At 73.1% G+C, this 115,343-nt stretch carries 81 protein-coding genes and 7 pseudogenes (1 of these 88 running past the window's edge); 33 read left to right on the forward strand and 55 right to left on the reverse strand.

Annotation, left to right across the window (positions count from 1 at the left end; translation table 11 throughout):
• Positions 1-89: 89 nt before the first annotated feature.
• The 4 genes from sbnB to AB0J08_RS18270 all read right to left on the reverse strand — a co-directional run bounded on the left by sbnB (position 90) and on the right by AB0J08_RS18270 (position 3,882).
• Positions 90-1,103, reverse strand: coding sequence for a 2,3-diaminopropionate biosynthesis protein SbnB (sbnB, locus tag AB0J08_RS18255; protein ID WP_360634525.1), 1,014 nt, complete (start codon positions 1,101-1,103; stop codon positions 90-92).
• A complete protein-coding gene (sbnA, locus tag AB0J08_RS18260; RefSeq protein ID WP_360634528.1) occupies positions 1,097-2,116 on the reverse strand; it encodes a 2,3-diaminopropionate biosynthesis protein SbnA in 1,020 nt (339 codons plus the stop codon). Before sbnA ends, sbnB begins: the two co-directional genes overlap by 7 nt.
• Before the next feature lie 182 nt (positions 2,117-2,298).
• On the reverse strand, positions 2,299-3,633 hold the full coding sequence (locus tag AB0J08_RS18265; RefSeq protein WP_360634532.1) for an MFS transporter: 1,335 nt from the start codon (positions 3,631-3,633) through the stop codon (positions 2,299-2,301).
• A gap of 33 nt (positions 3,634-3,666) precedes the next feature.
• Complete coding sequence (locus AB0J08_RS18270; RefSeq protein WP_360634535.1) at positions 3,667-3,882, reverse strand: MbtH family NRPS accessory protein; 216 nt, start codon at positions 3,880-3,882, stop codon at positions 3,667-3,669.
• 190 nt (positions 3,883-4,072) lie between these two features.
• Between AB0J08_RS18270 and AB0J08_RS18275 the strand changes: the two genes are divergently transcribed.
• The 4 genes from AB0J08_RS18275 (at position 4,073) to AB0J08_RS18290 (ending at position 19,759) form a co-directional block, all read left to right on the forward strand.
• Positions 4,073-5,104 carry a TauD/TfdA family dioxygenase gene (locus AB0J08_RS18275; RefSeq protein ID WP_360634538.1) on the forward strand — a complete coding sequence of 344 codons (1,032 nt, stop codon included), beginning with the start codon at positions 4,073-4,075 and terminating at the stop codon, positions 5,102-5,104.
• The gene (locus AB0J08_RS18280) at positions 5,091-11,540 is read left to right on the forward strand and encodes an amino acid adenylation domain-containing protein (RefSeq protein ID WP_360634541.1); all 6,450 of its coding nucleotides are present in this window, start codon (positions 5,091-5,093) and stop codon (positions 11,538-11,540) included. Before AB0J08_RS18275 ends, AB0J08_RS18280 begins: the two co-directional genes overlap by 14 nt.
• Complete coding sequence (locus tag AB0J08_RS18285; protein ID WP_360634544.1) at positions 11,537-18,748, forward strand: amino acid adenylation domain-containing protein; 7,212 nt, start codon at positions 11,537-11,539, stop codon at positions 18,746-18,748. Before AB0J08_RS18280 ends, AB0J08_RS18285 begins: the two co-directional genes overlap by 4 nt.
• 288 nt (positions 18,749-19,036) lie before the next feature.
• Positions 19,037-19,759, forward strand: coding sequence for a hypothetical protein (locus tag AB0J08_RS18290; protein WP_360634547.1), 723 nt, complete (start codon positions 19,037-19,039; stop codon positions 19,757-19,759).
• Positions 19,760-19,871: 112 nt separating this feature from the next.
• Here AB0J08_RS18290 and AB0J08_RS18295 read toward each other — a convergent pair whose 3' ends face one another.
• The 10 genes from AB0J08_RS18295 to AB0J08_RS18340 form a co-directional block, all read right to left on the reverse strand.
• Positions 19,872-22,169: a lantibiotic dehydratase gene (locus AB0J08_RS18295; RefSeq protein WP_360634550.1), complete on the reverse strand. Its 2,298-nt coding sequence runs from the start codon at positions 22,167-22,169 to the stop codon at positions 19,872-19,874.
• A gap of 11 nt (positions 22,170-22,180) precedes the next feature.
• Positions 22,181-22,441 carry a phosphopantetheine-binding protein gene (locus tag AB0J08_RS18300; RefSeq protein WP_360634553.1) on the reverse strand — a complete coding sequence of 87 codons (261 nt, stop codon included), beginning with the start codon at positions 22,439-22,441 and terminating at the stop codon, positions 22,181-22,183.
• 56 nt (positions 22,442-22,497) lie between these two features.
• On the reverse strand, positions 22,498-23,508 hold the full coding sequence (locus AB0J08_RS18305; protein ID WP_360634555.1) for a pyridoxal-phosphate dependent enzyme: 1,011 nt from the start codon (positions 23,506-23,508) through the stop codon (positions 22,498-22,500).
• Positions 23,505-25,031: an amino acid adenylation domain-containing protein gene (locus tag AB0J08_RS18310; protein ID WP_360634558.1), complete on the reverse strand. Its 1,527-nt coding sequence runs from the start codon at positions 25,029-25,031 to the stop codon at positions 23,505-23,507. Before AB0J08_RS18310 ends, AB0J08_RS18305 begins: the two co-directional genes overlap by 4 nt.
• Positions 25,028-27,364: a lantibiotic dehydratase gene (locus AB0J08_RS18315; RefSeq protein ID WP_360634561.1), complete on the reverse strand. Its 2,337-nt coding sequence runs from the start codon at positions 27,362-27,364 to the stop codon at positions 25,028-25,030. The genes AB0J08_RS18310 and AB0J08_RS18315 overlap by 4 nt, the downstream gene beginning before the upstream one ends.
• 128 nt (positions 27,365-27,492) lie before the next feature.
• Positions 27,493-28,440, reverse strand: a complete 948-nt coding sequence (locus AB0J08_RS18320) for an ornithine carbamoyltransferase (RefSeq protein ID WP_360634564.1) — start codon at positions 28,438-28,440, stop codon at positions 27,493-27,495.
• 118 nt (positions 28,441-28,558) lie between these two features.
• Positions 28,559-29,827, reverse strand: coding sequence for an aspartate aminotransferase family protein (locus AB0J08_RS18325; protein WP_360634567.1), 1,269 nt, complete (start codon positions 29,825-29,827; stop codon positions 28,559-28,561).
• Between the two features lie 66 nt (positions 29,828-29,893).
• Positions 29,894-33,121: an amino acid adenylation domain-containing protein gene (locus tag AB0J08_RS18330; protein WP_360634570.1), complete on the reverse strand. Its 3,228-nt coding sequence runs from the start codon at positions 33,119-33,121 to the stop codon at positions 29,894-29,896.
• A 254-nt stretch (positions 33,122-33,375) separates the two neighbouring features.
• Complete coding sequence (locus AB0J08_RS18335) at positions 33,376-34,017, reverse strand: response regulator transcription factor (RefSeq protein ID WP_360634574.1); 642 nt, start codon at positions 34,015-34,017, stop codon at positions 33,376-33,378.
• Complete coding sequence (locus tag AB0J08_RS18340; protein WP_360634577.1) at positions 34,014-34,637, reverse strand: response regulator transcription factor; 624 nt, start codon at positions 34,635-34,637, stop codon at positions 34,014-34,016. The genes AB0J08_RS18335 and AB0J08_RS18340 overlap by 4 nt, the downstream gene beginning before the upstream one ends.
• A gap of 362 nt (positions 34,638-34,999) precedes the next feature.
• On the opposite strand from AB0J08_RS18340, the gene AB0J08_RS18345 reads away from it, so the two are divergent.
• From AB0J08_RS18345 to AB0J08_RS18365, 5 genes are all read left to right on the forward strand, one after another.
• Positions 35,000-38,140, forward strand: a complete 3,141-nt coding sequence (locus tag AB0J08_RS18345; protein WP_360634580.1) for a type 2 lanthipeptide synthetase LanM family protein — start codon at positions 35,000-35,002, stop codon at positions 38,138-38,140.
• Positions 38,141-38,301: 161 nt separating this feature from the next.
• The gene (locus tag AB0J08_RS18350; protein WP_360634583.1) at positions 38,302-38,505 is read left to right on the forward strand and encodes a hypothetical protein; all 204 of its coding nucleotides are present in this window, start codon (positions 38,302-38,304) and stop codon (positions 38,503-38,505) included.
• A gap of 72 nt (positions 38,506-38,577) precedes the next feature.
• Positions 38,578-41,484, forward strand: coding sequence for an AAA family ATPase (locus AB0J08_RS18355; RefSeq protein ID WP_360634586.1), 2,907 nt, complete (start codon positions 38,578-38,580; stop codon positions 41,482-41,484).
• A gap of 391 nt (positions 41,485-41,875) precedes the next feature.
• The gene (locus tag AB0J08_RS18360) at positions 41,876-42,685 is read left to right on the forward strand and encodes a methyltransferase (protein ID WP_360634589.1); all 810 of its coding nucleotides are present in this window, start codon (positions 41,876-41,878) and stop codon (positions 42,683-42,685) included.
• A 535-nt stretch (positions 42,686-43,220) separates the two neighbouring features.
• Positions 43,221-44,222 (forward strand): LuxR C-terminal-related transcriptional regulator, encoded by a 1,002-nt coding sequence (locus AB0J08_RS18365; protein WP_360634592.1) that lies wholly within the window; start codon positions 43,221-43,223, stop codon positions 44,220-44,222.
• 20 nt (positions 44,223-44,242) lie between these two features.
• On the opposite strand, the gene AB0J08_RS18370 is transcribed toward AB0J08_RS18365, so the two are convergent.
• The 5 genes from AB0J08_RS18370 to AB0J08_RS18390 form a co-directional block, all read right to left on the reverse strand.
• Positions 44,243-44,518 carry a hypothetical protein gene (locus AB0J08_RS18370; protein ID WP_360634595.1) on the reverse strand — a complete coding sequence of 92 codons (276 nt, stop codon included), beginning with the start codon at positions 44,516-44,518 and terminating at the stop codon, positions 44,243-44,245.
• Positions 44,519-44,794: 276 nt separating this feature from the next.
• Positions 44,795-46,183, reverse strand: a complete 1,389-nt coding sequence (locus AB0J08_RS18375) for an MFS transporter (protein ID WP_360634598.1) — start codon at positions 46,181-46,183, stop codon at positions 44,795-44,797.
• A 13-nt stretch (positions 46,184-46,196) separates the two neighbouring features.
• A complete protein-coding gene (locus tag AB0J08_RS18380; protein ID WP_360634601.1) occupies positions 46,197-47,066 on the reverse strand; it encodes a phytanoyl-CoA dioxygenase family protein in 870 nt (289 codons plus the stop codon).
• Positions 47,063-48,217: a hypothetical protein gene (locus AB0J08_RS18385; RefSeq protein ID WP_360634604.1), complete on the reverse strand. Its 1,155-nt coding sequence runs from the start codon at positions 48,215-48,217 to the stop codon at positions 47,063-47,065. The genes AB0J08_RS18380 and AB0J08_RS18385 overlap by 4 nt, the downstream gene beginning before the upstream one ends.
• A 159-nt stretch (positions 48,218-48,376) precedes the next feature.
• Positions 48,377-48,505 (reverse strand): hypothetical protein, encoded by a 129-nt coding sequence (locus AB0J08_RS18390; RefSeq protein WP_360634607.1) that lies wholly within the window; start codon positions 48,503-48,505, stop codon positions 48,377-48,379.
• A 248-nt stretch (positions 48,506-48,753) separates the two neighbouring features.
• On the opposite strand from AB0J08_RS18390, the gene AB0J08_RS18395 reads away from it, so the two are divergent.
• Entirely contained in the window at positions 48,754-48,885 is a 132-nt protein-coding gene (locus AB0J08_RS18395) for a hypothetical protein (RefSeq protein WP_360634610.1), read from the forward strand.
• Between the two features lie 41 nt (positions 48,886-48,926).
• Positions 48,927-50,186, forward strand: coding sequence for a cytochrome P450 (locus AB0J08_RS18400; protein WP_360634613.1), 1,260 nt, complete (start codon positions 48,927-48,929; stop codon positions 50,184-50,186).
• Between the two features lie 224 nt (positions 50,187-50,410).
• Here the strand turns inward: AB0J08_RS18400 and AB0J08_RS18405 are convergent, their stop codons facing one another.
• Positions 50,411-51,088 carry a macro domain-containing protein gene (locus AB0J08_RS18405; RefSeq protein WP_360634616.1) on the reverse strand — a complete coding sequence of 226 codons (678 nt, stop codon included), beginning with the start codon at positions 51,086-51,088 and terminating at the stop codon, positions 50,411-50,413.
• A 278-nt stretch (positions 51,089-51,366) separates the two neighbouring features.
• Here AB0J08_RS18405 and AB0J08_RS18410 point away from each other — a divergent pair, with 278 nt between their 5' ends.
• Positions 51,367-52,983 (forward strand): ADP-ribosyltransferase domain-containing protein, encoded by a 1,617-nt coding sequence (locus AB0J08_RS18410; RefSeq protein WP_360634619.1) that lies wholly within the window; start codon positions 51,367-51,369, stop codon positions 52,981-52,983.
• A 54-nt stretch (positions 52,984-53,037) separates the two neighbouring features.
• Here AB0J08_RS18410 and AB0J08_RS18415 read toward each other — a convergent pair.
• Positions 53,038-53,874 (reverse strand): annotated as a pseudogene (locus AB0J08_RS18415) (M1 family aminopeptidase); the annotation flags it as partial.
• Here AB0J08_RS18415 and AB0J08_RS18420 point away from each other — a divergent pair.
• Positions 53,818-55,448, forward strand: a pseudogene (locus AB0J08_RS18420) (ATP-binding cassette domain-containing protein). The pseudogenes AB0J08_RS18415 and AB0J08_RS18420 sit on opposite strands and share 57 nt — an antisense overlap.
• 38 nt (positions 55,449-55,486) lie before the next feature.
• Here AB0J08_RS18420 and AB0J08_RS18425 read toward each other — a convergent pair.
• The 9 genes and pseudogenes from AB0J08_RS18425 to AB0J08_RS18465 form a co-directional block, all read right to left on the reverse strand.
• Complete coding sequence (locus tag AB0J08_RS18425) at positions 55,487-57,100, reverse strand: amidohydrolase (protein ID WP_360634622.1); 1,614 nt, start codon at positions 57,098-57,100, stop codon at positions 55,487-55,489.
• Positions 57,101-57,116: 16 nt separating this feature from the next.
• Positions 57,117-58,004: a PaaX family transcriptional regulator C-terminal domain-containing protein gene (locus AB0J08_RS18430; RefSeq protein WP_360634625.1), complete on the reverse strand. Its 888-nt coding sequence runs from the start codon at positions 58,002-58,004 to the stop codon at positions 57,117-57,119.
• Between the two features lie 48 nt (positions 58,005-58,052).
• Positions 58,053-58,925, reverse strand: coding sequence for an Asp/Glu racemase (locus tag AB0J08_RS18435; protein ID WP_360634628.1), 873 nt, complete (start codon positions 58,923-58,925; stop codon positions 58,053-58,055).
• A complete protein-coding gene (locus tag AB0J08_RS18440) occupies positions 58,922-59,878 on the reverse strand; it encodes a fumarylacetoacetate hydrolase family protein (RefSeq protein WP_360634631.1) in 957 nt (318 codons plus the stop codon). Before AB0J08_RS18440 ends, AB0J08_RS18435 begins: the two co-directional genes overlap by 4 nt.
• A gap of 10 nt (positions 59,879-59,888) precedes the next feature.
• On the reverse strand, positions 59,889-61,001 hold the full coding sequence (locus AB0J08_RS18445) for a cupin domain-containing protein (RefSeq protein WP_360634634.1): 1,113 nt from the start codon (positions 60,999-61,001) through the stop codon (positions 59,889-59,891).
• The gene (locus AB0J08_RS18450) at positions 60,998-62,011 is read right to left on the reverse strand and encodes a carbon-nitrogen hydrolase family protein (protein ID WP_360634637.1); all 1,014 of its coding nucleotides are present in this window, start codon (positions 62,009-62,011) and stop codon (positions 60,998-61,000) included. The genes AB0J08_RS18445 and AB0J08_RS18450 overlap by 4 nt, the downstream gene beginning before the upstream one ends.
• 11 nt (positions 62,012-62,022) lie before the next feature.
• The gene (locus AB0J08_RS18455; RefSeq protein WP_360634640.1) at positions 62,023-64,560 is read right to left on the reverse strand and encodes an FAD-dependent monooxygenase; all 2,538 of its coding nucleotides are present in this window, start codon (positions 64,558-64,560) and stop codon (positions 62,023-62,025) included.
• Positions 64,557-64,958 carry a thioesterase family protein gene (locus AB0J08_RS18460; RefSeq protein ID WP_360634757.1) on the reverse strand — a complete coding sequence of 134 codons (402 nt, stop codon included), beginning with the start codon at positions 64,956-64,958 and terminating at the stop codon, positions 64,557-64,559. The genes AB0J08_RS18455 and AB0J08_RS18460 overlap by 4 nt, the downstream gene beginning before the upstream one ends.
• 27 nt (positions 64,959-64,985) lie before the next feature.
• Positions 64,986-66,584: pseudogene (locus tag AB0J08_RS18465) on the reverse strand (AMP-binding protein); the annotation flags it as partial.
• Between the two features lie 386 nt (positions 66,585-66,970).
• Here AB0J08_RS18465 and AB0J08_RS18470 point away from each other — a divergent pair.
• Positions 66,971-68,317, forward strand: coding sequence for a cytochrome P450 (locus AB0J08_RS18470; RefSeq protein WP_360634643.1), 1,347 nt, complete (start codon positions 66,971-66,973; stop codon positions 68,315-68,317).
• Between the two features lie 46 nt (positions 68,318-68,363).
• On the forward strand, positions 68,364-69,506 hold the full coding sequence (locus AB0J08_RS18475; RefSeq protein ID WP_360634646.1) for a hypothetical protein: 1,143 nt from the start codon (positions 68,364-68,366) through the stop codon (positions 69,504-69,506).
• Between the two features lie 78 nt (positions 69,507-69,584).
• Here AB0J08_RS18475 and AB0J08_RS18480 read toward each other — a convergent pair whose 3' ends face one another.
• Positions 69,585-70,262, reverse strand: a complete 678-nt coding sequence (locus tag AB0J08_RS18480; protein WP_360634650.1) for a rhomboid-like protein — start codon at positions 70,260-70,262, stop codon at positions 69,585-69,587.
• A 29-nt stretch (positions 70,263-70,291) separates the two neighbouring features.
• Entirely contained in the window at positions 70,292-70,681 is a 390-nt protein-coding gene (locus AB0J08_RS18485; protein ID WP_360634653.1) for a hypothetical protein, read from the reverse strand.
• 254 nt (positions 70,682-70,935) lie between these two features.
• Here AB0J08_RS18485 and AB0J08_RS18490 point away from each other — a divergent pair, with 254 nt between their 5' ends.
• The 4 genes from AB0J08_RS18490 to AB0J08_RS18505 all read left to right on the forward strand — a co-directional run bounded on the left by AB0J08_RS18490 (position 70,936) and on the right by AB0J08_RS18505 (position 74,034).
• A complete protein-coding gene (locus AB0J08_RS18490) occupies positions 70,936-71,247 on the forward strand; it encodes a hypothetical protein (protein WP_360634656.1) in 312 nt (103 codons plus the stop codon).
• 5 nt (positions 71,248-71,252) lie between these two features.
• A complete protein-coding gene (locus AB0J08_RS18495) occupies positions 71,253-72,416 on the forward strand; it encodes a hypothetical protein (RefSeq protein ID WP_360634659.1) in 1,164 nt (387 codons plus the stop codon).
• Positions 72,416-72,877 carry a hypothetical protein gene (locus AB0J08_RS18500; RefSeq protein WP_360634662.1) on the forward strand — a complete coding sequence of 154 codons (462 nt, stop codon included), beginning with the start codon at positions 72,416-72,418 and terminating at the stop codon, positions 72,875-72,877. The genes AB0J08_RS18495 and AB0J08_RS18500 overlap by 1 nt, the downstream gene beginning before the upstream one ends.
• Before the next feature lie 311 nt (positions 72,878-73,188).
• Positions 73,189-74,034 (forward strand): NDP-sugar synthase, encoded by an 846-nt coding sequence (locus tag AB0J08_RS18505; protein ID WP_360634665.1) that lies wholly within the window; start codon positions 73,189-73,191, stop codon positions 74,032-74,034.
• Between the two features lie 15 nt (positions 74,035-74,049).
• On the opposite strand, the gene AB0J08_RS18510 is transcribed toward AB0J08_RS18505, so the two are convergent.
• The 8 genes from AB0J08_RS18510 to AB0J08_RS18545 form a co-directional block, all read right to left on the reverse strand.
• A complete protein-coding gene (locus AB0J08_RS18510; RefSeq protein WP_360634668.1) occupies positions 74,050-74,862 on the reverse strand; it encodes an inositol monophosphatase in 813 nt (270 codons plus the stop codon).
• Positions 74,859-76,046 carry a phosphotransferase gene (locus tag AB0J08_RS18515; RefSeq protein WP_360634671.1) on the reverse strand — a complete coding sequence of 396 codons (1,188 nt, stop codon included), beginning with the start codon at positions 76,044-76,046 and terminating at the stop codon, positions 74,859-74,861. The genes AB0J08_RS18510 and AB0J08_RS18515 overlap by 4 nt, the downstream gene beginning before the upstream one ends.
• A 6-nt stretch (positions 76,047-76,052) precedes the next feature.
• On the reverse strand, positions 76,053-77,687 hold the full coding sequence (locus AB0J08_RS18520) for a 1-deoxy-D-xylulose-5-phosphate synthase N-terminal domain-containing protein (protein ID WP_360634674.1): 1,635 nt from the start codon (positions 77,685-77,687) through the stop codon (positions 76,053-76,055).
• An 88-nt stretch (positions 77,688-77,775) separates the two neighbouring features.
• Complete coding sequence (locus AB0J08_RS18525; protein WP_360634677.1) at positions 77,776-79,044, reverse strand: aromatic ring-hydroxylating dioxygenase subunit alpha; 1,269 nt, start codon at positions 79,042-79,044, stop codon at positions 77,776-77,778.
• 125 nt (positions 79,045-79,169) lie between these two features.
• On the reverse strand, positions 79,170-81,374 hold the full coding sequence (locus AB0J08_RS18530; RefSeq protein WP_360634680.1) for a peptidase domain-containing ABC transporter: 2,205 nt from the start codon (positions 81,372-81,374) through the stop codon (positions 79,170-79,172).
• A gap of 229 nt (positions 81,375-81,603) precedes the next feature.
• Positions 81,604-82,962, reverse strand: coding sequence for a condensation domain-containing protein (locus tag AB0J08_RS18535; protein ID WP_360634683.1), 1,359 nt, complete (start codon positions 82,960-82,962; stop codon positions 81,604-81,606).
• A gap of 273 nt (positions 82,963-83,235) precedes the next feature.
• Entirely contained in the window at positions 83,236-83,739 is a 504-nt protein-coding gene (locus AB0J08_RS18540; RefSeq protein WP_360634686.1) for a phosphopantetheine-binding protein, read from the reverse strand.
• Positions 83,723-85,306, reverse strand: coding sequence for an AMP-binding protein (locus AB0J08_RS18545; protein WP_360634689.1), 1,584 nt, complete (start codon positions 85,304-85,306; stop codon positions 83,723-83,725). The genes AB0J08_RS18540 and AB0J08_RS18545 overlap by 17 nt, the downstream gene beginning before the upstream one ends.
• Positions 85,307-85,836: 530 nt before the next feature.
• On the opposite strand from AB0J08_RS18545, the gene AB0J08_RS18550 reads away from it, so the two are divergent.
• The 3 genes from AB0J08_RS18550 to AB0J08_RS18560 are packed head-to-tail and all read left to right on the forward strand — an operon-like array spanning position 85,837 to position 90,075.
• Positions 85,837-87,987, forward strand: coding sequence for an ROK family protein (locus tag AB0J08_RS18550; RefSeq protein ID WP_360634692.1), 2,151 nt, complete (start codon positions 85,837-85,839; stop codon positions 87,985-87,987).
• Complete coding sequence (locus tag AB0J08_RS18555; RefSeq protein WP_360634695.1) at positions 87,984-89,060, forward strand: hypothetical protein; 1,077 nt, start codon at positions 87,984-87,986, stop codon at positions 89,058-89,060. Before AB0J08_RS18550 ends, AB0J08_RS18555 begins: the two co-directional genes overlap by 4 nt.
• A complete protein-coding gene (locus AB0J08_RS18560) occupies positions 89,053-90,075 on the forward strand; it encodes a medium chain dehydrogenase/reductase family protein (protein ID WP_360634698.1) in 1,023 nt (340 codons plus the stop codon). Before AB0J08_RS18555 ends, AB0J08_RS18560 begins: the two co-directional genes overlap by 8 nt.
• Before the next feature lie 173 nt (positions 90,076-90,248).
• Here the strand turns inward: AB0J08_RS18560 and AB0J08_RS18565 are convergent, their stop codons facing one another.
• From AB0J08_RS18565 to AB0J08_RS18590, 6 genes and pseudogenes are all read right to left on the reverse strand, one after another.
• Positions 90,249-91,574, reverse strand: a complete 1,326-nt coding sequence (locus AB0J08_RS18565; RefSeq protein ID WP_360634701.1) for a DUF6271 family protein — start codon at positions 91,572-91,574, stop codon at positions 90,249-90,251.
• 596 nt (positions 91,575-92,170) lie between these two features.
• Complete coding sequence (locus tag AB0J08_RS18570) at positions 92,171-94,432, reverse strand: ATP-binding protein (RefSeq protein WP_360634704.1); 2,262 nt, start codon at positions 94,430-94,432, stop codon at positions 92,171-92,173.
• Between the two features lie 326 nt (positions 94,433-94,758).
• Positions 94,759-95,229: a hypothetical protein gene (locus tag AB0J08_RS18575; RefSeq protein WP_360634707.1), complete on the reverse strand. Its 471-nt coding sequence runs from the start codon at positions 95,227-95,229 to the stop codon at positions 94,759-94,761.
• A gap of 371 nt (positions 95,230-95,600) precedes the next feature.
• The gene (locus AB0J08_RS18580) at positions 95,601-96,086 is read right to left on the reverse strand and encodes an NUDIX hydrolase (RefSeq protein ID WP_360634710.1); all 486 of its coding nucleotides are present in this window, start codon (positions 96,084-96,086) and stop codon (positions 95,601-95,603) included.
• Positions 96,087-96,139: 53 nt separating this feature from the next.
• On the reverse strand, positions 96,140-96,460 hold the full coding sequence (locus tag AB0J08_RS18585; protein ID WP_360634760.1) for an NUDIX domain-containing protein: 321 nt from the start codon (positions 96,458-96,460) through the stop codon (positions 96,140-96,142).
• Between the two features lie 297 nt (positions 96,461-96,757).
• Positions 96,758-96,991: pseudogene (locus tag AB0J08_RS18590) on the reverse strand (ketopantoate reductase C-terminal domain-containing protein); the annotation flags it as partial.
• A 39-nt stretch (positions 96,992-97,030) separates the two neighbouring features.
• On the opposite strand from AB0J08_RS18590, the pseudogene AB0J08_RS18595 reads away from it, so the two are divergent.
• A pseudogene (locus tag AB0J08_RS18595) lies at positions 97,031-97,855 on the forward strand (LysR family transcriptional regulator); the annotation flags it as partial.
• Positions 97,856-97,887: 32 nt separating this feature from the next.
• On the opposite strand, the gene AB0J08_RS18600 reads toward AB0J08_RS18595, so the two are convergent.
• Positions 97,888-98,649, reverse strand: a complete 762-nt coding sequence (locus AB0J08_RS18600; RefSeq protein ID WP_360634713.1) for a maleylpyruvate isomerase family mycothiol-dependent enzyme — start codon at positions 98,647-98,649, stop codon at positions 97,888-97,890.
• 11 nt (positions 98,650-98,660) lie between these two features.
• On the reverse strand, positions 98,661-100,070 hold the full coding sequence (locus tag AB0J08_RS18605; RefSeq protein ID WP_360634716.1) for a PLP-dependent aminotransferase family protein: 1,410 nt from the start codon (positions 100,068-100,070) through the stop codon (positions 98,661-98,663).
• 47 nt (positions 100,071-100,117) lie between these two features.
• Between AB0J08_RS18605 and AB0J08_RS18610 the strand changes: the two genes are divergently transcribed.
• Complete coding sequence (locus AB0J08_RS18610) at positions 100,118-101,323, forward strand: MFS transporter (protein WP_360634719.1); 1,206 nt, start codon at positions 100,118-100,120, stop codon at positions 101,321-101,323.
• Between the two features lie 38 nt (positions 101,324-101,361).
• Positions 101,362-101,640: pseudogene (locus AB0J08_RS18615) on the forward strand (RidA family protein); the annotation flags it as partial.
• Here AB0J08_RS18615 and AB0J08_RS18620 read toward each other — a convergent pair.
• From AB0J08_RS18620 to AB0J08_RS18645, 6 genes and pseudogenes are all read right to left on the reverse strand, one after another.
• Positions 101,592-101,873: a hypothetical protein gene (locus tag AB0J08_RS18620; RefSeq protein ID WP_360634766.1), complete on the reverse strand. Its 282-nt coding sequence runs from the start codon at positions 101,871-101,873 to the stop codon at positions 101,592-101,594. The pseudogene AB0J08_RS18615 and the gene AB0J08_RS18620 overlap by 49 nt on opposite strands.
• Before the next feature lie 66 nt (positions 101,874-101,939).
• Positions 101,940-102,452, reverse strand: a pseudogene (locus tag AB0J08_RS18625) (LLM class flavin-dependent oxidoreductase); the annotation flags it as partial.
• Positions 102,453-102,567: 115 nt separating this feature from the next.
• A complete protein-coding gene (locus AB0J08_RS18630) occupies positions 102,568-103,428 on the reverse strand; it encodes an amidohydrolase family protein (protein ID WP_360634722.1) in 861 nt (286 codons plus the stop codon).
• Positions 103,429-103,436: 8 nt separating this feature from the next.
• A complete protein-coding gene (locus AB0J08_RS18635; protein WP_360634725.1) occupies positions 103,437-104,321 on the reverse strand; it encodes a 3-hydroxyacyl-CoA dehydrogenase NAD-binding domain-containing protein in 885 nt (294 codons plus the stop codon).
• Positions 104,318-106,288, reverse strand: coding sequence for an acetoacetate--CoA ligase (locus tag AB0J08_RS18640; RefSeq protein ID WP_360634728.1), 1,971 nt, complete (start codon positions 106,286-106,288; stop codon positions 104,318-104,320). The genes AB0J08_RS18635 and AB0J08_RS18640 overlap by 4 nt, the downstream gene beginning before the upstream one ends.
• Positions 106,285-107,079, reverse strand: coding sequence for a crotonase/enoyl-CoA hydratase family protein (locus AB0J08_RS18645; protein WP_360634731.1), 795 nt, complete (start codon positions 107,077-107,079; stop codon positions 106,285-106,287). Before AB0J08_RS18645 ends, AB0J08_RS18640 begins: the two co-directional genes overlap by 4 nt.
• 120 nt (positions 107,080-107,199) lie before the next feature.
• Here AB0J08_RS18645 and AB0J08_RS18650 point away from each other — a divergent pair, with 120 nt between their 5' ends.
• Positions 107,200-107,652: a MarR family transcriptional regulator gene (locus AB0J08_RS18650; protein ID WP_360634763.1), complete on the forward strand. Its 453-nt coding sequence runs from the start codon at positions 107,200-107,202 to the stop codon at positions 107,650-107,652.
• A 90-nt stretch (positions 107,653-107,742) separates the two neighbouring features.
• Here AB0J08_RS18650 and AB0J08_RS18655 read toward each other — a convergent pair whose 3' ends face one another.
• A complete protein-coding gene (locus tag AB0J08_RS18655; RefSeq protein WP_360634734.1) occupies positions 107,743-108,435 on the reverse strand; it encodes a substrate-binding domain-containing protein in 693 nt (230 codons plus the stop codon).
• 75 nt (positions 108,436-108,510) lie between these two features.
• Between AB0J08_RS18655 and AB0J08_RS18660 the strand changes: the two genes are divergently transcribed.
• The 7 genes from AB0J08_RS18660 to AB0J08_RS18690 form a co-directional block, all read left to right on the forward strand.
• Positions 108,511-109,278 carry an IclR family transcriptional regulator gene (locus AB0J08_RS18660; RefSeq protein ID WP_360634737.1) on the forward strand — a complete coding sequence of 256 codons (768 nt, stop codon included), beginning with the start codon at positions 108,511-108,513 and terminating at the stop codon, positions 109,276-109,278.
• Positions 109,279-109,392: 114 nt separating this feature from the next.
• Positions 109,393-110,604 (forward strand): 4-hydroxybenzoate 3-monooxygenase, encoded by a 1,212-nt coding sequence (locus AB0J08_RS18665; protein ID WP_360634740.1) that lies wholly within the window; start codon positions 109,393-109,395, stop codon positions 110,602-110,604.
• 25 nt (positions 110,605-110,629) lie between these two features.
• Positions 110,630-111,655, forward strand: coding sequence for an amidohydrolase family protein (locus AB0J08_RS18670; protein WP_360634743.1), 1,026 nt, complete (start codon positions 110,630-110,632; stop codon positions 111,653-111,655).
• 18 nt (positions 111,656-111,673) lie between these two features.
• Positions 111,674-112,363, forward strand: a complete 690-nt coding sequence (gene ligK, locus AB0J08_RS18675; RefSeq protein ID WP_360634746.1) for a 4-carboxy-4-hydroxy-2-oxoadipate aldolase/oxaloacetate decarboxylase — start codon at positions 111,674-111,676, stop codon at positions 112,361-112,363.
• A 2-nt stretch (positions 112,364-112,365) separates the two neighbouring features.
• Positions 112,366-113,286 carry an amidohydrolase family protein gene (locus AB0J08_RS18680; RefSeq protein WP_360634749.1) on the forward strand — a complete coding sequence of 307 codons (921 nt, stop codon included), beginning with the start codon at positions 112,366-112,368 and terminating at the stop codon, positions 113,284-113,286.
• A 27-nt stretch (positions 113,287-113,313) separates the two neighbouring features.
• Positions 113,314-114,621, forward strand: a complete 1,308-nt coding sequence (gene ligA / locus AB0J08_RS18685) for a protocatechuate 4,5-dioxygenase subunit alpha (protein ID WP_360634752.1) — start codon at positions 113,314-113,316, stop codon at positions 114,619-114,621.
• Position 114,622: 1 nt separating this feature from the next.
• Positions 114,623-115,343: the 5' portion of a Gfo/Idh/MocA family oxidoreductase gene (locus AB0J08_RS18690; protein ID WP_360634754.1), read on the forward strand. Its footprint extends 263 nt past the window's final position; only the first 721 of its 984 coding nucleotides appear in the window; its start codon is at positions 114,623-114,625; its stop codon lies beyond the right edge, outside the window.

Raw genomic sequence — 115,343 nt, forward strand, 5'->3', positions numbered from 1 at the left:
CTGGTCCGGGACGGCGACGAAGTCGTCGCACGGGTAGCCCCTGCCCTGCTGCGGGGGGCGGCGGGCCCGGTCCGGCGCACCCGGGGCGATCAGCCGATGGCGGCTCCGGCGCCCTCCGGGAGGAACCCCGGCACGCGGGTGCCCAGCCCGCGCTCCCGTGCCTGCCGGTGGACGAGGCCGGCGAGTGCGAGGTCGAGCGCGCCGAGGCCGAACGGCGAGAAGACGGTGACGCCGTCCTCGGGACGCCGGAAGGGCTCGTCGGCGCGGAGCACGGCGCCGAGCGAGGTGGCGATGAACTCCCGGTTGCCGACCCGCTCTTCGGCGAGGTGTAGGGACGTCCCCTCGCGGCACACGTGGTCGGCGTCGTCGACCACGTTGACGGCGCCCAGGATGCTCTCGACCGTCAGGTCGCGCAGGGACACGTGCAGCACCAGGGTGCCGGGCCGGCAGGCCTCGGTGGACAGGTGCGGGGTGGCGGCGGTGGTGGCCAGGCAGACCAGCCGGTGGGCGGCGAGCGCCTCCTCGGCGGAGTCGGCCACGGCGGTCTTGAGTTCGGGCCAGCGGGCCGCGCAGCGGGCGGCGAAGGCCTCCGCGCGGGCGCGGTCGAGGTCGAACACGGTGACGGCGCCGAGGTCGGGGAGGACGGCCCGGAGGTAGTTCAGGATCTCGAAGCCGATCACGCCGCAGCCGATCAGGCTGACGCCGGTCTCGGGGGTCTCCGAGGTGAGGACGGACGCGGCGAGGGCGGCGCTCGCCGCGGTGCGCCGCGCCGAGATCAGCGAGCCCTCCAGCAGGGCCTCCGGGTGCCCGGTGGCCATGGAGTTGAGGATCACCGCGGCGGAGGCGCGTTCCAGGCCGGCGGCGGTGTTGCCGGGGAAGGAGGAGATCCACTTGATGCCGGCCACCGGGACGTCCTCGCCGAGGTAGGCGGGCAGTCCGATGATCCGGTTGCGCGGCTCGTCGGGAAAGCGGAGGAACACCGAGTGCGGCAGGGCCGTGCGGCCCCGGTCGTGCAGGACGTAGGCGCGGCGGACGGCCGCGACGACCTCGCTCTCGGCACCGTCGAGGACCTGCCGGACCTCCCCGGCTCCCAGGATCAGCATGGTGCCACCTTCATCGTGAACTCCTTGTCCTTCCACAGGTGGGACACGTCGCCGAAGTGGCGGGCGACCCATTCGTCGTCGTAGATCGTGTCGAGGTAGCGCTCGCCGCGGTCGGGCAGGACGACCGCGCAGCGCGAGCCCGCGGGGATGCGGTCGGCCATCAGGTCGATCGCCGCCACCAGCGCGCCGGACGAGCCGCCGGCCAGGATGGCCTCGCGGCCGGCGAGCCGCCGGCAGCCGACCACGCAGTCGAGGTCCGTCACGTGGACGACCTCGTCGGCGAGGCCGTCGCGGTAGAGCGCGGGCCGGACGGCCGCGCCGTGGCCGGGGATCAGCCGGGAGGTCGGGACGCCGCCGAAGATGGCGCTGCCCCTGGCGTCCACCGCGACCACGGTCACCGGCAGGCGCATTTCCCGGACCTGCTCCGCGCAGCCGCGCAGGGTGCCGCACGAACTCGTCGCGCAGAACAGGTAGTCGATCCCGCCGGGTACCGCGTCCAGGATCTCGCGCATGGTCCGCCGGTGCGCCTGCGGGTTCAGCGGGTTGGCGTACTGGTTGGGCCAGTAGGCGCCGGGGATGCGGGCGGTCAGTTCGCTGATCCGGCGGATCCGGACGGGCAGGTACTCGCCGGTCACCGGGTCGGTGTCGCGGACCACCTCGACCTCGGCGCCGAGCGCCCGCATGATGGCGATGTTCTGCCGGTTGGTGCGCGGGTCCACCACGCAGATGAACCGGAGGCCGTAGTAGGAGCAGACCTGGGCGAGCCCGATCCCGAGGTTGCCGGAGCTGGATTCGACGACCACCGAGCGGCCGGGCACCAGCGCGCCGGTGCGGATCCGCTCGCGGAGCATCTCCAGCGCCGACCGGTCCTTCATGCTGCCGCCGGGGTTGAAGGCCTCCAGCTTGGCGTAGGTGGTGAAGTGCCGGCCCGGCGCGAGCTTGGCGAGTTCGACCAGCGGGGTGCCGCCGATCGTGCCGAGGACGCCGGCCGGCCGGTCGTCAGGTCCCGGCATGATGGCCTCGCCCCGTCGGATCGGGGCGCGGCCCGAGCATGGTGCGGAACACGCTAGTTCCTCCTGTCAGCACTGGATCGAGGGGTGGTCCGGCGGCCGCCGTCCGGCCAGGGGAGCGGCCCTGGGCGGCAGCGGCAGCCGGAGGAGCAGTGGGAGCGGGGGAGCAGGGGGCGCCGTCGGGCTCACGGCGTCGCCGGGCCGGGCACCGTGCGTACCGTGCGGGCGACCGAGGCGGCGACGGCGAGCAGCACCATCCACCCCGCCAGGGCGACCGCGGCGGTCCGCGCGCCGGCCGAGTCGAGGAGCAGGCCGCCGAGCAGCGAGCCGATCGGCAGCGCCCCGTTGGACAGCGTGCTCATCGCCGCGAGCACCCGCCCGCGCAGCCGGTCGGGCGTGATGCCCAGCTGGTAGCTGCCGAGCGCCACGTTCCACAGCGGCCCGACGAACCACATCGCCGCGTAGGCGGTGGCGAGCGTGAGCGGGTCGCGGCTGAGGGCGATCACGACCATCAGGACGGCCCAGGCCCAGTTCGCCGCGATCACCAGGGCGGTGAGCCCCAGGCGGCGGGCGAACCACGGTGCGGCCAGCGAGCCGAGCAGGCCGCCGGCGCCGGCGACCCCGACCATCAGGCCGACCCCGGCCGAGGACGCGCCGACGTCGGTGGCCAGCACGATGGCGACCAGGAACAGGGCCCGGAACATCAGGTTGCTGCCGGCCACCAGCAGGGTCGTGGTGCGCAGGAAGGGGTGCTTCCAGAGCCACCGCAGCCCCTCACGGACCTGCTCGCCCATGGTGCCGGTGCCGACGGACCGCTCGGCCTCGAACTCCTTGCGGATGAACAGCAGGCCCGTCAGCGAGACCAGGTAGGTCAGCGCGTCGGCCACGAACGGCACGGCCCGGCCGAGCCCGAACAGGATGCCGCCGAGCGGGGTTCCGAGCATCACCGCGCCCCGCCCGCGCGCCTCGTTGCGGGACAGCGCCAGCGAGAGCTGGCTCGGCGCCACCACGTTCGGGACGGCCGCGTGCGCGGCGAGCCCGTGGAAGACGGTGAGCGCGCCCTCCACGAAGCCCACCGCCAGCACCAGCGGGAGGGTGAGCACGTCGAGCGCCGACGAGACGGCGATGACCGCCGCGCCGAGCGCGCGCAGCGCGTCGCACCAGATCATCAGCCGCCGTCGCGGCCAGCGGTCCACCAGGGCGCCGGCCGGCAGTTGCAGCAGCAGGGCCGGCAGCAGGGCGACGAAGCCGGCCAGTCCGGCGTCGAAGGGCGAGCCGGTGAGGGCCAGGACCAGCAGGGGGTAGGCGATGGTGGTCGCCGTCGAGCCGAGCAGGGAGACGGCCGAGCCGCCCCACAGCAGCAGGAAGTCGCGGTTGCGGTGCAGCGGGACCACCGGCTCGGCGCCGGCCGGGCCGGGCGGGTCCGGCAGGTCGGCCGGGTCGGGCGGCGCCGGCAGGTCGGGCGGGTCCGGCGGCCGCGCCTGGGCGTCCGCCGGAGCCCGCGTGTCGGGGCTGGTCATCTGTCACACACCTCGCGGGGCCCGGCCCGGCCGCTAGCCGGCCGCCCGCTCCATCTGGCGGCGCAGACTGAGCGGCCGCATGTCGGTCCAGACCGTGCCGATGCGGGTCAGGCAGTCGGCCCTGGTGCCCTCGGTGCCCTCCGCGTACCAGCCGAGCGGGAGCTCCCGGTCGGCGGGCCAGACGGAGTACTGCTCCTCGTCGTTGAGGACGACGCGGTAGGTGCGGTCGTCGGTCTCTTCCTCGGCCACGGCGGGCCTCCCTCGGGTGAACTGCCGCGTCACGAACCTCACGTGACCGGTGGCGGCGCCAGCGAGCCTGCCGCACCCGCCGGGCCCGGCTGCAGAGAAGGAGGCGCAGTCACCGCGACGCCAAGGCTGCCGGTGTGACTGCCGGTTGTTCTCTCGAAGGGGTGGCGCCCGGGCGACGACGCTGAGGCGTATGACTGCGAACCCCTCCATCCGGCCCGCACCGACGGACCGAGCCCGGGAGAACGGCGCGGGCTCCGTCCTCCCCCTGACGGTGCCGGCCGACACTCCCGGCACGCCCCTGGCCGAGTACCTCTCGGCCGCCCGACCGTTCGTCCGCGGCCGGCTGCTCGAACACGGCGCGGTCCTGCTGCGCGGGTTCGACGTCGGCGGCGTGGACGGGTTCGAGGCGGCGGTGCGGGCGGTGTCCGGATCCCCGCTGGCCTACGCCGAGCGGTCCTCGCCGCGCAGCACCATCAAGGGGAAGGTGTACACCTCGACCGACTACCCGCCGAACGAGGAGATCTTCCTCCACAACGAGAACTCCTACCAGGCCGACTGGCCGCTGACCCTCTTCTTCCACTGCGTCGAGCCGCCGGAGACGCTCGGCGCCACCCCGCTCGCCGACACCCGCCGGGTCTACGAGGCGATCGACCCCGCCGTCCGGGAGGAGTTCGCGGCCCGTGGATGGATGGTGGTGCGCAACTTCTCCGACGGCTTCGGCGTGCCGTGGCAGCAGGCCTTCAACACCGCGGACCGCGCCGAGGTCGAGGCGTACTGCGCCCGCAACGGTGTCGTCACCGAGTGGACGGCGGACGGCCTGCGCACCCGGGCACGCCGCAAAGCGGTGCACCGCCACCCGGTGACCGGGGAGACGGTGTGGTTCAACCACCTCGCGTTCTTCCACGTCACCACGCTGGGCGAGGAGGTGAGCGCCGCGCTGCGGGAGATGTACGCCGAGGACCAGCTGCCGACCAACACCTACTACGGCGACGGCCGGCCGGTTCCGGACGACGTCGTCGCGCACCTGCGTGCCTGCTACCGCGCCGAGTGGCGGCGCTTCGACTGGCAGCGGGACGACGTCCTGCTCGTGGACAACATGCTGTCGGCGCACGCCCGCGAGCCGTTCACCGGTCCGCGCCGGATCGCCGTGGCCATGGCCGAGCCCCACTCGGCCCTCGTGACCCCCGACTCGCTCCTGGAGACGTCCGATGCCCACCGGTGACAGCGGCCACCCGCTCTCGTTCGCCCAGGAGCAGTTGTGGTTCCTGGACCAGCTCCGCTCCGGCGCCTCCACCGAGTACCTGATGTGCGAGGCGTTCCGGATCCGCGGCCCGCTCGACCTGCCGGTGCTGGAGGCCGCGTTCACCGAGATCGCGGCCCGGCACGAGGTGCTGCGCTCGCGCTACGGCACCGAGGGCGCGACCGGGGTGCAGTACATCGACGAGCCCGGCCCGGTGCCGCTCGCCGTGGTCGACCTGACCGGGCCGGCGGCGGCCGAGCGCGAGGCGCGGCTGCGCGAGCTGCACGCCGCCGAGCTGCGCACCCCGATCGACCTGCGCACCCGGGCGCCCTGGCGGCTGACCCTGGCGCGGCTCGCCGAGGAGGAGGCCGTCCTGCTGGTGACGGTCCATCACATCGCCTTCGACGGCTGGTCCTGGGGCCTTCTGGCACGCGAGCTGCACGAGCTCTGCGAGGCCTTCGCGGCCGGCCGGCCGTCGCCGCTGGAGCCGGTCCCGGTGCAGTACGCCGACTTCGCGCAGTGGCAGCGCGACACCTGGGCCGCCACCCCCGAGCGGGAGGAGCAGCGGCGCGGCTACTGGCGGCAGCGGCTGGCGGGCCTGGAGCCGCTGGAGCTGCCCACCGACCGCCGGCGCCCGGCGCAGTGGGACCCGGCGGGTGACAGCGTCCCGTTCACCGTGCCCGCGGAGCTGGCGCAGCGGCTGGCGACGCTGGGCCGGGAGAGCGGCGCGACCACGTTCATGGTGCACCTGGCCGCGTTCCAGCTGCTGCTGGCCCGCTGGTCCGGCCGGTCCGACGTGGCGGTCGGCGTCTCGGTCTCGGACCGCAACGAAGTCGCCCTGGAACCGCTGGTCGGCATGTTCCTCAACACCGTGGTGCTGCGGACCGACCTCTCCGGCCGGGGGTCCTTCCTCGACCTGCTGGCGCGGGTCCGCGAGACCACCCTGGACGCCTACGAGCACCAGGACGTGCCGTTCGGCTGGGTGGTGGCCGACCTCGCCCCCGAGCGTGACCTCTCCCGCAACCCCGTGTTCCAGGTCGGCTTCGCGCTGCACAACGCCGAGCGCCGCCCGCTGCGGCTGCCCGGGCTCGACGTGAGCAAGGTCGAGGCGGCCACCGAGCACTCGGCCTTCGACCTCTCGCTGCACCTGTCCGAGCTGCCCGACGGCTCGTTCGCGGCCCGGCTGATCTACCCGACCGCGCTCTTCGACCGGGCCCGGATCGAGCGGATGGCGGCGAGCCTGCTGCGCCTGCTCGCGGGCATCGCCGACCGTCCGGGCGCCCCCGCGCACGCGCTGGAGACCGTCCCCGACGCGGAGCTGGCGGCCTTCGCCCGCTGGAACCGCACCGAGACCGAGCGCCCGCAGCAGTCGTTGGCGCAGCTGTTCTTCGCGCAGGCCCTGGCCACCCCGGACGCGGTCGCCGTGGTGTCAGGCTCGCAGGAGACCGACTACGCCGGGCTCGCCGAGCGGGTCCGGCGGCTCGCCGGCCTGCTGCGCTCGCGCGGCGTGGTCCGGGAGAGCGCGGTCGGCGTCGCGCTGCACCGCGGCACCGACCTGGTCACCACCCTCCTCGCGGTGCTGACCGCGGGCGGCGTCTACGTCCCGCTGGCCCCCGAGCAGCCCGCCGACCGGCTGGCCCACCTGGTCGCCGACGCCGGGGTGAGCCTGCTGGTCACCGAGGACGCCCTGCTCGGGCGGCTGCCGGAGCACCCGAACACGCTCGTGCTGGACGCCGCCGGCGGCCACCCGGAGGCGCCGGCCCTCGAACCCGCGGGCGTGGCCGGCACCGAGGCCGCGTACGTGATGTACACCTCCGGCTCCACCGGCCGGCCCAAGGGCGTGATCGTCCCGGAGGCCGCGATCCGCAACCGGGTGCTCTGGTCCGTGGAGCGCTACGGCCTGGGCCCCGGTGACCGGGTGCTGCAGAAGACCACCATCGGCTTCGACGCCGCCGTGTGGGAGTTCCTCTCCCCGCTGGTCTGCGGCGCCACGGTGGTGAGCGGCCCGCAGGACGCCCACCGCGACCCGGCGGTGATGGCCCGGGCCGTCGCCGAGCACCGCGTCACCGTGCTCCAGGGCGTGCCCTCGATGCTGCGCCTGCTGCTGGACGAACCGGCGCTGGCCGACTGCGACGCGCTGCGCGTGGTCTGCTCGGCGGGCGAGCCGCTGCCCGCCGAGCTCTGTGCCCGCCTGCGCGGGATCGTCGACGTCGAGGTGGTCAACACCTACGGCCCGACCGAGTGCGCCATCGACTCCACCGCCTGGCCCTACGACCCGGCCGAGCCCGGCGACCAGGTGCCGATCGGCCTGCCGCTGCCCAATGTGCGCACCTACGTGGTGGACGCCGAGGACCGGCTGGTGCCGGTCGGTGTGGTCGGCGAGCTGTGCGTCGCCGGCATCGGGCTGGCCCGCGGGTACGCCGGCCGCGGCGACCTCACCGCCGACCGGTTCGTCCCCGACCCCTTCGCGACCGTGCCCGGAGCCCGCCGCTACCGCACCGGTGACCTGGTTCGGCGTCGCGCCGACGGCGCACTGGAGTACGTCGGCCGCGTCGACGACCAGGTCAAGATCGGCGGTGTGCGGATCGAGCCCGGCGAGATCGAGGCCCTGCTGGGCGCCCACCCGTCGGTGGCCGCCGCCGTGGTGGCCGCCCACCGCTCCGGCACCGGAGACACCCGGCTGACCGCCTACGTGGTGGCCGTCGCCGGGGCCCGGATCGAGCCGGAGGCGCTGCGCGCCCACCTGGCCGCCGGGCTGCCGGAGGCCATGGTGCCGTCCGCCGTCGTCGAGCTCGACGAGCTGCCGCTCACGCCCAACGGCAAGGTGGACCGCCGCCGGCTGCCCGCCGCCGCCGAGCCGCAGCACCCGGCCGAGCAGGCCTGGGAGGCCCCGCGCACCCCGGCCGAGCGGACCGTCGCCGAGCTGATGGCCGAGGTCCTGGACGTCGAACGGGTCGGCGCGCAGGACGACTTCTTCCTGCTCGGCGGGTACTCGCTGCTCGCGATCAAGCTCGTGCTGCGGCTGCGGCGCGCCTTCGGCGTGGAGCTGACCGTCGGCGAGCTGTTCCACGCCCCGACCGTCGCCGGGCTGGCCGCCCGGATCGCCGGCGCCGCCGACACCGGCCCGCAGAGCGCGGCGGACGCCGTCCGCCCGGTGGGCCGGGGCGGCCCGCTGCCGCTCTCCTTCGGCCAGCAGCGGATGTGGTTCCTCGACCGGCTGGAGCCCGGGAGCCACGAGTACGTCGTCCCGCTGGCGCTGCGGCTGACCGGTCCGCTCGACACCGGGGCGCTGCGCGGCGCGCTGGACGCGCTCTCCGCCCGGCACGAGGTGCTGCGCACCAGGTACCGCGACGAGGGCGGCGATCCCGTCCAGGTCGTCGACCCCGCCGGGCCGGTCGACTTCACCCTCACCGACCTGACCGGCCTCACCGACCCGGCGCAGGGGGCCCGGGCCCTGGTCGACGAGCTGGCCCGCCGCCCGTTCGACCTCGCGCACGGCCACCCGCTGCGGGCGACCCTGATCCGCACCGCCCCCGAGGACCACCTGCTCGTCCTGACCCTGCACCACATCGCCTTCGACGCCTGGTCGACCAACGTCTACCTGCGCGAACTGGACGTCGCCTACCGCTCCCTCACCGAGGGCGGACCGGCCCTGCCGGCCCCAGAGCCGGTCCAGTACGCGGACTTCGCCCACTGGCAGCGCGAGCAGCAGGACGCCGGCCGGCTGGACCACCAACTCGCCTACTGGCGCGACCGCCTGGGCGGCCTGACACCCGTCGAGCTGCCCACCGACCGGGTCCGCGCGGCCGTGCGCGACTCCCGCGGCGGCAACGTGGTCGTCGAGGTGGCACCGGAGGTCGGCCGGGCGGTCACCGAACTGGCCGGCCGGCACGGCGCGACCCCGTTCATGGTGCTGCTCGCGGTGTTCCAGGTGATGCTGCACCGCTACACCGGTCTCGACGACCTCGCGGTCGGCACCCCCGTCGCCGGGCGGACCCGCCAGGAGACCGAGGAGCTGGTCGGTTTCTTCACCAACAATCTGGTGATCCGCAACGACCTCGGCGGCAACCCGGCCTTCACCGACCTGCTGGACCACGTCCGCGGCTCGGTGCTCGACGCCTTCGCCCACCAGGACGTGCCGTTCGAGCACCTGGTCGACGCGCTGCGGCCGGAGCGCGACCTCTCCCGCAACCCGCTGTTCCAGGTCATGTTCGAGCACCAGCACCTGGCCGGGGTCCCCGACCGGCTCGGCGCCCTCACCGTGGAGCCGGTCCGGGCCGGTCTGGAGATCGCCAAGTTCGACCTCACCGTGACCGTCAAGGAGCGCGGCGGCCGGATGTACTGCTGGTTCGAGTACGCGAGCGCGCTCTTCGACCGGGCGACGGTCGAACGGATGGCGGGCCACTACCTGACCCTGATCGGCAGCGTCGCCGCCGCCCCCGGCGCGCGGATCGGCGACCTCGGCATGCTCACCGACACCGAGCGGCACACCGCCCTCACCCGCTGGGCCGACCCGGCGGGCGACCGGACCGCCGCGCTCGACCCGGTCGAGGAGCACGGGCTCTGCGTGCCCGAGCTCATCGCCCGGCAGGCCCGGCGGACCCCGGACGCGATCGCCGTGGTCTTCGGCGACCAGCAGCTCAGCTACGCCGAACTCGACGCGCGGGCCGACCGGTTCGCGGCCAGGCTGCGCTCCCTCGGGGTCACCGCGGAGACCGTCGTCGGCTCCCTCCTGGAGCGCGGCGTCGAGGCGGTGGTGGTGCTGCTCGGGGTGCTCAGGTCCGGCGGCTCGTACGTGCCGTTCGACCCGCAGCACCCCGGTGAGCGGCTGGACTTCATGCTCGCCGACGCCGGCCCGGAGCTCGTGGTCACCACCGGCGCGTTCGCCGACCGGCTGACCGGCCGCTACCGGGTGGTGCTGGCCGACGCCGCCGACGCCTTCGAGGCCGCCGTCTTCGAGGCCGACGCCGACGCCGTACCGGCCGAGCCCGTCCGGATCCGCCCGGAGAACCTCGCCTACGTCATCTACACCTCCGGCTCGACCGGCCGTCCCAAGGGCGTGCTGATCGAGCACCGCTCGTACGCCCACCACTGCCGGGTGATCGCCGACCAGTACGGCATCGCGCCCGGCGAGCGGGTGGTGCTGCTCTCCGCGCTCACCTTCGACGTGGCGATGGACCAGATCGCGGCGACCCTGGTGGCAGGCGCCACCATCGTGGTGGCCGACCCGGTGTTCTGGACCCCTGCCGAGCTGCCCGCCCGGCTCGCCGAGCACGGCGTCACCGTCGTCGAGATCACCCCGTCCTACTACCGGGCCGTCCTGGACTCCCCCGACCTGCACCTGCTGAGCGGGCTGAAGCTGATGAACGTCGGCAGCGACGTGGTCACCGGCCTCGACGCCCGGCGCTGGGCCCAGACCGGCCTGCCCGCCCGCTTCCTGTGCAACTACGGCCCGACCGAGGCCACCGTCACCTGTCTGCTGCACCCGGTCTCCGAGGTACCGGCGGAGGGGGACGGGGCCTCCGCCCTGCCGCTCGGCCGGCCCGTCCCCGGCACCCGCGCGCACATCCTCGACGCCGAGCAGCGGCCCGTCCCCGTCGGCGTCCCCGGCGAGCTGTACCTGGGCGGCGTCCGGCTCGCCCGCGGCTACCACCGGCGACCGGAGCTGACCGCGGAGCGGTTCGTGCCCGACCCCTTCACCGAGGAGCCGGGCCGGAGGCTCTACCGGACCGGCGACCTCGCCCGCCACCGCCCCGACGGCACCATCGAGTTCCTCGGCCGGATCGACCAGCAGGTCAAGGTCCGCGGCCTGCGCATCGAACTCGGCGAGATCGAGGCGGCGCTGGCCCGCCACCCCGCCCTCCAGGAGGCGGTCGTCACCGCCCCGGAGACCGCCCCGGGCGAACGACGGCTCGCCGCCTACCTGGTGGCCCGGCCGGGCAGCCCGATGCCCGACGTCGCCGAGCTGCGCGGCCACCTGCGCGCGCTGCTCCCCGAGTACATGATCCCCGCGGTCTGGGTGCCGCTCGACGTGCTCCCGCTGACCGCCAGCAAGAAGGTCGACCGCAAGGCCCTGCCCGACGCCGCCGCCGCTCTGGCCGGCGGCGCCCGCGAACACCTGGCCCCGCGCGACCCCGCCGAGGAGGCGGTCGCCGCGATCTGGAGCGAGGTGCTGGGCGTGGAGCGGATCGGCGTCCAGGACGACTTCTTCGCCCTGGGCGGGCACTCGCTGCTCGCCACCCGGGTCCTGGCCCGGCTTCGCGAGGCGTTCGCCGTCGAACTGCCGCTGCGCCTGCTGTTCGAGGCCACCACGGTGGCCCGGCTCACCGAGGCGGTGACCGACGCCGTCGAGGCCGAGATCACCGCGCTCACCGACGAGGAAGTGGCGGGCCTGCTCGCCGAGGAGGGGCACCGATGACCGACACCAAGGACCGCGCCCAGCTGCGGCAGGAGCTGCTCCGCCGGCGCCTCGCCGGCCGGGCGGCCGCCGCCCCGGCCGAGGGCATCGGCCGCGCGCCCCGCGGCGGCCCGCTGCCGCTCTCCTTCGCCCAGCGCCGGCTCTGGATCCTCGACCGGCTCCAGCCCGGCAGCACCGAGTACCTGGTCACGGCCTCGCTGCGGCTGCGCGGCCCGCTCGACCGGGCCGCGCTGCGGACCGCGCTCGACGGGGTCCAGCGCCGCCACGAAGTCCTGCGCACCAGGTACCCGGTGGTCGACGGCGAGCCCGTCCAGGTCGTCGACGCGCCGGGCGGCGTCCCGCTCACCGAGGAGGATCTCACCGCCCTGGACCGGACCGCCGCGGACGCCCGCCTAGCCGACCTGGCCACCGGCGGGCGCCACCCGGTGGACCTCGCCGAGGGCCCGGTGCTGTCCGCCGTGCTCGCCCGGCTCACCCCACAGGAGCACGTCCTCCTGCTGACCGTGCACCACATCGCCTGCGACGGCTGGTCCGAGGACCTCCTGGTGCGCGAACTCGCCGAGCGCTACGACGACGCCGTCGCCGGGCGCCCGGCCCGCACCCCCGAGCTCCCGGTGCAGTACGCCGACTACGCCGTCTGGCAGCGCGAACGGCTCTCCGACGGCGCGCTGCGCCGCCGGCTCGACCACTGGAGCGAGCGGCTGGCCGGCCTGGCGCCGCTGGAACTGCCCACCGACCGGCCCCGCCCGCCGGTGCGCGACGCGGCCGGCGCCCTGGTGCCGCTGGCCGTCCCGGCCGCGACGGCCCGGCAGCTCACCGCACTGGCCCGGGAACACGGCGCCACCCCGTTCATGGCCCTGCTGGCCGCGCAGGCCGTGCTGCTCGGCCGGTGGAGCGGGCAGCGCGACGTCGCCGTGGGCTCCCCGGTGGCCGGGCGCGACCGCGCGGAGGTGCAGGACCTCGTCGGTCTGTTCCTCAACACCCTGGTGCTCCGGGTCGACCTCTCCGGCAGGCCGAGCTTCGCCGAACTGCTGCGGCAGGTCCGCGAGAGCGCCCTGGACGCCTACGGCCACCAGGAGGTCCCGTTCGAGCGGCTGGTCGAGGAGCTGGCGCCCGAGCGTGACCCGGCCCGCACACCGCTCTTCTCCACCATGCTGCTGTGGCAGGACGCCGCCGGTGCACCGGCGCCCGCGGCGATGGGCGGCCTGACGGTCGAACGGCTGCCGGTCGGCGAGAGCACCGCCAAGTTCGACCTCACCGTCGGCCTGGCCGAACAGCCGGACGGCTCGCTCGCGGGCGGCGTCAACTACGCCGCCGCCCTGTTCGACCGGTCCACGGCCGAGCGGTTCGCCGCCCAGTTCGCCCGCCTGCTGGAGAGCGCCGTCGCCGCGCCCGAGGCCCCGCTCGACGAGCTGGAGATCCTCCCCGGGGAGGAGCGCGAGCGCCAGCTCCTCAGCTGGAACGCGACCGGCCGCAGCTACCCCGCCGGCACCCTGCCGCTGCTGTTCGAGGCCCAGGTCGCCCGCACCCCGAACGCGGTCGCGGTGCGGTTCGAGGGCGCCGCGCTCACCTACCGGGAACTGGACGTCCGGGCCAACCTGCTCGCCCACCACCTGCGCACCCTCGGCGTCGGCCCGGAGTCCGTGGTCGGCGTCTGCCTGCACCGCGGCGCCGACCTCGTGGTGACACTGCTCGCGGTGCTCAAGGCCGGCGGCGCCTACCTGCCGCTCGACCCGGACTACCCGGCGGACCGGCTCGCCTTCATGCTGGCGGACTCCGGCGCCCTCGCCGTGGTCACCGACCCGCAGCTCGCCCCGCTGGTGACCGGCGGCGCCCCCCACCTGGTGGACATCACCGCCGAACGGCCCGGCGGCTGGACCCACGACCCGGTCTTCGCGGCGGCCCCCGAACACCCGGCCTACCTGATCTACACCTCCGGTTCGACCGGCCGCCCCAAGGGCGTCCTGGTCGAGCACCGGGCCATCGTCAACCGGCTGCACTGGATGCAGGAGGCCTACGGACTCGACGCCACCGACCGGGTGCTGCAGAAGACCCCGTACAGCTTCGACGTCTCGGTGTGGGAGTTCTTCTGGCCGCTGATCACCGGCGCGACCCTGGTCCTCGCCCGCCCCGGCGGCCACCGCGACCCGGCCTACCTCGCCGGCCTGATCGCCACCGAGGAGGTCACCACCCTGCACTTCGTGCCGTCGATGCTGCGGGCGTTCCTCGCCGAGCCGCTGCCGCCGCTGCCCTCGCTGCGCCGCATGGTGTGCAGCGGCGAGGCCCTGCCCGCCGACCTGGTCACCGCCGTGCACGAGCGGATCGGCTGCGAGCTGCACAACCTGTACGGGCCCACCGAGGCCGCGGTCGACGTCACCGCGATCCGCTGCGAGCCGGGCCGGCCCGTCACGATCGGCCGCCCGATCTCCAACACCCGCGCCTACATCCTGGACGCCGGGCTTCGCCCGCAGCCGATCGGCGTGCCGGGCGAACTCCTGCTCGGCGGCGTCCAACTGGCCCGCGGCTACCTGAACCGGCCGGAACTCACCGCCGACCGCTTCGTGCCCGACCCCTTCGCCACCGCCCCCGGCGGGCGGCTCTACCGCACCGGCGACCTCGCCCGGTACCGGGCGGACGGCGAGATCGAGTACCTGGGCCGGCTCGACCACCAGGTGAAGATCCGCGGCCAGCGGGTCGAACTCGGCGAGATCGAGGCGGTGCTGACGCAGGCACCGGGCGTCGCGGCCGCGGCCGTCGCCGTCCACGACGAGCAGCTCGTCGGCTACCTGGTACCGGCCACGGCCGACGTCGAGGCCGCCCGCGAGCACCTGCGCGGGCGGCTGCCGGAGCACATGCGGCCCGTGCACTGGACGACGCTGGAGGCCCTGCCGCTGACCCCCAGCGGCAAGACCGACCGCAAGGCGCTGCCCGCACCGGAACGGACCCGCTCCGACCTGGTCGGCGCGTTCGTCGCCCCCCGCAGCGAGATCGAACAGACCCTCGCGGACGCCTTCGCCACCGCCCTCGGCGTCGACAAGGTCGGCGTGCACGACGGCTTCTTCCAGCTCGGCGGCGACTCGATGCGCGCCATCCGGGCCGTCGGCGCGCTGCGCGACCAGGGGCTGGCCCTCTCCGTCCAGGACGTCTTCGCCCGGCAGACCGTCGCCGAGCTGGCCCCGCTCGCGGCCGACCGGCCGCCGGCCACGCCGCTGGAGACCGCCTTGGCGGGCCGGTTCGAGCTGCTCGCCCCGGGGGACCGCGAACGCCTCCCCGAGGGCCTGGTCGACGCCTACCCGATGGGCCAGGTCCAGGTCGGCATGGTCTACGAGATGCTGGCCGACCCCGAGCGCAACACCTACCAGAACGTCAGCACCTTCCAGATCGTCGACGACGGCCCGTTCTCCGCCGAGGCGCTGAACGGTGCGGTCCGCCTGCTGATCGAGCGGCACGAGATCCTGCGCACGTCCTTCGACCTCTCCGGGTACTCCGAACCGCTCCAGCTCGTCAACGCGGCGGACGGCCTGCACCTGGAGATCGGCGTGGACGACCTGCGCGACCTGCCGGCCGAGGAGCAGCAGGCCGCCGTCCGGCGCTTCCGCGCCGAGGCCCAGCGCACCCCGTTCGACGTCGGGCGCGCCCCGCTGCTGCGCTACCACGCCCACCTCGTCGGCGACCGGGAGTGGCTGCTCACCCACGTCGAGTGCCACGCCATCCTGGACGGCTGGAGCCACCACTCCGTCATCGGCGAGCTGCGGGCCGTCTACCGGCAGCTGGCCGCCGGCACCGGCGCCCCGGCCACCGCCCCGCCGGAGGTCCGCTACGCCGACTTCATCCAGCTGGAACAGCGGGCGCTGGCCTCCGCGGAGGACCGCGAGTTCTGGCGCGGGCGGATCACCGGCCACGACCGGCTCCGGCTGCCCGCCGACACCGCCCCGGCCGAGGCGCACCTGCCCGCCACCGAGGTGCGACTGCCCTGGGCGGAGCTGGAGCCCAGGCTGCGCCGGCTCGCCGCCGACACCCAGAGTTCGCTCAAGACCGTCCTCTACACCGCCCACCTGAAGGTGCTCGGCCTGCTCAGCGGCCAGCGCCGGTTCTTCGCCGGCGCGGTGACCAACGGCCGGCCCGAACTGCCGGGCGGCGACCGGGTACGCGGCATGTACCTCAACACCGTGCCGTTCGCCGTCGACCTGCGGGCGCCGAGCTGGCGCGCGCTGGTGCGCTCGGTGTTCGCCGAGGAGCTGGCCCTGTGGCCGCACCGCCGCTACCCGCTGCCCGCGATGCAGCGCGAGTGGGGCGGCGGCGAGCCGCTGGTCGAGGTGGTCTTCGCCTACCTGGACTTCCACGTGCTCGACGAGCACCGCGCCGACATCGGCACCGTCACCGACCACAGCCCGAACGAGTTCACCTTCGACGTCTGGACGTTCCCCGGCGAACTGCGGATGACCTGCCGCCCCGGCTGGGCCGGCCGGGAGCGGCTGGCGGCGATCGGCGAGGCGTTCCTGGCCGTGCTCACCGCGATGGCCGACGACGCCGACGCGGACCCGCAGGCCTTCCGCGCGCCCGGCCTCGACCGGCTGAGCGCGCAGGCGCCCGCCACCCGCCCGCTGCCCGAGGTCTGCGTGCCCGAACTGCTCGCGGCCCGCGCCGACCCGGACGCGATCGCCCTGGACGACGGCGAACGGCGCCTGACCTACCGGGAGATGGACACCGGCAGCAACCAGCTGGCCCACCTGCTGCGCGGACTCGGCGTCGGCCCCGAGACGCCGGTCGCGATCTGCCTGGACCGCGGCATCGAGGCGGTCCTGGCCATGCTCGGCGTCCTCAAGGCCGGCGGCTACTACGTACCGCTCGACCCCGCCTACCCGGACGCGCGGATCGGCTACGTCCTGGACGACGTCCGCGCCGACGTGGCGATCTGCCGCCCGCAGGACACCGACCGGTTCGCGCGGATCGCCGACCTGCGCTGCGTCCCCCTGGACGCCCGGTGGGCCGGCCTCGCGGTCCTGCCCGAGACACCGGTCGAGGCCGGCACCCACCCCGACAACCTGGCCTACGTCACCTACACCTCCGGCTCCACCGGCCGGCCCAAGGGCGTCCAGGTCAGCCACCGCGCCGTCGTCCGGCTGGTGCACGACCCCAACTACGCCGACCTCGACGCCGACCAGGTGGTGCTGCTGCACGCACCGCTCGCCTTCGACGCGTCCACCCTGGAGGTCTGGGGCGCGCTGGGCAACGGCGCCCGGCTCGCCGTCTGCCCGCCCGGGGCGACCACCGCCGCCGAACTGGCCGAGGTGATCCGCCGGCACCGGGTGACGCTGCTCTGGCTCACCGCCGGCCTGTTCCAGCACATGGTGGAGACCCACCCGGAGGTCCTGGCCGAGGTGCGGCAGGTGCTCGCCGGCGGCGACGCGCTCTCGCCCTCGCACGTGCGCACCGCCGTCGGGCACGGCGTGGCGCTGACCAACGGCTACGGCCCCACCGAGTGCACCACCTTCAGTACGGCGCTGCGCGGGGTGACCGCGGCCGACGCCGACCGCGGCGTGCCGATCGGCGTGCCCATCACCGACACCCGCGTCCTGGTGGTCGACGACGACCTCGACCCGGTGCCGTTCGGCGTGGCCGGCGAACTGCTGGTCGGCGGCCCCGGACTCGCCCGCGGTTACCTCGGCCGCCCCGACCTCACCGCGGACCGCTTCGTGCCGGACCCGTCCGGCGCCCTCCCCGGGGCGCGGTTCTACCGCACCGGGGACATCGTCCGCCGCGACCCCGACGGCACGCTGTCCTTCGTCGGCCGGCGCGACAACCAGGTGAAGATCCGCGGCCACCGGGTGGAACTCGCCGAGGTGGAGGCCATGATCGGCGGGCTCGCCCCGGTCCGGGCGGCCGCGGCCGCCGTCCACCCCGGACCGGACGGGCACAAGCGCCTGGTCGGCTACGTCGTCCTCGAAGCCGGGACCGGCCCGCTGGACGTCGCCGTGCTGCGCGAGCAACTCCGGCGGCGGGTGCCCGACTACCTGGTGCCCGGCGCCTGGGTGGAGCTGCCCGCCCTCCCGCTGACCGCCCACGGGAAGATCGACCGGGCCGCGCTCCCCGCGCCCGCCGGACCCGCGCCGACCGCCGGCTCCACGGCCCCGCGCACGCCCGCCGAGCGGGCCGTCGCCGAGGTCTGGGCCGAGGTGCTCGGCCTGGAGCGGGTCGGGGTGGACGACGACTTCTACGTCCTCGGCGGCCACTCGCTGGCGATCCTGCGGATCACCGCCCTGCTGCGCGAACGGCACGGCATCGAGCTGACCGTCCGCTCCTTCGTCGCGGACCCGACCGTCGCCGGGCTGGCGGCGGCCGTCGACGCGGCGGCGGCCGGCGAACCGGTGGAGTCGCTGGTCTGGCTCCGCCGGGAGGGCAGCAGGGCGCCCCTGTTCTGCGTCCACCCCGGCGGCGGCAGCGCCCACTGGTACCGGCCGCTCGTGCCGTACCTCGACCCGGACCAGCCGGTCGCGGCCTTCGCCTGGCCCGGCCTCCAGGCCGAGCACGGCGGCCCCGTCCCCTCCACCGAGCAGATGGCCGAGCGCTACCTGGCCGAACTGCGGGCCGCCGCGCCGCAGGGCCCGTACCGGCTGTTCGGCTGGTGCGGCGGCAGCGGCATCGCGAGCGAACTGGCCCACCGGCTCACCGCCGAGGGCGAGGAGGTCACCTTCGTCCTGCTCGACCCCGGGCTGGACAACCACGAGCGGCCCGAACTGTGGAAGGAGTACCGGCTGATCGAGAGCTGCGTGACGAAGCTGGCCGAGCTGGCCGCCGCACCGCCCGACGAGGACACCTCCGTGCTCCGCGGAGAGACCCTGGCGCTGCTCGAACACCTGGTGGACGACGTCGACCCGGAGGTCGGGATCGTGCTGCCGGAACACGGCGCCGGCGAGGTCTGGCTGCCCTCCGCCCGGATGTGGCGCGAGGTCATGGAGATGTGCCTGACGTACCGTCACCGGCCCTACCCCGGGCGGCTGCACCTGATCGCCAGCGACGAACTGGCCGACGGCAAGCACGAGGTGGCCTCCGGCCAGGCCTTCCCCGAGTACCTCGCCCGCTGGCAGGAACTCACCGGGGACGTCGCCCTGCACCGGATCCCCGGCGACCACTTCGGCGTCATGAAGCCGCCGCACCTCGGCCGACTCGCCGACACCATCACCGCCATCCTCGGCGGGAACGACTGACCTGAGGGAGGGGAACCACCGCGAGGGCGGGGGCGCTGCACGCGCCCCCGCCCTCGCGGCGGTTGGCGCGGTCGCCGTGGTGGGGGCGTGAACGGCGCGCGCCCCAGCCCGCGCCGGAGCGAGCGCAGCGCGCGCCATGTGTACCGCTCCCCGAAGGATTTGACGAGCGGCAGCCGGTTGCTGATAGTCGTCGAGGCGGCCGGCCGCCCGATGCGGCGGTCCGGGCCGGGGCGGCAAGTGCCACGAGGGGAGGGCGTCGTGAACGCCGGGGGTTGGATACTACTGCTCGTGCTGGCAGTCGCGGGCACAGTGGGCTGGCAGCTCTACCGGTACCCGGGCGGCTGGAAGTACGCCTTCGGCCCCGAGCACGACGCCGCGCGTCGCGATCTTCAGACCGCCCGGGGCGCCCTGCGTGGTCTGGAACGGACCGGGCAGAAGGAACTGGCAGGCGCACGGGCCGCCGTCCGGGCTGCCACCGCCTCCCACCAGCGCCGGGTGCATGCCGCGGAACAGCACCTCGCCCACCTTCGGGATCCTGGCCGCGGGGGCTTCCGCGAGGAACTCGGTGGACTCTCCCTCTACGAGTACGTCCTCGGCGTGAAGTCCGACGAGTGGTGTGCCGATCTTCCCCTGAACGAGATTGCCGTCCGCTTCGAGGCCTCCCCGACGGCCGGCCACGTCTACCTGATCGATCCGGACGGACAGCAGCACCTGATGAGCTACCCCGTCGCCGAGGCCGGCGAGGAGCAGGTCCGCAGGTTCGTCGTCGACGTCCACAACGCCATCGCCGAGGCGAAGGCGTTCCAGCGGGAACGGGCCTCCCTCATCCCGAAGGCCGAGGCCGACCTCCGGCGCGTCCGTACCGACACCACCGAGCAGACGCAGGCCCGGCTCCATCTCGACGAGGTCACCGCCCGGCAGAGCGGCGACACCCGCATCCCGCAGGCGCGGCAGGACCTCGACGCCGCCCACGACCGCTGGCACGCGCTCACCGGGAGCCGGCCCGGCTGAACACTTTGACGTGGCACGGGCGGGCTGCCGCCCCCGGAGTGCGCACGCGACCGGGCCGGGCTCCTGGGGGAGCCCGGCCCGGGGTCGGTGGCGCTTCGGCGGTGCGGGTGGGTCAGTCGGTCACGGCGACGAGGCGTAGCTCCGAGGTGTAGTGGCGGCCCTGGTCGTCGGTGAGCCAGGCCTGTTCGGGGGTGGGGAACATCTCGGTGACGGTCAGGCGGGCGTCCGGGTCCTTGCGGGCCAGTCGGCGGGCCGCCTTGGCGAGGATGTTGACGTAGACCGGGCTGTCGAAGTCGACGAAGAACGGTCGCGGTTCGGTCGGCGAGACCACGAAGACGAAGCGGGGCAGCTCGTGGGCGCCCTGCCAGTGCCGGGCCCGGACGAACCGGCGGGGCTCGGTCTTCTCGTCCGCGAAGTCCAGCATCGAGCCGACGAAACGCCAGGTCTCCCGGGCCACCACCATGCGGTCGATGGTGATCCGGGGGGAGTGGTCGGCCTCCGGCAGGAGCCGGAAGCGGTCCATCACCAGGGTGGTCAGTACGTGCGAGAACACCTCGATCGCCGGGAACACGGCGCCGTCGGGCAGCACCACGACCAGCCGGCCGTCCCGCTGCTCCACCACGGTGTCGGCGCTCGGCGTCGTCCGTTCGCGGTACGGGTCGGCGGTGTTGTCGAGCAGGGCGACCTGGTAGTCCTGCGGGCGGACCAGCGCATGCCGGATCCGGGCGGAGAGCCGGGCCTTGTGCTCCTTCGGCAGCAGCGGCATCAGCCGCGGCGCCGGGTGGTCGCGGTCGGTCCGGTCGAACAGCTCCCGGCGGTCGGGGTGCTGGTTGACGAACAGTTCGTTGCCGACCGTATTCGAGGCCAGGTGCAGTTCGCCCAGGGCGAGTTCGAACTCGCCGCGCTCGATGGCGGCGGTGTCCTCCGCCGCGATCATCATGTCCGGGCTGATGTACCGTGCCGCGGTCCAGCCCGCGGCGGTGGCCGGCCCGAAGGCCTGCGCCACCCGGTCGGCGAGGTCCGTGCCCGCGACGGTGACCCGGCGCACGCCGTCCGAGGCCGGGAGGATCCGCTGCCAGCGGCGCTCGAACTCGGCCTGGAGCTCGGCGGCGTCGGCCCCCGCGGCGCCGTGCAGGACGGGCATGCAGGCGAACCAGAAGGTGGCGAGGTCCACCGGGCGGTCGGGGTCGGTGCCGGCGCGCAGCTTCTCGTACACCTCGGTGACGCGGCCGGTCACCCGGGCGGCCAGGGCGGCGGCGAGCCAGGCGGCGCCGTCCATCAGCAGGTCGAGCGGGGCGAGCGCCGCCAGGACGTCGCTGCCGAGCGTCACCCGGGCCGCCCGCCGGCAGTCCTGGTAGACCACGGCGCGACCGGGCGCCGTGGAGCCGCTCTTCTCGCGTTTGGCGGCCGCGTCGGTCACCCGTTGGAAGGTCTGCTCGACCTCGGTGAGGGCGGCCACCAGGCGCTCGGGGTCGTCGGCCGCGGCCCGGACGGCCTCGCCGGCGCGCTCCAGCTCGTCGAGCCGGGCGAGGGCGGCGGCGCGCACGGCCGGCTCACCGATCCGCTCCAGGCAGGCCCGGAGCCGGCGGTCGGGGCGGATGTCGGCGGGGACGTCGAGTTGCCAGGTGATCCAGCGCAGCCGGACGAGTTCGTCGAGGAGGGCGGGCACGTCGGTCTGCGGGCCGATCTCCTGCTGGACGGCGTGGGCGGAGCGGGTGCCGTCGCAGAGCCGCAGTACCCGCAGCGTCTCCGGCTCCACCGGGCGCGGCGGGCGGCCGGGGACGCGCACCGCGCCCTCCTCCAGCCGGACGAACGGCACTCGGCGGGGCGCGGTCCAGGCGCGCACCGCCGGGTCGGCGCCGATCTCGCGGGCCAGCGCGTCCATCGACCAGCTGGACCAGAAGACCTCCGAGGAGGCGATCAGCCCGCTGCCCGGGTCGACGGTGATGCCGGGCAGGGTGGTGTCGATGGTGCCCCAGCCGACCGGGCCGAAGAAGCCGATGGTGTCGTTCTTGACGCAGAACCGCTGCCAGTAGTGCGCGACGAGCTCCTCGCGCTGGCGCTGCTTGAACGTCCGGCTCTCGGTCGCGGGCGACCAGTTGAGGAACGGCCGGATCGCCGAGTCGAGCACCCCGCGGTTCTGCCAGGCGACCGCCGCACGGAACGACCCGTCGGCGGCGATCTCCTGCACGCGCGCGGCGGTCAGGGCGGCGGCCTGCGTGAACTCCTCCTCGAAGTCCTGCCAGGCGGCTCCGGAGAGCTTGTCCCGGGCCCCGAACTTGTCCGCGGCCGCGGCCAGACCCTCCGGCGCCAGCCGGAGCACCCCATCGGCCGGGAACCCCGGGCCGCGCACCGTGACCTGGTCCCACAGCCGCCAGCGGCCGCTCAGGGAGACGGATTCCTCGTGCATTCCGGTGCCCCCTAGGCCGACGCGGAAGCGAGGGACAGGTCGTCGACGACGACCTCCGCGAGCTCCGCGGGGGACGGGTAGGTGAAGACCAGGGCGACGGCGATCTCGGCACCGACCAGCTCCTGGAGCCGGTCGACGATCTGGAAGGCGGCGAGCGAGTCCCCGCCGGCCTCGAAGAAGTCACTGTCGGTGTCGAGGCTGTCGTCGCCGAGCGTCTCGCGGTAGAAGCCGGCGATCTGCCCGGCGAGTTCGGCGGTGTCGATGGTGGTCATGGTCGGTCCTTCCGAAGGGGTGGGGTGTGCGGAGAAAGGAGAAGGGGAGGGGGCGCTCAGCGCGCCGCCGCCGTGGCAGCGGCCAGGACGGCGGCGGAGTTGCCGCCGGAGACGACGACCGCGCTCCGGCCCGGCGTACCGGACCGCAGCGTGCCGGACCGCAGCGCCCCGGCGAGGGCCGCGGCGCCGCTGGGTTCGGCCGCGATGCCGGCGCGGTGCAGCAGGTCCATCGCACGCAGGACCGCCGCGTCGTCGACACCGATCAGCTCGTCGACCCGGTGCCGGACGATCGGGAGGATCAGTTCGCCGGGCCGCTGGCCGCGCAGCCCGTCCGCGACCGTGTCGCTGGGCGGGAGTTCGACCGGCCGGCCGGCGGCGACCGAGCGGGCGTAGCGCCGGGTCCGTTCGGGTTCCACGCCGATGACGCGGACCGGCCTCGGCAGGTGCGCGGCCGCGAGGCAGACGCCGGCCAGCAGGCCGCCGCCGCCGACCGGGACGAAGATCGCGTCGAGCTCGGGGGCGTCCCGGAACACCTCCAGGCCGACGGTGCCCTGTCCGGCGATCACCAGCGGGTGGTCGGAGGAGGGCACCAGCGCCGACCCGGTGCGGGCGGCGAACTCCTTGGCGTACCGGTCGCGTTCGGCGACCCCGCCGGGCACCCGCAGGACCCGGCCGCCGAGCGCCCGGATCGCCAGCTCCTTGGACTCGGCGGCGCCGGCCGCCATCACCACGGTGACCCGGATGCCGAGGGTGCGGCCGAGGGTGGCCACCGCGATGCCGTGGTTGCCGGAGGAGCCGGCGACGACCTCGTCGGCGCCGAGGGCGAGCATCGCGTTGGCCGCGCCGCGCAGCTTGAACGACCCGCTGTGCTGCAGGTGTTCGGCCTTGACGAGCAGGCCGGGTGGATCCGATGGCCCCGGCAGTCCCGGCAGCCCGGGCAGGCTGTCGCAGCGCAGCAGCGGGGTGTGCCGCACGTGCGGGGCGATCCGCTCGGCGGCGGCCAGGACGTCGGCCGGCCCGACGGGGGTGCCCGTGGCGGTCGCGAGGCGGGTGTCGGCGGCGCTCACGCGACGGCCTCCGGCACGGGCGCGCGCAGGGCGCGTCGGTCGGCCTTGCCGCTGTGCGTCACGGGGAGCCGCTCCAGCCGGGTGAATCGCCTGGGCATCATGTGCGGCGGCAGGGTCCGTGCGAGGTGGGCCCGCAGCCGGGCGTCGGTGGTGCCGTCGAGCGGGCCGGTGACGTGGGCGTCGAGCCAGGTCCGGCCCCGGTCGTCGGTCTCGGCGGTCACCACGGCGCCGGTGACGTCGGGGTGGCTGAGCAGGGCGCCCTCGATCTCGGCCGGGTCGACCCGGTGGCCGCGGACCTTGATCTGGCGGTCCGCCCGGCCGAGGTAGTCGAGGGTCCCGTCGGCGCTGCGCCGGGCGAGGTCGCCGGTCCGGTAGAGCCGGGTGCCGGGCGGGCCGTACGGGTCGGGCGGGAAGCGGTCGGCCGTCAGGCCGGGCAGTCCGCCGTAGCCGCGGGCCACTCCGGCCCCGCCGATGTGCACCTCGCCGACCTGTCCGGCCGGGACGTCACGCCCCCGCGGGTCGAGCAGCCGGACGACGGTGCCCTCGATCGGGGTTCCGACGGTGTCGGTGGAGGTGTCCGGTTCGGCGGGCACCTCGTACCGGGTGGAGGTCATGGTGCACTCGGTGGGCCCGTACTGGTTGACCAGGCGGCCGCCGATCAGGGCGCGGCCGCCGGCGGCGAGGAAGGGGCGCAGCGACTCGCCGCTGGAGCAGAGCAGGCGCAGGGTGCGCAGCCGTGCCGCGGCGCGGGGGTGCTGGGAGAGGAAGGTGAGGAAGGAGGGGGTGGTGCTGAGGACGGTGTCGACGCCGTACTCGGCGACGGTGTCGGCGAAGGCGTCGGCGCGCAGCAGGCGCGAGCGTTCGACCAGGACGACGCAGCCGCCGGCGGCGAGCGGTGCGAAGGTGTCCCGGATGGACGCGTCGTACCCGGGTGGGGCGAGTTGGAGGGTCACGGTGCCTGGGCCGAGGTCGTTGTCGCGGGCGACGGCGCGCAGGTAGGCGTTCAGGCCGCGGTGTTCGATCAGGACGGGGTTGGGTGCGCCGGTCGAGCCGGAGGTGTGGCTGACGTAGGCGAGCGAGCGCGGGTGCGGGGCGGGGTGTGTGGGGGCCGGCGGTGCTTCGGCGGGCAGCCGGTCGAGCAGGAGGGCGGGCGCGTCGACGAGCGGGGCGACGCGCTCGGCCAGGGCCGCGGTGGTGAGCAGGTGCGCCGCGCCGCCGCCGGCGGCCAGGGCGGCGAGCCGACCGTCGGGCAGTTCGGTGTCCAGGGCGAGGAACGCGCCGCCGGTCCGGACGACCGCGGCGGTCGCGACCACGGCGTCGGTGCCGGGGGGCAGTGCCAGCGCGCAGACCCGTTCCGGTCCGAGGCCGTGGGCGGCGAGGTGGGCGGCGAGCCGGTCGATCCGGGCGGCGAGTTCGCCGTAGCCGACCGGGCCGTCGGCGGTCAGCAGGGCGGGTGAGTGCGGCGCGCGGTCGGCGTGGGCGCGGATGGCGTCGACGAAGGTGTCCCCGGTGGGGGTGCTCATGCCGGCTCCTCCGTCCCGGTCGTCAGGTCGACGGCGACGAGGCGCAGTTCGGACGTGTAGCGGCGGCCCTGGTCGTCGGTGAGCCAGGCCTGTTCGGGGGTGGGGAGCATCTCGCTGATGGTCAGCCGGGCGTCCGGGTCCTTGCGGGCCAGTCGGCGGGCGGCCTTGGCGAGGATGGTGACGTAGACGGGGCTGTCGAAGTCGACGAAGAACGGCCGCGGTTCGGTCGGCGAGACCACGAAGACGAACCGGGGCAGCTCGTGGGCGTCCCGCCAGTGCCGGGCCCGGACGAACCGGCGGGCCTCGGTCTTCTCGTCCGCGAAGTCCAGGGCGGCGCCGGCGAACCGCCAGGTCTCCCGGGCCACCACGGTGGAGTCGATGGTGATCCGCGGCGAGTGGTCGCCGTCGGACCGCAGACTGAAGCGGTCCATCACGCGGTTGGTGAGCGCGTGGCAGAAGACGTCGAGCAGTTCGAAGGCCGAGCCGTCGGGCAGCACCGCCGCCAGCCGGCCGTCGCGCTCCTCGACCAGGACGTCGCCGGAGCGGACGGTGCGCGGGCGGTGCGGGTCGGCGGTGTGGTCGGAGAGGGCGACGTAGTGGTCCTGCGGCCGGGAGAGCGCCTGCCTGCTGCGGGCGGACCACTTGAGCGGCAGCTCCTTGGGCAGCATGGGGAGCAGTCGCGGGCCGGGGAAGTCGCGGGTGGTCTCGTCGAGCAGCTGCTCGCGGTCGGGGTGCTGGTGGACGAAGAGGGACTGGCCGAGGGTGTTCATCGCGACGTGCAGCTCGCCGATGACGAGCTCGAACTCGCCGCGTTCGACGGCGCCCAGGTCCTCGGCGATGATCATCAGGTCGGGGCTGATGTACCGGCTGAGCGACCAGCCCCGGCCCTCGTCCGGGAACGCCTCGTGGACCTGCTCGGCGATGTCGGCCGAGGCGAGGGTGACCCGCCGGGCGCCGGCCGGCGCGTCGATGATCCGCCGCCAGCGCTCGCGCAGGTCGGCCTGGATCCGGTCGGCGTCGGCGATCGACTCCGGGTGCGGGGCGGGCAGGCAGGCGAACCAGAGCGAGCCGAGGTCGACCGGGCCGCCGCCGCCGCGCTCGCGCAGGGCGAGGTAGGCGGCGTGGATGCGCGCGCCGACGGACTCGGCGTACCGGTTGGTCAGCCAGCGGGCGGCGGTCATGCACAGCTCCAGCGGGGCGAGCTGCTCCAGGACGGCGGTGCCCACGGTCGCGGTGGCGGACCGGCGGGTGTCGGAGTAGACCAGGGCGCGGTTGGGCGCCGTCCGGGCGCCCTTCTCGCGGACCGCCGCGACCTCGGTGATCCGGGCGAAGTCGGCCTCCAGCGCGGCGAGGGCGGCGGTCAGCTCCTCGGGGTCGGTGCCGGCCCGCTGCACCCGGTCGCGGCCCTGTTCGAGCACGGCCAGCCGGGCCAGCGCGGGTTCGCGCACGTCGGCGTCGCCGATGCGCTCCAGCATGGCCCGAAGTTCCTGCTCGGGGTAGGTGCCGGCGGGTACGTCGAGCTTCCACAGCACCAGCCGGCGGGCGGCCAGCCACTCCAGGGCGGCGGTGACCTCCTCGGCGGGCAGCGGCCGGCCCAGCTCCCGGGCGGCCAGCCCGGCGATCTCGGCCGGGGTCCGGCGGCCGTCGCAGAGCCGGAAGAGGGTGAGCGCGGGCTCGGCGGCCGGCTGCGGCGGGCGGCCGGGCAGGTGCACCGTGCCCTCGGCGGCCCGGACGAACGGCACCGGCCGGGGCGGCGTCCAGGCGCGGACCCGGGGGTCGCGGTCGATCGCCTTCGCCAGCGCGTCCATGGACCAACTGGAGAAGTACACCCGGGAGTCGGCGACCAGGCCGGTGCCGGGGTGGACCTCGACGCCGCGCCGGGCGGTGTCGAAGGTGCCCCAGCCGACCGGGCCGAAGAAGCCGATGGTGTCGTTCTTGACACAGAACCGCTGCCAGTAGTGGGCGACGAGCTCCTCGCGCTGGCGCGGCATGCTGGTGCGGCCTTCGGCGGACGGCGTCCAGTCGAGGAACGACTTGATGCCGGTGCCGAGCACCGCGCGGTTCTGCCAGGCCACCGCGGCCCGGAACGGCGCCGAGGCGGCGATCTCCTGGAGGTCCCGCGCGGTCTGCACGGCGGCGGCGGTGAAGGTCTCCTCGAACGCCTCCCAGTCCGCCGCGGCCGGGGTCTCCCCGGGGGTGAACTTGTCGGCGGCCGCGGCCAGGCCCTCCGGCGCCAGCCGGAGCACCCCGGCGGCGGGGAAGCCCGGTCCGCGGAGCGCGAAGTGCGGCCACAGGCGCCACCCACCGCCGGGCATTCGTATGGTGTCGGACATTGCTGAGCTACCTCCCTGGGAAAACGTGCGCCGGGTCGTCCGCCGGTGGCCGGCCGACCGTCAGGCCGGTGGGGCCGTCAGGCTTGTTCGACCGTCGGGCCGGTTCGGCCGTCAGGCTTGTGCGGTCGTCAGGCCTGTTCGGCCGGGATGCCGCCGAGGCACCACTCCAGGACCGCGCGGGCGCTGTGGTACTTGTTCTCGGCCTGCTGGAACGCGATGCTCGCGGGGCCGTCCAGCACGTCGGCGGTCACCTCGTCGCCGCGGTGCGCCGGCAGGTCGTGCATGAAGACCGCGCCGGGGCAGGCGGCGAGCACGGAGGCGTCCACCCGGAACGGCTCGAAGGAGCGCCGCCAGTCGGGGTCGGCCTTGGCCGTGCCGGTGGTCTGCCAGCGGGTGGTGTAGACGACGTCGGCCTCCGGCAGGTCGGCCATGTCGTGCCGCTCCTCGACCAGGGCGCCGGACTCCTTGGCGAGGGTGCGGGCGCGGTCGAGGTAGGCCGGGTCGAGCCCGTAGCCGGCCGGGGTCCGCAGGTGCAGCTCGGTGCCGGGGAAGCGGGCCAGTGCGAGGGCGAGTGCCGAGGCGGTGTTGTTGCCCTCGCCGGCGTACAGCACGCTCAGCCCCTCGATCCGCCCGAACCGGCCGAGCATGGTGGTGAGGTCGGTGAGCGCCTGGGTGGGGTGCTCGGCGGCGCTCATCGCGTTGACGACGGCCATCCGCTGCTGGGCGGCGTAGGCGCGGAGCTCCTCGGTGCTGCCCGCGGTGCGCGCCACCAGCACGTCGAGCATCCGGGAGAGGACGTCGCCGGTGTCCTCGGCGGTCTCGCCGGTGTTCTCCTGGAGGTCGTCGGGACCGTAGGTGATCAGCTTCGCGCCGAGCCGGAGCGCGCCCGCGGAGAACGCCGTCCTGGTGCGGGTGGACGTCTTGCGGAACAGCACGCCGACGACGGCGTCGGCGAGCGGCCGGGCGCTCTCGCACTCCCCGGCGGCGTACTGGGCGCCGCGGTGCGCGATCCAGCGCAGTTCGCGGTCGGTGAGGTCGTCGACGGAGACCAGGTGGCGGCGGGGCGGGCGGGGCATCGGGGGGTTCCTCCTCGGGCGGCGGGAGCCAGGCGGGTTTCAGGCGGGTGCCGGGCGGGTGGCGGGTGACAGGCGGCGGGTTCCGGGCGCCAGGCGCCGGGTGACAGGCGGTGGGCCGTCAGCCCGCGCGCAGGGCGTCGTGCAGGATGCCGAGGCCCTCGTCGAGCAGCTCGGGCCCGATGGTCAGCGGGGGCATCACCTTGAGGACCTCGTCGTACCGGCCGCAGCGCTCGACGATCAGGCCGTGGTCGAAGGCGTACCGCTGGACGCGCTCGGCCCGGTCGGGGCCGCCGGCCCGGGCGGTGTCGATGCCCAGTACCATGCCGCGGCCGCGCAGCACGAGCTCGGGGTCGAGCGCGGCGAGGTCCGCCCGGAACCGGTCGAGCCGGGCCGAGTTCTGCCGCAGGCCGGTCAGGAAGGCGTCCTGCTGCCAGAGTTCGCACGCGGCGGTGGCCGCGACGAAGGCCAGCTGGTTGCCGCGGAAGGTGCCGGTGTGCTCGCCGGGCTGCCACAGGTCGAGCTCGCGGCGGAACAGCGTGAGCGAGAGCGGCAGCCCGTAGCCGCTGAGCGACTTGGAGACGGTGACGATGTCCGGCACGATCCCGGCGTCCTCGAAGCCGAAGAAGGTGCCGGTGCGGCCGCAGCCGGACTGGATCTCGTCCAGGACCAGCAGCACGCCGTACCGCTCGGTGACCGCGCGCAGGCGGCGCAGCCACTCCCGGCCGGCCGGGTAGACGCCGCCCTCCATCTGCACCGGCTCGACGACGACCGCCGCCGGCGGCTCGGTGCCGGAGGACGGGTCGGCCCAGAGCCGCTCGATCAGGTCGATCGAGTCGAACGGGCCGAGCGGGCCGTCCTCGAAGGGCACGAAGGTCACGTCGCCGCCGGCGACCCCGCCGGCCCGGCGGGCGCGGCGGCTGCCGGTGATCTCCAGCGAGCCGCGCGACATGCCGTGGTAGCCGCCGGTGAAGGCGGTCAGCCCGGTGCGGCCGGTGGCCCGGCGGGCCAGCTTGAGGGCGGCCTCCACCGCGTCGGTGCCGGTCGGGCCGGTGAACTGCACCTTGAAGTCGAGCCCGCGCGGCTGCAGGACGACCTCGTTGAACCGGGTGAGGAACTCGCGCTTGGCGACGGTGTGCATGTCCAGGCCGTGCATCACGCCGTCGGCGGCGAGGTAGTCCAGCACGCGCTGCTTGACCGCGTCGTTGTTGTGCCCGTAGTTGAGGCTGCCGGCGCCGCAGAAGAAGTCGATGAAGGCCCGGCCGTCGTCGGTGTGCAGCAGCGCGCCCTTGGCACGCTCGAACACCACGGGGAAGGTGCGGCAGTACATCCGCACCTCGGATTCGAGCTTCTCGAAGACGGAGGTGTCGGTGGTGGTGGCGGTGGTCATGGCGCTTCCTTGGGGCGAGGAGGGCGTGGAGGGCGAGGCGGGCTGGGGGAGGAGGGTTCGGGCCGGTCAGCGGCCGGCGGGCGCGCGGTCGCCGCGCGGGCGGGCGGTCAGCCGGGGCAGCGGGCCGGCCGCGGTCAGCCGCGGGTAGGCGTCCAGGGCCGCGGCGAGGGCGGCGACGGTGGGGTGGTCGAAGAGCGCCCGCACCGGCACGTCCACGCCGAGGGCGGCCCGCAGCCGGACGGACACCCGGGTGGCGAGCAGCGAGTGCCCGCCGAGCCGGAAGAAGTCGTCGTGGGCGCCGATCCCGGTGGCGCCGAGGACCTCCTCCCAGACCGCGGCCACGGCCCGCTCCTGCGGGGTGCGCGGGGCGGCGGTGGCCGGGGCGGCCGTGCGGGGCTCCGGCACCGGCAGCGCGTGCCGGTCGACCTTGCCGCTGACCGCGGTCGGGATCGCGTCCAGCAGGACGAACGCGGCCGGGACGAGGTGGTGCGGCAGCGAGTCGAGCAGCGCGGCGCGCAGGCCCTCGGGCGTGGGCGGCCGGTCGGCGTCCTCCGCGACCAGGTACGCGGTGAGCTGCCGGCCGCCGGCGCCGTCCGGGGTCGGGTGGACGACGGCGGAGCGCACGCCGTCCAGGGCGAGCAGTGCGGCCTCGATCTCGCCCGGTTCGATCCGGTGACCGCGGATCTTCACCTGGTGGTCGCTGCGGCCGAGGATTTCGAGCGAGCCGTCCGGGCGGAGCCGGCCGAGGTCGCCGGTGGTGTAGAGCCGGCCGCCGGGTGTGGTGGCGTGCGGGTCGGGGAGGAAGGCGCCGGCGGTCTGGCCGGGCCGTCCCCGGTAGCCCCAGGCGAGCCCGTCGCCGCCGATGCAGACCTGCCCGGTGCCGCCCTCGGCCACCGGCTCCAGCCGGTCGTCGAGCACCCGGACGGTGGTGTTGTCCACCGCGGCCCAGGTCAGCACCTGCCCGTCGGCGCCGTGGCGGGCCACGCTGGTCCAGATGGTGGCCTCGGTCGGGCCGTAGAGGTCCCACACCGGGGCGCCGCCGGCGGCGAGCGTCGCGGCCAGTTCGGTGTGCAGCTTCTCGCCGCCGGAGAGCACGGTGAGGTCGGGGCCGGGCGTCCAGCCGGTGTCGGTCAGCATCCGCAGCATCGAGGGGGTGGCCTGGAGCACCTGCGGGCGGGCCTCGCCGATCAGGCGGATCAGGCGCTCCGGGTCGCGGGCCTGTTCGGTGTCGGCCAGGACCAGCCGGGCGCCGGTCAGCAGCGGCAGGCACAGCTCCAGCATCGAGGGGTCGAAGGAGGCGGTGGTCACCCCGAGGACGGTGGCGCCGGGCGGCAGCTCCAGCCGGGCGGCCATCGAGTGGAGGAAGTTGGTCAGCGCCCGGTGCGGGATCTGCACGCCCTTGGGCATGCCGGTCGAGCCGGAGGTGTGGAAGACGTAGGCGAGGTCGCCCTGGCCGGTGGTCCGGTCGAGCCGGGCCGGTTCGCCGGCCGGTTCGCCGGCGTTGGTGCCGGCGTTCGTGCCTGTCGGTTCGTCGCCGTCGAGCAGCAGGGTCGTCGCCGCGGTGTCCGCCACCCGTTCGGCCAGCGGCCCGGAGGTGACCACCACCGCGGCCCCGGTGTCCTCGACCAGGTAGCCGATCCGCTTCACCGGGTGCATCGGGTCGAGCGGGACGTAGCCGCCGCCCGCCTTGAGGACGGCGAGCAGGGCGGTGAGCAGCCCGGTGCCGCGCTCCAGCAGGACGCCGACCCGTACCCCGCGGTCGACGCCGAGGCGGCGCAGCCGGTGCGCCAGCCGGTCGGCCCGGGCGTCGAGTTCGGCGTAGCTCAGCTCGCCGTCCGAGGACCGGACGGCGGGGGCGTCCGGGGTACGGCGCGCCTGCTGCTCGAAGAGGTCGGTGACGGTGGGGGAGGGCACGGAGCGAGCGGCGCCGAGGCCCAGCGCGAGCCGGCGGCGGCGCTCGCCGGAGGGCAGCGGTGCGATCTGCGCGGTGGCGAGCGCCAGCGGCTCGTCCGGCGCGGCCAGCACGGCGCGCAGCAGCCGGACGTAGTCCTCGGTCAGCCGGGCCGCCGTCTCCGGGGCGAACAGTGCGGTGGCGTACTGCAGGCGCAGGCCCAGGCTGCCGTCGGGGCGGCCGAGCAGGTCCAGCGCCAGGTCGAACGGCGTGCCGGCGACCGGGGTGGTCACCAGTTCGACGTCCAGACCGGGCAGGGCGGGCGGCTCGGCCTGGGCGTCGAGGGTCAGGAAGGAGACCTGGAAGAGCGGGTTGCGGCTGAGGTCGCGGTCCGGGGACAGCTCGGTGACGACGCGTTCGAACGGCGTCTCGGCGTGCGAGAGGTCGGCGAGGGAGCTGCTCCGGACCCGGTCCACCAACTCGCCGAAGCTCGGCCGGCCGGACAGGTCGGCGCGCAGCACCACGGTGTTGACGAAGGGGCCGATGAGCTCCCGGGTGGCGGCCTGGCCCCGGCCGGCGACCGGGGTGCCGACGGCGAAGTCGCGTTGCCCGCTGTACCGGCCGAGTTGGGCCTGGAAGGCCGCCAGCAGCACCATGAAGCGGGTGGCCCGCCGGGACCGGGCCAGCCGGTCGGCCTGCGCCACCAGGTCGGCCGGGAGGGTGAACCGGGCCACCGCGGCGGCGCCGTCCCACTCGGCGGGCCGGGCGCGGTCGGTGGGCAGCTCCAGGGGCGGCAGGCCGGCCAGCCGGGAGCGCCAGTAGCCGAGTTGGCGGGCGAGCCGGGGGCCGGTGCTCCGCTCCTGCTGGCGGGCCGCGACGTCGGCGTACTGCGACGGGAGGTCCGGCAGGCCGTCGGGGCCGCCGGTGGTCGCCGCGCGGTAGGCCGCCGCCAGGTCGCGGGTGAAGACGTTCCAGGAGGAGAAGTCGAAGGCGATGTGGTGCACCACCACGACCAGGAGGTGGTCGTCGGCCGCCAGCCGGGCCAGGGTGGCGCGCAGCGGCGGCGCGGTCGACAGGTCGATCGGCCGGCCCAGCACCCGGTCGAGCACCGCGGCGATGCCGGCCTCGCCGGGGGCGGGCGCCTCGACGGTCTCCAGCGGGACCTCGACGGAGGGCGCCACCCGGGTCACCGGTTCGCCGTCGGCGGCCGTGTACCAGGTGCGCAGCACCTCGTGCCGCTCGACCACGGCGGCCAGCGCGGCGGCGAGGGCGGCGGCGTCGAGGCCGCCGCGCAGGCGCAGGGCCAGCGGCAGCAGATGATCCGCCGTACCGGGCCGCAGCTGGTCGAGGAACCACAGCCGCTGCTGCGAGAAGGATGTCGTCCGGACGTCACCGCGGTCCACCGGCTCACCTCCAAGGGGTAGTCGATCCGTCGCGCGCCCCGGGTGGTCGGGGCACAACCGGAGCTTGCCGGTCGGGTGCGGCGGGGGAGTAGGGAAGGAGCGGCAGCGCGGGGCGCCGCTTTTGCTGCGTCAATGTCTCTGGTCGGCGGCGGGCCGCGGCGACGCCGTGGGGCCTGCGGCGACGCCGTGGGGCCTGCGGGGCGCCGTGGGGCCTGCGCGGCGCCGTCGGGGCGGCCGACGGCGGCGGCGCCGGGTCAGATCAGCCCGGTGCGGACGGCGTGGGCCACCGCGTGCGCCCGGTTGCGGACCTGGAGCCGGGCCATCAGGTCGTAGATGACGTTCTTCACGGTGTGCTCGGAGCAGGAGAGTTCGCGGGCGATGGCCGCGTTGCCGTGCCCCTCGGCGACCAGGCCGAGTACGGCGGTCTGCCGAGCCGTCAGCGGTGAGTCGGGAGCGGGGCGGCGTGGGGCCGGGCCGCCGTCCTGCGCCGGGCCGAGCAGGCCGACCAGGACTCCGTAGGGCATCCGCCCCTCGCCGTGCCGGGCGCAGCGGACGGCGGTGAGCAGGCGTTCCGGGGTGGCCTCGGTGGACTGCAGCATGGCCACCGCCCCGGCCCGGACGGCCCGCCGGACCCCGGCGGCCGTGAAGGTGTCGGCGACCAGCAGCAGCGGGCCGCCGTCGGGTTCCGGCCAGCCGTCGAGCGCGGCGCCGGGGGTCGGTCCGGCGGCCACCCGGACGGTGGCGTCGGACCGGGCGGCCGCGAGTTCGATGCCGGCCCGGCGCAGGTTGGCGGCCACCGCTTCGCGGGCCGGTCCGCCGGCCGGACCGAGGTGGACACGCAGTCCGCCCGGCCGTCTCCCGGTCTCGGGCCTGGTCCCGAGGGCGAGGGCGCTCACAGCAGACCTGCCCGGAGCGCGTAGGCCACCGCATGGGCGCGGTTGCGGAGCCGGAACCGCTGGGTGATGTCGCGGACCACCGTGGTGACGGTCCGTGCGGAGTAGCAGAGCGCCCGGGCGATCTCGTCGGTCTCGTGGCCGTCGGCCACCAGCCGCAGGACGGCGCGCTCGCGTTCGTCCAGGCCCCAGCCGGGCCCGTGGCCCCGGGCGCCGGGGTGCGGATCGAGCTCCGTACCGTGGTCGAGGAGTCCGTCGATCAGGTCGGGCGGCACCGTGCAGTCGCCGCCGGCCACCGTGAGCACGGTCCGCGCCAGGCGGTCGGCGTTGACCTCGCGCCGGCGCAGCAGGCCGCGGGCCCCGGCGTTGATGGCGTCCGCGGCCTCGGCCGGGGACAGGTCGGCGGCGATCACGACGATGGCGGGCCGGTGCGGGCCGGTACGCGTCGCGGTCACCAGGTCGAGTTCCTGGCGGTCCACCCGGTCGACCAGGACGACGGCGACGTCGGCCTTCTCCTCGGGCTGGACCAGGGCGATGTCCGGGTTACCGGACAGGGCGCTGACGGCGCCGGCTTCGAGCACCGGGTCCAGGGCCACGACGCAAAGCGGCAGGGGGTTGCCCATGTGCACTCCTCGGTCAGCGTGGGGGTGAACCTCTCGGTGAGGAGTCTTCGGGTCCGGTGTGCGGCGCCGCATGGGGCGCGATCACCCGCTTTCCCCGCCGCGGAGGGCGGTACCCGGTCGTGCCACGGCCCCCGCCCGCGGCGTGGCCGGATCCGGCCAGTGCTCCCGGGCACCCCGGAGCCCGCTGCGCCCCAGCTCCGCGCCCCTGCGGCGGCCCTCGTGGCCGACCTCCGCCACCCGTCGGACCACCCGCTCCCGCAAAGGTGGGGCAGTGTGGGTACGGCGTCTGGGTAGTCCGCGACGAAATCTACGGGTGGTGCTCCCCTGTACGGAGGGGTCGTGCCGCTGGAAGGGTGGCGGACGTGACCACAACCACCGCCCCCCACACCTCCGGGCCGGTGCCCTCCTGGTGGGCGCCGGCGGCGACGCTGCGCGAACGGCTGTCGGCCCCGCACCCGCCGGCGACGGCGACGGCGGGCCCGACGGCCGGGGCCCGCACCCGCTCGCCGGTCGAGCGGGCCTGCGAGTCCGTCCGGCTGGCCCGGCTGGGCGTCGACGCCGGACAGGCCGCGGCGCTCGCCACCGAGGCACCGGAGCGGCTGGCCGGCCGGCTGGCCAAGCCGTCGTGGGCGGAGTTCGCGGAGCAGGCCGTCGCCGCGGCGCCGGAGCTGCCCGGCGGCGTCCCCGCCGAAGCGGCCGAGGGGGCGATGGTGTTCGCACCGCTGCTCCGCCCGCTGGTGACGGCCGCCGTCGACGAGCTGACGGAGCAGGCCCGGGCGGGCGGCGCCGAGCCGGGCGACGTGGCGGTGTTCGTCTCCGAGTACGCTCGCAACCTGGCGGAGCGCCTCGCCGGTGACGCGGCCCGGACGCTGGTGGTGGAACTCTCCGCCGCCCGGGCCGAGGGCCGCCTGGCCGGCGCCACCGGCGCCGCCCGGTTCGCCGACTTCGCCGCCCGGACGGGCACCCGGGCCGGGCTGACCGGGCTCTTCACCCGCTACCCGGTGCTCGCCCGGCTGCTGGCCGGGATGTGCCGCAACACCGCGCGGTCCGGCGCGGAGCTGCTGACCCGGCTCGCCGCCGACCGGCCCGCGCTCACCGCGGAGCTGTTCGGCGGGCGCGACCAGGGCCCGCTGACCGCCGTCGAGTTGGGTCACGGGGACTTCCACCAGCAGGGCCGGTCGGTGGCGGTGCTGCGGCTGGCCGGCGGCGCCGGCGTGGTCTACAAGCCCCGGCCGATCGGCCAGCACGCGCTGCTGGACGAGATGGCCGGCTGGCTGGACGCCAAGGCGCCGGGCCTGGGGCTGCGCACCCCGCGCTGGGTGGCCGGCGACGGTTACGGCTGGCTGGAGTACATCGACCACCGGGCCTGCCGCTCGCTGACCGAGATCGACCGGTTCCACCGGCGCCAGGGCGCGCTGCTCGCCCTGGCCTACACGCTCGAAGGCGTGGACCTGCACTGCGAGAACCTCCTGGCGCACGGCGACCAGCCGGTGGTCGTCGACGTCGAGACGCTGCTGCACCCCGTCCTGGGCGAGGGCGGCACCACCCTGCCGGACCCGGCGGCCGCGGCGCACGCCGCCTCGGTGCACCGCACCTGCCTGCTGCCCCAACTGCTGGTGGGCGAGCTCGGCGCGGTCGACGTCTCCGCCCTCGGCGCCGCACCGGGCGGGGAGTTCCCCAACACCCGGATGGTCTGGGAGGCCGCCGGTACGGACGAGATGCGCCTGGTGCGCCGACCGGCGCCGTTCACCGGCGCGCAGAACCGGCCGTACGGCACCGTCCCGGGGGCCGGCGGCGCGGACCGGTTGTCCGCGACCCTGGCCGGCTTCCGCGCCGGGTACGACGCCGTCGTCCGGCACCGGGCGGAACTGGCCGACCCGGCCGGGCTGCTGGCCACGGGTGCGGAGGCCGTCGGCCGGCTCGTGATCCGCCCGACGATGCTGTACGCCACCCTGCTGGCGGAGGCCACCCACCCGCAGCTGCTCAGCGACGGGCTCGACCGCGACGCCCTGTTCGCGGTGCTCTGGGCCGAGTCGCAGGGCGACCCGGCCCGGCAGGCCCTGATCGAGTACGAGATCGCCGACCTGTGGGACGGCGACACCCCGGTCTTCTTCCACCGGCCCGGCGCGACCGAGGTGTTCGCCTCGGACGGCAGCCCGGTGCCCGGTGTCCTGGACACCTCCGGCCTCGCGACCGCCCGGGCGAAGCTCGACGGCATGAACACCGTCGACCGCCACGACCAGGAGTGGATCATCGCGGCCACCCTGGCCACCGTCGGGCCGGACGCCGCGGGCCCCCGGCACCGGTCGGGCGGCCGCACCCGCCCCTCGCCCGCCGCCGTCCCGGAGCCGTCCGCGCTGCTCGCCGCCGCCTCCGGGATCGCCGACGAGATCGCGGGCCGTTCCGTCGAGGGGCACGGGCGGGTCAACTGGATCGGCCTGGAGGCCGTCGACGAGCACTGGACGGTGCTCCCGATGGGCGCCGGGCTGGCCCAGGGCTACAGCGGAGTTGCCCTGTTCCTGGCCCAGCTCGGGGCGCTCACCGGCTCCGCCCGGCACACCGGGCTGGCCCGGGCGGCGGTCGCCCCGCTGCCCGAACTCGTCGCCGCGATGGCCGCCGACCCGGCGCTGGGCCGGGCCGTGGGCCCCGGCGGCTTCGAGGGCCTGGGCGGCCTCTGTTACGCCCTGGCCCGGCTGGCCGGCCTGGTCGACGACGGTCTCGCCGCATGCCTGCCGGTCGCGCTGGACGCGCTGGCAGTCGCGGCGCTCGACGAGGACGCCCCGGTCGGCGTCTCGACCGGCCTGGCCGGCGCACTCGCGGCCCTGCACGCGGTGCACCGCGAGCGCGGGCTGGCGCAGGCCGCCGAACTCGCGGACCGGATCGCCGAACGGCTGCTCCGCCTGCCGCCGCCCGGCGCGCCCGGCGGCGCGGCCCCGGACCAGGCCGGCTTCGCCTTCGGGGAGGCCGGCGTCGGCTGGGCGCTCGCCCGGCACGCCCGGTTCACCGGCGGCCCGGAGGGCGAGCGGTTCGCCGCCGCCGGCCGGGCCCGGCTGACCGCCGCGCTGGCCACCGACCGGCGCACCGCCGGCTGGTGCTCCGGGACGGCCGGCACCGTGCTGGCGGCGGCCGACGCGGGCCTGTCCGCCGAGCCGGCCGACAGCCCGCTCGGGGACGCCGTCCGCCGGCTCACCGGGCAGCCGCCGGTGGCCGACCTCAGCCTCTGCCACGGCGAGTTGGGCACCGCGGAGGCGCTGGCGGCGCTCGCCGAGCGCGGCCACGGCGGCGCGCGGACCAGCCTGACCGGCCGGGCCGGGATGGTCCTCGGACAGCTCCACGACTGGGGGCCCCGCTGCGGGACGCCCGGGCAGGTGCCGACGCCCGGACTGCTCACCGGGCTGTCCGGTATCGGCTACGCCCTGCTCCGGCTGGGCTTCGCCGACACCGTGCCCGCCGTCCTGCTGCTGGACCCGGCTCCGGGCAGCGGGCGGGCCGACCGCGCCTGAACCCCGGCCCCCACCCTCCGACCCCCCGAATACAACCGAATAGAACAGAAACACCTGAAACACCTGTAGTACCTGAAACCGAATCACATGGCAGAGCACGGCAGAGAACAGCGCGCGACTTATCACCACGCATCGCTTCCCGAATGGAAAGGAAAGCCCCCATGTCCCACTCCCTGCACACCGGTGCTGTCCGTAGCGAGGCCGCCAACCAGGCCGCGACGATCCCCGACCCGGCCGGCGAGATCCGGCTGGTCCGCTGGAACGGGGCCTGCGCCCGGACCCGTGCGCTGGCCGGAATGAACCTCGGCAGCGGCGTGGTCGTGGGCCTCGGCTCCATCACCACCACCGTGTCGGTGCCCTTCTGACCTGCGCTCAGCCAGAGCCCGTCCGAACAGGAGCGCGACGCTCCGTGGAGATAGCGACTACTATCCGGGGCTATGCGTGTGCGGGCAGCCCATCTCATCGGCCGTGATGCCGAAGTCGCCAAACTCGGCGAATCACTGCGGGATCTCCGCCGGTCGCAAGGCTGTACCACTTTCCTGGTCGGCGAGGGCGGCATCGGCAAGTCGCGGCTGGTGGCCGAGGTGATCGGCGAGGCCGTCGACGCCGGAGTCCGCGTCCTGCGGGGCCGGAGCAGCACCATCGGACCGATGGTGCCGCTCCGGCCGCTCACCGAGGCGCTGATGCCGCTCTCGCGCGGCGGGGAGTCACCGGACGAGGCGAGCCTCGGCCCGTACCGCCCGGTGCTCGGCCGGCTCATACCGGACTGGGGCACCGGCACCCCGGACCAGGGGTCGACGGTGGTGCTCGCCGAGGCCGTCCTGCGGCTGCTCGCCTTCGCCGGCCGCGACCAGGGCTGCCTGCTGGTCCTGGAGGACCTGCACGACGCCGACACCGAGACACTGGCCGTCGTCGAGTACCTGGTCGACAACCTCGAACAGCAGCCGGTCATGCTGGTGGCGACCGTCCGGTCGGAGCCGGGCGAGGCCCTCCTGCTCGCCGAGTCCGCCGGGCGGCGCCGCAGCGGAACGGTCTTCCGGCTGGCACCGCTGGACGGCGGCGAGGTGGGCCACCTGATCGCCTCCTGCCTGGACACCGAACCCGGCCTGGTGCCCGCCGAGGTGCTGACCCAGATCCGCGAGGACAGCGCGGGCATCCCGTTCCTGGTCGAGGAACTCCTCCAGGGCGCGGTCACCGGCGGCGCGCTGGTCCGCGAGAACGCCGCCTGGCGGGTGGCCGGCAACCTCCGCCGCAACGTGCCGAGGGCGCTCCTCGAAGGCGCCATCCACCGCATCGACGAACTCGGCCCGCAGGGGCGGACCCTGCTCTGCGCCGCCGCCGTGCTCGGCCGGCGCTTCCCCCTGTCCGTGCTCCAGCTGATGACCGGCGTCGACGACCGGAGCCTGCTCAGCCACCTGCACGCCAGCGTGACGGCCCGTCTGGTCGCCGCCGACGAACCCGCCCCCGACTGGTACGCCTTCCAGCACCCGCTGACCGCCGAGGCCCTGCTCGCCCAGCTCACCCCGACGGCCCGGGCCGCCCTCTCCCACCAGGCCGCGGACGCGATCGAGGCCCTCCACCCCGACCTGCGGGGCGACTGGTGCCCGCTGGCCGCGACCCTGCGCGCCGACGCGGGTGACCCGGTCCGGGCCGGCCGGCTGTTCACCGAGGCCGGCCGCCGCGCCCTCGCCAACGGCACGGTCGGCTCGGCGGTGGCGCTGCTCGACCGGGCCGAGCACCTGCTGGCCGGGGGCACCGACTCCGCCGCCCGCGCCGAGGCCCTGGAGGCGCTGCTCCCCGCACTCGCCGAGACCGGTGAGCTGACCCGCGCGCTCAGCCTGGCCGGCAGCCTGCGGGAGCTCGTCGGCGCCGGCCTGGGCGCCCCCCGGCTGGCGGCCCTGCACACCCGCCTCGCCCAGGTCGCCTACATGGCCGGCCGCTGGGCCGACGGCAACAACCAGATCGAACGCGCCCGCGCCCTGCTCGGACCGGATCCGGACGAGGCGCACACCGCCCTCACCGACGTGGTGGAGGCCTACCTGTGCCTCGACACGCCCGGCCAGGACCGCACCCAGCGGGCCGAACGGCTGGCCCGCGCCGCGATCGACACCGCCGAGCGCCACGACCAGCCCCTGGTCGCCTGTCAGGCCTGGGAGCTGCTGGGCGTCGTCGCCCGCGAACGCGACCCGGCGGAGGCGATCACCTACCTGGAGCGGGCGATGAGCACCGCCGAGCGGCACAGCCTGCCGCTCCAGCGGATGTACGCGCTCACCCGCCTCGGCGGCAGCCGCTGGCTGGCCGACGGCAGCACCGCCACCCTGGACGAGGCCCGCGTCGAGGCCCGCCGCCTGGGCGCCGTCACCGTCGTCTACACCCTCGACGGGATCCTCGCCCTGGACGGCGTCCTGCGCGGCCGGTTCGCCGAGGCCCGCGCGCTGGGCGACGAGGCGCTGACCATGGCGGCACGGCTGCGGCTGACGCCGGTGGCCCGCTACCTGCTGATGACCCGGTCGGTGCTGGCGGCCCACCAGGGCGACCGGGCCGCCATGGAGGAGGCGCTGACCGAGTTCGGCCGCTGGGGCGGCAGCGGCTCGCCCGAGGAGCCGCTGGCCCTCGGCCTGGCCCGGGTGTTCTGCGCCCTCCTGGAGGAGGACCGCGACCGGGCCGCCCGGGACATGGCCGGCCTCCAGGCCCTGGAGACCGAGAACCCGAGCACCTTCCACCTCGGCGGCCGGCACGGCCTCGGTCTGCTCCTCGACCTGCTCGACGGCCGGGCCGACCGCGAGCGCCTCGACCGGGTGGCCGCCAGCTCGGCCGGCCGCATGCGGTGGAACCGGCACTTCGTCCTGCTCGCCGAGGCCGTGCTGCTCGGCCGGGAGGGGGAGCCCGAGGCGGCCGACCGGGCGGCCCGGCTCGCCCAGGAGGCCGGCGCGCCCTACCCGACCGCCCGCCACCTCGGGCAGCGGCTGATCGCCGAGGAGGCCCACGCTCTCGGCTGGGGCGACCCGGAGGGGTGGCTGCGGGAGGCGGAGCACCACTTCCGCGAAACGTCCGCCACCGCCGTCGTCGGCGCCTGCCGCACCCTGCTCCGCGCGATCGGTGCGCCCGTCCGCCAACACCGCACCGGCAGCAACCGGATCCCGGCGCAGTTGCGCCTCAAGGGCATGACGGTCCGCGAGTACGAGATCTTCCAGCTCCTGGCCGACCGCCTCAGCAACAAGGACATCGCCGCCCGGCTCTACATCTCGCCGCGCACCGTCGAGAAGCACGTTGCCAGCCTGATCGCCAAGACCGGCCTGCCGAACCGGGCCCAGCTCTGTGCGTTGGCGGCGCAGCAGTCCTGACCGGGGGCGGGCCGTCCGGGCGCCCGCCGTGACGTGACGTGGCGTCACCGCGTGTCGCGACCCGCCGTCACCGCCCGCCGTCACCGCCCGCCGTGCGACCCCCGGCGCCGGCGCCGGCAGCGGCTCCCGCGCGGCGCGGTAGCCGACCGGGGCGCCGACCACAAGCGGTCAGTTGCTGCCGCCGGCGGCGCTGCGCCGCGGCCGGGCGGAAGCGGCCGGGTCGGCCGACGGGGGCCGGTTCGTGCCGGTGCAGGTTTCGGCCACCGGCTGACCCGCGACAGCGGCCCGCCCGGAGCAGGACACTGGCTGCGAGCCGGCTCCCACCGGGATCCGCCCGCCGAGGTCGCGCAGCGCGGGCACCACGACGGCACTGAGGAAGGGCCCGACGCCGATGACGAAACCCGCCACCTGGCCGGAGCGGAACATGTGGACGGACTCCGCGCAGGAGCGGGCCCACGCCTACCTCGACCACGCCCGGGGCATCCGCGGCGAGGTGCGGTTCCAGCTCGTCACCCGCGCGCTGGCCCGGCACCTGCCGCAGCGCCCCTGCCGTGTCGTCGACATCGGCGGCGGCTTCGGCCGGCAGGCGATCCTGCTGGCGCGGGCCGGGCACTCGGTGACCGTGGTGGACAACGACGAGACGCTGCTCCGGGCCGCCGCCGACCTCGTCGCCGCGGAGCCCGCCGAGGTCGGCCGCCGGGTCCGCCTGGTCCAGGGGCTCGGGGAGGAGGCCCCCGAGCTGGTCGGGACGGGATTCGACCTCGTCTGCTGCCACAGCGTCCTGCTCTACCTCGCCGATCCGGACCCGATGCTGGACGCGCTGGTGCGGCTGGCCGCGCCCGGCGGCCTGGTCTCGCTGCTCACCGTCAACCGGGACTCCCAGGCGATGCGCGACGGGCTGCAGGGCGACTGGCGCGGCGCGCTGGCCACCCTGCTGGAGTCCAGCGAGCAGGGCGGCCAGTACCTGCCGACCCGGCCGGACACCCCGCAGGACCTGGGCCGGCGACTGGCCGCGCTCGGGGCGCCGACGGTGGAGTGGCTCGGCGTGCGGGTCTTCTCCGACCACCGGTCCGGTGAGCCGTCGCCGGAGGAGTTCGCGGACCTGTGCGAGCTGGAGTGGCAGGCCGGACTGCGCGACCCCTACCGCGGGCTCGCCCGCCTCTTCCACCTCGTCGCCCGGCGCGGGGCCGGGCCCCGGTAGGGCCGCCCGCCGGGGCCCGGGAGGGCGCCGACCGGCGGGTGGCGCCCGCGCCCCGGTGCCGTCACCGTCCCGACCGTCCCGGCGGCTCCCGCACGGCTCCCGCACGGCTCCGGTGCTCACGCCCGTCGGTGCTGCGACCGTGCGCCGGTGGTGCGGGCCTGCGCGCGAGCGCGGCCGGTTGCGCCGGGCCGCCGCCGTGCGCCTGGGTCCGGCAGGATCCTGCCAATGCGAGGACGGCACCCGCCCGGCCGCGCCGTGTCGAGCACGGGCCCCGGCGGCACCGGAGCCGCCCGCGGAGGCCGCGCGACCACGCTGGCCGGGCGATACCTGCTCCGGCGCGGCTCGGGAGGTGCCCCGCCGGCGGCCCGAACACCGCTGCCGGCGCCGCTGACCGGACTCCGCAGGCCCGCTTGTGGGGGGCCACGTCAAGTGCCAATCTGTGAACGTCAATTGCCGGATCAGTGTGTGCATGGCGAAAACAGGCAGGAGTTGTGCGCCGACGTCAGTCGCCGGGCCGAGTCAGGGGGAGTGGTCAATGTTCGAAGGCCTTGGGCTGAGCAGCCTCGCCGAGTCCGTCTATCTCGCGATGCTCCAGCACCCGGACGAGAGCCTCGACGTCCTGGCCCGCCGGCTCGACGTGGACCACGCCCAGATCCGGGTCGCGCTCGACGAGCTCACCGGTATCTCGCTGCTCCAGGTGTTCCCGGGCCGGCCCGCGCCGAGAGCCGTCCGGCCGGAGATCGGACTCTCCGCGCTGGTGGCCCGCCAGCAGGCCGAGATGGCCCGCCGGCACCAGCAGATCGAGGAGGGCACCGCCGCGCTGTCCACCCTGCTGGCCGAGCGTGCCGAGAGCCGGCCGGTCGAGACCGAGCCGGGTATCGAGCGGCTGTCCGGCATCGAGGCGATCCGCGACCGGCTGAGCGAACTCGCGCGCAGCTGCGAGTGGGAGGCCAGCTCGTTCATGCCGGGCGGCGCCCAGTCCGAGGAGAACATCAACGCCAGCCGGGAGCTGGACGCGGAGGCGATCGACCGCGGGGTGCGGCTGCGCACCGTCTACCAGGACAGTGTCCGCAACCACCGGCCGACCCTGGAGTACGCCCAGTGGCTCAGCGGGCTCGGCAGCGAGGTGCGCACCACCGCGTCGCTGCCCCTGCGGATGCTGATCGTCGACCGGCGGGTGGCCGTGGTGCCGCTCGACACGGCCGAGCAGGAGGGCACCGCGGCCGTCGTGATCTCCAGCGTCGGGATCATCACGGCACTGACCGCGCTGTTCAACTCGGTGTGGCGGTCCGCGACGGTGCTCGGCGCGGCCCGCCGTCGCGACGACGACGGGCTGTCGAGCCAGGAGCGGCAGGTGCTCAGACTGCTGGCGGCGGGTCTGACCGACGAGGCGATCGCCCGTCAGCTCGGCGTCTCGGTCCGCACGGCCCGTCGGGTCGCGTCGGACCTGCACACCAGGCTCGGCGCGCGCAGCAGGTTCCAGGCCGGGGCCCAGGCCGTCTCACGGGCCTGGATCACTCCGGACGACCTGGAGTAGGGCGCGTTCGCCCGGCGCCCTCAGGGCCCCACCTCCGTCGAACGGACGGCCCAGCCGGGGCAGGTGCCGGCGCCGGCCATGGTCCGACGGCAGAGCTGGACGGCCACCCGCGCCGCGTCCAGCAGGTCGCGGGCCTGCACGTAGAGGTTGAACACCACGAAGCCCTCATGGACCTCGATCCGCGCGTGCTGGAGGCAGTCGGTGCCCGCCCTGCTGCACAGCAGGTGCCGGTGCAGCTCCCGCGCGGACTGCGGCGCGGGGCCGGGAGTGTCAACCGTGGTCTTGGTCAGGTACATGAGTCGACCTGCTCCCGGCCGGGGCGTGCGTTCCGGCCCGGGGGGCGGGGGCGCCGTCGCGCCCGTGTCCCGTCCCGGCCGGCTGGTCGGACTTCACCCGTTGCGCATTCACGCTGAACCTTTCGCCTTCCTCGTTGCGAGCCCGTCCCGAGCCGGTGGCGCCGCCCGGCCGCCGCGGCTCCGGTGAGCGGGAGCCGCGGTGTGCGGGCGGCCTGGCCCGGTACTCGGGGCAGGTGTCCGGGTGCCGGTGGTCAGGGCCCGGCGCCCGGGGGCCGGTCAGACGGTGATCGGCGGGTCCGGTGCCCACCGGGTCACGGCCCAGCGGACGAGTTGCGGGCCGAGCGCGGCGGCCATCACCGCGAAGGCGGCGATCATCGCCCACCGCGTCCCGAACGCGATGGCCAGCGCTCCGCCGACCGGCACCCCGATCAGGCTGGCGGCCTGCAACAGCACGAACGCCATGGCCATCACCTGGGCGATCCGGTCCTTCGGCGCCGCGGCCTGCAGACTCCCGAAGACGGTGGCGACCAGCAGCGTTCCCCCGAAGCTGCCCGCGAGTTCCAGCAGTACCAGCCCGGCCATCGCGCTCGGACCGGCGGTGGTGAAGGGCAGCAGGGCCAGCGACAGCAGGCTGACGGCGGTGCCCAGGGCGAGGGTCCGGCCCGACCCGAGCCGCTTCTGTGCCCGGCCGACCAGCAGGCCGCCGGTCACGCCGCCGACCGCGCCGAGCGCCAGCAGCGTGCCGATCAGTGAGGGCCCCATGTGTACCGACCGCACGAGGAACAGCACGAGCACCGGCTGGGTGACGCCGTTGACGAAGGCCACCGCGACCATCGCCCGGACGCCGGACTGCCGCGCCATCGCGAGCGCCAGCCGCAGGTTGGCGGCGGCGCCGAGCCGCTGCTTCGGGGGTTTCGAGGTACCGCCGGTCGCCTTCTCGGGGCTGGTCCCGGCAGCGGGGTCGGCACCGGTGGCAGCGCGGGTGTCGGCGTTCTCCTGATCAGCTGTCGGGTCCGCCGTCGCGCCGGCCCCGTCGTCGGCCGTCCCGGGCCGGACCCGGGTGAGCAGCGCCGCGGAGGCCAGGAACGACAGCGCGTCGACCAGGACGACGTAGGGCGCCGCGATCCGGGCGAGGAGCGCCCCGCCGAGCGCGGGCCCGCTGATGTCCGCGATGCTGCGGGTCGCCGAGATCTTCCCGTTGGCCTCCACCAGATGCGCCTTCGGCACGATCTGCACCAGCAGCGGACTGGCCAGTGCGGAGTACACCCCGAGCGCCGCCGAGGCCACCGCGGCGAGTACCAGCAGCAGCACCATGTGCAGTACCCCGAGCCACCAGAGCAGCGGGACGGCGCCCATGATGGCGGCCTGCACCAGGTTGCAGGCCGCCATCATGGGCGCGCGCGGGCGGCGCAGCCCGTCGGACCACCCCGCCGCCGGGAGTCTGATCAGCAGGGACGGCAGCACCTCGGCCACCGCCAGCGAGGTCATCTCCAGGGCCGAGGCGCCCAGCGTGACCGCCGCGCACATCGGGATCGTGACGTTGCTGACCGCCGAACCGACCTGGGACAGGCCGGTGGCGGCCCACAGGGCCCGGAACGGACGGTCGGGGAACACCGGCGACGCCGAGGTCTGCTCACCCCCGTCGGCCAGGGTCGTCGGTGTCACGTCGCTCGTCCTTTCACAGGGTGACGATGCGGACGGCCGCGTCGGCGGCCTCCTGGGCGAACCAGGCCGGGAAGCTCTCCGGGTACCGCATGCGGGCGATCTCGGCCAGCCGGGGGATGAGCCGGGAGACGCCGTTCATCGTGCGCATCGAATCCACCGCGATCTGGCTCAGGAACCGGTGGTTGTCGCGCACATGGGTGCGGGCGTAGCTGAAGAAGACCCCGAACTTCTCCCGGCCCGGGTCGCGCAGGACGGTCGTGCTGGTGTGCATCAGACGAGCGTTCCACACCACGACGTCGCCCGCCCGGGTATCGACGCGTTCGCGGAGGTCGGACTCGCCCACCGTCCGCGCCGGGATGTCGAACTCCGGTTCGGTGGTGCCGTATCCGTCGAAGGACATCAGGTGGGAGGCGCGCACCACGTCGATCCCGCCCCCGCCGACCGGGTCGTTGTCCTGCAGGTACAGCCCGCACTGGACGTGTGCGAACCCGGGCTCCCACACGTACGCGGCGGTCGGTCCGACGAACGTCGCGTCGACGTGCCAGGGGACGTAGACGTTCTTGCGCGCGGTGCAGTTCGGGTAGAGCACCGGGTGGTCGTCGCCCAGCAGTTCCTTGACGGCGCGCACCACGCGCTCGCGCAGCACGATGCCGGCCAGGAAGTCGTCGGCCAGGAAGTCGCTGGTCAGCATCTCCTGCGAGCCGGTACCCGTGAGGTAGCCGGAGCACAGGGCCCTCGCCCGCTCCACCTCCCCGGCGTCCAGGATGCCGCGCAGGATCACGTAGCCGCGCCGGGCGAAGTCGTCGGTGAAGTCGTCGGTGAAGTCGTCGGCGGAGACCGGGGCCGCGGGGGCGGCCGTCGCGGTGCCGTTCGCGGCCGTCATCGCTGGACCCTCACCGGGCTGCCGGGGACGACGCAGGCGGCCAGGCCTTCGAGCTGGCCGTAGCCCAGGCCGCAGCAGTCGCCGGTGATGTCCTCGTCCAGGGCGTCCGCCGGGTGCTCCGCGTCGGTGGCGGTGAAGGTCTCCAGGTCGATCGGCTCCGGGTCGTCGTCGACCCAGACCAGCGCGCCGGCGGTGATCAGGTCGAGGTGGACGTCCGCGATGTACGGGACCTTGCTCACCCGCTGGTTGTGCTGGCCGAACCCCAGGTGGACGCCGCAACGCCGCTCGTTGATGTGCGAGTTGGCGGTGATGAACTCGTCGATGCCGCGGTTGGTGCCCAGACCGAACTCCCCGACGTTGCGGCCGTAGGGGCTGTTCAGGCAGAGCTGGAACATCGCGTCGAGCTGCGGGTCGGCGCAGGTCAGGTTGACCGCCTGGCCGTTCTCGATCTCCACCCGGACGGGGTTGGCGGCCAGGCTGGCGTTCAGCGGGGTGATGATGTTGGCGTTGAACGCCCCGTCCGCGACCAGCACGCCGTCCACCGTGACCGGGTAGGTCGCGACCTCGCCGGCCGGCAGGATGGTGAAGCCGCCGGGCCGCCAGACACCCCGGTTGCTGATCCAGTGGTACTTGTCCGCGTCGAGCTCGATCGTCAGGTCGGTGCCGCCGCGGCTGGTGACCCGCACCTTGCGGGCCGGCTTCACCCGCTCCAGCAGCGTCGCGTTGAACCGGGTCAGCTGCGCGGGGGCGAGGTTGAGCGACTTGGTGAAGAACGCGGTGGAGGCGCTGATGATCCGCAGGATCATCGTGCGGTCGCCGCCGAACCTCTTCAGCGCGTTCTCGAAGACGTTGAAGTGCGACATGGTGTCGCGCTCCAGCGTGAGGACGACCAGGCGGCCCGGCAGTGTCGCAGGGTCGGGGAGCACCGCCTCCAGGCGCCCGGCGAACTCCGGGTCCTCCAGCTTGCGCATCGGGACGATCGGTGTCGCGAACCCCCGGTGCCGGAGCGCGAGCGCCAACCACGCCGCCGGGTCGCGGCTGTCCGGGGTGTAGGTGATGACGAAGGTGTCGGTGCTCTCGATGAGGACGTAGTCGTCCAGCAGGACCTTGATGCCCTGCTGGACCTTCTCGTCCGGAATGACGAAGTTCATGGTCGAGCTCCTCGGATCGACGGGACCCGCCGGGCGGATCCGCGGGCGCACATCGCGCACGGACGGTGTGGAACGGCGCAGCGGACGCGGCAGGGGCACCCGTCGCCCGACCGGAGGAGACCCTCCGAAGCGGTACGACGAGTGCCCCTGCCGGCACGGCTAGTTGTTGTAGAAGGTCGAGTACGAGACCTTCCACGCCACGTCGCCGATGCCGTCCTCGTCGACCTCGGCCGGCTCGGCGGCGGCCATCGTGTTGACCAGTTCCTCAAGCTCCTCGAACGCAGACATTGCAGTCTCCTTCGGCTGGTGGTCGTCAGCGGGCTGCTGACTGGTCCCATGCTGTGGCCCCGGCCGGAGCGGGCGGTAGTGGTCACTTCCTGCACCCCGCCGGGCGTGGCCTGAACCGGCCTCCCGGCGCCGGAACGGACTGTCCCTGCCATGTCGCCCCGAGGCCGGTGCAAGGGGCTGACCAGGCCGGAACGCCGCTGTATACAGGTTTCCGACACTCATCCCGCAGACCTCCCGGAGGCAGCACCATGGGCAACCTCGCTGACACCAAGGCCGGTTCGGACCAGCACCGGTCGCCCGTCCGCCGCGCCGCCGCGGCCGTGGCGGTCGGGGTCGGGGGCGACGACGGATTCGGCTGGCAGGTCGCGCCGCGCTCCTGAGCGTCTCCGGTCCGCACTCGCGTCGCAGAGAGGAACGCACGGTGACTCACCTCGAACCCGCACCGGACGTGCCGCACTACCCCTTCGGGGAGCCTCATCTCCTCGACCTCGACCACCGCTACGCCGGTCTGCGCGCCACCGAGGGGCTCCACCGGGTCGAGGTCCGGGACCTGGGCGAGGCGTGGCTGTGCTCGCGGTACGCCGACGTCCGCCGGATCCTGACCGACAGCCGGTTCGGGCTGACCCCGCCGGAGCCGGGCGTCGCCGACGCACCCGGGCCGGGCGCGGCCACCGTGCCGGCGAAGGCCCCGGCGCTGACGTCCGCGCAGGTCAACCGGGTGACCAGGGGAGGCCTCAAGCCCCGGCGGATCGAGCGGCTGCGCGGGGCCACGGAGAGGATCGCCGACGACCTGCTGGACCGGCTGGACCGGCTGGACAGTGTCGAGGGTCCGGACGGTGAGCGGACCCCGGTCGACCTGATGGCCGGGTTCGTCAAACCACTCGCCGCCGAAGTCCTCTGCGAGCTGCTCGACGTGCCCGCCGGGGACCGGGCCGAGGTCCGGGCGTTGCTGCTCGGCGCGGCCACCACCGCATCGCCCCCGTCCGACGCCGAGCAGCAGGACCGTCGCGCCCTCGCCCGCCGGCTGGCCGACCTGATCGCCGCACGCGACGCGGCCGGCGCCGGCGCCGACGACCTGCTGAGCGCCGTGATCCGGGCCCGGGACGAGGGCGACGACCGCCTCACGGACCGGCAACTCGTCACGGCGGCGCTACGGTTGCTCCTGCCGGGGCTCCAGAACACCGTCCTGATGCTGTCGAACTTCGTGCGCGCCCTGATGCACCACCGGTCCGACCTGGAGCGGCTGCGCCGCCGGCCGGACCTCGTACCGTCCGCCGTCGAGGAACTGATCCGCTTCACGCCGTTCCACAGCACCTCGACCTTCCCCCGCTACGCCGCAGTGGACGTCGAGGTCGGCGGCACGCTGATCCGGCGCGGCGAGGTCGCGGTGGGAGCGCTCTGCGCGGCCAACCGGGACGAGCGGGCGTTCACCGGCCCGGACACCTTCGACATCGAGCGCGGCGAGAACGCCCACCTCGGCTTCGGCATGGGCGCCCACCACTGCCCGGGCGCCGCGCTGGCCCGGATGCAGCTCCAGGTCGCCATCGCCGCCCTGGCCCGCCGGGTCGACGGCCTGCACGTCGCGCCCGCCGCCGTCGCCGGCTCGGCCCACGACGGCGGCGGCCGCGTCATCGGCTGGTTCGACCCGTTGCCCGCGACCTGGTCCGCGATCCGGCCCTGATCCACCCCTGCTCCACCCCTGATCCACCTGCGGTGCCGGCCCGTCGGGGCCGGCGCCGCAGGTGTGCGTTCCTGCGGAGCGGGCGGGCAGGTCACGGCGATCGTCTGCTGGTCGGTGAAAGTGATCGTCGGCGTGCCGACCTGGCCGGGTGTCACGACGGGGTGGTCCGCTTCCTCCTTCCAGCCTGCCGGGGGCGGCCGGACTCCGCGACCGAGGCGCCCCGGTCAGCGGCGCGTGCCGCGGCGGGCGGGCGGGGTGATGCGGACCCGCTTCGCGGCGGGAGCGCTCTCCAGGTCGTCGAGCTGCCCGAGGATCGTGCCGCGCAGGTCGTCGTCGTCCTCGAAGACGTGGTCGTTGAACAGCGTGTATCCCGTCCACATCAGGTTGGCGCAGACCCGCGCCGGCACCCGGCCGGTCCGGGCGCCCATGCCGACCAGGGCCACCGACCCGATGCTGCCCGGGGCCTGCCCGTTCTGCCGGTGGATCGCCTGGAACGCGGCGGCGCACGCCAGGGCCACGTTCAAGGTCTCACTCACGTTCTGTGAGGACTGCTGCATCGTCGGTGCGGAGATCAGGAACTTCGGGCGGGTGGCCCCGGAGGGGACGCACACCGCGCTGCCCACCGGGAGCGCCCCCGCGAAGCGGTCGCGTATCGCCCGCTGGACGCGCAGCTGGATGCCCGCTCCGAGGTGCCGCTTGACGACCGCGTCGACCCCGCCGTCCATCCGGCCGCGGGAGTTGGTGGGGCTGACCCAGGCGTCGACGGCCTCGTCGAGGATCGATCCCTGGCGGATCTCGATTCCCGGGGTGTCGGCGAACGCGGCCCGCCAGGCCTCCACCACCGGTGCGCTGATGTCGGTCAGCACCACCCTGAGCGGCGACTGCGCGCGGTCTGTGGTCATGGCTCCACTCCCCTTCGAGACACGGTTCCTCTACTGGTCATGACGCTAGCGGGCGCCACTGACAGGCCGGTTGCGGCGCCCGGCCCCTCCCGGGGCGGCGCCGTTCGGGCCGCCGTCCGGGCCGCCGCCCGGGCCGTCGACTGTCGGACCCGGCCGGTACAACAGGGGAGTCAGTTGCGGACATGACGGGCCCTCACCCGCCGCCGAGGTGTCGGCGGTGGGCCGTGCGGCCGTCCCGTCCTGCCCGCCGAAGCACGGTTATCCGGAGTCACACCACCATGAGCGATGCCAACACCCCCACCCCGTCCGACCCGAACGACCCGCTGGCGCTCGCAGAACTCTTCAAGGGCGGCGGTGAACCGTGGCTCCCGCTGCTGAAGCCGGTCATCGAGGCGCAGCCGGACGCGGCCGCGTTCATCGGCCCGGGCCGCGGCCCGGACGTCGTTCCCGTCCGTGAACTGACCTTCCAGGCGCTCAAGCCCAACGCGCCGCACCGGTGGAAGGTCGTCGTCTTCGGCCAGAACCCCTACCCGAGGCCGGAGAGCGCCACCGGCATCGCCATGTTCGACAACACCTTCCACGACTGGAAGGACAGTCAGTTCGGCCGCGTGGTCAGCATCCGCTGCATCATCAAGGCGGCGGCGATGTGGAAGCACGGCATCCCCAAGAAGACCCCGATCGCCGACATACGGGCGCTGTTGAAGGAGCAGGACACCGTCCAGCCGCCGGAGTGGTTCCAGGCGATGCTCACCCAGGGCGTGCTGCTGCTGAACGCGGCCCTCACCGCGAGCAGCGACGGGACGACGGCGACCGACCGGCACACGGCGTTCTGGCGGCCGGTCGCCGAGCGGATCGTCGAAGAGATCCTCCAGGCCAAGCAGAACGCCGCCGAGGAGGACCGGGGCGTCGTCTTCGCCTGGTGGGGAGCGCACGCACGCAGCCTGAAGAAGGTCGTCCTCCAGCTCCAGAAGAAGTACCCCGAGGTCGAGGTCCGGCACATCGACCACTCCAACCCCGCGGCGCAGGGCGACATCTTCTGCGACGGCGACCACTTCGCCACGGTGAACGCGGCCCTCGCGTCACTGGGAGCCGACGAGATCGACTGGCTTCCGGCCAAGGGGTGGAACGAGCACGCGGCGCAGGGCGGCGGGGCGGGCGGCGACACCGCCGAGCGGATGGGCGCGTTCATCGCGTCCACCATGGAACTGCACCAGCTGTACCTCGAACGGCTCGCGAGCGTCAAGGACGAGGGACTCGTCCTCCCCGCGATCACCGGCGTGTTCGACACCCCGCTGATGGACTTCCGCGATGCCGTCGCCCCGGTGGCGGCACTGCTGTCCGGTCTGGACCGGCACATCGAGCGGTCGCACGCGTTCGGCACCGAGCGGGCGGCGGAGACGACCGGCGGGCTGACCGCCGAGGCGATCGCCGCCCTCTACCTCTACACCTGCGAGTCCGCGTTCTACCGGGAGATCAACGCCATCCTGCGCTCCCCGGACCGGAGCCGGATCGTCCCCTACCTCCCGTACCTGCGGCTGCTGTTCGCGGCGGTGTCGCAGCTCCCGGCCCGCACCGAGCCGCTCTGGCGCGGGGTGTCGCTGGACCTGCGCGCGCAGTACCCGCTGGGACGGACGGTGACCTGGTGGGGCGTGTCCTCCTGCACGCCGCAGCTCGGCGTGGCACGGGGCTTCCTCGGCAGCCGAGGCCGGCGGACGCTCTTCCAGGTGCTCCCCGTCCGGGCCACGGGCATCCAGCGCTACTCCGCGTTCACCGGCGAGGAGGAGTACATCCTCCTGCCGGGCACCCAGCTCAAGGTGACGGACGTGAAGACCGAGCGCGGCGGACTGTGCACCGTGACGCTGACGGAACTGGAGGAGCAGACCCTCGTCTCCTGATCGGGGGGGGGGGGGAGCCATGCCGGCCTGAACGGGGCGGAGCCATGCGGCCGCTCACGTGTCGATCCGATGGGTGGCCCAGAACGGGGTCAGGTCCTCGGCGGTGGCGGCCCCGGCCGCGGCCGTGAACGCGGCGGTGCTGCTCACGCCGTACCAGTGCGCGTGGGCGTAGCCGCGGAGCAGGCGGGCCATCGCGTCCGCTCCGATCAGCCGCCGCAGGTCGTGCAGCGCGCAGGCACCGTAGTCGTAGACCACGATCCCGTACCGGGCCGGGTGGTCGTCCCAGTACGCCATGCCGTTGGTGATCCGCTCCTGCGGGTCCGACCACGCGACGGTCCTCCAGCAGCCGGCGCCGTCCCGGCCGAGGGCGAGGTCGGTGGCGTACTCGGAGAAGGATTCGTCCAGCCAGGGCTGGTGGTACTGGTCGTCGCCGACGATGCCGTACCACCACTGGTGCGCGATCTCGTGGACGAGCGCGCTCGTCTTCACCCGGTCCAGGACGAACCCCGGGTACTCCATGCCGCTGAACCAGAGGTCGTCGTCCAGCACGACGTCCAACTCGGCGTAGGGGTAGGCGCCGAACGCGCCGGAGTGCGCGTCCAGCGCGGACCCGGCGGTGGCCAGTATGGCCCGGGCGTCCACCGGAGCGACGCCGGCCACGGCGTGGACGGTGACCGCGACCCCGCCCGCGGAGCGGCCGGAGACGGTGAAGTACGGGCCCGCGGACCAGGCGAAGTCCCGCACCTGCCGGGCCGTCGCGGTGGTGACGGCCCGTCCGGCGGCGCTCGGGGTCTCGGCCGAGCTGCCGGTGGCCGGTACTCCGAGGCCCGCCGGATGGTCGAGCGCCACGGTGAAGTCGGCGGCCAGCGCGTAGAAGGACTCCCCGGTGTCGTCTCGTTCTGTGTACCGGCCGGCGAAACGGTCGTGCTCATCGGCGACAACGGTGCGGGCAAGACCACGCTGCTGCGCATGCTCGCGGGCGAACTCACCGCGCAGCGCGGGTCGTTCCGCAGTCAGGGCGCCGTCGCGGTCATGCCGCAGTTCATCGGCAGCCTGCGCGACGACCGGACGGTCCGGGACCTCCTGCTCACCGTCGCACCGCCGCCGCTGCGGGCCGCGGCCGCCACCCTCGACGCGGCCGAGCTCGCCATGATGGAGGTCGACGACGAGCCCACCCAACTCCGCTACGCGCAGGCCCTGGTGGACTGGGGCGAGGCCGGCGGGTACGACCACGAGGTGCTCTGGGACACCGTGACGGTCGCCGCGCTCGGCGCCCCGTTCCAGGCCGCCCAGTACCGGGAGGTGTCGACGCTGTCCGGTGGCGAGCAGAAGCGGCTCGCCCTGGAGGCGCTGCTCCGGGGCCCGGCCGAACTGCTGCTGCTGGACGAGCCGGACAACTACCTCGACGTCCCCGGCAAGCGCTGGCTGGGAGCAGCTGGCCCAGACCCGTCAGGGCGTGCTGCTGATCACCCACGACCGGGAGGTGCTGAGCCGTACGGCCGGTCAGGTCGTGACGCTGGAGGGCGGCACCGCCTGGACGCACGGCGGCGGGTTCGCCACCTGGGCCGAGGCCCGTGAGGCCCGCTGGCAGCGCGCGGCGGAGCTGCGGCAGCGCTGGAGCGAGAAGCACGAGCAGCTCAAGGAGTTGGTCCGGACGCTGCGTCAGCAGTCCTCCGTCAGCGACGAGATGGCCTCGCGCTACCACGCCGCCCAGACCCGGCTGGCGAAGTTCGAGGAGGCCGGGCCGCCGCCCGCGCCGCCGCGCCGCCAGCGGGTCGCGCCGGACCTGCGCGGCGGCCGGACGGGCATCCGTGCGATCACCTGCCAGAGCCTCGAACTCAGCGGGCTGATGCGGCCGTTCGACCTGGAGGTGTTCTTCGGTGACCGGGTCTGCGTGCTCGGTTCGAACGGGTCCGGCAAGAGCCACTTCCTGCGGCTGCTGGACGAGGCCGGCGGGGACGCGGCCCCGACGGTGGCGCACAGCGGTGCCTGCCGGCTGGGCGCACGCGTCCGGCCCGGGCTGTTCGCCCAGACGCACCGGCACCCGGAGTGGGCCGGCCGGACGCCCGCCGAGATCCTCGGGGCCGGTGAGGGCGACCCGCCCCGGGCTGGACCTGGAGCGCGCGATGTCCGCCCTGAGCCGGTACGGGCTGGCGGGGGCCGGTCGGCAGAACTTCGAGACCCTGTCGGGCGGCCAGCAGGCACGGTTCCAGATTCTGCTGCTGGAACTGGCCGGGGCGACGCTGCTGCTGCTGGACGAACCGACCGACAACCTCGACCTCATTTCGGCCGAGGCCCTGGAGGAGGCCCTGGCCGCGTTCACCGGGACGGTGGTGGCGGTCACCCATGACCGCTGGTTCGCCCGGGTGTTCAGCCGCTTCCTGGTCTTCCGGGCGGACGGCCGGGTGGTGGAGGCGGACGAGCCGGTCTGGGACGAGGGGCGGGTCAGCCGCGTCCGGAGCTGACCGAACCCCCCCGGGAGTGGCTCGCCGCCCGGCGTCAGTCAGACCCGGTGCACCGTACGGCCCCCGAGGACGGTGCGGACCGGCCGCAGCTGCGCCAGCTCGTCCGGCGGGCAGTCCAGCGGGTCGGTCGGCCAGAGGGTCAGGTCCGCCAGCGCCCCGGGCCGCAGGCTGCCGCGCGTTCCGCTCTCGCCGACGAGTCGCGCCGCGTCGACCGTGTGCAGCGCGATCGCCTCGGCCCGGGTGATCGCGTGCTCGACGCCCTGCGCGCCGGCCACGGTCTGCCGGGTCGTCATGCCCCAGACCGAGACCATCGCGCCGTACGGTCCGACCGGGAAGTCGGAGCCGGCCGCGAGCAGCGCCCCCTCGTCCAGCCACTCGCGCAGGGGGAAGATGCCACGCACCCGCTCGCCGCCCCACGCCCGGATCTGGGCCGTCGCCGCATCGTGCAGCAGCGGGTGCTGCACCGTGACCGGGACACCGAGCGCGATCGCCCGCGACCGCTGGTCGGGTCGGGCCAGCCCGCCGTGCTCGACGACCAGCGTGCCCGGAGCCAGCCCCGGGCGGTCCTTGATCACCTGCTCGAACACGTCCAGCAGGATGCGCAGCCCGCGGTCCCCCCAGGCGTGGACGCCGACCCGCCAGCCGCGCGCGACCACCCGGTCGACGGCCGCCGCCAGCTCCTGCCGGTCCCAGAGCAGGGTGCCGTGGTAGCACGGGCGCCCCTCGTACGGCTCTTCCAGCGCGCCCGCCTCGATGCCGCCGTCGATGCCGAACTTGACGCCCCAGACGCTCAGCCACGCGTCGCCATCGGCGCGCCAGGGCTCCATCCGGTCGAGCAGCTCGTCCACCTGCCCGGGCGTGCGGGCGCCGAAGCCGGAGACCAGGGCCCGCACCCGTACGCTCAGGGCGCCGGCCTGCCGGGCGGCGCGCAGCACGTCGAGGTCCTCCACCGGGACCAGGCAGTCGCGGACCGTGCCGATCCCGGTCGCGGCGTAGTCGGCGGACGCGGCCCGCAGGCCTTCGATCCGGTCGGCGAGCGCGGGTCGCGGCAGCACCCGCTCGGCCAGGGCGACCGCCTTGTCGACCAGTCGGCCGGTCAGCCGGCCCCGGTCGTCGCGCTCGATCACGCCGCCGGGCGGGGCGTCGGTGTCGGCGGTGATGCCGGCGAGTCGCAGCGCGGGCGTGTTGAGCACCATGTTGTAGGCGCCGCGCCGCACCAGCACCGGGTGCTCGTCGGTGGCCGCGTCGAGTTCCTCGGTACGTGGCAGACGCTGTTCGGCGAGGTTGACCTCCTGCCAGTTGATCGTGGTGCGGATCCACTGTCCGGGGGGCGTGCTCGCCGCTCGTTCGCGGATCAGGCCGAGGAACTCGTCGAGGTCGCGGGCCCGGTGGACCGGGACGTCGTGGATGCTGTGCGCGGCGAGGATCAGATGGGTGTGGGTGTCGTCGAAGGCGGGCAGCACGGTGGTGCCGGGCAGGTCCAGCACCTCGGTACCCGGGCCGATCAGGTGGTCCAGCCCGTCGGCGGCGGCGGACAGTGCGGTGATCCGTTCGCCGGTGACGGCCAGCGCGCGGCGCGGCGCCTCGCCCGGGACGAGCGTGTGCACGGCGCCGGATCGGATCAGCAGGTCGGCGGGGGTGCGGTCGGTCACGGCGACTCCTCGGGCGCTACAGCGGTCGATCGGGGTGCGGGGGCGGTTCGAGCGGTGACAGCCCGGTGAGCTGCTCGACGTGTCGCAGGCTGGGCCCGGCCAGCAGCCCGTGCAGTTCGGTGAAGACCGCGCGGGCCGCGACGGCGTTCCAGTCCGTCGGCAGCAGTGGCGCGGGAAGCCCGGGGTCGAGGTAGGGCAGCCGGCGCCACTGGGTGAGCATCGGGACGTACGCGCGGAACGCCTCGACCGCCTCGATCCGCGGCTCCGGGCGAAGGTCGGCGGCCAGCTGCCCCCAGGCCTCGCTGAAGGCGGCGTACTGTGCCTCGATCGCCGGGAAGTCCCACCAGGATCCGACCGCCGAGCGCAGCTCGGCGAACCCGGCGTACTCGGAGAGGAAGAGGTGGACGTACGCGCTCAGCCCGAGCCGTTCCAGCAGCCGCCGGGCGTCCGGCAGCACCCGGGCGGGTGCCAGCCAGACGCCGGGGGCGGCGTTGCCGAAGCCGAGCCAGCTCAGCCGGGAGCGCAGCTGGTGGCGGTTGGCGCGTTCCGACTCCGGCACCGAGAAGACCGCGACCACCCAGCCGTCGGCGAGTTCGGCGGGCTCCAGGCTGTGGAAGATCCGGCGGTCGCCCTCGTCGAAGACCGGGCCCAGCGCGGGGCTCAGCCGGTAACCGTTGCCCTCGCGCCGTTCCTGCAGCAGGGTTCCGGCCTTCTTCAGCCGGGAGATCGCCGACCGGACGGCCTGGGCGTCGGCGTCCAGCTCCGCCATCAGGACGATCAGGTCGGCTATCGAGATCCAGCCGCCGAGCCGGCGGACGAACTCGCCGTAGATCGTGTGGATCAGGGAGCTGGGGGGCGTCCTGGGGTGGGGGAGTGCCTTGGGGTGTGGCGTGTTCTCCGGCATGGCGGCCCTCCTCCCGTGCCGACCTCTCCTGCCGACCGTCCGGCGTGATCATACTGTCGGAGCGCGCCCCAGGGGTCCGGACGGCGGCGCGGCGGGCGACTGCGGAACGGACCCGGCTGGTCGGGACCGCGGCCCGGCGGGCGGCCCCCCGTGGGCGGGCGGCGCGCTGTCGGCGTAGGCGCCGGAGAGCAGCGCCCCGGCACCCGGGGCGAAGGCGGGCAGCCCGAGCGCGCGCAGCAGTTGGTGGACGGTGCAGATCGCGGCCGAGACCACCGGCTTGCCGAGCTGCTGCTCGGCCTCCTCGACGGCCGCCAGCGAGGGCATCTGCACACAGGCGGAGAGCACCACGGCGTCGGCCTCGGCGTGCGCGAGGCGCGCGGCGATCCCGGGCAGCCGGGCCGGGTCGTGGGCGGCGACCGCCAGGTTGTCGGGGATCTCCAGGGCCGCGTGGTCGAGCACCGTGATGCCCTCGTGCGCCAGGTAGTCCACCACCGTGCGGGCGAGCGGCCGGAGGTAGGGCGCGACCAGAGCGACCTTCTTCGCCCCGAGCACGTGCAGCCCGGCCACCAGGGCGCCGGCGCTGGTCACCACCGGCGCCGGCGCGCCGTTCTCGACGGTGCGCCGGTGCAGCCGCTGCTCGGACTCGCGGTGGTAGCCGGGCCCGGTACTCATGACGGCCACCAGGCACGCGTAGCCGAGCACGTCGACCCGGGCGTCGGAGAGTTCGAGTGCGCAGCGGTCCGAGTCGGCGTCCATCGCCCGCAGTTGCTCGGGGGTGACCCGGGTCATCCGCATCCGGCTGGAGTGGAAGGTGAAGCGTTCGGCGGCGACCGTCTCCCGGGCCCGCAGCAGGGCCGGGACCTCGGTCTCCATGGTGACGTTGGAGCTCGGGACGATCTGGCCGATCCGGTACGTCCTCATGCCCGCGGCCCGTCGTGGCGGCCGGCGAGGTCGTGGGTGCGGGCGTCGACGACCGGGTTGGCGAGTGTGCCGATCCGTTCGACGGTGGCCTCCACCAGGTCGCCGGGCTGCAGGAACTGCGGCGGCACCTGGGCGGCGCCGACGCCGGACGGCGAGCCGGTGGCGATCACGTCGCCGGGCTCCAGCGTCATCCCGGAGGAGATGTCGGCGATCAACCGGGCGATGCCGAAGAGCATGTGGCGGGTGTTGGAGTCCTGCATGGTCACGCCGTTGACCCGGAGCGAGAGGTCGAGGTTCTGCGGGTCGGGGATCTCGTCGGCGGTGACCACGACCGGCCCGAACGGGCAGTAGGAGTCCTGGCCCTTGGAGAAGAACCACTGCCCGGACCGGCGCTGGTCGCGCGCGCTGACGTCGTTGACGATGCTGTAGCCGAAGACGTGCCGCAACGCGTCGGCTTCGGCGACCCGCCGGGCGGTGCGGCCGATCACCACGGCCAGTTCGCATTCCCAGTCGAGCTGCTTGGTCAGGTCGGCGTTGTGCAGGATCGGCCCGCCGGGGCCGGTGACGGCGGTGGCCGGCTTGTCGAACAGCACCGGGCGGTCGGGCAGTTCGCGCTCGGTGTCGAGCGAGCGGTGCGACTCCTCGACGTGCTCGACGTAGTTGAGGCCGATGCCGACGATCTTGCCGGGGCGCAGCGGCGCGCACAGCGTGACCTCGGCGAGCGGCAGCGACGCGTCGGCCGGTGCGCCGGCCAGCAGCGAACGGGCGTCGGCCAGCAGCGTACGGGCGGTGGCCAGGGCGGGCTCGCCGGCCCGGATCAGCGCGGCCAGGTCACCGGGCAGGTCGGCACCGGCGGCGGCGGCGAGCGCTGCGAGGTCGGTCACCCGGTTGCCGGTCCGGGCGCCGAGGCGGGGCGCGTCGCCGCTGCCGGCACGGTAGCTGAGCAGATGCATCGAAAGCTCCTCAGGGAAGGACGGGCCGGCGGCCGTCGTTGTCCGGGTGCGACTCCTCGCGGTACATGCCGAGCGAGCGCATCACCGGGAAGTCGTTGAACGAGAAGAGGCAGGCGTCCTCGCCCGGGTCGAGGTTCGCGTGCTCGTGCCAGGCCCAGGAGGGCACGACGAAGATGTCGCCCTGCTGCCACGCGAAGCGCCGCCCGGCGATCACCGAGACGCCTCGGCCCTTGGCCGCCGTGTAGACCACCGAGCCGGTGTGCCGGTGTGCGAGGGTGGCCTGGCCCGGGCGCAGCAGTTGCAGGTGGGCGCTCATGGTCGGCATCACCGGACCGCCGGTGACCGGGTTGGTGTACTCCATGATCACGCCGTCGTACGGGGACCCTTCGCCCGCTCGGGCCAGCCGGCACAGGGCCTGGTAGCTGGGCTCCCAGGGCCAACCGAGCAGGGGGGAGTACGGGCGGCTCCACTTCTCGACGCCGTACGGCAGCAGCGTGCCGGCGTAGCTGAGCAGCGAGGAGTTCACCACCGCGCCGGGCCGCTGGTAGAGCTCGGGGTGGACTTCGTAGAAGCCCGCGTCGAGCGCGTTGACCAGCGGGATGTCCAGTCCGTCCTGCCAGATCACCGGTTCGTCGGAGTCCTCGTTGCCGTGCTCGTGCCAGGTGTTGTTCGGCGTGATCGCGAAGTCGCGCGGTCCGACGGCGAGTTTCTGCCCGTCCACGATCGTCCAGGCGCCGGTGCCCTCGTGCACGAAGCGCAGCGCGGCGGCCTGGTGGCGGTGCGCGGTCATCGCCTCGCCCGGGCCCATGATCTGAAGGCCGGTGTACAACAGGCCGACGGCCGCGCTGATGTCGCGCCGCCCGGGGTTGACCAGCATCACCACCCGGCGTCCGGCGTCGTCCGCCCGGACCAGTGGCAGCGCCTTGCGGACCAGCGGTGCCAGGTCGGCGTAGCGCCAGAGCACCGGGACGGACTTCGGCTGCGGGTACCAGGGCTCGATGTCGTTCGCCACCGTCCAGAGCGCGCCCGCCTCCTGCTCGGCCAGCTCCTCGTAGTAGGCGGCGAGTTCGGGGGTGTCCCCGACCCGGGCCCGGCCCGGCCGGGTGTCGTCGTAGTCGTTCACGATTCCTCCTGGTGGTCCTCGGGCTCCGGCCGATCGTCGGGCCGGTGTCCGCCGGTGAACAGCACGGGCCGGTGCGGGCGGTCGTCGACGTGCAGCCGGAAGACGTCGAACCGGTTGTAGTGACCGACGATGTCGTGCATCTGCTTGGGCCGGATGCAGGCGGCGAGGTCGATCTCGGCGTAGACGATGCCCTCCTCGTCGACCAGCGGCTCGGTGACCGGGCGCCCGTCCGGGCCGAAGACGCCGGAGAGCGCGGCGCGCGGGCGGGAGAGCTGCTTGCGCACCTGCTGGTCCTCGCCGGCCACCAGGTCGACGATCTCGGGCGAGATCGTCGAGCAGGACACCACGGTGAACACCTTGCCCTCGAAGCAGTGCGCGGCCGCGCGCAGCGCGATGGCCTCCGCCATGTCGTAGTCATCGGGCGCGACCGGCAGCGCGATGTAGCTTGCGGCGTGCACCAGTTCGCCCTGCGCGAGCAGGGTGAAGCGGGCCAGCGGGTTGGTGTTCTCGCCGCAGGCGAGCACGCCGAGCGGGCCGACCGGTGTGCGGTGCACGACCAGCGAGCTGCCGTCGCCCGGCGCCCAGGTGAGCTTCTCGGCCCAGGTCGGCACGAGCTTGCGGTGCGCGCCGAGCAGCCGGCCGTCCGCGTCGATGGTGAGCATCGTGTTGTACAGCGTGCCGACGCCGTGTGGGCCGCGCTCGTTGACGCCGATCACCAGGACCACCCCGGCCCGGCGGGCGGCGGCGCACAGGGCGTCCACCTGCGGGCCGGGCACGTCGACCGAGGAGAGGTAGAGGCGTTCGAACCAGGGCGACCCCTGGACGGGGTTCATCGTCCAGTTCCAGTACGGGTAGCCGGGCACGAACACCTCGGGAAAGACCACCAGGGCGGCGCCGTGCGCGGCCGCCTCGGCGATCAGCGCGACGGCCTTGTCGACGGTGGCGTCCGGGTCCAGGTAGACGGGGGCGGCCTGGACGGCGGCGGCGGTGAAGCGGGGCAGGTGGGGCATCCGGTCCTCCGTCAGTTCGGCGCGGGTTCGGTGGGTTGGCGCTCCGTGGGCTCGCGCTCGGCGGGCTCGCGCTCGGTCCGGTGCTCCGGCCGGTCCGGGGCCCGCTCCGGCGGCGGGGCGTCGGGGCGGCCGGGCAGCCAGCGGCGGTGAACCGGCGCCGCCGCCGTCTCCGGCAGCAGCCGCAGCCGCGGCGCGACCCGGTCCGCGCCGGGCCCCGGCGGCCGGCGGCTGCCCGCCTGCCAGGGCTGCGGCCAGCGTGCGCCGGGCCCCGTGTAGCCCTGCTCGGCGGCGGCGTGCAGCGTCCACAGCGGGTCGTACAGCTGCGCCCGGCCGACCGCGACCAGGTCGGCCCGGCCGGCCAGCAGCACCGAGTTGGCGTCGTCGTGGCCGGAGATCGCGCCGACCGCGATGGTCGGCACCTCGGTCGCGTGGCGGATCAGGTCGGCGAACGGCACCTGGTAGCCGCGTCCGTACGGCACCTGCTGGTGCGCGACCACCTCGCCGGTGGAGACGTCCAGGGCGTCCGCTCCCGCGTCGGCCAGCGCCCGGCCGATCGCGACCGCCTCCGCCTCGGTGGTGCCACCCGGTGCCCAGTCGGCGGCCGAGATCCGCACCACGACCGGTTTGCCGGCCGGCCAGGCGGCCCGCACGGCGGCCAGCACCTCCAGCGCCAGCCGCAAGCGGTGCTCCAGCGGACCGCCGTACTCGTCGGTACGCCGGTTGGTCAGCGGCGAGAGGAACCCGGAGACCAGGTGGCCGTGGCCGAACTGCAGGCCCAGCACGTCGAACCCGGCCCGGTCGGCGCGGGCCGCGGCCGCCGCGAAGTCGGCCACCACGCCGGCCAGTTCCGCCGCCGAGGCCTCGCGCGGCGGCGGACCGGCCGCCTCCCAGGGCAGCGGAGAGGCGGCCAGCGTCGGCCAGCCGTCCGTGAGCGGGTGCCCGATCCCGTCCGCGCCGGGCACCGTGCTCGCCGCGCGCCGGCCGGCATGGGTCAGCTGGATTCCCAGCGGGGTGTCGCCGAGCTCCCGCACCGCGCGCACGACGGAGCGCCAGGCCTCCTCCTGGGCGTGCGACCACAGACCGGGGCAGCGCTCGGTGGCCCGGCCCCGCGCGCTGACGGCGGTCATGCCGGTGAAGACCAGACCGGCGCCGCCGAGGGCCTGCGCGGCGAGCTGGGCCCGGTCGAAACCGCTGGGCAGCCCGTCCACCGCCGTGAAGGTGGCCAGTGGCGGCACCACGATCCGGTTGCGCAGCCGGAGCCGGCCCAGCCGCAGCGGCCGGAACATCGGCGGGACGCTCCGGGCGCCGTCGGGCGCGGTGCGGTCGGGCGTGGTGTCGTCGGCAGTCGTGTCGTCGGCAGGCGCGTCGCCGGTCGCCGCGTGGTCGAAGGCGGCGTCGACGGAGTCCACGAAGGCGGCGTCGCGGGCGCGCAGGTTCCCGTAGGTGACCCGCCGGCTGCGGGTCAGCAGGTTGAAGGCGAACTGCTCGGGGCCCTGGCCGGTGTGCCGTTCGACGGTCTCGAACCACTCCAGGCTGGCCTGGGCGGCCCGCTGCGCGGACGCCACCACCGGCCGCCGCTCGGCCTCGTACGCCGCCAGCGTCCGGGCCGGATCCGGCTGTTCGTGCAGCGCGGCGGCCAGCGCGAGGGCGTCCTCCAGGGCGAGTTTGGTGCCCGAGCCGATCGAGAAGTGCGCGGTGTGGGCGGCGTCCCCGAGCAGCACCACGTTGCGGTGGTGCCAGGTCGCGTTGCGCACGGTGGTGAAGCGGATCCAGCGCGAGGCGCTGGGGATCAGCCGGTGGCCGTCCAGGTGCCCGGCGAGCAGTCGTTCGCACCGCCGCACGCTCGCCAGGTCGCTCTCGCCGCGCCCGGGCTCCCGCCCGGCCGGTACCTCGAAGCCGGCCTTGCGCCACGCCTCCTCGGCGATCTCCACGATGAAGGTCGAGCGTCGATCGCTGTAGGGGTAGGCGTGCACCTGCAGCGTGCCGAAGTCGTACTGCTCGACGATGAACGTGAAGGCCTCGAAGACCTTGTCGGTGGCGAGCCAGATGTAGCGGCAGTGCCGCTCGTCGAGCTCGGGCCGGAAGGTCTCCGCGAACGCCGCCCGGGTCGCCGAGCGGACGCCGTCGGCGGCCACCACCAGGTCGTACTCGGCCGCCAGGCGCTCGACCGCCGGCGCGGGCGTGCGGTAGCGCACGTCGACCCCCAGCTCGGCGCAGCGCCGTTGCAGGATCGCGCGCAGCCGGTTGCGGTCCAGCGCGGCGAAGCCGTGCCCGCCGCAGGTGCGCACCCGGCCGGCGTACCGGACGTCGATGTCGCTCCAGCGGGCGAACTCGGCCGACAGCGCGGCGAACACCTGGGGGTCGGCCTGGGCGATGCCGTCCAGCGTCTCGTCCGAGAAGACCACGCCGAAGCCGAACGCGTCGTCCCGGGCGTCGCGCTCCCACACGGTGATCTCCCGGTGCGGCGCCGACCGCTTGGCCAGCGCGGCGAAGTAGAGCCCGCCGGGACCGGCCCCGATCACCGCGATCCGCCGCACGCCGGCGCTCACCGGTACGCCTCCGGTTGCTGCGGCCCGGACTCCGCCAGAGCCCGGCGCACCTCGGCGGGCCAGGGCTCGGCGCCCTTGGCCCGCACGGCGGCGTGCACCACCGACATCCGGCCGGCGGCGGCCGGGCCCTGCGGACCATGGACCTCGAAGGCGTAGTGCAGCGAGGAGCCGCCGACCCGCAGCACCCGCAGCTCGGTGCGGACCAGGTCGCCGAACCAGAGGCGTTCGCGGTAGTCGGCCTCGAAGTGCACCCGCGGGATCCTGCCGTACAGGTCGGCCAGTCCGAGCCGGCGCAGCAGCACCGCCTCGGCCGCCTCGACCCAGCGTTGCACCGCCGAGAAGTGGTAGTGCCCGGCCGCGTCGGTGTCCGACCACTCCACCCGGCGCTCCACCGCCACGCTCGCCGGGCGCGCGGCCGTCCGCCGGCGCAGTTCGGCCCGGTGCAGCTTGCCGGTCGCAGTGCGCGGCAGCTCGGCGACGAACTCGACCTCGCGCGGGTACTTGTACGGTGCGATGGTCCGCTTGACGTGCTCCTGGAGCGCCCGGACCGTCTCCGGCCCGGCCGGAACGCCCTCGCGCAGCACCACGTAGGCCTTGACGACGGTCCCGCGCCGGTCGTCGGGCGCGCCGACCACCGCACTGTCCAGGACGTCGGGGTGGCCGGCGAGCGCCTGCTCGACCTCGGGCCCGGCGATGTTGTAGCCGGCCGAGACGATCATGTCGTCGGTGCGCGCCTGGTACCAGAAGTACCCGTCGCTGTCGCGGACACAGGTGTCGCCGGTGAGGTTCCAGCCGTTGCGCACGTAGCCGCGCTGGCGCTCGTCGCGCAGGTAGCGGCACCCGGTCGGTCCCTTGACGGCGAGCAGGCCCGGATGGCCGTCGGGGACGGGGGAGCCGTCCGGGTCGAGGACGGCGGCCCGGTAGCCGGGGACGGGTCGGCCGGTCGCTCCGGGGCGGATGTCACCGTCGGCGGCGGAGATGAACACGTGCAGCAGCTCGGTGGCGCCGATCCCGTCGATCAGCCGCTGCCCGGTGGCCGCGTGGAAGGCCTGCCAGACGGAGGCCGGCAGGTGCTCGCCGGCCGAGACGCAGCGCCGCACCCCGGCCAGCCGGTCGGCCAGCCCGGCGGCCAGGATCGCCCGGTAGGCGGTCGGCGCGGTGAACAGCACGCTGACCCGGTGCCGGGCGACCTGCTCGGCGAGCTCCTCCGGGCCGGTCCGCTCCAGCAGCAGCGCGGCGGCGCCGACCCGCAGCGGGAAGACCACCAGTCCGCCGAGGCCGAAGGTGAAGGCCAGCGGCGGGGTGCCGGCGAAGAGGTCGTCGCAGGTGGGCCGCAGCAGGTGCCTGGAGAAGGTGTCGGCGTTGGCGAGGACGTCGCGGTGGAAGTGCAGGGTGGCCTTGGGCCGACCGGTGGTGCCGGAGGTGAAGGCGATCAGCGCCACGTCGTCGGCGGCGGTGGGTACGGCGGCGAAGCGGCCGCGCCGGGTCGCGCAGCGGGCGGTGAGGTCGTCCGGTCCGGGGCCGCCGTAGGCCAGGACGGTGAGGTCGGGTATCGCGGCCCGTTCCAGCTCGGCCAGGCTGCGGTGGTCGCACAGCGCCGCGACCGGCAGGCTGATCTCGTGCATCGCGGTGAGCTCGGGTGCCCGCAGCAGCGGCATGGTGCTGACCGCCACCAGGCCGGCCTTCAGCACGCCGAGCCAACAGGCGACCAGCCAGGGCGTGTTGGGGCCGCGCAGCAGCACCCGGTTGCCGGTGACCAGGCCCAGGTCCTCGGTCAGTACCCGGGCCACCGCGTCCGCGTGCTCGCGCAGCTCGCCGTAGGTCCACTGCTCCGTCGGGGTGAGCATGCAGCGCCGGTCGGGGCCGAGGCGCTCGATCGTCTCGTCGAGCAGTGCGTGCGCGCAGTTGAGCCGGTCCGGATAGGCCAGCTCGGGCAGTTCGAAGAGAAGCTCCGGCCACTGGTCGAGCGGCGGGAGGCTGTCACGGCAGAAGGTGTCCAGATGCGCTGAGGGTGTGAGCTCCATACGGCGGCACCTCTTCGGCGAGCGGGGAGTGAGGCCAGTATGGCGCTCTGCTGACGCCAGTCAAGAGAGCGATACACGCATTGGAGTGACGGCGGCCGCGCACGGGGGCCGCCGTTCGACCCGCAGGCCGTGTGAGCGGGCGGCGCGGCCGGCCGTGTCGGTCGCCACGTCACGGCGGAGGCGGCACCCGGGTGGCGTACACGAATGCGATTCAGGCCGGGGAGACCGGTCCCGGCGAATTCCCCGGCGCGGCCGGAAAGTACTCGGAAATGTTTTCGGGGCGGCCTCGACCTTCTCAACACCCCTGGCAAGGTGCCAAATTGGCTGCTCCGGGAAGCGCGGCCAGGTGTCGCGCGTCCCCGAACCAGCTGCGGCGAAGGGGATGTATGACCGCGACCACGTCCACCGGCTACCTGGCCTCCCGCGCACCCGGCGCCCGTCCGCTGCTCGGGCACGTCCCGGCCCTGTTCCGCGATCCGCTGCCGTTCCTGCGCTCGCTCGCCGAGCAGGGCGATCTGGTGGAGATCCGGCTCGGACCGCAGCGCGCGATGATGGTCTGCTCCCCGGGGCTGTTCCACCAAGTCCTCACCGACACCCGGCACTTCGACAAGGGCGGACCGCTCTTCGACAAGCTGAGGTGGTTCCTGGGCGACGGCCTGGGCTCCACCCCGCACGACGTGCACCGCCGACAGCGACGGCAGCTGCAGCCCGCGTTCCGTCCGGACGCGCTCGCCCGCTATCTGGAGGTGATGGCGGAGGAGACCCGCGCCGCCTCGTCGGACTGGCAGGACGGTGCGGTGATCGAGGTCGAGCAGCACGCGTACCAGCTGATCGCCCGGATCATCACCAGGACGATGTTCTCCGTGGACGGCTCGTCCGCCGCGGTGGCCGGGATCGCCGAGGCCTACCCGGAGTTCCACCAGGGCATCGGCCGGCACATGCGCTCGCCGTCCCGGTTGCTCGACCGGCTGCCCACCCCCGCCAACCGCCGCTTCCGGCAGGTGTGTTCCACCGTGAGCCGGGAGGTCGAGGCCGCGATCGAGGCCCGCCGTCGCGACGGCGCCGGCACCGGTCACGACCTCCTGGCCCTCATGGTCAGGGAGGGGTTGAGCGACCGGGAGATGCGCGACCAGGTCGTCACCATGCTCACCGGCGGGATCGGCACGTCCGCCTCGGCGCTCGGCTGGGCGCTGTTCTTCCTCTCCCGTGACCCCGCCCTGGCCGACGCCGTCGCGCGGGAGGCCCGGGCCGCTCTCCCGGTGGGCGTCGATCCCGGCCGGGACGTCCTGGACCGGCTGGACCTCGCCCGTCGGGTGGTGACGGAGACGCTGCGGTACTACCCGTCCGCCTGGTTCTACAGCCGCACCGTCACCGCGCCCGTCGAACTGGCCGGCCGCAGGCTCCGGCCCGGCACCGCGATCCTGCTCTCGCCGTACCTGATCCACCACCGCGCCGACCTCTACCCCGAGCCCGAACTCTTCGACGCCGACCGCTGGTCGCCCGCCCGCCGGGCCGAGATGGCGCACGGGTCCTACATCCCCTTCGGGGCGGGCGCCCGCAAGTGCATCGGGGACGTCTACGCCCTGACCGAGATCACCCTGGCGGTGGCCGTGATCACCCGCCGGTGGCGACTGGAGCCGCTGCCCGGCCCCGTGCCCCGCCACCTGCTCGAACCCCGGCCGTGGACCGTGATCCATCCGGCCCCGCTGCACCTTCGGCTCCACCGACGCTGAACCGCCGCCCCGAGCGGACCGATCCGAAGGAGAGGCCGGCGCCCGTATGACGACGCCTCAACCCGTACCCGCACCCCCGCCCGTACCCGACGACCTCCGGCTGCTGCCCGGCCCCGACCACATCCTGTACCGGCTGCCGGCGCGGATGTCCCCGTACCGGGCGGACCTGGAGCTGCTCATCCTGGAGTGGGCCGACCGCTTCGGCCTGGTGGACGGTCCGCGCGCCCGCCGGCGACTCGCCGACACCCACCTGGGCGAGCTCATCGCCCGCTGCTACCCCCATTTGCGGGCGGAGCGCCTCGCGCCGCTCGCGGGCTGGTTCACCTGGGCGTTCGTCATCGACGACCTCTACGACGGCTGCGCCTCGGTCGAGGCCGCCGGCCACGCCCGGGCCACCCTCGGGGTGCTGGCGGCCTCCTGCTCGCTCCGGCCGGGCGGGCCGGCACCGGCGCCGCCCCCGGACCGGTCCCCACCCCGGGACACCCCGCCCCTGGTGATCGAACTCGCGGAGGTGTGGCGGTGCCTCGCCGTCCACCAGAGCCTCCAGTGGCAGCTGCGGTTCAACGCGCACATGGGACAGTTCCTGGACGCCTTCCGCTACGAGGCGATCAACCGCGAACACCGGCACGTCCCCGCCCTCGGCGGCTACACGCAGCTGCGCCGGGCCTCCGGCGGCATCACGCCCTCGCTGGACCTGCTGGAGTACGCGGCCGGTCTGGAGGTCCCCGCGCTGTTCCACGAGTCCGAGCAGCTCCGCACCATGGTCAACAAGGCCGCCGACGTCGTGGTCTGGGTCAATGACGTCCTCTCCCTGAAGAAGGAGCTCGCCGTCGGAGAGGTCACCAACGGCGTGCTCGCCGTCAGCCGGGAGCTACGCTGCGGGATCCAGGACGCCGTCGACCACGTGTACCGCAGGGTCGCCAGCGACATCCGTGCCTTCCTGCGCGCGGAGGAGTCCCTCGCCGCGCTCTGCGGCAGCTGGCACGGTCTGCGGGAGGCCGACCGGATCGCGATCACCGCCTTCACCGACGGCCTGAAGGCCTGGATGCGCGGCAACCTCGACTGGGGCCTCAACTCCCGCCGCTACCTGGAGGCCGACACCCTCCGGCTCACCACCGACCCGGCCCTGCTCGGCCCGCGGCCCGGGCCGGCGTCTCCCTCCGGAGGCCGAACTCCTCCGTACCGGTGATCCACCGGCCGCCTCGCCCGGCCGCCCGCCGCCTCGCCGGCGCTCCGGCCGCCCGTCACCGGCGGGGGCCTCCGGCGGTCACCGGCGGGCGCCTCCGGCCGTCACCGGCGGCGCGCCGAGGACGGCCCGGTGGGCCACCGGGCGCAGGCCGAGCCGGTGGGCGCCCGCAACGGCCAGACCGGCCGTGAAGGCGAGCACATGGCCGACGGCGGACACCTCGCCGTCCCCGATCCCGGACAGCAGGTCGGGGGCGGCGACCGCCAGCAGCACCAGCCACACCGCCCGCGACCACACCGGACGGGCCCGCCCGATCGCCACCGCCAGCGCGGCCACCACGACGTAGGACGGGCCGGTGTCCAGCACGTGCGCCTCGGCGGCCGGCAGCGAGCCGTGCTCGATGCGCCACCACACCAGCCCCTCCGTCAGCCCGGTCGCGGCCACGTGGGCGAGGGCCAGCGCCGCCACGGCGCGGCGGGCGCCGAGCACCGACACCACCGCGAAGACGGACAGCGCGAAGAGCGGCCACACCCAGAGGGTGCTCTGCGGAACGAACACGGACACCGCCAGCGACTCGACCGGGTGGCCCGACGGCCAGGGGCGCAGGTTGTCGAGGTTGGTCGACGCCCACTCCCGCAGCGCCGACACCTGCTCGGGCGGCAGCAGCCGCAGGACCGGCCACATCGCGGTGAGCACGGCCACGTACCAGGACGCAGGGTTGCGGATCAGGCGCCGCAGTGAAGCTCGGGTCGGACGCATCCCGGCCACTGCCGGGCGCATGCCGGCCACTACCGGGCGCGGCGCCGCGGCCGCGGGCCGCCGGCGAGTGCGGCGCCTGCGGCGACGGCCACGACACCGGCGGCCATCAGCCCGTGCCGCGAGCGCCAGGACAGCACCGACCAGCGCGAGTTCGCGGACAGCAGCGACCCGAGGCTCAGCCACGACCCGGCGGACAGCGCGGACATCGCCGAGCCCGCCGAGCCGATCGACAGCACGCTGCCGACCGACCCCACCGAGAGCACCGAGCCGACCGAGCCGATCGACAGCACCGAGCCGACCGACCCGACCGAGAGGACGGAGTCCCTGGACCAGCGGGCCCACGCGGGTGAGGCCGACGACGAAGACGGCAGGGAGGAGGCCGACAGGGCCGATGACGAGGAATCAGTACGCTCCGACATCCGCCGATCGTATGCCGTCGCCCCCGCCCCGGCCGGCCGCGCCCCGCCCCGGGCGCCGCCTCCGCGCCCGCCGGCCTCGGGGGCACCCGCGCGGCCAGGCCGGAACCCCTGACCGGCTCGTCCGTCGCTATCGCCATGACGAACCGTCACGCAGCCTGTCAGGTAGCGACATCGGGGGAACCAGGGGGTTCCGCCGTTCGTCTCCCTTGGCGCACACTCCGCAGAACTACTCGACACGAGGAGTAACGGTGGACGTGACCGACCTGAACGGGAGCACTGTTCGCGCCGACCCGCAGGCGCTGGCGGGGGCGGGCAAGATCGCGCTGGACTTCCGGCAGATCCTGCTGGCGACCTCGGGAACGCTGGAGACCGCGGCCAACGGCGCCGCCGGAGGCCTGGCCGGCTGGCAGACCGCCTCCGCGCTGACCCGGTTGGCCCAGATGTGGGAGAAGCAGTCGGATGCGCTCGCCGAGCGACTCGGCCGCACCGGCGGAAACCTGGAGGTCACCGCCCAGGAGTACCGTTCGACCGAGGCCGCCAACCAGGCCGCCTTCGAAGGGCGGTGAGTGCGATGCTGACCGTCGATCAGGTCCGTGACGCCAAACTCGGCCCGCTGCGGTCGGCCGGGCAGGGCTGGGTGACCCAGTCCCGCTTCCTCGCCGCGCTGGCCGGCCGCTTCCGCACCGAGGTCGCCGACGCGACGGCCCGCAGCGGCTGGGCGGGCCCGGCGGCCGATGCCGCGCGGGCCGCGATGGCCGACGACCAGCGGCAGCTGGACGCGGCCCAGCGGGAGGCGACGGCGCTCGGCACCGCGCTGACCACCGCCGTGGCCGAGTTCGACGCCGCGCAGCGGGCCCTGGTCCAGGCCCTGGACGACGCCGCCCGCCTGGGCGTGAACGTGACCTCCGACGGTGGGGTGAGCTGGCCGGAGTCCGTGCGCAACGATCCCGACACCCGGTCCGGCGAGCTCCCGGAGAAGGCCCGCGAGGTGCACGGGCGGATCAACGACGCCCTGCAACGGGCCACCCTGGCGGACCAGGCGGCCTTCCAGGACATCACCGACGACCTGGGCATCCACGAGGACGCGTTCAACGCCACCGCCCACGACGGGCGCCGGGCCGACCCGGGCACCATCCTGGCCGGCTACCAGGTCAAGGACGATCCGCACGGCACGGTGAAGTACCCGGACGCGTTCACCGCCTGGCTCCTCGACATCGACCGGCAGAAGATCACCGCAACCGAGGCGGTCATGCTGGACGGGCTCACCGTGTTCGCCCGGAAGGAGTTCGCGGAGATCACGGATCGGGCGCACGGCGTCTCGGACAAGAAGTTCTCCGCCGTCAACGCCGCGAACGACAGCCATCGGGACGCGTTCCGGCACGCTTACTGGAACGCGCTGATGACGAAACGCTTCGGCGAGGACTGGGCCCGGCGTTATGCGAGCGCGCACGAGCAGAGGCCGGGCAATCCCGGCGACCGGGAAGCCATGGATCTCTTCAACAACGAGGTCGGCCGCCGGATCGCCGCGGCGAATCCGCACGCCTCGGAGAAGGACCTGGAACGTCTGGTGGAGGAGGCCGTGCTGCGCGGTGACACGGTGGTGATCAAGCCGGAGGGCGGCGCCCTGGCCTACAGCGACCAGGTCGAGGACGGCAAGACCGGCGAGAGCGACGGCAAACCGTTCGAGGGCAAGGGTCAGGACCCGGGCGGAGTGCCGTCGGAGCTGAAGTCCTGATGGCGACCCGCCGCGCTCCGGCACCGGCGCTCACCGGACTGCTCGCCGCCGTCCTCGCCGGGGTGCCGGTCGCCGGGTGCGCCGCGGGCGAGGATCCGGTGCAGGCCGTGATCAGTGCCGAACTGGACCGGGAGCTGGCGGCGTTGGGGCCGGCCGGCCCGGGCGGGGTGACCCTGACCTCACCGGGGGGCCTCGACTGGGACACGGTGTACGTGTTCGGCCGCGGCACCCGGGACGAGGAGATCTCGAAGGTGGTCGGCGACCCGGTTCACTGGGAGGAACAGGACGTCAGCCGGTCGTCGTCCGAGCTGATGGTCTTCGTCGCCGGGGGCGAGGCCGTCGGTGCCTACGAGATCGCCGTCGGGTTCGGCCGGGTCGACTACCGGCGGCCGCTGCATCGGGAGGTGCGGCTGGCGGCCGCCACCGGGGTCGACGCCGCGGTCCGCGTGGTCGGTCAGTAGGGCTACCGGGGATCGAGGCCGGTGCGGGCCGCCGATCAGCGGCAGCTCGGCAGCTCGGCAGCTACGGCGAGGCGCTCTACGCGATGGCCGAAGCACGGACGTCGGTGGTGGAGTTGGGCTTGCACGGTGGCCGGACCGGCGCTCGGGCCCGTCCGCCCTGTGCCGTCGACGGTCCCGGACAGCCTCGGGCACGGCAATGTAGGGTTCACCAGGCAACTGCTCCGGTCCCCTGGACGGTCTCGACGTTTCGGAGGTCAGCAGTCGGATCCGCCTGGTGAACCGTCCGGGCCAGATCGTTCACGAGGAGAGCCATGTCCGCCGATCGCGTAGTTGAGCAGCTGAGCGACGTATGGGTGGCCATGCCGATCGGCGGCATGGCCACCCGGGCCCGCGAGACGACCAACGACACCATTCCCAAGCATCTGCTGCGCCTCGACAGCGGAGAAACGATCTTGTCAACCATCTGCCGCGAACTGCAGCGGATCGGCTTTCGACGGTTCGTGTTCTGCGTGGGACATATGTCCGATCAAATCGTCGAGCACCTTCAGGGCGAGGAGTGGGTGTGGAAAGCGGGTGTTTCCTACGTCTTCTCCGAGGAACGGACCCCGCTCGGACCCGATGGCGCGGTGCTCGCGGCGGTCAAACGCTGGCAGTTGCAGGGCCACGTCCTGATGATGCCGGGCGACCTGCTGCTCCCCTGGGACGAGCTCGCCGAGATGACCTCGGCACATGTCGGCCGTGAGCCGTCGATGACGGCGGCCGTCACGAGTCACCTCACCCCTCGGACCACCGATGTCGGACGGTTCGTCGTCGATGCCACCACCTGGCGCCTTCGGCACGTCTACGATCGCCGTGAACCGGTGGCACCCACGGCACCCGGTGAACTGGCACTCACCAGTGCCGGTGCGATCGCGCTGTCAACGGATCACTTCATCGAGGTGTGCGAGGAGTACGCCAAGGCCCACCCCGGCGAGAACGGTCCGCTGGGACTGCGTGACAACGTGTTCCCCTGGGCCATCGAGAGCGGCGGCTTCACCATGCATGCCCACGATCTTCGGGGTGAGTTGCTCGACCTGGGCACTCCCGCGAACATTGACTACGGCCGGAAGAACTGGCAGCGGTACGTGAGCGCCGAGGTCGCCGGCATCGGTTCGTAGCGGAAACCGCCGGGGTCAGAGCTCTCGCCGGCCGTGGGCCAACGCCAGCAGCGTGTCACAGGTGCGTGCGCTCCCGACCACGAGGACGGACGAGCCGCTGTCGAGGCTCTCCATGCCGATCACGGCCCCGGCCTCTTTCGCGATGACCAGTCCGGCCGCGATGTCGATGAATTTGTCCTCGGTGAGTCCCCAGCTGAGGTATCCGCCGAAGTGCCCCTGGGCGAGCCAGGCGAGGGACAGTGAACCCGACCCTATGCTTCGGACCCGATAGAACGAGTGAAACAACTCGGCCAGCAGTTCGTCCTGCCTTGCCTTCTTTGCCGGATCGTCCTGACGCATGAAGAAATCGATGGCCAGCTGCATCCGGGCCGGATCCGCAGGTGCGTGGTAAGAGAGCCGGCGGCCGTTGAGAAAGGCTCCGCGGCCTTCTGTGGCCGTGTAGAGCTGCCTGCTGACCGGGTTGTATATCACTCCGAATATCGGTGTGCCGTTTCTTTCGAGACTTACCGTCACACTCCATATCGGCACTTCGCTGGCGAAGTTCTTCGTCCCGTCGATCGGGTCTATGTTCCACGTGTAGCCGTTACTGCTGCCGGTGCTCAGGTCGGGAAGCTCCTCCCCCCTGAAACCGCAGCCGGGAAAGACTTCGCGGCACAGTCCGTGAAACGCTCTTTCGATTTCATGGTCCACGTTCGTGGCCAGGTCGCCGCCGAGGTCCTTGATCTCGACGACGTCGAAGCTCCGCCACCGGTCGAGGGCCGAGTCCCCAGCCGACTTCACGAAGTCGATGACCCGCTCAAATTGGTGGTCGGCAAATTCCAGCATCATGGTTCCCGCGCGATCGAGGGGAGTAGGACACTGCCGGCCGGCGTGTCGGGGCCGGCCTCTTCCATCAGGTCCAGGTGGTCGTTCGCCGTCTCCAGGTGATGGAGCATCAACGGCAGGGCCATCTCCGACCGTGCGGTCGGGATGAAGGTGTGCGCGGCGGCGAAGGCGTGGAGGTCGGCGGCGAGGACGGCTCGGTCGAGGAGTCTCGGGTCGGCTGCCAGATCGGTCGCGAATATCTCGGGCAGCACGTCCTCCAGCACGGCTCGCGCTATCTCCCTGGACCGGAGGCCGAGGTCGGGATCGACGAAGGTCTTCAAGCCTCCGACCTCGATCTCGCCGCCACGCGCCGATACGGCCGGCAGGACGAGCCTCTTTTCGTAAGCAGGTTCGACATAGTCCAGTGAGATGATGAACTTGCCGATGTCATAGGCCATGTCGCCGCCGGCGTGAAAGCCGTTCGGGTCGAAGAACAGTGGCTTGTCGGTACCCTGCCTGATCATGATGTTCCCCAGATGGGGATCACCGTGTATGAGCCGCATCGAACCTTGCCGGGGCACCATGGTCCTCATCAGGACCGGGCTGGTCCTGATCCTCTCCAGAATGGCCAGCGGGGTGAGCAGGCTGCGCCCGTTGAGAGATACGGACGATCTGCTGATGATGTCCCGGAAGGCCAGGTCCAGCTGAAGTCTGCTCAGCTCGCCGATGTTGGCACCGCTGATGTCGACGGCCCGGTCGGCCCGGTCGGTCCGGTCGGTGTACCGATCGAGCCGCTTCGCTATCCGATCGATGTAGTTCCTGCGGGCGAACGCGGCCGGCTGCTCGGTGGAGGGATGCGCGTACAGCGTCGTTTTGAGGGCCGTGATGCTCGCCTTGATATGGTTGACCGCCTCGACGACCCCGGTGTGCCGGTCGAGGGCTATGTTCCTGAGCAGCCTTCCCTCGTAATAGGGCATCTCGTACGAGAAGCTTCGACCGGTCACGTCCCGCTCGGCCCCGATGACCTGGCAGAAGTATTCTCTGGCCGGCTCCGGCAGGGTCTCGCGAATGAAGGCCGCTTCGTTCTCCAGTTTATCGTCGCCCGGATGTGCGGAGAACTTTCTGACGACCGGTCCGCTCTTCGCGTCGAGGCGGTACCACAGTTCGGTGAATTCCCCCTTGTGGAGTAGTCGTGCTATCTCTGCCATCGTGCCCTACGCGTCCATGAGCTGCCGGGCGGCCGCCAGCACCGCCGCATCGTCGAAACCGATGTCCTCGAACACCTCGTCCAGCGTGCCGATGCCCGGGAAACGGTCGCGGATCCCGAGGATCTCGTAGTTCATCGGCTTGTGGAGGAGGTTGGCGACAATATGTTGCCCTATGCCCGACCGCACGAAGCCGTCCTCCAGTATCAGCATCCTGCTGATGTCGCCCATGGCGAGCCGGAGCGCTTCGAGGTCAACTGGCTTGACCTTCTGGATATGCAGAACCTGGACGTCGTCCAGCGTGTCGGCCAGGCGAAGTGCCTTGCCCAGCGTGTTCCCGATCGATATGACGCTGAGCTTGCCGCCCTCCCGTACTTCGACGACACCGCTCTCCGTGATGCCGATTTCGATGTCCTCGCCGGGTTTGTGGATGAAGACCGGACCGTCGTGCTCGAGCGCCCGGTCGAGGAGTTGGCCGAACTCGGCCAGGCTGGACGGGTGGTACAGCTCGGCGTGAGGAATCGCATTGAGGATCGGCAGTGTGTAGATCCCCTGGAGGGTCTGCCCCTGGCTCGAAATGCCCGATCCCGGCAGAACGAACACCATGGGGACCCGCAGCATGCACGCGTCGGTGATCTGGTCCAGCGCCCGGGGGAAGAAGGTGGCGGGCACGAAGCAGATCACCTTGTTGCCGTTCAGGGCCAGGGCGGCGGAGAACGTCACGCAGTGCTGCTCGTTGATCCCCGTGTCGAAGACGTGGTCCGGGTACATCTTCTTGAGCTCTTTGAGGCCCGTGCTCCGGGCGGCGGCGGGCGAGACGTAGTACACCTCTCCGTGCTTCTCCGCCAGCTGAGGCGCCTTCTCGAGGATCAGGTCCCGGAACTTGTTGACGGGCTTCTTCTTCAGCTCGCCCGTCGCGAGGTCGAACGGGTCGAGCCAGTGGAACGTGACGGGATCCCGGAGGGCCGGCTCGTAGCCCTTGCCCTTGACGGTCTTCACATGCAGGAAGACCGGGTGCTTCCGCTGTTTGATGTCGTCGAGCAGCTCGATCAGTTTCTGCGTGTCGTGGCCGTCCACGGCTCCGACGTATTCGAAACCCAGGCTCTCGCTGAACTCGCGCAGGGTGTTCCTGGTGTGGAGGTACCCGACGGTCTCCGTGACGGCGAAGTCGTTGTCGTTGTAGACGACCAGCAGGTTCGGCGCGAGAGCGCCGGCGTGATTGAGCGCCTCGAAGGGCTGGCCGGCGGTCATGGAGCCGTCGCCGAGCAGTGCGATCGACTTGTACTCGGGGTGGTTGACGGCGTAGCCGAGGGCGGCCGAGATGGAGATCCCGATGCGGCCGCCGATGTAGAAGTCGTACGGACTTTCATGGATGTCGGCGTACTCGCCTATGCCACCCCGGTGGTCCATGGTGGCGAAGGCTTCGGCGCGATCGGTCAGCAGCTTGTAGGCGTGCATCTGGTGCGCGCCGTCGAAGACGATCTTGTCTTTGGGGAAGTCGAAGACCTCGACCAGCGCCTGAATCACTTCGATGACCGCCAGCGGCGAGCCGACGTGGCCGCCGTCGACGGACATCTTTTCGATGATCACTTTTCGCATGCTCGCAGCTTCTGCGACCAGCTGGTCGGCCGACTTTCGGTTCACCGACATACTCTCTCCTTCGGGGCGATCACGACGCTGACGTGCCGATGGCCCGCGCGGCCCACACGGCCCGACGGCACCGACTCGGGGACTAGCCTTCTTGACCGGTCAGGAAGTCCTGGCCGATCCCCATGGCCTTCTCGAACAGGTGCCGTACGTCGGCCGGCTGCCCGGCCTGCATGGCATAGGACGGATCGTCGCTGAGCCGCCAGTCGAACACCCTCTTGAGTCGCCACTCGAAGAACTCGCGATCGACTCCTTCGCGGTACAGCTGGGGCCGGTCCAAGGGGAGGGCGATACACGTGTTCAGCTCGGGATCGCGAACTATTCCGCGCGGCTCCTCACCTCGTGAGACGCGCTCGATGTCCGCGAAGAGCCGCTTGCGGAGCAGGATGATCCCCTCGTCACTGCGACCCAGGTGTTCGCTGGTGCGATCAGCTATCTCGCCCTGGCCCACCCAGGCCGCGAAGTCCTGGTTCAGGACATGACTGGTGATCAGCTCACCGTCGTCCGCGGTCACGGGACCGTACCAGTGGGGGATCGGATCCTGATCGATCGCGGGCATGTCCGTCGGGAGCGGAGAGTAGTGCCAGACGATGTTGAGGGTGTGGGTGTCGTCCACCGGCACACGCCACTCAAGACTGCTTCCGGCGTAGAGCACGTTCGGCCACAGGCACGCGATGCCGCTGCTCTCCAGCTGGTTCGTCGGGGCGAGCGGAATCGGCAGGACGGCGGTCGTCAGCTCGGCTCGCCGAGCCACCGCGATACCGAACTCGAACTCCTGGAACTCTATGTTCGTATGGCGGGGGCCGCGCTCGGGATTCTCGGGATTCCCCGCGCGCGCGACGTAGTTGGTGTGCCGCCACTCGAAGTGCACCGGGTCCACGCCGTTCTCATGGCATTGCAGCCAGTTGCACGGCAGTTCGGACAGAATGATCTGGACGAAGCCGCGGTTCCAGGTGAAGGGTTCGAACATGGGTATGAGCGGAGCCGGCGCCGGGCCCAGGTAGGCCCAGACCATTCCGGCGAACCCGACAGCCTGGTACGACGTGACCTTCACCTTGTCCCGGAACGGCGCGGATGACTCGGCCAGGTCCTCATAGGGCTGCTCGACGCACGTTCCGGCTTGGTCGAACATCCAGCCGTGGTAGGAGCAGCGCAGGCTCCGGCCTTCCACCCAGCCTTGGCCCAGATCCGCGCCACGGTGGGGACACCGTCGCTGTACCAGGCCGTACTCATCGCCCTCGGTGCGGTACAGGACCAGGTCCTCGCCCAGCAACCGCAGTGTCTTCACCTGCTTCTCGGCGAACTCCGAGACCGCGGCGACCGGGTGCCAGTACCGGCGCAGCAGTTCACCCATGGGAGTCCCCGGGCCGACCCGGGTCAACATTTGATTCTTCGCTTCGGAGAGCAACTCGCCACTTCCCTTCAGTCCGGGGCACATGTCTAGGAGTCACGCCTGCGGCCGCAGAACGGACGGCCGGCTCAGGCCTGGAACTCCCCCTGGCCGGCCACCAGCGTGCGCATGATCGGAGAACTGGCCAGGAGCTCCTCGTAGTCACCCTGGGCGACCACCCGGCCGGAATCGACGACGATCACCTGGTCCGTTGCCTCCAGCACCGACAGACGGTGCGCGATGACGATCAAGGTGTGGTCGAAGGCGGCCAGCCCGTTGAATATCGCCCGCTCGGTCGCGCTGTCCAACGCGCTCGTCGCTTCGTCGAGAACCAGCAGCTGCGGCTTGCGAATCAGGCCACGAGCGAGAGCGATGCGCTGCCGCTGGCCGCCCGACAGGCCCAGCCCCCCTGGGCCGAGCAGCGTGTCGTAGCGCATGGGGAACGCCATGATGTCGTCGTGGATGCACGCCAGCGTCGCCGCCTGTTTGATGTCCTCGAACGAGGAGCCAGGCTGGGCATAGGTGATGTTCTGCCAGATGGTGCCGGCGAAGAGCCTGGAATCCTGTGAGACGTAGGAGATCGAACGCCTCAGCGACACCCGGTCGAGCCGGTTCATGGGAACGCCGTCGATGAGGACGGACCCGCTGCTCGGGGTCTGGAGCCCGGCGATGATGGAGGCCATCGTCGACTTGCCGGATCCCGACCGCCCCAGGATCGCCGTGAACTTGCCGCCCTCGAAGGAGACATCGATCTCGCTGAGGACCGCCCCGGAGCTCCCCGGGTAGGCGAAGGACACGTCTCGGAGCTCGACCGGACCGCTCACGTCGTCCAGCGGCACGGCATCGGCCGGGCGTTCCTCCGGTTCGGTGCCCAGCACGTCCGTCAGCCTGGAGAGCGTCGCGCCGAGGCCGGCGACCTGGAGCGCGCTCTGGACGACGCCCGCCAAGGGCACGAACATCCCGACGGCGAGCGAGGTGAACCCCACCACCGAGCTCAGCGACGCCGTGCCGTTCGAAATCCTGAAGTAGCCCAGGTCGAGCACCGCGAGCGGCGCGAGGAACTGGATCGTCGCGCTCAACGCCGAGCCGATGACCTGGTTCCTCCGGCTCAGGCCCCGCTGGTTGATCTCGTCGATGACGGTGTGGCTCCAGCGATCGTGCGCGGTGTCCTCCAGGCCGCAGGCCTTGATGGTCTGTAGCCCGTCCAGCAGCTCGAGGAGTGCACCCTCCGAGATGGACTGCCGCTCCAGCTCCTCCGCGGAGAGGTAGCGCTGCTTCTTCCAGAACACGAAGAGGACGGCCACCATCACGGCCGCCAGGGCCATGCTGATCAGTGCGAACTGCAGGTCGATCACCAGGAGCAGGGCCAGGTAGACCAGCACCAGCGTCCCGTCGAACACGGCGGAAAGGGCCGCGCCCGTCAGGACTTGCCGGACCGCCGAGCTGGTCCGCACCCGCAGCGCGAGGTCACCCGGGTTCCGCCTGGTGAAGTACTCGTACGGCAGGGACAGCAGGTGGCCGAACACGCCGAGCGTGACACGCCGATCCGCGATCGACTGGAGCGCGATGAGCGCCAGCCCGCGGACGATCTGCAGCAGCGCGAACGAGACGCACCCCACGACCGCGAGGCAGAGGATGACGATCGCCTGCCCCGACTGCCCGCCGGTGCCGACATGGGCGACCAGGTAGGAGGAGGCGAACGGCGTGGCGAAGTTGAAGACGATCAGCAGGAACGACGCGACGACCAGGCTTATCCAGCGGCGATCCCGGGTGACGAACAGCTTGAGGTACTGCCAGGAGCTGTCCGCGACGCTTGGTCCGCGGCGGCGCACCGGCACGCGGCCGTCGGTGAGCGGCGCTTCGAACTCCAGCGCCACGCCGGTGAAGACGTCCGCGACCTCGCTCAGTTTGAGGCGCCGGCGCCCCAGGGCCGGATCGACGATGAAGGCGTGCGTTGCGGTCGCCTGTTCGAGCACGACGAAGTGGTTGAAGTTCCAGAACAGGATGCTGCCGGGTTTCAGTCGGCTGAGTCCGCCGACGCCGACCCGGACACCGCGCCCGAGAGCCCCGAAGTGCCTGGCCGCCTGGAGGAGCGCGCGTGCCGAGACCCCCACCTGACCGCCGTTGAGCTGGCGCCGCACGGCTGCGATGTCCACGTCGATGCCCAGGAAGGCCAGGACCATCGCCAGACTCGTCGGCCCGCAGTCGGCGCTCTCCGTCTGGTAGTAGACCGGCACCCGCTGCCGACGGCGTCTCGGCAGCGCTGCCGAGGCTGCGGCGACGAGCTTGCGCAAGCGGCCGTCCCGACGCTCCGCCAGCAGTCCGGGCAGTGTGAGGGCATCTCCCAAGCGCCGGCCGGGAGCATGCTTCTCGGCCGCTTGACGGCTGAACCTGGCCCGGCCCACCGGCCCAGAAACGGGAGACTCGGACTGCCCGGCGTCGGTCGCTTCATTGGATTCGATCATGGACGGCACCCCCCTTCGGAAGTAGTGGTCTGGTCGGACGTACGACAGGTGGCCGGACTCAACCCAGCAGGATCCGCTCGACGGCGGCCGTCATCTGCCGCGCCGCGGTCTCCGTGAGGCGGGACCGGTTGAAGGTGAGACGGAAATGAACGCTGTCGTCCCAGCTCCCGGCCTTGAGCTGCACTCCACTGACCACGCGCTCGATCAGCGGCGCGTAGGCGCCGTAGGTCACGGCGAGATCGCCCACGGTGTCCCTGATCCGATGGCGCGGATGGCCCACGTAGGCGAAGCGGACGTCGCGCTCCGGCCCACCTACCAGATTTCCCAGATCGGCGACCTCGCCGGCATCGACGGTCTCCCGGGTGACCCGGCGGTGTTTCAGCGTGTCGAACCAGTCGCCGGTGAGCGTTCGGACGAGATCGGACGGCGCGGTACTGCGGTCGACGACCATCGGCAGGCCCAGGGTGAGCATGCCGAGCAGGCGCCGCTCCCGCAGGCTTCGGGTGTCGACGGGCAGCCAGACCGGGACGGAGTCCGCATCGGTGTGCTCGAACACCGCGGACACCAGGGCGTGTTGGATCCAGATGAATTCCGTGGCGCTGTTCGAGCGCGCCGCCTGCCGCATCGTGCGAAGCCGCTCGCCCTCAAGGACGAAGCCCGTCACCACGTTGCCGGACTCAGCCGTTCCGGTCTCAGCCGTGTCTGGTGTTCCAGCCGCGGCGGGCGTACCGGCCACGTCGGGCGTAGCGGGCGCGCCGGGAGCGGAGGAGGCGCGGAAACCCCAGTCCCGGGGTATCCGGGCGTAGCGGCGCCGCCAGAAGTCGGCGATGTCACGACTGTTGGCGGCCGGGGCCTCGCGCTCCGCGGCGGCGTCCAGGAATCGCGGACTCGGTTCGGCGACGGCTTCGTGATCGCCGAGACGCCGGCGGTACGCCCACCACAGGTCCCCGCCGAAGATCCCCCGAACGCTGCCGTCGACCGCGAGCTGGGAAAAGGTCGCGATGAACGCGTGAAGACCGGGTGAGTACTGGAGCAGCCGCAGCCGGAAGGGAAGCTCCGTCCGGAGATCCCAGCCCTCGGCGACATCCTTCGTCGCCAGGCCGACGGCATATCGGGTGAACCGCTCCTCGGATCCGGCCTTGATGATCTGGCAGGTGACCAATTCGGCCGGCGGCGGTGTCTCCCGCGCCCACTGGTGCGGCCCGGCGACCCCGCACTCGCAGATCGCCAACCGCAACGCGTCGTGGCTGCTGACGACGTCGCCTATGCTCGCGATGAATGCCGGGACGTCCAGCGGTCCCTCGATGCGGTAGGACAGTTCCAGGGTCGGTCCGGAATCCGTGCCGTCTCGCCGAGTCCGGTGCATCAAGAGCTGCGGGAGCGTCAGCGGTACCGCTTCCTGACCCGGGTGGTGCATTATGCCGCCTTCATATCGCTGAAAATCCTGGCTGGCATCCGGGATCCCGGATGCCAGCCAAGATTCAGTTACCGCTACTACGAGACACAGTGCCCGTTGATCGCGGCACCGCCGACGATGTCGTCGAGGGCCTCATCCGACAGGGACTCGATGTCCACAATCTCGGTGTTGAAGTACTCCATGGTTCACCTCCAAGCAGGAATTGGGTTTTATGGTTCCATCCTCCGTACCGGCCGCACACCGAGGTGGCGAGCCCGAACGCAGGATGAGTCTCTAGGGCCGGGACCGCTCGCCGACGAGCGCCGCCAGCCGGGCGACGGTGAAGTCGCCGCCGACTTCGAAGAAGCCGATCTGGACGCCGTACTCCTGATCCAGGAATTCGATCGTCTCAACCGCCCCGAGGGAGTCTCCGCCGTGCTCCCAGAAGTCATCGGAGGCACCGATGTCCCGCACTTCGAGAAGTTCCTCCCAGAACTTCGCGAGAGCCTGCTCCAGCGGGCCCGACGGGGGCGCGTAGACATATTCGGATCGGACGTCCGGCGACGTGTCGGCCCGGTGCTCGCACCAGCCTTCCACGGGCCATTCGAGTCCGTCGACGAATCGCACGCGCCGAACGTCCACGCCGTAGCATCTGCGGAACGCCGTGCGGATGTCGACGCCGGACCGGCTGCCACCGGTGGAGACGTGGACGGTCGGTTCGGGGCTCTCCTGGAAGGAGGCGCCGAGGGCGTCCGGGCAGACCTCCCGGAAGAGCGAGACGTCAAGCTGTCGAGCCACGAGGCACCTCCTGTTCGAAGGGGGACGTCGCCGGGGTGCGGGCTTGCCGAGAACCGACCCGGGAACCGACCCGAGAACCGACCGAGCCGAATATCGCCTTGATCGCGGTGGCGTCGGGTTTGCCGATCTCCGACCGAGGGATGTCGTCCACCTGCACGTAGGTCCGTGGAAACTCGTGACCGCCGACCTGGGCGGCGCAGAACGTTTCGAGTTCCGCGAGATCGGGGACGGCCTGGGGGTCGCGTGTGACGAGCAGCATCCCCACGTCGACGTGGCCGGCGTCCGTGAGCGCGATGCACTCGGCATCCAGGATGTCCGGGTGGGTCCGCAGGACCAGCGACAGACGTCCGAGCCATGCGAACCCGCTGGCGGTGGCGGTCTGGTTCGCCGCACGGTCGAAGACGTAGAGGTACCCGTCCTCGTCGACCCACCCGACGTCGCCCAGGCTGACGAAGCCGTCAGAAGTGCTCCGGAGCCAGGGAGTCGCCGCGTGGGTGCGAGCGGAGGCGCCGAGCCGGCGGAGGTAGATCCGGCCGAGGCCGTCAGCACCGGGCTCCAGGCCTGGCGCCTCACCTATCCGGATCTCCGTCAGCAGTCCACGCCCGACCGATCCGGGCTTCGCCATCCACTCGGAGCCGCTGATCACGGTGACACCGACGCCTTCGGTTCCGCCGTACATCTCGAAGAGGCGTTCGCCGCCCAGGAGGTCCAGCCAGGCCTGTTTCAGCGGCGCAGGACACGGGAGGGCGGTGTGGAGAACGCCGTTCAGGCTGTCCAGGCGCTCGGGGCGACGCACGGCCGCGGGCAGCAGGTGTCTCATGTAGTTGGGCGTCAGCATGAGCCACTCGATCCGGCGGTCCGCGATCGCGCCGAGCAGTTCCTCCGGATCCGGTTGATTCGCCAGGAAAAGCTGATTCCGGTCCAGCACGCCTTGGACGAGTGCGGCCACCGTCCCTATGTGGTAGATCGGAAGCACGATGAGCTGCTTCTGCCCGCTCTGCCACTTGCAGGTCCGGAAGACGATATCGGGCACGGCCCTCGGATCGTAGCCGCCGAAATTCCAGAACGGAACGAGCTTCGGGATTCCCGTCGATCCGCTCGTCGCCAGGAGGTATTGCGGACGGCGTCCTGCGGTGGGACGTTCCCAGCGGGTCAGGTGAACGGTCGCACCCGGCCCCTGATCCGTTTCGGGTGACCCGGGTACCGGGACGCATCGGGTCCGACTGCTCAGCCCGGCCTGGCTCAGCGCGCTGGAAAGCACCTCGGCATCGATCAGCGGCGCGTGCGGGAGTACTGTGACGCCCGCGCACAGCGCAGCCAGGATGATCTTCGCCGACTCGATGGAGACTGCCGCCGGATGGCAGATGACGGCATCGCCGTCCATCTCGCGGTTCCAGGAGCCGAAGAGCTCTGCGAGCGCCGAGACGTCTTCGAAAAGGCGGCGGTGCGTGATTTCGCGATACGACCCGCCGGCGACCACTTCGATGATTGCAGCGCGGTCCGGAGATTCGGCCGCAAGTTCGGCCAGTCGCTCTGGTATTGATAACACCCTCGTGCCGCGTCGCATCGCCCCTCCTTACCGCACTCTTGTTTGCAGTACGTCTTGCCGCCAACTGGCCGAGTTCGAAGAGAGTGGCGTCGGAATATCCCCCCGACCGCCCCTGGTCTACGGTTTCGGACCAAGATCAGCAACTTGTTTGCCGATCCAAACACGGGGGTCCGGTCCATGTCAAGACCCACTTCTTGCGGTGTTCTGCAAAGCACGGGATTCAGTCGGACTAGCCTCGGCGGAAGCTCAACGCGTTGCCCTTTCGGGCATTTCTTGCGGTTCTGACTTGACGGTTTGCTATCCTCCAGGGGATCGCATCGCCGACGGCGTACATCCTGTTCGTCATAGGGAGACCCGCATTTCATGTGTTCCATGACTCTGAGCCGTCCTGGCTCGGACTCTGTTACTCCTGCCGAAGCGCTCCGGCACCACCCGTCGGTGGCTGTTCTCGACGAGCCCCCGATGCGCACGGACTTCTTCCCGGCAGCGGACGCCAAGTTCGTGGTCGGACGCTGTGGGCAGGTACCGGGGTCGATACGGGTGGGCTCATGACGACCGACGATGCCGTCGTGGTCTTCGACGTCGGCGGGACCAACGCGCGCTCGGCGGTGCTGGACGGCGAGGGCCGTCTGCACGACCTCGCCGTCCGGGCCGCTCCGTCCTGGGCGAGCTACCCGGGTGAGGGGGCGGCCTCGCTGCATGAGCGACTCGTGGACCTGATCGTCGCCGATGCGCGCCGGCTGGCCCGCGGCCACAGCGTGACCGCGGTCGGGGTGTCGCTGGGCGCGGCGATCGACGCACGTACCGGTATGACGGTGGGGTCCGGTCCGCTCTGGGGTGACGGCGCCGGGCAGCGGTTCGACACCGCCGGGGCACTGCGGGACGCGGCGCCCGAGTTCCGGTGGACGGTCGTCAACGACGTCACGGCGAGCGCGGTGGCGTTGGGGGCGCAGCCGGACGCCCAGCAGCTGCGCCGACTGGCTGCTGTCGTCGTCGGCAGCGGTATCGGGCTGCGGACCGTCGAGGTCGGCACCGGCAGGGTTCCCGTCTCGGCGGACACCGGACTGCAGGGCGAGATCGGGCATCTGCCGGCCGGGTTCCGCATCGGCGCACGGGAGCTGGTGCTGCCCTGTGACTGCGGTGCGACCGGGCATCTCAGCGCGTACGCATCGGGTCGTGGCATCGAGCGGATCCTCAAGCTGCTCGCCGCCGAGGGCGCGTCCTGGCTGGCCGCCGACGCTCCTCTGAACAGCCAGTTCGCCCAGGCCGTGGCCGGTGGCGAGCGAGCGGCGCTCACCGTGCTCGAAGCCGTGACGCGCCCGCTCGCGCACGCGCTGCTCTCGGTTCTCAGCATCGATGCCGAGATCGACCGTGTGGTTCTCACCGGTGGAGTGCCGGCGGGGCTCGGTCGTGCGTACCTGGAGTGTCTGACGGCCCAGATGGATGCGGTGGGGCTCTACGGACGGTCCGGTTCACTGGCCGGCGTGGTCCAGGTGGCCCCACCCGATGCCGAGCTCGCGCTGCACGGAGCCGGGAGGCTGGCCCGCTCCGGCGCCGCCGGGGCGCGGAGCTGGATCGTGCCGGGTGACGATCCGAAGTCGTACAGCGTGGTCATGGCTCCGAACACGCTCGCTGCCGGCCGAGGCACACCGCAGGTCACGGCGAGGCTGGGCCCGCACGGTGCCGCACGGCGACTCGTCGTCGCCGACAAGCGGGTGTGGGGGATCTACGGGGACGCACTGACGCACGCGCTGACGGGTGGCTCGGAGAACGTCGCCCTGGAGACGCTGCTTCTCGAATCGGACGAGTCCGGCAAGAACCTGGCCGCGGTGTCCGATCTGGTGGACGCCTTCGACCGGTTCGGTCTGCTGCGTCGATCGGAACCGGTCGTCGCGGTGGGCGGCGGCGTGCTGCTCGACCTCGTGGGCTTCACCGCCAGCATCTACCGGCGCGGTGTTCCGCTCATCAAGGTGCCGACCACCCTGCTCGGGATGATCGATGCCGGCATCGGCGTCAAGACGGCGATCAACTACGGCGGACACAAGAGCCGGCTGGGCACCTACAGCCGTCCGGGCCAGGTCGTCATCGACCCGGGATTCCTGCCCACGCTGGATCCCCGCGAGTACCGCTGCGGCCTCGGCGAGGCGATCAAGATAGCGGTCGTGGCCGACGCGGCGCTGTTCGACCTCCTCGACGCGCACAGCCGAACTCTGGCTGCGGGCACACCGGACCCGCGCGTGGAGTCCGAGGTGATCGAGCGCAGCATCGCGGCCATGCTCGGCGAGCTCGTCGGAAATCTCGGCGAGGACCGGCTGGACCGGCTCGCGGACATCGGGCACGCGTTCTCCGGTGCGCTGGAAATGTCCCTCGAACCCACGCTTCTGCACGGTGAAGCCGTCGCCGTCGACCTGGCCGTGACCGTCATGCTCTCGCGGAACCGCGGACTTCTGTCCTCGGCCGTCGCCGACCGCGTCATCCGCGTCCTGACCGACCTGGGCCTGCCGACGATTCATCGGGAGATGACCCTCGACCTGTTGGTCGAGGCCTTGGCCCATACCAGCCTGCACCGTGACGGCCGGCAACGCCTGCCCCTGCTGCGGGACATCGGGCACGCCGTGTTCGTCAACGACGTGACCGACGCGGAACTGGGCGAGGCGCTGGCAGCGCTCCAGGCCCGACAGCTGCAGGTGATGTCGTGACCGGATGGCAGCTGGTCCGCTCCGGCCGTCAGGTCCGGATCGAGCCGATGGAGAGGCCGCGGGGCGATCAGCCGTACGTGTCGATGCTCGCCGTGGGGCTGTGCGGCACCGATGTCCAGATCGGCGCGGGCCACCGGGCGGACGCGGCCGCGGTGCTCGGTCACGAAGGCATCGGGATTCTGCACGGCGCTCCCGGCGGCGATCGGACGGTCGCGTTCAACCCCGTGGACGTGCGGGACCAGGACTCGATCCTCGGCCACAGCTTCGACGGTCTGTTCCGCAGCTGGGTCCCCCTGGGGCCGGAGCTGCCGATCGGCGCGTTGCAGGAGGTCGAACCGCTGGACCCGATGGCGGTGCTCACGCTGTGCGAGCCGCTCGGCACCGTCCTCTACTCATGGGAGCTGATCGAGCACTCGGCCCCGGCCGGTCCCCTGTCGGTCGGGATCTGGGGCGCGGGTCCGATCGGGTTGCTCCACGTCCGCAGGGCGATCGATCTGGGACACGAGGTCGAGCTGGTCGAGGCGCGGCCGGAACGGCTGGCCTGGGTGGAGCACCGTTCCCGTCTCGCGCCCGCCCACCTCTCCGTAGCCGGGCACCGTACGCCGCGGCCGGTCGACGTGGCGATCATCTGTTCCCCGCGGCCGGCGATGGCGAGCGCCGTCCGGCAGGCGGCCGACGCCTTGCGACCCGGCGGGACGATGGTGCTCGTCACCGCGCTCGACGCGGCGGCCGCAGCCCCCACCTTCGTCGACGCCACGGTCGGCCGGGTGCGTCGGCACAACGTCTGCGGCACCGTCGATCCTGAGCTCGGCATGGTCACGGCGGTCTCGCACGAGGGCAAACCACTGGTGCTCACCGGCCATCGGGGGACCTCACTGGCCCAGCTGCACACGGCGGAATCGATCCTCCGCGCGGATCCCGAGGGGTACAGCGCCCTCATCACCCATGAACTGACTCCCTGGGACGCGGTGGACGTCATCAATCGTCGGCTCGACGGGCGGTTCCAGACCGACGACGGTTCCGAGATCGTCAAGGTCGTCGTCCGCTTCCCCGACAGCGGTCGCCATGGATGAAGCCCGGAGCAGGCGCCTGGAGTTGGTGCCCGGCGGGGTCCGGCTCACCACCGGTCCGTGGCCGTGCCCGACCTCCCCGTCATGGGTGCTGGTTCTCCCGCGGACCGTGGGCCTGTGCAGCTCGGACCTCAAGGAGGTCCGCCGGAGCCGGGACGTCCGGTCCGACTTCGGGCACGAAATGGTGGGCCTCGTCCACAGCAGCAGCACGGACGACTTTCCGCCCGGTCTCAGGGTGTGCCTGGACCCGCACATCCCGGTGACACGGACCACCGCGTTCGGTGAGACCACCCTGCTGGAAGGAACGCCTGAACGGCTGCGCGCTGCCCTGCCCGCCGTGCCCGACGGCACTCCGGACGACCGGGCGGTCTTCACCGAGCCTCTCGCCTGCGCCGCCCACTGCGCCGGCAACGTCCCGGCCGGTTCCGACGTGGCGATCGTCGGTGCGGGGACCGCCGGGGTACTGCTGGCTGTGCTGCTGAGGCTGAAGGGGTGCCAGGTCACCCTGGTCAACAGGAGCCCCGAACGGCTGGCCCTCCTCTCCTCCACGGCGCTGCTGCGCGAGGTGCCGAAGGTTCTCGGCAGCGAGGTGGGAACGCGCACCTTCGGCACCGTGGTCGTGACCACGGCGTCGCTCGACGACACCACCTTCGACGGCGCCTGGCGCCTGCTGCCCCGGGACGGCGGGCGGCTCGTCCTGTTCGGCGGCATCAGGCCAGACTGGCGGGTGCCGGGCACGCGCGTGCTGTTGGACGGCATCCGTCGCGGCGAGAAGGCGTGCGAGCTGGAGCTGGGCGGGCGCCGCGCGCTGGTGGTGGGGACGCACGGCGCCACCGGCGCCGACTTCGCCGCGGCCGGAGCGGTGCTGGCGGCGCCGCTGCCCTGGACGGCCGGCCACGTCGACGAGCTCATCGTGAACCGGGTGTCCCTGCCGGGCTTGGCTGCGCTGCTCAACGACGCGGTCGGGACGGGCGTGGATCCGATCGGAAAGCACGTGGTGGACGTCATCGGCCGGTAGCGCCGGGCCCGGCTCCGGAGCGGGCGGTCGTGGCTGGGCCGGGCCGCCGGCCGACGAGGGCAGCCCGGCCGCGCAGATCCTCGGCGATCACCGGTCCGTGCACGTGCGGGTCGCCCGACTCGACCACGGCGTCTCAGTCGCCGTCGGTCAGCCGCCCTGCCAGGATGCCCGGCTCACCCGGCCGCCCCGTCCACGCCGGGGCGCAGTCCCTCGGTGCGGGCGGCGGCCGCCATCCCCGCCCAGGCGTCGATCAGCACCGCCCAGCGCTCGGCGTCCTCCTGCGCCTCGTCCAGGAGCTGCTGCCGCTGCCCGGCCACCACGTCCGCGAGCTCGGCGTACTTGCCGCCCAGCTTGCGGTAGGAGCGGTCCAGGACGTCCAGGCAGTGCTCGTTCCCGGCCCGGTCCCAGTCGACGCTGCCCCGCACCAGGTCGAGGATCGGCTCGACCCTCAGCCCGTGCCGCTCGTCCAGCAGCCCGCGGCCGAGGTCGATCATCCCGCCGTACACCGGGTAGAGGTACAGCATCGAGAGCAGGAACTTGACGAACCGCATCTGGTACGAGATGAAGCCGGCGCCGGTGCGGCGCTCGGGCGTGTAGTAGTTGACGATGTGGCGGTTGTGGACCACGCCGGGCAACCGGGCGTGGACCATGGCGTGCAGCAGGGCGTAGTCGCAGCCGATGGTCTCGGTCGAGGGCAGCAGCGGCAGCACCTCGTAGGCCCGGTGGTCCAGGGCGATGTTGCACATGTAGACGTCCCAGATGTCGGGCACGCCGAGGACGGAGTCGTCGGTGCTGAACGGCTCGGAGCCGGTGCCCTTGAAGGAGATGTCCACCATCGCGTCCCGCTCCTCGTCCGACCACACCGGCGGGGTCCACAGGCGCACCAGGTCGCGGTATACGGCCGGGTCCAGCTCGTGGATCTCGCCTATGTCGACGTTGAGTTCGCCCATGAAGGAGCCGCTGACCAGCATCACCGGCTTGTCCGCGTCGGCCGGGTCGAGCTCGGAGCGGGACACGCCGGCCACCACCTCGCCGGCCGGTCGGCCGATCGAGAGCAGCTCGTGGTGGATCGGGAAGATCTTCTGACCGTCGACGACCTGGAAGTCGGCGTCGTCGTTGCGCAGGTGCGCCGAGGTGCAGCCCAGGGCGGCTGCGCCGAGGAAGAGCCGGTTGACGCAGGAACCGTACGCGACGGCCTGCGGGAGCATCAGGTCGAGCAGCAGCTCGGGGTCGGCGGCGCCGGAGCGCTCGGCCACCCGGCGCAGGAACTCCCGCTGCTCCGCCTCGCCGAGGTGGTGCACGAACACGCCGGGCGTGGGGGCCAGTGAGGCCACGGCGTCCGCGTTCTTCGCGAACTCGGCGGCGTCGGTGGTGTCGAGGACGAGGAGGTGCACCTCGACCCCGAAGTTCGCGACGGCGTAGGCCGCCTCCTCGGCGAGGTCCACGATGGTGCCGGGGCAGGAACGCATGGTGGGCAGGGCGAGGCAGACTCGTTGCATGGTGTGGAGCTCTCCGTCTGGTCGTCAGATTCGTTACGGCAGTGGCTTGTTGCGCGCAGAGCGGTGTCCTGGCCGGCCCGTCGCGCCACTGTGGACCAGACCACGTGTGAGGTCGGGGATCTCCGGCGGGGCCCGGCGGGGGTGGGCCGGTGGCAGTGGCGCGCGCTCGTGCACGTTCGGTGCGGGGGGATGGCTCGCCGACGGTAGTGGCGTGGTGAAACAGTTCGGTTGAGGGAGTCGGTGAGCCCCGATCGGTGGCGGAGCCGGGTCGCGGGGCTCCGCCGGACTCGGGTGGATGACCTCGCTTCACCACGGTGGACTAGACCAACTTTGGTGTCAACGGGATGCTTTCAGGGACCGGGCGGCGCGCGCCGACACTGCCCGATCGGGCAAGCGGCCCGTGTCCTCGCACGGACTTCGGGCGAGGTCCAACGCTTTTGACCCCACGGGCTGATGTCCGTGAGGCGGGTCCGCCCTGCCGCCGAGGGTAGGGGAGCACCACGGGCCGGCAGCCGGTCGCCGTGAGGTGGGCGGTGTGTTCGCTGATCCCGGTGCTGGTCGCCGGCGGACCGCTGACCGTTCCCACGGCCGGCAGTTCAGGCGGTCGGGTGGTGCCCGCCGAGCTTGGCGAGCGCCTTGGCGGCGTACAGGCGGGTGGTGCCGCCTCCGGCGAGGCGGGTGAGCAGGGCCAGGGCCTCCCCGCGGTGGCCGTCCACAGCGGCCAGGAACTCGGCGGCGTCCACGCGGGCGAGACTGTCCCAGGCCTCGGGGTCACCGGCGATCCTGGCCAGGGCTCGGGCGCCGTCCTCGCGGTGCCGGGACAGTTGGGCGAGGGCGCGGGCCGCCAGCACGGAACCGTAGATGTCGTCCTCGGGGTCGTCGTACACGGCCATGGCCGAGAGCGGCTCGGCCACGCGTTCGTCGTCGAGCCGAGCCAGGCCCAGGGCGGCCCTCGCGCGGCGGCGGAAGCTCAGGGCGGTGTCGTTGGTCATGTGCAGGAGCAGCTCGGTGCCACGCTCGTTGCCCCAACCGGCCAGCACGGTGGCCATGTCCATGCGCTCGTAGAAATCGCCGTAGAGGGGAAGGGGGTCGCGGTTGAGGAGATGGGTGAACATCGCGATGGCCTCGCCCCGGTACCCGGCCAGTTCGCCGAGAGCGCGCCCGGCCTTCAGGCGGTCTCCGAGAGGTCTGCCGCCCGCCATTCGGAGCAGGAGCTTCGCGGCCCGGGGCAGGTAGCCCTTCATGCGCGCCAGCTGTGTGGCCGCCCGCACGCGGTCCTCGAACGTCAGGGCGGTGTCGTCGGCGAGCCCGGCGAGCAGCTCGGCACCCTCGCCCCGGTGCCGCCCCCCGACGACGACCAGGCACCACGCGGCCAGGATCCGGCTGCCGTCCAGCTGCTTGTCTCGCGAGAAGGCCGTGAGATGGCGGGCGAGCAGGTCAGTGGGGAGTCCCGTCCTCATCCGTATCTGATCGGCCAGTAGCCGCAGGGCACCGGCTGCGTTGCGCGCGGCAAGGTCGTCCAGGGCCCGCACGGTATCGGCCGCGACGTGATCCCCAGGGGCGAGGAGCCCGTTGAGGAGGAAGCCCAGGTAGGACGGGTCGGCGGCGAGCGGCCGCACGGGCACGGGGGAGGGGGACGGGGGTACGGGGGACGGCGCCGGGTCGCCCCCGGCGGAGACGGGCCGGTGGGGGAACAGCCGCGTGAGCAACTCGGCCCGGGCCTGCACGTCGCGGGTGGCGTGCCGGGCGGCGTGGTATTCGAGGAGGGTCTGGTGGAGGAAGTGGAAGTCTCCCGCCCGCTCGGCCAGGAGGCCGGTGGGCCGCAGGAGATCGCCCAGGAAGGCGTTCCAGAGCGCCGGCCTGACCTTGTCCGGGCGCCGGACGTGCAACTGGGTGGCGAGGATCACGACGGCCGGTGCGGTGTTCCCGTTCTTCCGTTCGTGCGCCAGGCGGTCTATGAGGTCCGGCAGTTCGTCCCGTACCACGCGCGCGGCCCGCTCGGCTGCCTGCTGGTCGCGGGGGATCTGGTGCCGGTCGGCGAGGACGCGGATCGCCTCGGCGTGGGTGGCTCCGACGTTCTTGTGGGTGTTCTGCTCGTAGAGCATCTCGACGAAGGAGCGGTAGGCCCCGGTTCGGCCCTCCGGCCGGGACCGGGTCGGGTCGGCCGCGTACAGCGGACACAGCATGGAAGCCATCAGCGGGATGCGGGCCAGCTCCTGCAGGCCCGATGCTCCCAGCCCCGCCGTGAAGACCTGGACATGTATGTCGCGGTGCGGCAGGTCGCGGAAACACCGCCGGGCGTACGTACGGAGGTCGGCCGGGGTGAAGGGCTGGAGTTCGAAGCGGCCGACACCGGGCCCCAGCCGGGCGAGTTCATCGTCGGGCAGGGGACGGGTGGCGACGACGAACCGATAGGGCGACGGCTCCTGGCCGCCCTCCCGGGCGAGTCGTTCCAGCAGGGTGACGCGGGTGGTCCGGTCGGGGACCTCGTCCAGGCCGTCGACCATGACCAGCCAGGGTGCGCCGGGGGCCGGCGGCCGGGCGAAGAAGTCCGCGGTCGGCGCGTCGCGGAGCCCGTACGGGCCGAGTTCCTCGATGACGGCGGCTTCGAGGGCACGGGACAGGAGCGGTTCGGCGGCAAGGGCGGTCGCGCGGATCAGGACCGGGACGGCCGGAGGCAGCTGATCGTGGACCCGACCCGCCAGTCGGCCGGCGGCCCCGTCGGACAGGTGTTGGCGCAGCAGTACGGATTTGCCGCCGCCCGCGGTGGCCAGGAGCACCCGGATGCGGTCGGTCCCGGCGAAGACGGCCTCGGCGGGGACCGGCTCGCCGACCGCACCCGGCATGTCGCCCGTCATGTCGCTCGGCACGCGGGCCTCGGCCTCGTCCAGGGCCCGGACGTCGGCCCCCTGGTCCTCGGCAAGCTGGCGTACGTAGACCTCGGAGAGCGGGAACGGGCCGGGGCCCTCGGCAAAGCCGGGGTAGGGGTGCCGGCCAGCCGTGAGCGCGGCGGCACGCAGGTAGGAAGCCAGCAGGGCATCGTGCCCCGGGCGGACATCGCCGTGCCCCGGAGGCAGGACGTAGTAGTTGACCTGGTCGGTGTGCCCGACCGCGAGGCCGCCCCCGGAGGCGGTGATCGCGGTCCTGGCGGTGACCGGCGGGGCCGGAGTGGCGCCGGGCGCGCTCAGTCCTGGAGCGGGCCCGGCTGCGGAGGGTTTCCCAGCGAGACGTTCCCCATCCGCAGGGCGGCCACGGAACCACGGTCGGCCCGGATCTCGACATCCCCGACGACCGCGAGCCCGTCACCGGTCGCGGACACCGCCTCGGCACGGGCGGGCACATGGGCGTCGAGCAGGGCGCGCAGAGCCTCAGCGGCCGACCTCCGGTCGTGCTCGGCGAGCCCGGCGAGAGCCGCCTCGAAACGCGCCTGCCACGCGGCCTGTACGGCACGCCGCACGACCTCCGCCTCGGGCTCGTCAGCGGTGGCCAGTGCGTGCGCACTGCGGTCCAGCTCGACGCCTACGCGCTCCTCGTCCTCGCGACCGAACCACCCGATCACCACCTGCCGCAGCCCCTGCCAGGCACTGGTTCCCGCCGCCTGCACCACCGCCGTGCCCCCCACCGCGGCCAGTGCGGTCAACCCCTCCGCCAGCATCCGTTGTCCCCTCGCTCGCTCCCCATCCGACACCTGTGACCGTAGCGCCCCGGCCAAGGGCTGTCCGCCAATTGATTCTTCGGTGTACCCGATCTGCGACAAGTCGGCCCTGCTCCGGCTCACGGCCCCACTGCCTCGGCGGGCCGAGAGGCGTGGCCTCCTCTTCGCTGCACACCGTGATCGCGAACTCTGCCCCGCCTGCTCGCACCGCGGTACCCCGATGCCCCGACGAGGAGCGGATCCACGCCCGCTTCGGGCTATCCCCCCGCCGCGGTACTGACCTCGGCGCTTCAGCGAGCAGCCGCAGGTCGGCGTCGGCGGGCAGGGCCGCCTGCTCGCCGGTGGGCGGGCGGCGGTGGCGGCCGGGCATCTCAGGCTCCGACGTAGGCGCGCAGGTCCGCGGGGGTGTCCCAGCCGTAGGTGGAGAAGCCCCGGCCGTCGCCGGAGAGGTAGGCGGTGAGGGCGGCGTGCGAGGTGGGGAACATCGGGGTGGGTAGCACGTCAACGTCGACCCAGATGACGGCGAGGTGCTTGTCCGGTTCGGTGTTCGTCAGCTCGCCCCGCCAGGACGTCGCGGCGAACACGGAGAGCAGGAAGGGGCCCTTGCCGTCCCAGCCGGCCCTGACCTGGATGGTGTGGACCAGCCGCAGCTCATCGGCGGCGACGACCAGGCCCGCCTCCTCGCGCAGTTCGCGGGCGGCGGCCTCGTCGAGTCGTTCGCCCTCCTCGACCTTGCCGCCGGGGACGGTCCAGGCGGGGACCGTGGACCAGGGGTCGTTGGCGTAGTGGACGCAGGCGACCTTGCCCGCCTTCTCGTCGTGGACGATGACGCAGACGGCCTGACGCAGGGACTGCATGGATGCTCCAACCGGTAGAGGGCGAAGGGGTGGTTCACACGAGGTGGGGGCGCTCACGTGGGCCGGCCGACGGTGGACAGGGCGCTGCCGCGGGTGATCTCGCCGAGCGCGTGGACGGTGTAGGGCACGGTGTCGGTCGGGAGTTGGTCGAGCCGCCAGGAGCGCAGCGCTTCGCACTTGTGCGGTTCGGCGTTGCGGATCTGGCCGTCGTAGCGGGCGGGCCGGAAGAACAACTGGAGGCGGCTGCGGCCGTCGTCGGCGTCGAGATGGTGCAGGGTGTGGACGAGCGCGAGGTCCTCCTCGGCGATGAGGATGCCGAGCTCCTCCTCGGCCTCGCGCGTCATCGAGCGGGTGACCGTCTCCCCGGGCTCCATGTGTCCGGCCGTTCTCCAGGCATCCGCTTCCTGTAGAAGTAACTCTCTGAGCATGGGGGAATTATGGATGGTCTGGGGCGCTGGTCCGTTGACTTCAGTCCGGCGGCCTGCAGGTCCGGACCGCCGCCCCACTCCGCCAGCCTGGACAGCGGGCCAGGCCGCCGCAGGGTCACGGGCGCTTCCTGGTGAGCCGCCGTCGGATGGGACGGATCGCCGCATCGGGTTCAGGCCTCCTGGGTGGGCGGCGCCGGCGCGGAGGACCGCTCCGCCGATGGCATCGACTTCGAGGGGGCGTCCGGCCTCGGCGTCGCGCTGCATGGAGGACTTCATGGTGTCCGGGACGCGATCGAAGAAGGAGAGCACGGTCTCGGTCGTTACCTGTGCGCCGGCGGCCCGGGCCACGGCGGTGATCTCGTCGAGCACGGCGAGCAGTTCCGGGCGCAGGTCGCCGCGGATGGTTCCGACGTCCGCGCGGTGTCGGGTGGTCAGCAGGGCGAGCGGGGCGAGGAAGGCGAGCTTGTCCCAGAGCATCGCCGTCTCGTTGCTTCGCAGGGTCACGCCGAGATCGGCCTTTCCTGCACGCAGTCCGCGGTCAGCCAGCACGTGAAGCGGCTGGAGCGGGAGTTGGGCCTGCTGGAACGGCACACGCGAGGCGTGGTGCCCACGCCGGCCGGACACACGCTGAACGCGGCGGTCACCGAGGGCCTGGGCAGCATCGACCACGCACTTCGCCGACTCGACGAGGCCGCGCGCGCGGAAGGCGGATCGGTACGGGTCACGACGGGAGCCACGACCATCCGGCACTTCATGTCCGCGGCCGTCGTCGACTTCCGGCGGCAGTTTCCCCGCGCCAGCCTCGAATTCCAGACCGAGACCTCCAGCCGCGGCTGCTTCGACGCGCTCGCCGCCGGCCGTGCCGACCTCGCCTGGATCACCCTGGGGCCCACAGATCGCGCCATCGAGCAACGCCCCGTCGTCGAAATCCCCTGGGCGCTCGCCGTCTCGGCGTCCGACCCGCTCGCGGCCAAGGCCCGCGGCGAACCGGCCGACCTGCAGGACGCCCGGCTCATCGGGCTTCCGCAGAACTCCACCTCCCGCCTACAACTCGGCGCCTGGCTCGCGGAAGCCGGGATCCGGCCGGTCTTCGACACCAGCGTCACCGACTGGGACACCGCAATCCTGCTGGCCGAACTGGGACTGGGCCTCGCCGTCGTCCCGGCCCTGCCCGCCTGGAGCGGCCCCGGACACCCTGACCTGCGACTGATCCCCATCCCCGCGCTCCCCGCCCTCACCGCGGGTTGGGCGGTACGCCGCTGGGACGCCCTCTCCCCGCTGGCCCGCGCGTTCGCCGAGGCCGTCGCGCACCACTGCGGCAAGCAGACCGTTCGGGAATAGCCGCCGCCACGACGCGCCGTCAGTCCCTTTCGTCAGGGATGCGCGCGCCCCCAGCCCGGTTCCGGCGGGAGCGGCCACGTCGGTGGTGGCGGCAGGTGCGGTTCCGACCGGAGGTCTTCGTCCGGGCCGCGGCCGGCGAGCCAGGCGAGGAGCGTGTGGCCGGGGCCGGTCGCGGTGGGGCCGGTGGGTGCGAGGGTCCAGGAGCGGTCGAGGTCGGTCGCTTCGAAGCGAGCCACTGGGAAGTTGCGTGCGGCCAGAGTGGCGATGGTCTCGTCGAGTGCCCAGGTGACGTAGCCGGTGGGCCAGTCGACGGTGGTGTAACCGAGCTTCAGGTCGATGTGGTGGGTTTCGAGTTCGCGCCGGGCACGGTGGAGGGTGTACCAGGCGGGGTGTCGCCATCCCGCGAGGGCGGTGACCAGGGTGGGCCAGCGGTCGGCGGGCATCGCTGCGGCCTCGTCGAGCAGGCGGTCCAGGCTGCCGCGCAGGTCGGCGATGAGCTCGGCGGCGCCGCGACCGGCGCCGTGCCGCAGCGCGTGGTCCAGGGTGGCGGCGTCGGCCCGTGCTCCGGGTTCGATGCCGGTGCGAGCCAGGGCAAGTAGCCATCGGTAGACGTCGGCGCTACGCGCCAGGTGCGTGATGACGTGCCCACGGCTCCATCCGGGAAGCACGGATGGCTCGCGGGCAGTCACGTCCGTAAGGGCGTCGAGGCCGGCAGCCAGGCGCGCGGCCGAGCTGCGGACGTCGTGGAGGAGAGCGGCGATGTCGGCCGGATCGAGGTCGGTACTGGTGGTCATGGGTCGGTAGGTTACGGCCGGCCGGTCAGCAGGTGGCCGATGGTCGCGATGCCCTCGGCGATGGCTCGTTCGCCTACGTTGCCGAAGCCGAGGACGAGTTGCGCCGGCGCGGTGGCGTGTGAGGCCCGGTGGGCGCTCATGCCGTAGAGGCCGACGGACCGTTCGCGGGCGGCGGTGACGATGTGGTGTTCGTCGGCGCCCGCGGGCAGGTGGGCGACGGCGTGGAAGCCGGCGGCGAGGCCGGTGACCGGCAGTTCGGGGGCGTGTTCGGCGAGCGCGGCGAGCAGGACGGTGCGGCGGGCGGCGTAGGTGGCGCGCATGCGGCGTAGGTGGCGGTCGAAGCGGCCGGACTCGATCAGTCTGGCCAGGGCGAGTTGGTCGAGTGTGGGCGTGCCGCGGTCGCTGCGGTGCTTTTGCTCGGCGATCGGTCCGGCCAGTTGGGGCGGGCAGACGATCCAGCCGATGCGCAGGGCGGGAGCGAGGGACTTGCTGATGGTGCCGATGGAGATCACCCGGTCCGCGGCCAGTCCCTGGAGGGCGCCGACGGGCTCGCGGTCGTAGCGGAATTCGGCGTCGTAGTCGTCCTCGATGATGACCGCGTCACGGTCGCGGGCCCACTCGACGAGGGCCAGGCGGCGCTCGGGGGCGAGGGCGACCCCGGTCGGCCACTGGTGGGCGGGGGTGACGACGGCGGCGCGGGCGGCGGTCGCGGCCAGCGCCCGCACGTCGATGCCCTGCTCGTCCACCGGGACGGGGATCGCACGCATGCCCGCCGTGGCGGCTGCGGCGGTGACGGTGCCGGGTGAGCCGGGGTCCTCGAAGGCCACGGCGTGCGCACCCGCGTCCGCGAGGGAGCGGAGCGTCAGGCCGAGGCCCTGGGCGTAGCCGTTGCAGACGACGATGTGCTGCGGGTCGGTCGCCGCGGCGCGCACCCGGCGCAGGTACCCGGTCAGGACCTCGCGCAGGGCCGCGTCGCCGCGCGGGTCGCCGTAGTCGAACTGGGCGGTCGGCATGGTGCGGGCCGCCTCGCGCAGGGCCCACAGCCAGTCCTGGACCGGGAAGGAGCCGAGATCCGGTACGCCGCAGCGGAAGTCGGCCACCAGGCGCGACGCGGCGGTGCTCGGTTGCGGGATGCCGGGCGGTACGGCGGCGCCGGTCGCCACCCGGGTGGCGGACCCGGGACGGGTGGTCAAGTAACCCTCGGCCTGGAGCTGGGCGTAGCACTCCTGGACCAGGCCGCGGGAGACGCCGAGCGACCGGGCGAGATCACGGGAGGACGGCAGGCGTTCGCCGACCTGCAGGCGGCCGGTGCGGATCGCGTCCCGCAGCCCGTGCTGTAGTTGGGCGTGCAGCGGTCGGCCGTTGGTCCGGTCGACGGTAAGCAGCAGCTCGGGCGGGGAACTGGACCACTCCGGCGGCATGGAAGTGGAGCTTACCGGCGATCCGGTCGCGCTCTTAGCGTCCAGCTGTGACCGAAACGCTCGACACCACCTCCGCCACGACCACCACGCGCCCGGCTCTGCTGACACGGCCGCTGCTGCTGCGCTTCGTGTCCATCCTGGGCGCCTCGACCAGCTTCTACCTGCTGCTGTCCGTCGTCCCGCGCTACGCCTCGACCGGAGACCGAGGCGGAGGCGGCGGCGCGGCAGGACTGGCCACCGGAGCGCTGATGCTGGCGACGGTGCTGGGTGAACTCGCCACCCCCGTCCTGGTCCGCCGCTGCGGCTACCGCGTCGTACTGGCCGTCGGCCTGGCCCTGATGGGCGCACCCGCGCTGGCGCTCGGGTTCTCCCGGAACCTCGGGTGGATCGTCGCGATGTGCCTCCTGCGCGGACTCGGCTTCGCGTTCACCGTGGTCGCGGGCGGCGCGCTGACCGCCTCCCTCATCCCGGCCGAACGGCGCGGCGAAGGGCTGGCGCTGGTCGGCATCGTCAGCGGACTCCCTTCGCTGCTGGGCCTGCCGATCGGGGTGTGGTTGGCCGCACACGCGGGCTACGGCGTCGTCTTCACGGCCGGCGCAGTGACCGCGCTCGCCGCGATTCCCGCAGTGCCCGGCCTGCCCGACCGGATCCGCGCCTCCGGGCGGCCGATCGGCATCACCGAGGCGCTCCGCACTGCCGAACTGTTGCGCCCCGCCGTGGTCTTCGCGGTCACGGCGCTCGCGGCAGGGATTGTCGTTACCTTCCTGCCGCTCGCCGTCCCTGCGTCGGCCACGGGCCTGGTCGCGGCGGCACTGTTCGTCCAGCCTGCGGCGGCCACGCTGGCCCGCTGGCTCGCCGGGCGTCACGGAGACCGGCACGGCTCCGCCGGGCTCGTATTGCCGGGTGTGCTGCTGTCCGCGCTCGGCACCGGGCTCATGGCGCTGACCGGCCATCCGGTGGCTGTGATCATTGCTGTCGGTCTGTTCGGCATCGGCTTCGGCCTTGCCCAGAACGCCACGCTCACGCTGATGTACGCGCGGGTCTCCGCCGCCGGCTACGGCACGGTCAGCGCGATGTGGAACTTCGCCTACGACGCCGGCATGGGCGTCGGCGCCGTCGCTTTCGGCTGGCTCGCTGTCGGAACTGGCTACCCGTGGGCGTTCGCGCTGACCGCCCTGGCCATGCTCGGTGCCCTCGTCCCTGCCCTGACCGACCGCAGCGCCGATCACCCGAAGCGTCGTGCCGGCCGCTGACTCACCACACCCGTCGCGACAACCACGCTGGAGTCCCCGTGCAGCATTTCGTCCGTCCGCCCGGCAGTCCACCCGTCAACGGCTACAGCCACGCTGTGGCGTTCACCGGGCCCATGGTCGCGGTCTCCGGCCAGGTACCCCTGGACGCCGAAGGCGGAGTCGTAGGTGAGTCCGATCCCGCCGCTCAGATCCGGCAGGTCTTCCTGAACCTCGCCACGGCACTCCATGCTGCGGGAGCCCGCCTCCAGGACGTGGTCAAGCTGACCGTCTACCTGACCGACCTGGCCGACGTGGACCCCTTCCGCCAGATCCGCGACGCCGGCCAGTCGCCGCGCAGCCGCAGCACCGGCGTCAGCAACAGCGCCAGTACCGGCGGCGAGACCACCATCCACATCAGGTCGCTCACCTTGCCGGTCACCGGGCCCGGCCAGGCGTGCTTGCCCACCCGGTCGTTGAACGCCAGCACCAGCACCGCCGCGACCGTGCCCGGATTCCCCACCCACCGCAGGGCCGCCCCGACGGCTACGGCCCGTTCCCCCTCGTTCCGCATGGAAGCGAGTGTCCCGGGCGCCGGTCACGACCAGGCCACGCGGGAATCTCGGTGTACCACCCGGGATCAGTGGGCTGCCGCCGTCGGACGGGATCCGGCCTTCCCCGGCCGGGTGAAACGGTTGGCCGGGCGGGGAAGGCCGTAGTGCTCGCGCAGGGTGGTGCCGGTGTACTCGGTGCGGAACAGGCCGCGCTGCTGGAGGATCGGCACCACCCGCTCGGCGAACGTCTCCGGCCCGGAGGGCAGGACGGCCGGCATGACGTTGAAACCGTCCGCCGCGCCGTGCCGGAACCAGTGCTCGATGGTGTCCGCGACCTGCACCGCCGTACCCGAGAAGGTCCGGTGCCCGCGGCCGCCGCCGAGCCGTCCGATCAACTGACGCACCGTCAGCCTCTCCCGGCGGGCGAGCTCCACGATGAGGGTGTACCGGCTCTTCGCGCCCTCGATCTCGTCCTCCACGGGCAGGTCCTCGGGCAGCTCGCGGTCGAGCGGCAGGCGTTCGGGCTCGGTCCCGAGCAGGGTGGCGAGCTGGCGCCGCGCGTACTCCGGCTGGATCAGGCGGTCGAGTTCGGCTTCCAACTCCCGTGCTCGCCCCCGTCCTCGCCGCTCCGGCCCCGGCGACGGCCGAACCGCGCGATCACCGACCTCGGCGCGCATGATGTCGGCCCGGTGGAAACCAGGCATGCGCGGGTCGTCAGAGGCCGAGGATACGGGCGGCGTTCTCCTTGAGGATCAGGGGGCGGACCTCCGGCTTGATGTCGAGGGCGCCGAAGTCCGCCAGCCAGCGATCGGGTGTGACGACGGGGAAGTCCGAGCCGAACAGCACCTTGTGCCGGAGGAAGGAGCCGGCGGCCTTCACGAGCTGCGGCGGGAAGTACTTCGGCGACCACCCCGACAGGTCGATGTACACGTTGGCCTTGTGCGTGGCGACGGAGATCGCCTCGTCCTGCCAGGGCACCGACGGGTGCGCCAGGACGATCGTCAGGCCGGGGAAGTCGGCGGCGACGTCGTCCAGGAGCATCGGGTCGGACCAGCGCAGCTTGATGCCGCGCCCACCCGGCAGGCCGGCGCCGATCCCGGTCTGCCCGGTGTGGAACAGGGCGGGGACACCCAGCTCCTGGATCGCCTCGTAGAGCGGGTAGTGCTCCCGGGCGTTCGGCGCGAACGCCTGGAGGCTGGGGTGGAACTTGAAGCCGCGGACGCCGTGGTCGAGGACGAGCGAGCGGGCCCGCGCGACGGCGTCCGGCCGGTGCGGGTCGACGGAGCCGAACGGGATGAGGACGTCGGGGTGGGCGGCCGCAGCGTCGGCGATCTCCTCGCTGGACAGGGCGGGATGGCCCAGGCCCGTGGTGGCGTCCACCGTGAAGACCACGGCGGCCATGCGGCGCTCGCGGTAGTACGCGGCCAGGCGCTCCACGGTCGGTGTGCGGTCCTGGCCGGACTTGAAGTAGGCGGCCGAGGCGTCCATCAGCTCCGTGTCGAGCGCGAGATGGCCGTGGGCGTCCTGCTCCACGTGGACGTGGAAGTCGATGGCGATCGCATCGGCGGGGTTCATCGGTGTGCTCACAGGTGGTCGGTCCGGTTCTTGGCGTCGAGGAGGAGGGAGAGGAGGGCGTCCCGTTCCGCGACGAGGTCGGCCTCCGCCGTCCCGGCGAGTTCGTCGCTGACGCCTTCGGTGACGGCGCGTGTCAGCTCGGGCGTCAGGCGCGGCGTGCCGAGATCGGCCCACCACTCCTCCATGGGCGGCCCGAGGTGCTCCAGGACGTGCGCGATGCCGCCCGGGCCGCCCGAGAGGTGCTGGTTGAGGAAGGGTCCGAGCAGCGCCCAGCGCAGGCCGGGGCCGTGGGCGATCGCCGCGTCGACGTCGGCGACGCTCGCCGCGCCCCGCTCGACGAGGGAGTACGCCTCCCGCCACAGCGCCGCCTGGAGCCGGTTCGCGACATGGCCGGGCAGTTCCTGGCGCAGCCGGATCGGACGGCGGCCCAGGCTGCGGTAGAAGCCCATGGCCTCGTCGACGGCGGCCTCATCGGTCCGCTCGCCCGGTACGACCTCGACCAGCGGGATGAGGTGGGGCGGGTTGAACGGGTGCCCGACGAGGACCCGTTCGGGATGAGCCGTGCAGGTCCGCTGGATCCGCGACGGCAGCAGCCCGGAGGAGCTGCTCGCCAGGATCGTCCCCGGCGGGGCGGCGGCGTCGAGGACGGCGAAGAGCTCGTCCTTCAGGTCGGGACGCTCCGGGCCGTTCTCCTGGACGAAGTCGGCGTCCGCGACGGCCTCGGCGAGGTCAGGGGTGAACGACAGCCGGCGCTGGTCGGCGGCGACGGCCGCCCGGAGCCGCTCCTCCGCGCCGGGCGCGGGATCGCCGGCGACGACCTCGTGCCCGTACGACAGGAAGAGCGTGGTCCAGGATGCCCCGATGACTCCGGTGCCGACGACGGCGACCCTCATGACGCACTCCCGCGCGCGGTACCGGCGGCCCGCCCGGCGGCGTACGCGACGAAGGGGTCGAGGGAACGCGGGTCGGCGAGGACATCGGCACTGGCGACGGACTCGGGGCGCGCGCCGAGCAGGATCCGCTTGACCGGCACCTCCAGCTTCTTGCCGGTGCGGTTGCGCGGGACGGCCGGCACCCGTTCGATGACGTCCGGGACGTGCCGCGGCGACAGCGCCGACCGCAGCGCGCGGGCGATCCTCGTACGGAGGGCGTCGTCCAGCTCCGCGGGGCCGGAGACGAAGAGCAGCAGCTCGCCGTTGCCGCCTTCGGGGTCCTCGATGTGGACGACGAGACTGTCCTCGATCTCGGGAAGGTCCTCGACGACGGCGTAGAACTCGGCGGTGCCGAGCCGGACCCCGCCCCGGTTGAGGGTGGCGTCGGAGCGTCCGGCGACGACGCAGTGGCCCTCGGGCGCGAACCGGACCCAGTCGCCGTGCCGCCACACGCCCGGGTACTCCTCGAAGTACGCGGCCCGGTAGCGGGAGCCGTCGGTGTCGCCCCAGAAGCCGACGGGCATCGACGGCATCGGCTCGGTGATCACCAGCTCGCCCAGCTCGCCGACGACCCGTCGGCCCTCGCTGTCGTAGGCGTACGCGGCGACCCCGAGACAGGGGCCGGAGATCTCTCCGGCGCGCACGGTCTGGAGCGGGCTGCCCTGGAGGATTCCGGTACAGACGTCGGTGCCGCCGCAGCCGACGTTGAGCAGGACCTGGTCCCCGAACTGCTCGGCCACCCAGCGGAAACCGTCGGCGGCGAGGGGGCTGCCCGCCGCGCCGAGCTGCCGCAGCCGCGACAGGTCGAACTCCTCGGCGGGCCGGATCCCGGCCTTGCGGCAGGCCATGAGGTAGCCGGGGCTCACGCCCATCAGAGTCGTCCCCGTCTCCTGCGCGATCCGCCACTGCTCCCGCAGGTCGGGGTGGACCGGATTGCCGTCGATCATGACGATCGAGGCGCGGACGAGCAGCGCCGAGACCAGGGTGTTCCACAGCATCCAGGCGGTCGTGCTGAACCAGAGCATCCGGTCGCCCGGCTTGAGGTCCCAGCTCAGCGCGTTGTTCTTCAGGTGCTCCAGCAGGATCCCGCCGTGCCGGTGGACGATCGCCTTGGGGATGCCGGTGGTGCCGGAGGAGAAGAGCACGAACAGCGGATGGTCGAACGGCACGGGCTCGAAGGACGGTTCGGCCGGTTCGGCCAGCAGCTCCGGCCACCCCAGCGCGTCGGGGAGCGCGTTCGGTCCGTACGGGACGTGGACGACCCGCTCGACGGTGGGCAGCCGGGAGGCGATCTCCGCGACCTCGGTACGGCGGTCGACGTCCCGCTCCCCGTAGCGGTAGCCGGCGACGGTCAGCAGCACCTTCGGTTCGAGCTGGGCGAACCGGTCGACCACGCTGCGCGGGCCGAACTCCGGGGCGCAGGCCGCCCAGACCGCGCCGATGCTGGCGGTGGCGAGGAAGGCCACCAGCGTCTCCGGGATGTTCGGCAGGTAGGCGACGACCCGGTCGCCCTTGCGGACGCCGAGGCGCAGCAGCCCGGCGCGGGCCCGGGCGACCTGGTCACGGAGTTCGCCGAAGGTCAGTTCGACCGGCGCCCGGGTCTGGGAGCGGGCGACGACCGCGACGGCGTCGAGGTCCTCCTCGCGGCCGAGCGCGTGCTCGGCGTAGTTGAGGGCCGCGCCGGGGAACCACTCGGTGTCCGGCATCGACCTGCGGCCCAGGGTGGCGGTGGGCGGGGTGTGGGGGCGGACGTCGAAGAACTCCCAGACCGACGACCAGAAGCCGTCCAGGTCGGTGACGGACCACTGCCACAGGCTGTCGTAGTCCGGGAAGCTCAGCTGCCGCTGAGACTCCAGCCAGCGGAGGTACCGGCCGATCTCCGACTCGTCCCTGACCGAGGGGCCGGGGGTGCTGAGGATCTCGCTCATCGGGCGTCCTTTCCGTGGGAGCCGGGTGCGCCGGCGACCTTCGCGGCACGGCCGTCGAGGAACGCCCGCATCCGCTCCTGGGCGTCGCGGCTGCCGGCCGCGACGGCCGACATGAGCGATTCGAGCAGCAGTCCGCCGGCGGGCGAGGCTTCGGCGATCCGGGGGAGCGCCTGAAGGACGGCGAAGTTGGTCAGCGGTGCGTTGGCCGCGATCCGCTCCGCGAGTTCCAGGGCCCGGGCGCGCGCCCCGCCCTCCTCGGTCAGGTACTGCGAGAGGCCGACGGCCTGGCCCTCGGCGGCGTCGAGGACGCGGCCGGTGAGCATCATGTCCGCCATCCGGTGGGCGCCGATCAGCCGGGGGATCCGGACCGAGCCGCCACCGCCGACGAAGAGTCCGCGCTGTCCCTCGGGCAGCGCGTAGAACGTGGACGGCTCGGCCACGCGGATGTGCGCGGAGGCCGCCAGCTCCAGGCCGCCGCCGATCACCGCGCCCTTGAGCGCGGCCACCACGGGGACGCGCCCGCCCTCGATGGTGTCGAAGACGCGGTGCCACATGAGCGAGTGCTCCAGGGCCTCCTCGGTGGACCGCTCGGTCAGCTCACCGAGGTCGAGCCCGGCCGAGAAGTGATCACCCTCGGCGTCCAGGACGACGGCCCGGACGTCCGCGCCCGGCTTCCGGAAGAACTGCTCGACGCTCAGCACGGTGGCGTCGTCGAGGGCGTTGCGCTTGGCCGGGCGGCGGAGCGTCAGGACCGCCACTCCGTCGCGGCGGTCGATGGAAAGCGTGGTCAAGAAGGGCTCCTCAATTATCAGGAATCCTGAGTATCGGAGAGCGTCTCGCCGGTGGGCAAGGGGGTTGGGCTAGAATTTTTGACAGGTTTCCTGATGATGGGGGGAGGGCTTGTGACGGACATGGCTCCGCCGTCGTTGCTGTACTCGGTGAAGCAGGTCGAGCTGGTCACCCGGGCCCGGCTCGACGAACTGCTCAAGCCCGCGGGCGTCACCGCCCTCCAGTACACCGCCCTGACCGTGCTCGAACGCCGAGACGGCATGTCCTCGGCCGAGCTCGCCCGCAACTCCTTCGTCAGACCGCAGTCCATGTCCGACCTGGTCGGCGCGCTGGAGCGGCGGGGCCTCATCGCCCGGTCTCCGGACCCGGCGAGCCGGCGCCGCCACATCATCAGCCTGACGGAGGAAGGCCGCGCCCTGCTGGACCGCTACGCCCCGGCCGTCCGGGAACTGGAGGACGAGATGCTCACGGGCTTCACCGCCCGCGAGCGCACCGCCTTCCGCGCCTACCTCAACCGCGCCCGCGAAGCACTCGGCCAACCAAGAGACCTGTCTACGTCAACCACGTCGACGTAGCCTGCCGGATGAGCGAACGCGCGGTGCCCGAGCCGCGGCGGCGCCGGCGGCGGCGCAGCCGCAGCCGTCCAGGTCCTTGTGTCGGCCCTGCTACCCGATCGCCCGCATGCCCCGGGCACGGGCGATCCCCGACGCCGCGTCGGACCCGAGGAGGTCGAGGACCTCGCGGGCCCGGCCCGGTCGGACGGACGAAGCCAGCACGCCCCCGCTGAAGACCGAGGTGATCGCGGTGTCGCCCGGCAGCGGGCCGACGACGACGACGCCCGGCAGGTCCGTCAGCTCGCTGCGCTGCTGGAAGGCCAGGTCGGCCCGGCCGGACGACAGCAGGCTGCCGGCGGGCACCCCCGCCGGCGCCTGGACGAGCCGCTCCGAGAGCGTGCCGGTGAGCCCCAGCCGGGTGATCAGCTCGATGAGAGCCGTCCCGCTGGGACCGGTGGAGTACGCGACCCTCGTCGCGGCCAGGAGCGCGGCGCGCAGGTCGGATTCCGAGTCGAGGGCCGGAACCGGCGCCCCGTCCGGTACGGCGGCGACGACCTGGGAGACCCACAGCGGGCGCGCGGTTCCCCTCAGGAGGTGTCCTCCCTGCTCCAACTCGGCGAGTGCTCCTGCGGCGAGGACGAGCAGGTCGGCCCCGACGCCCTCGCGCACCCGCCGCGCGACCTCGACCCCACCGGCGGACTCGAAGCGCACCAGAACGCCGCAGGTGTGCCGGAGATGTTCGGAGAGGTCAGCCAGGACCGGCCGCGTCGCCATCGAGGACAGCCCGGAGATCTCTGGGTTCACATCGCCTCCTTGGGATCCGGCAGCCGGTACGACGCGTGCCAGGGGGGCTTCGCGCCGGTCTGCGAGACTGGCCGGATGATCACACCCCGGAGCACGGCGGCCGGAAAGGTCCTTGAGGTCCTCGCGGCCTTCGACCGTGAGCACCCGTCGCAGACACTGTCGGAGATCGCTCAGCGTACGGGCTTGGCGTTGAGCACCACGCACCGCGTGGTCACGGAGCTGGCGGGCTGGGGAGCGCTCGAACGCGCGGAGGACGGATCGTGGCACATCGGGCTGCGCCTGTGGGAGATCGCCTCGGGGTGTCCGCGGACCCAGATCCTGCGCGACGCGGCCCTGCCGTTCATGCAGGACCTCTACGAGGCGACCCATGAGAACGTACAGCTCGCGGTGCGCGAGGGCACGGAGCTGGTCTTCGTGGAACGGATCGCGGGGCACGGGTCGGTCGAGGTGGTCACGATGGTCGGGTCCCGGTTTCCCGTCGGCTCCACCGGGATGGGCCGGGTGTTGTTGGCGCACGCGCCCCGGGAGATCCAGGAGGAGGTCCTGGAATCGCCGCTCCGGGCCTGGACCCAGCACACCGTCACCGACCCGAAGGCGTTGCGGACGCAGCTGGACCGGATCCGCCGGGAGCAGGTCTTCGTCAGTGATCGGCAGCTCTCGGAGCGTTCGGTCGCGGTGGCCGCGCCGGTGCGGATCGGCCGGGCCGGCCCGGTGAGCGCCGCCCTGGGGATCGTGATCGCAGCGCGGGGTGCGAGCCGTGTGCGCGGGCTGCGCGAGCCGCTGCTGAGGGCTGTGCGGGGGATCTCCGACGAGCTCGGCAGGCGGGCCCGGACGACGGCCTGACGACGGCCTGACCGACGGCGGTTTCCGCCTGGCGGAAAGAGTGGCGACGGGGCGGGGGACCGGATGCCAGCGTTCGGGGTGTTCGCAGCCCCCCGCCACCGCTCAGGAGATGCCATGGCCGATGCCATCGTCGACACCGTCGCCTCGGTCCCCGTCGCCGTCGTCGGCGCCGGCCCGGCCGGACTGATGCTGGCGCATCTGCTCGGGCGTGCCGGGGTCGAGACGATCGTGCTCGACACCCGCACCCGGCAGGAGATCGAGACGACGCACCGCGCCGGCATCCTCGAAGCCGGCGCGGCCCGGGACCTGGTCGAGACCGGCGTCTCCGAGCGGATCCTGCTCGACGGCCACGAACACGAGGGCGTCGAACTCCGGCTCGGCGGCCGGCCGTACCGCGTCGACTTCAAGAAGCTGGTCGGCGCGTCGGTGTGGCTCTACCCACAGACCGACGTGTTCACCGACCTGGCCGACGCCAGGGAACGCGACGGCGGCACGGTCCGTTTCGGAGTCAGGGACACCGAGGTCCTCGACATCACGACCGACACCCCCCGGGTCCGCTGGACCGCGCCCGACGGGACCCGCCACGAAGTCCGGGCACGGTACGTGGTCGGCGCCGACGGCTCGCGCAGCACGTGCCGCGAGCTGGTGCCCGAGGACCGGCGGGCGCGCTACGGCAAGGAGTACCCCTTCGCCTGGTTCGGCATCATGGCCGAGGCTCCGACGAGCGCACCCGAGCTGGTCTACGCCCACTCCGAGCACGGGTTCGCGCTGATCAGCCAGCGCACCGAGACCGTGCAGCGGATGTACTTCCAGTGTGCCCCCGACGAGCCCGTGGACGCCTGGCCGGACGACCGCATCTGGGAGACGCTCCAGGCCCGGGTGGCCGGTGAGGACGGCTTCCGGCTCAAGGAGGGGCCGATCGTCGAGAAGACGGTGCTGCGGTTCCGCTCCTTCGTTCAGGAGCCGATGCGTTGGGGCTCGATGGCGCTGGCGGGCGACGCCGCGCACACCGTACCGCCGACCGGTGCCCGCGGGCTGAACCTGGCGCTGCACGACGTGAAGGTCCTCGCCGACGTCCTGCTGCGGGCGCTCGGCGGCGAAGGCGCGGCCGCGCTGGACGACTACCAGCCGCGCGCCCTCCAACGGGTCTGGCGGGCACAGAACTTCTCGTACTGGATGACCCGGCTGCTGCACACCGCACCCGGCGCCACGCCGTTCGACCTGCGGCGTCAGCTCGGGGAGCTCGACAACGCGGTGGGCACCCGGGCCGGGCGGACCTTCCTCGCCGAGCAGTACACCGGCTGGCCCACCGCAGCCCAGGACTGACCCGGACCCCACCAGGAGAGCACGCATGATCATCGACTGTCACGGCCACTTCACCACCGCACCACCGCAGTTGGCACACTGGCGGGACCGGCAGGTGGCCGCGGCCGGCTCCGCCGGTGACGCACCCGACCCCGCCACCCTCAGCATCACCGACGACGACCTGCGCCAGGCGATCGAGGGCAACCAGCTGCGGCTCATGGACGAGCGTGGCAGCGACCTGACGATCTTCTCCCCGCGGGCCAGCTTCATGGCCCACCACATCGGCGACTTCGAGGTCTCCTCGGTATGGGCGCGGATCTGCAACGACCTGGTCCACCGCGTCAGCACGCTCTACCCCGACCGGTTCGCGATGGGCGCGATGCTCCCGCAGTCGCCCGGCGTCGACCCCGCCACCTGCCTGCCCGAGCTGCGCCGCGCGGTCGAGGAGCTCGGTGCGGTGACGGTCAACCTCAACCCCGACCCCTCGGGCGGCAGGTGGACCGCTCCGCCGCTGACCGACCGCAGCTGGTACCCGCTCTACGAGGCGATGGCCGAGTACGACATCCCGGCCATGATCCACGTCAGCACCTCGTGCAACCCGGCCTTCCACACCACCGGGGCCCACTACCTCAACGCCGACACCACGGCGTTCATGCAACTGGTCCAGGGCGATCTGTTCGCCGACTTCCCGACGCTGCGGTTCGTGATCCCGCACGGTGGCGGCGCGGTGCCCTACCACTGGGGGCGGTTCCGCGGCCTGGCGATGGCGCTCGGCAGGCCGGACCCCGGGACGCTGCTGGACAACGTCTTCTTCGACACCTGCGTCTACCACCAGCCCGGTGTCGACCTGCTGACCCGGGTCATCCCCAGCCGGTCGGTCCTCTTCGCCAGCGAGATGATCGGCGCGGTCCGCGACATCGACCCGCGCACCGGCCACCACTTCGACGACACCAAGCGGTACGTCGACGCCACGCCGCACCTCTCCGACGAGGAGCGGGCCGCCGTCTACTCGGGCAACGCCCTGCGCGTCTACCCCCGCCTCGCCGCCCGCCTCGCCGCGGCCGGCCGCTGAACCCAGGAGAACGAACGCATGGAGCACACCGAGATCGGCGTCGTCCACACGTCGGTCACCCGCGCCGCCCCCGAGGCGGTCGCCGCACTGTCGGCGTTCGGCGTGGCGACGATCCACGAGGCCATGGGCCGGGTCGGACTGATGCGTCCCTACCTGCGCCCGGTCCACCCCAAGGCCCGGTTGTGCGGCACGGCGGTGACCGTCCTGCTGCAACCCGGGGACAACTGGATGCTGCACGTCGCCGCGGAGCAGATTCGCGAGGGCGACGTCGTCGTCGCCGCCTGCACGACCGAGAGCGAGGACGGGTTCTTCGGCGAACTGCTCGCCACGTCCTTCCGCTCACGGGGATGCCGGGGCCTGGTCATCGACGGCGGCGTGCGCGACGTGGCCGACCTGGAGGAGATGGACTTCCCGGTCTTCGCGCGGGCGGTCAACGCCAAGGGCACGGTGAAGGCCACCCTCGGCTCGGTCAACGTGCCGGTGGTCTGTGCCAACGCGCTGGTCCGGCCCGGCGACGTCGTCGTCGCGGACGGCGACGGCATCGTCGTGGTGCCTCGCGAGCGGGCCGCCGAGGTGGCCGAGGCCTCGGCCGCGCGCGAGGCGGGGGAGGCGGGCAAGCGCGCGAGGTTCCGCGCGGGCGAACTCGGCCTGGACATCTACGACATGCGCGGCCCGCTGGGCGCGCTCGGGCTGCGGTACGAGGACTGAGGATGACCACGACCTTCGAGAAGACCCCCGGCTGGCTGGACTGGTACTCCGGTCCGAGCCGCCCGGAGTTCCACCTGCCCCCGGGCGCCGTCGACGTCCACTGCCACGTCTTCGGGCCCGGCGCGGAGTTCCCGTTCGCGCCCGAGCGCAAGTACACCCCGTGCGACGCGTCGAAGGACCAGCTCTTCGCACTGCGCGACCACCTGGGCCTCGCCCGCACCGTCGTGGTCCAGGCGACCTGCCACGGCGCCGACAACAGCGCCATGGTCGACGCCCTGCGAGCGTCGGGAGGCCTGGCCCGCGGGGTCGCGACGGTGCGTCCCGGGATCGCGGACGCGCAGCTTCGGGAGCTGCACGAGGCCGGTGTGCGCGGCGTGCGGTTCAACTTCGTCAAGCGGCTCGTCGACGCGGCGCCGCAGCGGGACCTGTGGGACGTCGTCGAGCGGATCGGACCGTACGGCTGGCACGTCGTCGTCTACTTCGAGGCCGCCGACCTCGCCGACCTGCGTGAGTTCCTCCTCTCGATCCCGGTGCCGCTGGTCGTCGACCACATGGGCCGGCCCGATGTCGCCAAGGACCCGTACGGCCCGGAGTTCGAGGCGTTCCTGGACTTCATGCGGGCCCGGCCGGACATCTGGTGCAAGGTCACCTGCCCGGAGCGGCTGTCGGTGAGCGGCCCGCCGGCCCTCGACGGGGAGCGGACGGCCTACCACGACGTCGTCCCGTTCGCCCGGCGCGTGGTCGAGGAGTTCCCCGACCGGGTGCTGTGGGGCACCGACTGGCCGCACCCGAACCTCACCGACCACATGCCCGACGACGGCCTGCTCGTCGACTTCGTGCCGCACATCGCGCCGACGCCGGAGCTGCGGCACAGGCTCCTCGTCGACAACCCGATGCGCCTGTACTGGCCCGAATCGGACTGAACCGTCCCACGAACGGAGGACCCACCCATGTCGCTGGACAAGAGCTACAAGCTGGTCCCGGGGACGACCGTCTTCGATGCCGAGCAGTCCGCCAAGGGCTACCACCTCAACCAGTTCTGCATGTCGTTGATGACGGCCGAGAACCGGCACAGCTACCTCGCCGACGAGCGCGCCTACCTGGACGCGTGGCCATTGCGGGAGGAACAGAAGCAGGCGCTGCTCGACCGCGACCTCAACGCCGCGATACGCGAGGGCGGCAACATCTACTTCCTCGCCAAGTGGGGTGCGACGCTGGGACTGTCGTTCCAGCAGATGGCCGGCTCGATGACCGGCATGACCGAGCAGGACTACCGCGACATGATGGTCGCCGGCGGCCGCTCCATCGCCGGCAACCGGATCGATCACGCCGTCCTCGAAGCGGCCCACGCCGACCGGACGCCGCCGGCCGAGCACGCCACGATCACCGGCGCCGTCTTCACCTCGCACGTGCCGGCGATCGGCGCGGCGATGGACCACCACAAGACCGACGAGCCCTACTGGCAGCCCGTCTTCGGCGGCTACGAGTACTCCAGGCGGTGGGAGCGGGAGAACCTCCCCGACGTGGTGTTCCTGGTCTACAACGACCACGCCACCGCCTTCGACCAGTCGGTGGTCCCGACCTTCGTGCTCGGCACCGGCGCGGTCTACCCGACCGCCGACGAGGGCTACGGGCCCCGGCCCGTCCCGGGCATCGAAGGCCATCCCGACCTCGCCGCGCACATCGCGCACTCGCTCATCAGGGACGACTTCGACCTCACCCTCGTCAACGAGATGAGCGTCGACCACGGCCTGACCGTCCCCCTGTCACTGATGTTCGGGGACGTCGAGGCCTGGCCGTGCAAGGTGATCCCGTTCCACGTCAACGTGGTGCAGTACCCCGTGCCCTCGGGTGCCAGGTGCTTCCGGCTCGGCCAGGCGCTGCGCAGGGCCATCGAGTCCTACGACCGGCCACTGAAAGTGCAAGTGTGGGGGACCGGCGGCATGAGCCACCAGCTGCAGGGCCCCCGGGCCGGCCTCATCAACCGCGCGTGGGACAACGCCTTCCTGGACCGGCTGGTCGAGGACCCGGGCGGCCTGGCGCGGGTGCCGCACCTGGAGTACGTCGAGGAGGCGGGCTCGGAGGGCATCGAACTGGTCATGTGGCTGATCGCCCGCGGCGCGATGAGCGACATCGACGGAAGCGGCGAGATCGAGGTCAAGCACCGCTTCTACCACGTCCCGGCGTCCAACACCGCCGTCGGACACCTGATCCTGGAGAACCACCCGCGGGCCGCGGTGCCCGCCGTGAAGGAGTGACATGACTGAGGACCGGACCGACCGGACCGTCCGGATCGCCCTCGCCGGAGGCGGCGCCTTCGGGGCCAAGCACGCCGCCGCGCTCAGGCGGATCAAGGGCGTCGAGGTGACCGCCGTCGTGAGCGGTTCCCTCGACAGCGCCCGGAAGTTCGCCGAGGAGCAGGGCGTGGGCCGGGGAGTCGCGACGCTGGAGGAGGTGCTGGCGATGGACGACGTCGACGCCGTCATCCTCGCCACGCCCACGCCGGTGCACGCCGCGCAGACGCTGGCCTGCCTGGAGGCGGGCAAGCACGTCCAGGTCGAGATCCCGCTGGCCGCCTCGCTCGGCGACGCCGAGGCGTGTCTGGCCGCGCAGCAGCGCACCGGGCTCGTCGCGATGGTCGGGCACACCCGGCGCTTCAACCCCAGCCACCAGTGGGTGCGCCGGCGGATCGAGGCCGGGCAGTTCCGGATCCAGCAGATGGACGTGCAGACGTACTTCTTCCGCCGCACCAACCTCAACGCCCTCGGGCAGCAGCGTTCCTGGACCGACCACCTGCTGTGGCACCACGCCGCGCACACCGTCGACCTGTTCGCCCACCAGACCGGCTCGCCGATCGTGCAGGCCAACGCCATCCAGGGACCGATCCACCCCGAACTCGGCATCGCGATGGACATGTCGATCCAGCTGCGCGCGGAGAACGGGGCCATCTGCACCCTGTCGCTCTCGTTCAACAACGACG

It is taken from the genome of Kitasatospora sp. NPDC050463, assembly GCF_040655255.1.
In the GTDB taxonomy this organism is placed as follows: domain Bacteria; phylum Actinomycetota; class Actinomycetes; order Streptomycetales; family Streptomycetaceae; genus Kitasatospora.

Bases quoted from the DNA above. Each gene is read 5' to 3' on its own strand.
- sbnB (WP_360634525.1), bottom strand. From the start codon at position 1,103: ATGCTGATCCTGGGAGCCGGGGAGGTCCGGCAGGTCCTCGACGGTGCC.
- sbnA (WP_360634528.1), bottom strand. From the start codon at position 2,116: ATGCCGGGACCTGACGACCGGCCGGCCGGCGTCCTCGGCACGATCGGC.
- AB0J08_RS18265 (WP_360634532.1), bottom strand. From the start codon at position 3,633: ATGACCAGCCCCGACACGCGGGCTCCGGCGGACGCCCAGGCGCGGCCG.
- AB0J08_RS18275 (WP_360634538.1), top strand. From the start codon at position 4,073: ATGACTGCGAACCCCTCCATCCGGCCCGCACCGACGGACCGAGCCCGG.
- AB0J08_RS18280 (WP_360634541.1), top strand. From the start codon at position 5,091: ATGCCCACCGGTGACAGCGGCCACCCGCTCTCGTTCGCCCAGGAGCAG.
- AB0J08_RS18285 (WP_360634544.1), top strand. From the start codon at position 11,537: ATGACCGACACCAAGGACCGCGCCCAGCTGCGGCAGGAGCTGCTCCGC.
- AB0J08_RS18295 (WP_360634550.1), bottom strand. From the start codon at position 22,169: ATGCACGAGGAATCCGTCTCCCTGAGCGGCCGCTGGCGGCTGTGGGAC.
- AB0J08_RS18300 (WP_360634553.1), bottom strand. From the start codon at position 22,441: ATGACCACCATCGACACCGCCGAACTCGCCGGGCAGATCGCCGGCTTC.
- AB0J08_RS18310 (WP_360634558.1), bottom strand. From the start codon at position 25,031: ATGAGCACCCCCACCGGGGACACCTTCGTCGACGCCATCCGCGCCCAC.
- AB0J08_RS18315 (WP_360634561.1), bottom strand. From the start codon at position 27,364: ATGTCCGACACCATACGAATGCCCGGCGGTGGGTGGCGCCTGTGGCCG.
- AB0J08_RS18320 (WP_360634564.1), bottom strand. From the start codon at position 28,440: ATGCCCCGCCCGCCCCGCCGCCACCTGGTCTCCGTCGACGACCTCACC.
- AB0J08_RS18325 (WP_360634567.1), bottom strand. From the start codon at position 29,827: ATGACCACCGCCACCACCACCGACACCTCCGTCTTCGAGAAGCTCGAA.
- AB0J08_RS18340 (WP_360634577.1), bottom strand. From the start codon at position 34,637: ATGGGCAACCCCCTGCCGCTTTGCGTCGTGGCCCTGGACCCGGTGCTC.
- AB0J08_RS18350 (WP_360634583.1), top strand. From the start codon at position 38,302: ATGTCCCACTCCCTGCACACCGGTGCTGTCCGTAGCGAGGCCGCCAAC.
- AB0J08_RS18355 (WP_360634586.1), top strand. From the start codon at position 38,578: ATGCGTGTGCGGGCAGCCCATCTCATCGGCCGTGATGCCGAAGTCGCC.
- AB0J08_RS18360 (WP_360634589.1), top strand. From the start codon at position 41,876: ATGACGAAACCCGCCACCTGGCCGGAGCGGAACATGTGGACGGACTCC.
- AB0J08_RS18365 (WP_360634592.1), top strand. From the start codon at position 43,221: ATGTTCGAAGGCCTTGGGCTGAGCAGCCTCGCCGAGTCCGTCTATCTC.
- AB0J08_RS18370 (WP_360634595.1), bottom strand. From the start codon at position 44,518: ATGTACCTGACCAAGACCACGGTTGACACTCCCGGCCCCGCGCCGCAG.
- AB0J08_RS18380 (WP_360634601.1), bottom strand. From the start codon at position 47,066: ATGACGGCCGCGAACGGCACCGCGACGGCCGCCCCCGCGGCCCCGGTC.
- AB0J08_RS18385 (WP_360634604.1), bottom strand. From the start codon at position 48,217: ATGAACTTCGTCATTCCGGACGAGAAGGTCCAGCAGGGCATCAAGGTC.
- AB0J08_RS18390 (WP_360634607.1), bottom strand. From the start codon at position 48,505: ATGTCTGCGTTCGAGGAGCTTGAGGAACTGGTCAACACGATGGCCGCC.
- AB0J08_RS18395 (WP_360634610.1), top strand. From the start codon at position 48,754: ATGGGCAACCTCGCTGACACCAAGGCCGGTTCGGACCAGCACCGGTCG.
- AB0J08_RS18405 (WP_360634616.1), bottom strand. From the start codon at position 51,088: ATGACCACAGACCGCGCGCAGTCGCCGCTCAGGGTGGTGCTGACCGAC.
- AB0J08_RS18410 (WP_360634619.1), top strand. From the start codon at position 51,367: ATGAGCGATGCCAACACCCCCACCCCGTCCGACCCGAACGACCCGCTG.
- AB0J08_RS18430 (WP_360634625.1), bottom strand. From the start codon at position 58,004: ATGCCGGAGAACACGCCACACCCCAAGGCACTCCCCCACCCCAGGACG.
- AB0J08_RS18435 (WP_360634628.1), bottom strand. From the start codon at position 58,925: ATGAGGACGTACCGGATCGGCCAGATCGTCCCGAGCTCCAACGTCACC.
- AB0J08_RS18440 (WP_360634631.1), bottom strand. From the start codon at position 59,878: ATGCATCTGCTCAGCTACCGTGCCGGCAGCGGCGACGCGCCCCGCCTC.
- AB0J08_RS18450 (WP_360634637.1), bottom strand. From the start codon at position 62,011: ATGCCCCACCTGCCCCGCTTCACCGCCGCCGCCGTCCAGGCCGCCCCC.
- AB0J08_RS18470 (WP_360634643.1), top strand. From the start codon at position 66,971: ATGACCGCGACCACGTCCACCGGCTACCTGGCCTCCCGCGCACCCGGC.
- AB0J08_RS18475 (WP_360634646.1), top strand. From the start codon at position 68,364: ATGACGACGCCTCAACCCGTACCCGCACCCCCGCCCGTACCCGACGAC.
- AB0J08_RS18480 (WP_360634650.1), bottom strand. From the start codon at position 70,262: ATGCGTCCGACCCGAGCTTCACTGCGGCGCCTGATCCGCAACCCTGCG.
- AB0J08_RS18485 (WP_360634653.1), bottom strand. From the start codon at position 70,681: ATGTCGGAGCGTACTGATTCCTCGTCATCGGCCCTGTCGGCCTCCTCC.
- AB0J08_RS18495 (WP_360634659.1), top strand. From the start codon at position 71,253: ATGCTGACCGTCGATCAGGTCCGTGACGCCAAACTCGGCCCGCTGCGG.
- AB0J08_RS18500 (WP_360634662.1), top strand. From the start codon at position 72,416: ATGGCGACCCGCCGCGCTCCGGCACCGGCGCTCACCGGACTGCTCGCC.
- AB0J08_RS18505 (WP_360634665.1), top strand. From the start codon at position 73,189: ATGTCCGCCGATCGCGTAGTTGAGCAGCTGAGCGACGTATGGGTGGCC.
- AB0J08_RS18510 (WP_360634668.1), bottom strand. From the start codon at position 74,862: ATGATGCTGGAATTTGCCGACCACCAATTTGAGCGGGTCATCGACTTC.
- AB0J08_RS18515 (WP_360634671.1), bottom strand. From the start codon at position 76,046: ATGGCAGAGATAGCACGACTACTCCACAAGGGGGAATTCACCGAACTG.
- AB0J08_RS18525 (WP_360634677.1), bottom strand. From the start codon at position 79,044: ATGGGTGAACTGCTGCGCCGGTACTGGCACCCGGTCGCCGCGGTCTCG.
- AB0J08_RS18535 (WP_360634683.1), bottom strand. From the start codon at position 82,962: ATGCACCACCCGGGTCAGGAAGCGGTACCGCTGACGCTCCCGCAGCTC.
- AB0J08_RS18545 (WP_360634689.1), bottom strand. From the start codon at position 85,306: ATGCGACGCGGCACGAGGGTGTTATCAATACCAGAGCGACTGGCCGAA.
- AB0J08_RS18550 (WP_360634692.1), top strand. From the start codon at position 85,837: ATGACGACCGACGATGCCGTCGTGGTCTTCGACGTCGGCGGGACCAAC.
- AB0J08_RS18560 (WP_360634698.1), top strand. From the start codon at position 89,053: ATGGATGAAGCCCGGAGCAGGCGCCTGGAGTTGGTGCCCGGCGGGGTC.
- AB0J08_RS18565 (WP_360634701.1), bottom strand. From the start codon at position 91,574: ATGCAACGAGTCTGCCTCGCCCTGCCCACCATGCGTTCCTGCCCCGGC.
- AB0J08_RS18570 (WP_360634704.1), bottom strand. From the start codon at position 94,432: ATGACGGGCGACATGCCGGGTGCGGTCGGCGAGCCGGTCCCCGCCGAG.
- AB0J08_RS18575 (WP_360634707.1), bottom strand. From the start codon at position 95,229: ATGCTGGCGGAGGGGTTGACCGCACTGGCCGCGGTGGGGGGCACGGCG.
- AB0J08_RS18580 (WP_360634710.1), bottom strand. From the start codon at position 96,086: ATGCAGTCCCTGCGTCAGGCCGTCTGCGTCATCGTCCACGACGAGAAG.
- AB0J08_RS18585 (WP_360634760.1), bottom strand. From the start codon at position 96,460: ATGGAGCCCGGGGAGACGGTCACCCGCTCGATGACGCGCGAGGCCGAG.
- AB0J08_RS18600 (WP_360634713.1), bottom strand. From the start codon at position 98,649: ATGACCACCAGTACCGACCTCGATCCGGCCGACATCGCCGCTCTCCTC.
- AB0J08_RS18605 (WP_360634716.1), bottom strand. From the start codon at position 100,070: ATGCCGCCGGAGTGGTCCAGTTCCCCGCCCGAGCTGCTGCTTACCGTC.
- AB0J08_RS18620 (WP_360634766.1), bottom strand. From the start codon at position 101,873: ATGCGGAACGAGGGGGAACGGGCCGTAGCCGTCGGGGCGGCCCTGCGG.
- AB0J08_RS18630 (WP_360634722.1), bottom strand. From the start codon at position 103,428: ATGAACCCCGCCGATGCGATCGCCATCGACTTCCACGTCCACGTGGAG.
- AB0J08_RS18635 (WP_360634725.1), bottom strand. From the start codon at position 104,321: ATGAGGGTCGCCGTCGTCGGCACCGGAGTCATCGGGGCATCCTGGACC.
- AB0J08_RS18640 (WP_360634728.1), bottom strand. From the start codon at position 106,288: ATGAGCGAGATCCTCAGCACCCCCGGCCCCTCGGTCAGGGACGAGTCG.
- AB0J08_RS18650 (WP_360634763.1), top strand. From the start codon at position 107,200: ATGGCTCCGCCGTCGTTGCTGTACTCGGTGAAGCAGGTCGAGCTGGTC.
- AB0J08_RS18660 (WP_360634737.1), top strand. From the start codon at position 108,511: ATGATCACACCCCGGAGCACGGCGGCCGGAAAGGTCCTTGAGGTCCTC.
- AB0J08_RS18665 (WP_360634740.1), top strand. From the start codon at position 109,393: ATGGCCGATGCCATCGTCGACACCGTCGCCTCGGTCCCCGTCGCCGTC.
- AB0J08_RS18670 (WP_360634743.1), top strand. From the start codon at position 110,630: ATGATCATCGACTGTCACGGCCACTTCACCACCGCACCACCGCAGTTG.
- ligK (WP_360634746.1), top strand. From the start codon at position 111,674: ATGGAGCACACCGAGATCGGCGTCGTCCACACGTCGGTCACCCGCGCC.
- AB0J08_RS18680 (WP_360634749.1), top strand. From the start codon at position 112,366: ATGACCACGACCTTCGAGAAGACCCCCGGCTGGCTGGACTGGTACTCC.
- ligA (WP_360634752.1), top strand. From the start codon at position 113,314: ATGTCGCTGGACAAGAGCTACAAGCTGGTCCCGGGGACGACCGTCTTC.